Source organism: Gardnerella sp. DNF00753 (assembly GCF_049244275.1).
GTDB lineage: Bacteria > Actinomycetota > Actinomycetes > Actinomycetales > Bifidobacteriaceae > Bifidobacterium > Bifidobacterium greenwoodii.
The window spans coordinates 1,210,752-1,326,094 of the sequence record NZ_CP058393.1; the positions used below are offsets into that span (position 1 = coordinate 1,210,752).

Genomic DNA, 115,343 nt, shown 5'->3' on the forward strand with positions numbered 1-115,343 from the left:
GGAACTTGCTCTTTTGCCAGCACTTCCGGCTTCTTCTTACCCATTGCTCGACGCAAAACATCTGCCTTACCAAGACTGTATCCTGCCAAAATACGCGCAGCAGACTGCACCTGCTCCTGGTAAACAATCAAACCGTAAGTTTCGTCCAAAACTTCCTTAAGAGGCTTTTCAACTTCCGGATGAATTGGAATAATATCTTGCAAACCGTTCTTGCGCTTAGCGTAATTCGTATGCGAATCCATATCCATAGGACCAGGCCTGTAAAGCGCAATCAAAGCCGAAATATCGTTGAAATTATCTGGTTTTAAAGTACGCAGAAGCGCGCGCATGCCGTCGGAATCAAGCTGGAAGACGCCTAAAGTATCTCCCCTAGAAAGAAGCTGGTACGTTGACTTATCGTCCAATGGAATTTTCGTATAGTCAATCGGCTCTTTTCCATTATTTTTAATATTTCGCAACGTGTCGCGAATAACAGTCAAGTTGGAAAGGCCCAAAAAGTCCATTTTTACAAGACCGAGCGTTTCACAAGTGTGATACTCGAAAGTTGTTGTAATCGTACCGTCAGTGCGCTCAAGAAGCGGAGAAGTGTTTGTGATTGGCTCCGAGCCCATGATTGTTGCGCAAGCATGAACACCGGTTTGACGAATCAAACCTTCAATACCTTTTGCTTCTTCCGTAATACGATGCGTATCTGGATCCGTATCGTACATTTCACGAAACTCGCGCGCTTCAGCGTAACGCTTGTTTTTTTCGTCGAAAATATCGTGCAAGCTCATATCTTTGCCGTTTTTAGCAGGCGGAAGAACCTTCGTAATTTTTTCGCCTACTGAAAACTCATATCCCATAATACGCGCGGAATCTTTAAGAGCCTGCTTCGTTTTAATAGTTCCGTAAATAACGCACTGAGCGACCTTATCTCTTCCGTATTTTTCGCCCACGTATTCAAGAACTTTGGCCCTGCCATCTGGGTCAAAATCAACGTCAATATCTGGCAAAGATACGCGCTCCGGGTTTAAGAAGCGTTCAAAAATAAGGCCGTGCTTCATAGGATCAAGCTCAGTAATGCCCATTGCGTACGCAACCATAGCGCCTGCAGCAGAACCACGACCAGGGCCAACCATCACTCCATGCGCCTTAGCCCAGTTAATATAGTCTGCAACAACCAAAAAGTAGCCGCAGAACTGCATTTGGCAAATCACACCGCACTCGTAATCAGCCTGCTTTAACACTTCCATTGGAATGTTGTTGTTGTAGCGACGCTCCAAGCCTTCCTCAACTTTTTTAAGGAATAGCGAAGTCTCATCCCAACCTTCCGGGCAGTCAAATTGAGGCATAAAAGCGCCATCTTCGCCGTCGTCGAACATAACATTGCAGCGTCGAGCAATCTCAAGCGTATTGTCACAGGCTTCAGGAAACTCTTTAAAAAGATCGCGCATTTGCTCAGCGGACTTCAAATAGTATCCGGAACCGTCAAACTTAAAACGGTCAGGATCATCAAGCCTAGAGCCTGAATTAATGCAAAGCATAGCATCTTGAGCTTCGCGATCTTCTTCGTGAACGTAATGCAAATCGTTCGTAGCAAGAAGAGGAGCATTAAGCTTTTTAGCAATCTCAAGCAAGTCTTTTGTTACGCGAGTTTCGATTGAAAGCCCATGATTCATAAGCTCAATAAAGAAATTGTCACGCCCAAAAATATCTTGAAACTCTCCAGCAGCACGCAAAGCTTCTTTAAACTGACCTAGTCGAAGACGCGTTTGAATAATTCCAGAAGGGCATCCAGAAGAGGCGATTACGCCTTTTGAGTAGGTTGAAAGCACGTCTTTATCCATACGCGGGTAGCGCATAACACGGCCTTCAAGATTCGCCACAGACGAAGCTTTAAGAAGATTTGTTAAGCCTTCATCGTTTTGCGCCCACAAAGTCATGTGAGTAATTAAGCCGCCGCCGGAAACATCGTCTGCACGCTGATCTTCCGTACCCCAATGCACGCGGCTTTTATCTTGCCTTGCTGTTTCAGGAGTAACATACGCTTCAATACCAATAATCGGCTTAATTCCAGCTTTTACGGCCGTGCTCCACATTTCGTACGCACCGTGCATGTTTCCGTGATCAGTAATAGCAACAGCCGGCATGCCCAACTCTTTAGCACGATTAACTAAATCAGGGATTTTCGACGCACCGTCAAGAAGCGAATAGTGCGTGTGATTGTGCAAATGTACGAAGTTGGTTTCCGGCTGAGTCATAAATGATATTCTATAAGCGAAAGCTGACCGAAAAATGCAAAAACGCTACTTTGATAATTCTCGCATAGCTTCTAAAGCGTGTTGCAAATCAGAAGGATAATTCGACTTTACTTTAATCAATTTTCCCGTTCTAGGATGCGTAAAAATAAGCTCAATAGAATGAAGCCACTGCCTTGTTAAACCAAGCTTTTTAGCCAAAACCGGGTTTGCACCGTACATAGAATCTCCGACTAGCGGATGGCCAATAGAAGTAAAATGCACGCGTATTTGATGAGTGCGGCCCGTTTCCAAATTAACACTTGCTAAAGTTGCTTGACCGAAGCGTTCAAGAACATCCCAATGCGTAACAGCAGGTTTTCCACTTGGCGTGATTGTGAAACGAAAATCCGAAACTTTTGCGCGACCAATAGGAGCTTCGATTGTTGCTTTATTTTGCGTTAAGTCGCCTTGAACAAGCGCATGATACGTTTTTTTAACAGTGTGATTTGCAAACTGCTTTTTCATTTCTTCATACGCTAAATCTGTTCTGCAAACAAGCATTAGGCCGCTTGTGCCAGCATCAAGACGACTTACAATACCAAGGCGATTTTCGTCTCCAGCAGTAGCAGAAATACTGATTCCGCGCTTTTCTAAAGTCTCTCCCACTGTTGGGCCACACCAGCCTTGAGCTTGGTGAGCGGCCATTCCAACCGGCTTATCTACAACTACAATATCTTCGTCTTTATAAGCGATTGTCATGCTTTCTTCGATTGCTTGATTTTGGAGCTGTAGTTCTATTTGATTATTTTGCTGACTTTCGTCTTGAAGCACATCATTTTCGCAACTATTTTCAGCAAAATCTTCGCCAACTAAATCATCGAATATTATTTCGTCACTACTAAGCAAAAGCGCAGATTTATTTGCTTTACGATTAGCAATACGCACGGTTCCGTTAGAAACAAGATCGCTTGCTTTTGAACGCGAAATATTGCGCAATTTTGAAACTGCAACGTCAAAACGGCAACCAACTAAATCTTCAGGAACCGGCATACTGCTTTGCATAATTAATTGTTGCTTTCGTCAGTATTTTTGGCAGTGACTTCGGAAGTATTTTCGGCAACGTTTTCGGCAGCGCTTTCGGAAGTATTTTCGGAAGCACTTTCATCAGCGTCTTCATCAGCGCTTTCGTCAGCACTTTCGTCATCACTTTCGCCAGGCTTAAACGGAGTTTCAAACAAAATCAAGCCAACAAACCAAATGCCTGCAACAGCAAGAATAATATCCGCAACGTTACCAACTGACCAACCGTAGTTAATAAAGTCAACAACTTTGCCGTCCAAAAAATGCTCGGCATAAATTGCGCGATCAATCAAATTGCCAAAAGCGCCGGAAAATGCTAAAGACAGCACAATCGTCCACTGCAAAGATTTTGTGCGACGAACTGCAGCAAGCATAGCTACACAAGCCAAAATCGCCACTATGCTAATAAAACTAGTTAAGCCAGAACCTAGTCCAAACGAAGCACCGCCATTTCGCACAAGCGAAAGCATTAAGGAATTAGGAATACAAACAATCTGCTTTCCATACTGTAAAGCGCTAAGAGCCCACAGTTTGCTAAGGCGATCTACAACAAGCCCAACAATAACAATAAGTGCAAAAACGGCTACGCGAGTACGTAGCCGTTTCACACGCACATCTCTATGCGTCAATTTTTATCCGATCTGTAAATAAAAATAGCATCAGCTTAAAGCGCGCAAACATTTAAAAGTTACGCGCTTTAAGAAGAAAACTACTCTTGCTTATCCTCATTGGAAGCTTGCTTCTGACCAAGAGCAGCATACGCGTTTTCGTCAGAAACCTGGGCAACCAACTGGCCAAGGAAGTCAGTCAAGCGAGTGCGATACTCAGTCTCAAACTGCTTGAGGCTCTGAATATTGCCTTCAATAACCTGAGTCTGCTTCTCAAGATTCTCGCGCACCTGACGAGCATAAGCGTCGGCAGCGGTGCGTGTTGTAGAATCATAGTCTGCAGCGCGGTGCTGTACTTCGGACTCGTACTGATCAGCCTGATCGTGAGTCTGCTTAGCATAATCGTCTGCAGCCTGGCGAACCTTACCAGAGTAAGCATCAGCCTCATTGTGAGCGCGTGCAGAATAATCATCAGCATCGCCACGAGTCTGCTTATTGTATTCATCTGCCTCAGAACGAGTGCGCTCAGAATACTCATCAGCCTTAGCAACTGTTTCGTTATAACGAGCCTGGCTCTCTTCAACAATCTGCTGAGCCTTAGCCTTGCCCTTATCAACGTACTGATCGTGCAATTGCATTGCAAGAGTCAACATAGCAGTTGCGCGCTCTGGCTCAGAACCCTGGGCATCAGCACCAGCGCCAGCAATCTTCTGCAAGCTACCAGTTTCAGTATTTGGCTCCATCTTAGAAACTTGTTGACGAAGCTGCTCTTCACGCTGACGAGATTCTTCAAGCTGCTTAGAAAGCTCCTGAACCTTAGCGTTTTCCTGCTGGGTAACAACAAGCTGCTGACGAACAGTTTCAAGCTCACGACCCAAGTTTTCGCTATTTGCACGGAAGTCATCGCGCTCGCGAGTAACAGCTTCAAGTTCCTTCTGAACCTGATCCGCGTTATCCGCCTTAGCGGTTTGAGCAGTAAGCTGATCAACCTGAGCACCCAAGCCATCCAACTGCTCCTTAAGCTGTTGGTTTTGAGCGGTAAGAGCACGGTTGCTTTCTTCAGCTTCACGCAACTTAGTTTCAGTCGCCTCAAGCTTTTCAGCAGATTCATTAGATTCGCCCTGCTGCTTAGCAGCGTTACGCAACGTTTCATTTTCTTGAGTTAAGGACTCAACTTTAGAAGTCAACTCAGCAATCTTGGTATTCAAGCCCGCAACATCGCGGCCGAGGGATTGTGTGGAAGCACCAAGTCCCTGCACTGCCTGCTGACCAAGCGCTTCTATTGTTTCTGTAACTTGATCGAGAAATTCGTCAACCTCGTCAACGTCATATCCTCCCTTGAAACGTACAATCTGGAAGGTATGCTCTCGAATGTCCTTAGGCGTCAACAGAGTCATATGCTTTACACCTCGCTTTTGGGACGCATCTCATTGATATATATCTATTCGATGCTATCACGTACGCAGAAAATTAGGGCAAATAATGCGAAAATTTATGCGCAAAACGCCGATTTTATAAAAAATGCGCATAAACCGCACGCAAATTTATAGTTCAGTTTGGCGAGATATAATTGCAGAGATTATACAAAGATACAAAATACTAGGAAAGGTTAATAATGACTGTTCTTGTTACAGGCGGATGCGGTTACATTGGAGCACACGTAGTTCACGCCTTACATAAAATAAATCAGAATGTTGTTGTAGTAGACGATTTAAGCTACGGAAAGCCTACTAGAATCGAAGGCGCTCGACTTTATGGCATGGATATTGCATCTCCTGATGCCGGAGCACGTCTTGCGCAAATCATGAAGGACGAGAATGTTGATTCCGTAATTCATTTTGCTGCCAGAAAGCAGGTTGGCGAGTCCGTTGAAAAGCCGCTTTGGTATTATCAGCAGAATATTAACGGTATGCTGAATGTTCTTGAGGGCATGAAAGATAGCGGAGTGAAGAAGCTAGTATTCTCGTCTTCCGCAGCAACTTACGGCGTTCCACCTGTTGATGTTGTGCCAGAAGACGTTGTTCCTATGATTCCAATCAACCCTTACGGACAAACTAAGCTTTTTGGCGAGTGGATGGCGCGCGCTTGCGAGCACACTTACGGCATTCGCTTCTGCGCACTGCGTTACTTCAATGTTGCAGGCTGCGGTCCGGTGGAATTAGAAGATCCTGCAATTTTGAACCTGATTCCTATGCTTTTTGAACGCTTGCAGCGCGGTAAAGCTCCTGCTATTTTTGGCGACGACTACCCTACTGCAGATGGCACTTGCATTCGTGACTACATTCACGTTTCGGATTTGGCAGACGCTCACCTTGAAGCGCTTAAGTATTTGGATCGTGACGAACGCAAGTACGACGCTTTTAATGTTGGAACTGGTAAAGGCACTTCCGTTCGAGAAATTGTTGAAGAAGTACGAAAAGTTACAGGCCTTCCATTTAAGGAAACTGTGATGGATCGCCGAGCAGGAGACCCTCCTCAGCTTATTGGCAGCCCGAAGCGCATTAATGAGGAAATGGGCTGGTATGCTCGCTACGATGTAAAAGATATTGTGGAATCTGCTTGGGCAGCTTGGCAAGCAAATCCTGAACATCATATTGACGTTGAATCGTGGAAGCAGATTGACTAGTAGACTGACTAGATAAAGCAAAACGCGCGACAAAACTGCCGCGCGTTTTTTGTTTGTGGCTCCGAGCGGGATCGATCCGCTGACCTAGCGATTTTCAGTCGCTCGCTCTACCAACTGAGCTACAGAGCCATGATGAATAAAAAACCCGGCGAACCGGGCCTTTACTAATCGCGACCCCGGCCGGACTTGAACCGGTGACCTCCGCCGTGACAGGGCGGCGCTCTAACCAACTGAGCTACGGGGCCGTGGCTTATTCTCTCGAACAGCCGAGTCACTATCTTACAGAATCCTCGCCAAAAAGCAAGTGCTCAGCTCTTTCGGCGTGTTGCCCACAAATAAAACGCTACTCAAGCTCAATCGCGCCAGTGCAAAGCTGATAATATTCACCGCGCTTAGCTAACAACTCCTCGTGAGAACCACGCTCAATAATTTGGCCGTGATTCAAAACCATAATCACATCCGCATTGCGGACCGTAGAAAGCCTGTGCGCAATTACAAACACAGTGCGCCCTTCCATAAGCGAATCCATGCCGTGCTGCACTAAGGCCTCAGTATGAGTATCGATTGAAGAAGTTGCCTCATCCAAAATAAGCACCGGCGGATTTGCAACAGCCGCGCGAGCAATCGCAATAAGCTGCTTTTGACCTTGCGAAAGATCTTCTCCGCCGCCTGTGAGCTTTGTATTATAACCATTTTTAAGTTTAGAAATAAAAGCATCAGCATGAGCTAATTTTGCAGCATTAACACAATCTTCATCACTAGCATCTAGGTTTCCGTAGCGAATATTATCCATTATTGTGCCTGTAAATAAGTTCACATCCTGAAGAACTGTGCCAACAGCGTAACGCAAATCCGTTTTTAGAATATCTCGCACGTCAATTCCGTCGTACAAAATCTGACCGTCGTCAATATCGTAAAAACGCGTAAGTAAATTCGCAATAGTAGTTTTTCCAGCACCCGTAGCGCCAACTAAAGCAACTTTTTGCCCCGGCTTTGCAAACCAAGTAATATCGTGCAAAACAGGCTTTTTGGAATCGTAGCCAAACACAACGTCTGTAAAACGCACGTCTCCTCGAAGCAAAGTATAGCGGCCATCCTTAGAAGTGCGAGCATCTCGCTTTGCATGGCACACAATCTCTTGAGCCATTTCACTTAAGTTTTGAGCGCGCTTTTTAGCTTTAGTGCCATTATCTTGCTTTGACCTTTTCCAAGCCCAATAAATATTGCTTCCTTCAGATTGTTCGTCTACTTCTTCAAGCACATCAAATGCTGATTTTTCTCCAAGATCTTCAGCAGACTGAAGTACACGCACTTTAACTAATTGCACACTGCCAGAATCAAGTTCTGGCTTTTCATCAAGTAACTCAAAAATACGAGAAGCTCCTGCAAGAGCCATCATAAGTGCGTTAGCTTGCATTGTAATTTCGCCAATAGGGTTAATAAATGCGCGCGAAAGTGCCAGCAAAGATATAAGCGTACCCAATGTAAGAGTACTAGATCCAGATAATCCCAGCGTTGGCAAACCAGCTGAAGCAGCCCACGCACCAAGTAAAGCAATTAATACATAAAGCAAATAGCTTGCATTACTAATAACAGGCATTACGTTATTTGCATAAGAATTCGCACTTGCAGAAATTTTTTGCACTTTTTCTATGCAATTATCTAATTTTTCAATAGAATCTGTCTCATGATTAAAAATTTTAATCACTTTGCTGCCTGTTGCAGATTCTTCAACAAACTCATTTAACTCGCCTAATGCATGCTGGAATTGCTCAAATAAACTGCCAGATTTCTTTAGCATAAAACGCACTAAATAAAGCAACATTGCAGTAAATATAGCTACAAAAACTGCAACCGGAAGCGATAAGCACATAATAGATATAAACGCTGCCAAAATCGACATTAATGCAGAAAAAGAGTCCGGAAAAGCCCACGAAATTGCCTCACGAAGAACCTCAGTATCGTTTGTGTAACGGCTCATAATATCGCCGTAACCTTGAGAATCTAAGTAACGCAATGAAAGCTTCTGCTGATGCTTAAACATAGAATCTCGCAAATCACGCATAACACTTTCAGATATATTCGCAACAAGCCTGCTCCAAAGCCAAGAACAAAACACACCAACAGCGTAAACACTTGCCATCAGAATAATCATGCGAACAAGAGGCGTCCAATCCTGATTATGCTTACCGACAAGCGGAAGAATATACGAGTCAACAAGAGATTGCAAAAACACTGCACTTACAGCTTGCACGATTGCGCTAACTATTATTGATGCAATAATTACGCAAATTTTAACTCGATACACAAGCACATAAGAGGCAAGTCTGCTAAGAGTTTTCCAACTAATAGCTGAATCATTTTTAGAAGAGTGAGCCGTTTTATTATTAGCCATTGTTATTTAGCTCCTTCTTCTTTAGTTGCGCTAGTTATTCGACTTTTTTCTTGAGAAACCGCCATATTTCTGTAAATTTCACAAGATTTAAATAATTCATCATGCGAACCGTTAGCAACAACACGACCATCTTTAAGAACAACAATAATATCCGCATGTTCGATTGAAGATATGCGCTGAGCAACGATAATTTGCGTAGAATCAGGCATAAACTTTTTCAAGCCATCGCGAATTTTACTATCCGTTTTCATATCAACCGCACTCATCGAGTCGTCGAGGATTAAAATTTTCGGCTTCCTCAAAAGTGCGCGCGCAATACACAAACGCTGTCGCTGACCACCGGAAACATTCTTACCACCCTGGTCAATATGCGTATTGTAGCCGTCTGGTAAATCTTTAATAAACTCATCAGCACAAGCAATTTCGCAAGCTTGACGCAAATCATTATCGCTTGCTTCCGCCCTACCCCAGCGAAGATTTTCTGCAATTGTGCCACTAAACAAAATATTTTTTTGTAGAACAACACCAACTTCTTCACGCAAACTAGAAGAATCATAATCGCGAATATCTTTTCCGCCTACAAAAAGAGCGCCAGAAGTTACGTCATAAAGTCTTGCAATTAATTGCACTAAACTTGATTTTCCAGATCCCGTTGCACCAACAATACCAACAGTTGCTCCAGAAGGAATAGATATATTTATATCATGTAAAATTTCCTGTTCTGCTGGAGTGGATTCATCTGTATTATCTGATTGAGGATAGCGTAACGAAACATTTTCAAAACGCACAGAAGCGTCAGAAAGCTTTGTAAGTGGATGCTTGGAAACAACTTCAGTATTTCGAGATTGCAAAACATGTGAAATACGATGCATCGAAGCTCGAGCTGTTAACGACATTACAAAAACTGCAACTAAATTCGCTAAAGCAAACAAAATTTGCAAAGCATACACTACTAATGCAGCAAGATTTCCCGTTGTTAAACCAAAAGCAGGATTATTTCCTGAAGCCACAATTTCGTGCGAAGCCAACCATGCAATAAGCAGCATGCCAGAATAAAAACATAAGTTAAATAAAGGAATACTACAATTTAACACATACTCAGCTTTAATAAAATAATCATAGATTTTATGTGAAATACGCGTAAAACGACTTATTTCATAATCAGAACGCACATAAGACTTTACGACGCGAATATTATGCAAATTCTCACCAACTCTATTATTCATCTCGTCAATCATTCGATAAATTCGAGAAAATGCTGGAGCAACTATACTAGCTCCAACAGCGCCAATTGCACCAATAATAGGCACAAATGAAAGAAAAACCCACGAGATGGCAGGGCTAATTGAAAAAGTAAACCACCAAGCAGTGATGATAATCATAACGCTGCGAATACCAGAGCGAATAATCATTTGGTAAGCAAATTGCACATTTGACACATCGCTAGTTATACGCGTAACAACAGTACCGCTAGAAAACTTATCTAAATCAGAAAAACTTAAACTTTGCAAGCGTGAAAACATGTTGTGGCGCAAATTTTTACCAAAACCAGCACTAGAATGAGCGCAACAAATACCAGAAATAACGCCTGCAATCATTGCGATTGCAGCAAAAATAAGCAATTGCAAACCATAATATTGCACAGATTCTTGAGAACGTGACATAATACCAAAATCAATAAGATTTGACATTACTGTAGGGATCTCAATTTGCATAGCAGCTTCAACGAGAATAGTAACAGCTGTTAAAACGCCAAGAAAACGATACCTTTTTAAAGAACCTAGTATCGTTCGAAGTGCTCGAGGGGCATAATCTTTTTTATGAGAATCTTTTTTTGATTCATCAAACTTACTTGGCTTCTCAGACTTCTCTGCCATTCTTCCCCTACTCTAAATTAAATACTTATTCTTTAATGATATCACTTTTGAATATAAGGCAGGCAGGGGTTAAGTGAACCAAGCAGCAAGAAAAGCCTGGTAAATTCCCCGCGTTTGGAGCGTTCAACACACAACAACACTCCAAACACGAGAAACTTTGCTCACATTTGTGGTTAAATTTAGGGATTTATGAAGCATCGCCTTCGCCTTGTACGCGATCTTTTCCGTAAATCGACGGAATAAAACGCTCCTGATCGTGAAGCTTTTCCCAAATTACAGGAGGATCGTGCGGATTTTCCAAAGACTTCGGCACGTCGATAATACGCTGATTGCTAGAGCCGCGGAATTGCAGCAGCGAATCGTGCAAATCTTTAATATAACGTCCGTCAACAAGAATATCAATATATTGCAGAAGCTCAAGCTTATCAGGCGTCTCCCCTGGGCGCATAAGCTCTTCCCACGTGTATCCAGTCCAACTCCAAATATCTTTAGTATTGCCAAATTCTTCGCGAATACGCTTACACAAAGGCAGCAAAATACCAGTATTAAGCAGCGGCTCACCACCCAACAAAGTCAAACCTTGCACATAAGGTTGCGCCAAATCCTCAATAATCTGATCTTCAAGCTTTTGAGTATAAGGGTGGCCTGCGCGAAAATCCCAAATCGACTCGTTATAACACTCAACGCAGTGAAAAGGACATCCCGAAACGTAAAGCGAGCAGCGAATACCCTCGCCGTCTGTCATCAAAAAACGCTTGTAATCGGCAATCATGCCCTGGCTCATGCGCTCGCTAGACCATTGGCCAGCGCGAGGATTATTAGAAAGTGAGGTAGGAATCCACGGACCACGATTCACATCTGCAGGCGCAAAATCATGCAAAGTAATGCGAGCCATATCCAACCCCCTTCAAAACCAAACAAACAACCAAAATTTGCGAAAATAAAATAAATCCAGCCGCTAGAAATTGTAATCACAAAATGCAATCATTTCTAACGGCTAGATTATCACCAAACAACAAACACAAGAAAAGCTATTTATCTATCTTAATTATCTATTCAACTTATTTTACTAAGTTTCAACATAGTTAATTAGCTAAGATTATTTTGCTTCCTCGTACCATTCACGAGATTCGCCATTATCCAGCGTAACGTGACCAGTTTCGCCAGACATGTGCTTTACGCGGTGCGCAATCTCCTCGTGGCGGCCGTGAACCATTGGGCGTTGAACAGGATTGCCCAAGTAGCCGCAAGTGCGCTTAGTAACATTGCACTTATCTGGGTCGCTGTTGCCGCACTCTGGGCAACGGAAGCCTTCCTTCGTTGGCTCAAAATCGCCCTGGAATCCACAAACGAAGCAGTGATCAATAGGCGTATTCGTACCCAAGTAGCCAATGCCAATCTTATAAGCGTAATCCCAAACAGCTTCCAAAGCCTTAGGATTTGCTTGCAAGCATGGGAACTCGCAGTAGTTAATAAAGCCGCCGGAAGCAAGATACGGGAAATCAACCTCGTAGCTAAGCTTCTCCATAGGAGTTGGCTGCAACCAAACCGGATAATGGAAGGAATTAGTGTAGAAGTCGTGATCGGTAACGCCTTCAATGCGGCCGAACTTCTGACGATCCATGCGGTTAAAGCGGTCAGTCAAAGACTCTGCAGGAGTTGAGTAAACGGAATAGTGGTAGCCTTCCGCCTTCGACCACTGCTGGCAAAGCTTATTCATGCGGCGAACCAAAGAAAGCGCAAACTGCTTGCCATCCTCATTCCAGCTGTGATCCTTCATCCAATCCTTGCCAAAGAACACTGCAGTAGTCTCATACAAACCAATGTAACCAAGCGAAACAGTTGCGCGCTCATTACGGAACAGCTGATCAACACTCTCGTTAGCTTCCAAACGGCCAAAAGCACCGTAGCGGAACAGCGTTGGAGCATTCACAGGAGTTGCCTGCTTGCAACGCATAATGCGGAATCGCAAAGCCTGGTGAGCAACTTCCATACGCTCGTCAAAAAGCTTCCAGAAGCGAGTCACATCGCCGTGAGATTCAAGAGCAATACGCGGCATGTTAACTGTTACAACGCCAAGATTCATGCGGCCGTCTTCAACATCCTTACCAGTCTTTGGATCAATCCAACCCTGAAGGAAGGAGCGGCAGCCCATAGGAGCTTTGAACGAGCCGGTAATCTTAACAATGTTCTCGTAGAACACAACATCCGGATACATGCGCTTAGTAGAGCACTCAAGAGCCAGCTGCTTCAAATCGTAGTTCGGGTCGCCTGGGTCGGCGTTTACACCGTGCTTAATAGTAAACACAAGCTTAGGGAAGATAGCAGTGTGACGATCCTTGCCGAGGCCGCGAATACGGTTAAGCAAAATAGCGCGCTGAATTTCGCGAGCAAACCAAGAAGTACCCAAGCCAAAGCCAACGGTTACAAACGGAGTCTGGCCATTAGAAACGCGGTTGGAATTAATCTGATACTCCATCGTTTGCATAGCATCGTAAATAGCTTTACGCGTCATAATCTTTGCATAAACTTCACGAAGCTGATCAAGCTCACTCAAGTTCTCATCAAAAGGAGTGTCAGCAGGAAGCGGATCCCTGTCTGAGCAGTGAAGATTCTTAGGCTCCTGAGCCTTCAAACCGTCAATCATATCCTTCGCAACTTCAATCGGCGTAGAATCCGGAATCATAGCGTGGGCCATTGCCAAGTTCTTCTCATAATCGCACTTAGCGTAAGGCTCAAGCATTTCGTCAGCGCGATTAACAGTCTGACCACCGTATTGCGCGCCAGCAATATCCTTAATAATCTGCGTAACCTGAGTTGCAGCAGTGCCAATAGACTTTGGACTATCCATCATTGCGTTACCAAGAGCAAATCCCTTAGCAAGCATGTCTCCAAAATCAGGAAGCGAGCAGTTGCTCATGCAAGTAAATGGCGAATAATCAGCGTCGTGGAAGTGAATATCACCCTTCATATGCGCGTTAGAAACCGCGTGAGGAAGCATAGAGAACGCGGAAGCCTTAGAAACAGCGCCCGCAAGAAGATCGCGCTGAGTGGCGTAAACGTTGGAATCCTTATTTGCGTTTTCGCGCACAAGCGTTTCGTCGCGATTCACAAGGCGATTAACAGCTTCGTTAATATCGGTAGCCTTTGCGCGATCAATATCTCGGTTCAAACGGTAGCTCGTGTAGCAGCGCGCAACCTCGTAAAGATGATTTTCAATAAGTCCGTGCTCAACCAAGGTCTGAATATCCTCAATTTTTGCTGGACCATTGTAACGATCTTGAATTTCAGCCTCAATACGATCCGAAATACCGCGAATCATCTGCTCTTCCTGAGGACCGACTTCCTTACCTAAGTCCTTAAAAGCAGCCTTAATAGCCATAATGATATTCATCGAATCGAAATCAACTACGCGACCATCGCGCTTTTCGACCTGCACGCGGGAAACTGGAGCTGCAGCTAAGTCATCATCCATGCGAATTGCTGCGCTCTTGGCGTCAGTTTCTTCCAAAACCTGCATCGGTACAGACCTTTCTCATAACACTGTTCTTCTAACTGTTCTCTCGCTGCAAAAGCATTATTTTCGCAACGACTTGCTCTACTATAACTCAACTCATGCCCAATATCTAGGGAAAAACGCAAAGATAACAAACTATATATAGTGATTTATTTCACATTCGCGATTTTTGAGGCGTGTCGAGGATGAGGTAGGCTTGATTGCTGGCGTGTTAAGTTTCTTTGGCAAAATGTGAGCAATGGGAATTACTTATCTCGCAGCGCTACGCTCGTGTTTGCTGTTGCGCGAGTTTTGGGGGATTTCTTTCCTCGCACGTCCCGTCCTTCGGGCGCTCTGGCTGTTAAAGGCGTTTAGTGTGTTCGCCTTTCTTAAAGAATGTAGCTTCTCAGTCCTCTTTTAGTGCTCGTAAAGAAATCCCCCAAACTCTGCATGCTAATTCGTTAATAACCGTGCTAATCGCAGAGATTTTTCGATTTTTCTTCTTCGCTCGACGAATCAGCAGCCTTCGGCTCTGACGTTCGCCTCGCTCAGTGCGAAAAATCTCAAATCTCACCACACGAATATTCCTACACTAAAGTATCGCAATTAAGCTGCGGTGGTGTGCGTAGGTATGAGTGCCTGGTGTAGTGTGTGCGGCAGCATGAATGCTAGTGTTCTCTGATTAACAAAAATAAGCACAAATATAATACACGCCGTTATGGGCGCTCACTTCGTGACGCTTTGATATATTGAGTCACGTGGAACAGATAGCTTTTCAGCATGCACAGGAATTCGGATTCCAACCAGGAGACATTGTGCAACAATGGCTCTGGGACGACGATGTTGACGAAACAATTTGCGAAAGTATCGAACAGCTTACCGGCGAAGAATTGGTAGACGAAGATTACGATGCTGCTGTTGATGGCGTAATTATTTGGTGGCGTGACGGCGACGATGAAGACGAGCTTGCGGACACCATTATGGATGCCACAAATATGCTTGACGACGACGCTCCTATGTGGGTTCTAACACCTAAGCCTGGCCGTGAAGGTTCCCCAAGTTCTAGCACCGTACAATCTGCGGCAAAGACGGCCGGAATGAACGCCGCAACGCCTTTAACCGTAAGCGCAGATTGGAACGGAATTCAGTTGCGCGCCTTCGGTAAAGGTCAGTCTAAGTAAAACTGAGCAGTTTTGGTCGGAATCTTATACAAAAACGACCTAAACTACTCACTCTTGCGCTGTTTTTGTCGGAATCTTACGAAAAAACGGCATAAACTACACACGATTGTGCAGTTTTGGTCACTTCACGCTCTTCGACATGTTGTTGTGACCACGCCCGCGGCTACTTACGCGTTCGCGGATAGATTTACGCTCGGTTTTACGCTCAGATTTACGATCTACTCTGCTCTCAGCTTTACGCTCGGATTTGCGCGCACCACTGTGACCATGCCCACCGTGTCCGCGCCCGCGCCCTCGACCGCGACCTTTGCGCTTCTGCTGCTCAGGCTCCGGCATGCTCCAGCCTTCCTGAAGCTCAGCCGCATCTCCCACAATCTCATCTAAAACAGGCGATGCAGGATTTACGTCTTCCGCTTTAGCGTTAATTCCGGCTCGACGAAGCATAGTGTGCGCCGCGCGCTTCTGATTAGGCAGCACAAGAGTAACAACATCGCCTTCCTCGCCTGCACGAGCGGTACGGCCCGAACGATGCAAGAACGACTTCGGGTCTTCCGGCGGCTCAGTTTGCACAACCAACGCAACGTCACTAATATCAATGCCTCGCGCCGCAACATCCGTTGCAACCAGCACGCGCACTAAGCCTTCTGAAAACACAGCCAAATGACGATCTCGCTGATTTTGCGACAAATTACCTTGCAAATCAACCGCAGGAATGCCCTGTTGCACAAACTTTTTCGCCATATTCTTCGCCTGATACTTCGTGCGCGTAAAGAATATGGAACGCTTGCATCCGGAAGCCAGCTTGCGCAAAACCTCGTACTTATCTCCCGAAGACACAGCAAAAATGTGGTGAGTCATAGTGTCAACTTGCGAATCAGCATCGTCAACCGCATGAATCACAGCGTTAGGAAGGAATCTATTCACAAGAGTGGAAACTTGCTTGTCGAGCGTGGCAGAAAACAGCATGCGCTGACCGTTAGGATCTACCTGTTCAAGAAGTCGCGTAACAGCCGGCAAAAAGCCCATATCAGCCATTTCATCGGCCTCGTCCAAAACGCTAACCATCACTTTTTCAAGAGTCAACGCGCCCTGCCGAATCAAATCTTCCAAACGACCCGGGCAAGCGAGCACGATTTGCGCACCCTTCTTAAGCTGCGATACCTGACGCTGGTATCTAACTCCGCCATACACCGTCACCGTGCGCATTCCGTAAGCCGCTGCAAGAGGAGCAATCACATCGTCAATTTGATGCACAAGCTCGCGCGTTGGAGCCAATATCATTGCGCGAGGAGCTGGAATATCGTCACTTTCGTTTTTACGACTATTTTTTCCATTGTTGATTAAATCAACGAAATTTTCTGCTAAGCGCGCAACCAGCGGAATAGAAAACGCTAAGGTTTTGCCGCTTCCTGTGCGACCACGGCCTAGAATATTCGCACCTTGCAAAGAATCCGGAAGCGTGGCCTGCTGGATTGGGAAGGCCGTGGTTTTGCCGTCCTCACGCAATACTTCTACAAGAGGATCCGGCACGCCAAGCTGCGTAAAAGTTACGTCGTCGCTGTAATTTTCGCGCGATTCGATTGCAGAATCTGGAATAATTACTGAATTTTTAGAAGATTTATTGTTTTTAGTGAAATCTTTCTTACTATTTTCTTTTTTAGCGAAATCCTTTTTAGCATTTTCTCGATTAGCAAAATCTTTCTTAGCGAAATCCTGCTCAGCCTCGCGAATTGCAGTCTCCTCGTAGCGTAAAGCTTTCTGACGCGCCTTTTCACGCGCCTTTTCCGCCTTACGATTGCGCTCTCTACGCGCATTAAATTCGTGATGATTATTCTTCGCGCCTCGCTTTTGATGAGACGCAGCATTATGAGTATGCGGCACAATAGCCTTTCGTAAAATATGTGTATTCAAAACTTAAATTTCAAACCGTGAACTAACTGAGCCTAGCACACGCGCCGCACAATCACGGCAAATGTTTCAAAAAAGGGTAAGCAGCAAAAAGCCCCACCGTGAAGAATCACAAGCGGGGCTCTATCTTTACTTATGCGATTAAGTAAGCCTGCTAAATGCACGACAGCTTACGAAATTCGCGCGATTTTCGTAAGCTTTCTAAAGCTTTGCAGGCTTTACAGCCTCTCGCCTAGTTGTTGCTACGACGAGAAGTACCACGACGCTTCCTCACGAAGAACGCAGCACCAGCAGCAGCAACCGTAGCAAGCAAGCCAATCACAGACACGTTGCTACCAGTCTTACTAAGCTGAGACACGCCACTCTTCAACACCTGAGCGCGCACAGAAGCACGAACCTCAGCCGCATGAGCCTTAGCATCAGCCAAAGCCTTACGAGCAGCAGAAAGCTTCTGAGCTGCAGCATCCACCTGAGCCTGAGTTGCATTAGAATCAGCAGCAACCTTCTTAGCCTCAGCCAAAGCAGAGTCCAAAGCCGCCTGAGCTTGAGCCACTTGAGCATCCGCCTGCTTCACAGCCGGCGAATTTTCAACCGCAGCATTCACAGCAGCAGAATTTGCAGCATTAGCAGCGTTGTTGTTGGCGTTAGCAGCGTTGGCGTTTGCGTTGGAAGCATTACCAGAGTTTGCACCAGCACCAGCGTTTGTGTTACCAGCATTGCCAGCTCCAGCATTACCAGGCTGAGAATCAGCTTCAGCACTATCAATCTGAACGTTCAACTCGCCCTTATCTACCGTAGTAGGCGCATTATCATTCACACCAAAGCCAGAGCCACCAGGGACTGGGCTTGGAAGCGGGCTTGGAGTTGGAAGCGGGTTCACATCATTATCAACAGAACCATAACCACTCAAAGCTCGAGCCGCAGCACGCAAAGCCGCAGCAGCAGCATTAACATCATCCTGCGTGGCAGACGGGTCAGCATACACTGCACGAGCCTTAGAAAGAGCCCTATCATAAGCGAGCTGCTTATCCGAAGGCGAAACAATGTAAGACATACGACGGCCAATAGTACTATCCAAAGCAATCTCAGCAGCCAAATCCGTCTTATCAACAGCAGCAGGAGTTGGAGTTGGAATTGGTTCCGGCTCTACAGCCTTGCCATCAAGAGCATCATAGGCGTCCTGAATCTTTTTCAGTGCAGCGTCGAGAGCCTTTTGCTTAGCTTCCTTTGTACTAAGATCTGGCTGCTGACCGCCAGGTTGCTGACCGCCTTGACCAGGCTGAGCCTGAGCATTGCCATTTAGCTTATCAAGGAGCTCTTGACCTTCCTTGATTGCCTTATCATAGGCATCACGCTTATCCTGGTTCGTCGCATTCGTGTATTTGACGTTCTTTTTCGTATCATCTGCCTTCGCAACAGCATCTTGAAGCGGCTTGGTGTCTACGCCGTCAAGTTCCTCGCGCGCTTTTTGAAGATTTTGAAGTGCAGTATCTACCGCTTGTTGAGCTTGCGCTTCCTGCTCGGGAGTGCGCGGAGTAGTATTTGGCTTCGCTTGATTTGCGTTATCCTCTTTAGCTGTCTTCAAAGCGGCTTCAGCAGCAGTCAAGGCCTGATCAAACGCATCCTTCTTAGCCTGAGAAGATGTGTTGTAGATAGGATTGCCTGGTGTAGCTTGCTTAGCGGGATCGGTTGGATCGGCCTGCGTTGGCTTAAGTTTAGAATCCTTATCTACTTCAGCCTGAAGTGCATCAGTACTTACGCCCGCACCCTTAGCTTTGTCATCAATGGCCTGCATTGCCTTAAGAAGATCCTTGTACAGCTCATTAACCTGATCTGCCGTCTTGGCATCGCCAGTTTCCTTAGCAAGCACGGCACCAGCGGCTGTGGAGGCGGTATTAAACGCTTTCTTTTTGTCATCGCCGTCTTGCAGACCCTTATACTTGTCGCCCTTAGCGAAATCATCAGCTGTCTTTTTCAGCTTCTCAAGGCGAGCCATTGCGGTATCGGTTGCAGTAGCATTGGCAAGCGCGTCGTCGATGTCGTCAGAAGTTGTACCGTCATCATTGGTGTGATTACCAGCATCAGTGCCATTGATGATCGCCTTGAAAGCATCCTTTTGAGCCTTGTTTAAATGCTTAAATTCATCAATCTTCTTTAGAGCATCTTCAATCTTCTTGGCTTTCAAATAACGATTAGCGATAGCAGTCGGGTCGCCAAGCTTTGTTGCGGCATTGATGTCCTTCTCTGCCTGCTTCTTTTCTTCGTCAGAAAGATTGCTATTTTTAATGAGCTCAATCTGCTCTTTCTTTTCCTTCTCAAGAGCGGTCTTATTGTCGTTCTCTTGCTGTTTTTTGTTAGTATTCTGCGCGTTAGTCACCTGAGTGTTGATGTCTTTAAGCGCCGCACTAATATCAACACCATCAAGAGCAGACTTTATATCGGATGGCTTCTTAGCACCCTTGACTGTTCCTTGAGCTGTGGTGATTGCAGCCTTGGCCGCCTCAACCTTATCTTTAACAGCAGCCTTCTGTTCTGCATTCAAACCATTTTCAGCATCGGTAAGCTTCTGCAAAAGCGCATCAAGCTTGGCATTAGCTGCAGCCTTGGCGTTAGCCTCATTGATTTCGTTCTGGCGCTTGGCTGCGTCAAGAGCCTTGTTGATACTATCAGCTGTAGCATTGTCTGACTTCAACGCGTTATCCAAAGCAGTGAGGGTTGCATCCTTACCAGGAGTTCCGCCAAGCAATTCGTTAAGAGCAGCATCATCAGCATGAGTATCAGCGGTGTTGTTCTTATCGCCCGTGCCATGATCGAGGAACGGAAGAGCACCCTTCTTGATGTCATTCTGCAATGCACCCTTTGCAGCATTAATCGCCTTGGCCTTCTCGAGGATTTTCTTTACGGCTTCAGGAGTTTTAGCACCTTCTGGATGTGCTGGTGTACTATCACCGTTAAGCTCAGCCTTTAGATTAGCCTTATCATCATCTGAAAGGTTTGGCATGTTATTGATGGTATTCTCAGCGTTGGTCTTGTCAGTTTGAAGCTGTTGTTTTTGCTTCTTGTCGCGCTCTTCCTTATCCTTTTTCTTTTTATCCTCATCAGCTTGCTGCTGAGCAGTAGTGCCTTTTTTGTTGTTGTTGATAGTTTGCTGAGTTGAAGGATCGTTTTGATTCTCTTTGCCCTTATCAGCAGCATTCTTGAGAATTGTCTTAATCGCATCGGGAGTTTGAGCTTGATAAATCTGATCCTCGAACTGCTTCTTCTGTTCAGGCGTAAGGTTTGGATTGCGCTCAATCGCTTCTTTCGCCTTTTTCTTCATTTCAGGAAGCTTGTCTTTATCTCCAGACGGCTTTGATTCAGTCTTCTTCTTAAAGAGCTGCTCTTTAGATACGGTGAACAGTGTCGTTTCGCCATTCTTGAATACAAGGCTCTTGCCGTCATCACCCATGGCCAGAGAAGAAATGCCATACGGTGCCGACGTAGACTTAAGCTCCATGTCGGAAGTGCCAGTCTTTGGCGTCCATCCCTTACTATCAAGCGTCAAGCTATTGTTGCTAATTTCGATATTATCAATCTTATTATTGCTGTTTGTGTCGTCGTAATTAGCTTTCAGGAAGTTCTTAACGGCATCTTTGAACTGATTATCGTTCGGACCAAAACCTGAATCGTTAGGGTCATTTTCAATTTCGAGCGGATTTGTATTGTACTTATACACAGCCTTTGCGGCATCGGTAAGCTGGCGGATGAGCTTGCGAAGCTCCTTTTCGTCATTCATGCTGTCAATCTTGCTATCATTAAGCTGATCAGCATTTGCAATACCAGCACGCTCGAGATCATTGTTGCTCAGCTTGTCAGTATCACGCTTCTGTTGAAGCAAAGCTTTTGCCTGTGCTTTAAGATCCGCAATCGTGGTATCAGCACCACCTGCTTGACCTTGATTCTTTTCGTAAGGATCACTAATAGTAATTACAGCATTGCCTGATTTGTCATAAACTTTTATGTCGGTATCGCTTGCCTGAACATAACTAAGCCCCGAATTACCATTTAAAGTAAGACCTGATGTTGAACCAGTTTTAGGCGTAAGTCCTTGGTTAAGAACGTACTTTCCATTACTGCAGTCATTTACCTGGCCATCATAGTTATCACGTACAAACTGTTTAACAGCAGCATTTTTCTCTGCTGGAGTTGGTGTTGTACCCTGAATCTTAAATTTTGTATAATTCCACTTATAGCCTTTTTTGTTTGTGTTGCTAGTGGTAGTAGTACCCGTTTGAGGCAGCACCTTATTATTGGAATTCTGTTTGAAGAAGGCACTCATAGGATACTTTGCAGATTTATAACCCTCTGCCTTAAAGGTGATGTAGCCTATACCGTTTTCAACGCTATATTCAACATCTGTTATGGTAACGTCTGAATTGTCTTTAGAATCTTTGCCTTTTAGTTTTTTAAGTGTTGATTTAAGTCCTTCAAGCTGAGTATTAACATTACCCGCCGTAGTTATTTCTTCACTCGTTGTCTTAAATGGATCAAAAGTAACCACTATTGGCTTATCAGAACTTTCAACAATGAAGGTCTTTTCAGCCTGTTGAGTTGGTGTTGAAGGCTCGGAGGTTTTAGGCTTTTCCTTAAGGAACTGCCATGCGTCAATAACTGTTGTGGAGCCATCTTTCCAGGTGATAGTTACGTCGCCAGTCTCAGAAACCGTTACAGGTGCTTGGTTGCTGTTCTTTTCCTTTGACTCATCATAAGGAGTAATGCCCTTGTTGGCTTCATCAAAAGCCTTGATAATATTGTTTATTTCGTCTTGCTTAAGCTTCTTAAGGTCATCAACCTCAATGGTGTCCGGCACAACATATGGCGCCCAATCGGCGATAGTTGCTCCCTGATACACGAGTTCAGAGGCAGGAATAGTAGCCTTAGAGCCATCTTTGTAAGTCACAACAAGGTTTTCGCCCTTATCATCAAACTTAATTCCATCGGAATCAGCAAGATGACTGTTAAAATCTGTATTATTTTCGTTAGCCTTCTTAAACGCCTTAAGAACTGCTTCTTTATCCTCTTTTGTCAGATGAGACGGCTTCACCACAGGCGTGCGCTCAGGCATAATTGGCTTATACTTATCGCTATCGGATTCGTCTTTTGCAACAAGAATGTTTGCAGGAATCGTGCGAGTCGTCTTGTCCTTAAAGGTAATAGTTGCAGAACCGTTATCATTTACAACAATGCAATCTGGACCGTCTTTAACTAATTTATCAAACAGAGTTTGAGCACCAGGTTTGCCACGATTGACTTTCTCGATTGCCTCTTTGACTTTACCTTTTTCATCTTTTGTAAGATTTGTAAGATCCTTAACAAGTGTCACATCAGGATACTTAAGCGTCAAATGATCCGCAATCTTTGGCGTATTGTGCTTTTGACCAGCCGCATAATGCCAATTACCAGCAAAACGATACACGCCAGCAGCAAAACGAAGCGGATGCTCATCGCGCTTTTCCCAAGCATCTTGAGTCATTTCTGCAACGTAGGTCATGTCATAATAGCGCGTACCTGCAGACTCCCAGTCAACGAAAATGCCTTGCAAGCCGGCGGTGTCATTCTTATAATCGTCCCACTGACTTTCAGTATTACCAACTTTGTCGTAACTTCCACCATTAAGACCAAGCAGCTGCTTCCAACCCTTGCTGGCGAGCACTTTACTATCCTTAAAGTAGAAGTTGGAAATATTATTCCAGTCTTCCGGCTTATTGTAGGTCTTCTGCGACACTATGCCATAGCCTTCGGCATTTGTAAACTTAAACTGCGAAGAGCCTGCAGGCTTAAATGGCTGATTTCCGCGCTGATTAGTCAACTTTTCAACGCGCGTATAAGTAATATCCTGAACGTCCTGCAAACCTTTTGGAACGCCAAACCACCACATTGGGCGGAATCGCCAGTCGTCAGCTGTGCCGTCTTTTTTGGCACAATTAGAAAGATAATGAACGCGAACAAACTTGCCAAGCGGGTTTTTACCCTCGTCTTTACCCGCCTTAGCGTTATCAAGCGTATCGTAATAATCCACCTCAATGTGGAAACGAGCTTCGCTATAGCTTGCGTCTGTTTTATAACCGTAATAAATGTTGTTTCCAGTGCCGTCTACATAACCGTCAGCGTATGCAGGAGTAGAAACGAATACCCCCCCCCCGAGCACCATAGCACCTGCAAGCATAGCTGCGCACACGCTCTTAGAAATCGGTGCATACTTAGCATTTTGAGCAGACTTTACTAAAGCAGCAAAATTATTCGCTTCATTAATCTTCTTCATTTTTTTCTTCACTCCGTTTATTCGACTACCGCTGCTTAATGCGTATTTCGGCAGCAGTAGAAAAATTAGCGTTTATAACAATAGTCTTCAACCGCAGTATAAATGCTTTGGTTATGCCTTGTTTATAACAGTTATAACATTGGTTATAACTTTGAATATAAGCCAAATGACTTAATACTGCGGTTGAAATAGTACAGTGTGTATAATACTCAAAATTTTATACATTTCAAGTATTACAATTTTGTGACTTTCGTCACTTTATGCGCAAATCAGCAAATCAGCAAATCAGATAGTAAGCAACCCGACGAGTACATAACACGCCGCGTAAGCAAAATCAGCAAATCAGCAAATCAGCGCGTAAGCTTCCTGTGCAAACGATGCGGACGAGCAGCTTCCTCGCCCAAGCGAGCAATCTTGTTTTCTTCGTAAGCCTGGAAGTTACCTTCGAACCAGTACCATTTTGCAGGATTCTCGTCGTCGCCTTCCCACGCAAGAATATGCGTAGCAACTCGGTCAAGGAACCAGCGATCGTGCGAAACCACAACAGCGCAGCCTGGGAACTCAATCAGAGCATTTTCCAAGCTTTCCAAAGTCTCAACATCCAAATCGTTCGTAGGCTCATCGAGAAGAAGTAAGTTTCCACCCTGCTTAAGCGTCAAAGCCAAGTTCAAACGGTTACGTTCACCGCCGGAAAGTACGCCAGTAAGCTTCTGCTGATCCGAACCCTTAAAACCAAAGCTTGCAACGTATGCGCGCGTAGGAATTTCAACGCCTGCAACTTCAATAAAATCAAGTCCGCCGGAAACAGCTTCCCACAAGTTCTTGCTTGGATCCAATCCTGCACGATTCTGGTCAACGTAAGAAATCTTCACCGTATCGCCAACAATAAGCTCGCCGCCGGAAAGCGGCTCCAAGCCAACAATCGTCTTAAACAGCGTAGACTTACCAACACCGTTCGGGCCAATCACGCCAACAATACCGTTACGCGGCAAAGTAAACGACAAGTCGTCGATTAGCACACGGTCGCCAAAAGCCTTGTGAATATGCTTCGCTTCCAAAACTTGCGAACCCAAGCGTGGACCTGCTGGAATCTGGATTTCGGAAAAATCAAGCTTCTTAGAATTGCGTGCTTCCTGCTCCATTTGATCGTAGCGTTCCAAACGAGCCTTGTTCTTTGCTTGGCGAGCCTTCGGCGAACTACGCACCCAATCAAGCTCATTCTTCAAACGCTTAGCAAGCTTGGCATCCTTAGCGCCCTGAATTTCCATACGCTTGGCCTTGGTTTCCAAGTACGTGGAATAGTTGCCCTTGTACGGGTAAAGCTGGCCGCGGTCAACTTCGCAAATCCACTCTGCAACATTGTCCATAAAGTAGCGGTCGTGAGTAACAGCAATAACAGCACCCTCATACTTGTGCAAGAACTGTTCCAGCCACAAAATAGATTCCGCATCCAAGTGGTTCGTAGGCTCGTCCAAAAGCAGCAAGTCTGGAGCTTCAAGCAAAAGCTTGCACAATGCCACTCGCCTGCGCTCACCACCAGAGCACACTGAAACAGGAGAATCCGGATCCGGGCATTGCAAAGCATCCATTGCCTGCTCAAGCTGCGAATCCAAATCCCAGCCGTTTGCAGCATCAATTTCAGTCTGCAACTTGCCCATTTCTTCCATTAACGCATCAAAATCAGCGTCTGGATTGGCCATTTCTTCGCCGATTTGGTTAAAGCGCGCTACTTTTTGCGCAATCTCACCAAACGCCATCTTAATATTTTCGCCAACTGTCTTAGTATCGTCCAGCGGCGGCTCCTGCTGCAAAATACCTACCGTATAGCCCGGAGTCAAAGAAGCTTCGCCGTTTGTAACATTTTCCAAGCCGGCCATAATTTTCAGCAGCGTAGACTTACCCATGCCGTTCGGGCCAACAACACCAATTTTTGCGCCCGGAAGGAAGCTTAAAGTAACGTCGTCGAGAATTACGCGATCTCCATAAGACTTACGCGCTTTAATCATCTGATAGATAAATTCAGCCAAAGTAATATACCATCCTTATAAACGTTGAAATTCCAGCGTTTACTGCTTTATGCAAAGCAATAAGTTATTGAGCGAAACTAAATAGCATTACGTAAAACTAAATAGCATTACGTAAAACTAGCATGTTGCCGGAGTGCGGTCAGACTTTTTTGTAGACTCTGCACCATCTTCCGGCGGCAACTGACAAAGAAATTCGCCCAAAATGCCAACAAGCATATCTACAAAGCAAACGAATCCTGCAATAGAACACTCGCGCACAACAACAGAATTGTAAAATACCATTTCACTGTGCGGCAAACTCATTAGCAACTGGCCTATATACCAGCCAGCCAAAATAGATCCAGCCATTCCCAATGACTTCGACAACATCAAAGCGGCAACAGCAAACTGCGGGCTTGTATGCTTATTGTTTTTCTTAGCTTTTTCACTAACACTTAAGTGAGTTTGCAAAGCCATAACAAATGTTGCAACACCGGCAACTACCATAATTGATATAACAACCCACGGAGCTCCGGCAAGAGACATAGCACTAGACTCTGTTGACGACACAAGAAATGCGCCTAGTACAAAGCCAAACAGCAGACCTAATACCAGATACCACCAAGGTGTGCGATACGCTTTCATTAATAATCATCCCCTAAAAGCCATTGATCTGAGTATATACCAACAGTTTGAGTATCTAAAGCAAGAGCTAAAGAATACGAAAGCGGGTTGTGATCCAAAGCAGCGTCCGACTCAATTTGCATCCATGGCATAAGTTCAGGTGATTTAGGATCCACTGTTACCATTTGCGCAATTTCTTGCGGCAGCCCTTCCGGATTTATTGATTCAGTTTCCGTAGCAGGTGCTCCGTATGAACGAGAGCCTAGAACGCGAAGAGTTATTTTGTCTTTATCTGAACAAGAAACAATACGAACTAAGCGCAACATTTCATACTCGTCTCTAGTTGAGGAAAGAAGGAAAACGCAGGTGTAGTAGTCAGCATCAAGCGCATTCGCAACATATAATGCGGATATGCCGTCTACGCGAGTTTCTCCATCTTGCTCAAGAAGTGCAACTATTTTCAGCATAGCAGAACGCGTAGCATGATTGGCGACACCCCTCATTGAGATTACCAAAGTTGTGCGCATTTGAAGCGGGTCTACGTCGAAAAATCGGTGTCTTTCTTCACTCGCAGCCATTTCGTTTCCTGGATTATTTAATTGGTTCTCGCAAAGATTTTCGCCAGTATTGTCACAAGTATTTTCACAAGAGTTGTCAGCGTTTACAGCCTCGCCTTCAGCGTTGCAAGACTTATTAGCAGCGTCATCTTCTGCAGAATTATCCATATAATCTTCAGCTGCAGCATTCGCAATATCTATAGCTGCTTGAGCCGCTGCCGCAGCTTCTGCATCTTCCCTACGCTTATTTTCTTCTTCGTTCTGTTCTATAAGCGTACGGAAGTAGTCTGCATTCGGACTATCTTCTAAATCATCAATATCAACTTTTCCGCTTCTAACAGCAACATGCGCAATACTTTCGGGAATTGCTCTGTTAGACATGTCGTACTCTCTTTTAGCAACACGATGCACAGTAACAGAAACGTCGTCAACTTCGCTTTGCAAACCGTAGTAGTTGCTGCGAACAGAAGCGCGAACAGTAACATCTGCTTCAACAACCTGCCATGTGCGCATAACAGAATCCGCAACCTTATTAGTCATAAGCTCCAAGGCGATTGACGGATGATCTTCAATTTCATCATCGTGCTCGCACTGCCTTAACGAAAAAGCAAGACGATCTGTCAATTGCGGAATATCAATTGCATGAGTATCGTTACCAGCCAACGCCCTGCTCAAATCAACTTTTAGAACAGCATCAATGCGAATGTTCGTATACAAGCCAATAACAATGTCGTTAACATTAGGCCTCACGCCGTTAAGCCGTATAAGGCTATAACTATTTTCTTCCACTGCTTTTCTCCCCGCCTATACGAGAAAGCGCACAATAGCAATATTTACGCTTGCTGTTGTGCTGCTTTCTCAGTTTTAATATTCGATTTTTACTTTTTGGTTTTACTTTTGATTTGCGCTTTTGTTTTCAACTTTGTTTTCAACTTTGTTTGCGCAAACCAGCGTTTTGTTACATTCTACTAGATGCAAAAAGAAAATACCTAATTTTACTCAGATTTTCCTTCTACATTTCGTCTTAAACTTTCCGGAATTTCCACAGGCGGAATATCTGAATCCGGACGCTGGTCGTTAGAAAGCCAAAGAGTACGCTCCGGAGCCTTGCGAATCTTACTAAAGATTTCCTTAAGCTCCTTCTCGTTAAGCGTTTCTTTTTCAAGAAGCTGACGAACCAGCTCGTCTAAAACGTCGCGATTATTGTTAATAATCTCCCACGCTTCAGTATGAGCAGTTTCAATAAGCTTATGAACTTCCTCATCAATAACTTCAGCCGTGCGGTTCGAGAACTTGCGTGGCTGCAAAGAGTCAAGAGATCCGGAAGCGTCATCGTCCGCGTCCATCCACTTAACTGCTCCAAGCTTTGCAGAGAAACCAAACTCCACAACCATCTTGCGAGCAATAGCCGTAGCTTTTTCAATATCGTTAGAAGCTCCGGTTGTTGGATCGTGGAACACAACTTCCTCAGCCGTACGACCGCCCATAGCGTAAGCCATTTGATCAAGAAGCTCGTTTCGCGACTGGGAATAACGATCCGTAGTTGGCATAACAGCCGTGTAGCCAAGTGCGTGGCCTCGTGGCAAAATAGTCACCTTTGTAACAGGATCCGTATTATGCAAAGCCGCAGCAACCAAAGCGTGACCACCCTCGTGGTAAGCGGTATTACGCAACTCGTCCAAAGCCATGCCCTTAGACTTCCTGCGAGGGCCAGCCTGAACGCGATCAATTGCCTCATCAATAGCGCGATTATCAATGTATTGCGCGCCAGAGCGAGCACAAAGCAAAGCAGCTTCGTTAAGAACGTTAGCCAAATCTGCACCTGTAAAACCAGGAGTGCGCACAGCAACCATATGAAGATCAACGTCTGGAACGAAAGGCTTACCCTTTGCGTGAACCTTCAAAATTGCTTCGCGGCCTTCCAAATCAGGAGCTTCAACAGCAACCTGACGGTCAAAGCGGCCAGGGCGAAGAAGTGCAGAATCGAGCACATCCGGACGGTTAGTTGCGGCAATAATAATCAAATTAGTGTCGTTGTCGAAGCCATCCATTTCCACAAGCAGCTGATTAAGTGTCTGCTCACGCTCATCGTGGCCGCCAGTCATGCCGCTTCCGCGACGACGACCAACAGCATCAATCTCATCAATAAAGATGATTGCAGGAGCGTTCTTCTTAGCTTCGTCAAAAAGTTCACGAACACGAGACGCACCCAAGCCTACGAACATTTCCACGAAGTCAGAACCTGCCATTGCGTAGAACGGCACTCCAGCTTCGCCTGCAATAGCGCGCGCAAGCAATGTTTTACCAGTTCCTGGAGGGCCGTAAAGAAGAACGCCTCGAGGAATACGCGCACCCAAAGCCTTGTAGCGCGAAGGATCCTTTAAGAAGTCCTTAATCTCCTCAACCTCTTCAACAGCAGCCTGCTCGCCAGCAACATCTGCAAACTTAGTCTTAGGAGTTTGACCTTCAACAAGCTTTCCGCGACCGCGACCGCCGCCCATTCCAAGCATTCCGCCGCCGGCGCCACCAATGCGACTAAACATGAACCAAATCATGCCAAGGAAGAAAAGAATAGGCACAAGCGAAGTTACAAGATAGGAGAAAATTCCGGAAGATTGCAAGTTTGCAGTCCAACCATTAGACGGCTTAGCTTTTTCAACTTCCTGAATAATCGACTTACCTTGAGCAATAGTGTAGTAGAATTGCACATCCTTGCCGTAATCATGCTTCTGCTTATCTCGCTTATTATACTTACTAAACTTTTTGTCGAGAGTAAGCTTCACAAGCTGCTTGTTATCAATAATTTCGGCATAGTTTGCTTTATGCGAGCGCAATAATTCAATACCGTCTTGGGTATCAATAGTTTGCGAACCTGTTTTTGCAAACATTTGGAAGCCGACTACAGCAAGAAGTACTAGCAGAACAATCCACGTCCATGGAGACTGCCAGATTGGGCGACGAGACTTATTGTTGCCGTCATTGCCGTCATTATTGCCTTTATTGTTGTTACGCTGGCCGTTATTTCGAGAATTCCTAGGATTTAGCGGGGTTAAGAACGGATTATTTCCGTTATTTCCGCGCCCAGGACCACCCATTGGGCCTTGCGGTGTCATAGGAGAAGCGCCCATGTAATAAGGCTCCTTTCAAACTCCCTAATTTCTATAAAAATTCAGGTAAGAATTTTGAATAAAGAATAAAGTAAGCTCTATACACAAAGCTTAATTGCCATAAACAGATGGCTTTAATACTGCAATACTATTGAGATTGCGGTAACGTTCGTCATAGTCCATGCCAAAGCCGACGACGAAAGCATCCGGAATTTCAAATCCCGTGTAGTCGATTTTAACGTCAACTTCGCGGCGAGCTGGTTTGCTTAGCAGCGCAAAAACTTTAACGCTGTTAGCTCCGCGACCCTTCAACTCGTTTACCAACCAATCAAGAGTTCGACCGGAATCAACAATATCTTCAACAATAAGAATATCTTTGCCGCGAACATCCGTACTTAAATCTTCACGAACCTTAATCTGCCCGCTAGTTTGAGTACCACTGCCGTAGCTTAACAAACTCATAAAGTCCATTGGCGCATTAACGCTCAGCTCTTGAGAAAAAACAGCAAGCGTATTAACAGCGCCTTTAAGCACTGCTACGAGCAAAATATTACGATTTTTGTAATCTTCGCTCACTTGCTTTGCAACCTCACGAATACGCTTCATAAGGTCTTCGTGGCTGATTAATTCATAGTCAATGTCATCTCGTATATCTGCAACTTGCATGTTCACTATCTTGGCATAAACGAATGACGATATTACGAGCGTGCCGCAACGCTTCATAATGATTCGGTAACGAAATAGGCTTTTGTCCGTGCCAATTTACACTAAGTTCGTCGATTGCTTTTATGTGACTTGAAGAAAAACGCAGTAAAAGCGCTGTTAAAGCTCTTGCTATAACACGACGGCGAATTGAAGGATGATATTGTGCTAATTTTTTTGCGTCCAAAACTATTTCTTGAGATTTTTCGTTAGCTTGCAAAATAGTTTCATAAGCTTCGTCGACTTTAGAATTTATGTAGTCAAGATCATCTTGAGCAAAATCAGCGCCTCGGGAAAGTATAGTCACCATATCTGCTTGTAAAAAGCGAGAAATATAAGGCATAAGAGTGTGTCTAATCCTAGAGCGCAAAGGGTAATTTTCGCAAAGTTCAAGATTTTGTGCAGACGTGTCTCCATTAGTAGGATCATCCCACCAAGAAATTCCCAAATCTTCGCAAATTCCAGTAGTTTGATTGCGAGTAAGCTCAATAAGCGGACGCGCAAAACGCACGTTTTGGCGCAAAGTTACAGCTTTCATACCAGCGACTGCTTCTAATCCTGCAGAATCTTTTAATCCAATAAGCACTGTTTCTGCTTGATCGTTAGCAGTGTGAGCTAGTAGAACTACGGCAGCTTTCTGAATTTTTGCGACTTCAATAATAGCTTCGTAGCGAGCAAACCTTGCTGCAGATTCTTCACCTTCGCCAGAATCTTTTACTTGAACAGACTTAATAAAAACGTATTTTTCGTTTATTCCAGCCTGAATACAGCGTTTAGCAGCTTCGCCGGCAACTTGTGTTGAATTAGGCTGAATATGGTGGTCAACAATTACTACGCCACAACGAAGCCCTCGAGACGCGCAAACAATAGAACTAAGCGCTGTAAGAGCAAGCGAATCTCTGCCTCCGGAGCAAGCGACAAGAACTAAAGGAGCATCGAGTGCAGTCTCATGCGTGCCGTGCTCATTAAAACACGAATCTTGGCTTTGAAGCGAAAGCTTGTCGAAGCAACGATTTATTGCGCCGATTCCTGCGCGCATACAAGACGAGTAAACCATATCGTCTAGTGTAGCGCGATTAGTAGCAGAAAATAACCAAGCAAAATATTAAATATTAGAGGTTTGGAAGCTGAGCCATGAACTTGTTAATCGCAACAAAAGCTCCCCAAAAATCGTAGGGTTGATTTGCAACAACAGCGAAAGTTAAAACGCCACCGCTTTTTCGAGATACGTTTCCAGACATGGAACTTACTTCGCTTAAGGAACCGGTTTTTACGCGCAAAAGTCCTGCAGCGGACTCATCCGCCAAACGCTTTCGAGAAGTGCCAACTAAGCCCGGCAAGGACAATCCTTCAGAAGAAGCAGCTCCCCCAGAATCTGCATTAATATTTAGCACCTGAACTTTTGCCAAAGTTGTAACAAGAACATGAGATTTTGGAGATAATCCCGAACAATCAGACATATTCAATCCGCGCGTGCTGATTTTAAGCTTACGCAAGCCTTCTTCTACCGCTTGAACCGCACCTTTCGGAGAATTGCTTTTATGAGCCGCAATAGCAGTTAAACGGCCAAATTCTTCCGCCAACGTGTTATCTGAAAGCCGAAGCATATAAGACATAACTTCATTAAGAGGCGCTGAAGAAACTTGCGCAAGAAGACGCGAATTTTCGGATATTAGCGGGCGTGTTTCACTTACTTCAATTTCAGGATTTTGAGAATCTTCCGACTTATTTTCATCTTCGGAATTTTTGCTACTATCCAAGGAGTTTTCAGTAGAATTTTCCGCTTTTTTATCTGTTTTATCGGAATAATTTCGTACTTCAATTCCTTGCTTAATAAGCAACCTTGTAAAAACTTGGCCTACGCTTAAAGCAGGATGAGGATCCGAAAGCGGAAAATCTGTTATTGCATCGGCATCAATACCAAGAATTTGAAGATCGCGCTGACGCGCATCGTCAATAGCCATAGACGAAGTTTCGGCATAAAAACGGCGCTCAGTATCCGTTTCGTAAACGAGAGCAGGAGCGCGCTTCGCACCAAAAAGCGAATCATCAAGCGAAAGGGAAACTTCGTGAATATTATCGAGCTTTAAGGCGGCTGCAGTTCTTTTAGCTAAAGTTGTTAAACCAGCCCTACCGTTTACATGAGACCAGTCGTTTTCACCAACCCCAAGAAGCATATCACCATTGCCGCGAAGCACAATTTTACGTAAGTTTGAGCCTGACTTTGAGACTGACTTTGAGCCGGAAGATTGCTCAGAATCTTTAACTGATTTAGGCAGCAAAAATACTTGAGTATCAAGAGTTGAACCCATATCCAAAGTTCTTGAAGCAACGGCTGCAGTTAGGGTTTTAAGAGTTGACGCAGGTTCTCGAGGAGTATTCGCTTCGTGAGAAGCAATCACGCTTCCATTAGCATCCATGATTACTACAGAAGTATTATCACTTATTGAAGGATCAGCAATTAAAGCGTCAATAAGCTTCTGAGATTGCTCGCGATTAATAGGCTTTCCGTAAGTTGCACCTTTTGCTAAAGAAGGAACACTAAGCAAAGCGCGCGGAGAAGACACAACAGTTGATTTGTGTTGCAAGCGCAAAGTTAACGGACCTGGCAAAATATCGCATACGTCAAGCGAAACATAAGTAACCATAATCACAAGGCTAAGTATTGCAGACAAACTTGCAATAAGAAAACGCCAACGAGATGGATACTGGCTTCTTAAAACCATAGCAGCATATTTGCTTGGTTTTTTAGAATCGATTTGTTCTAAAGAATCGCTCGATTTTGGTGCACTCGCATTAAGAGTATTTAAGGCATCGTTTGAGCCTTTACTACTTTCCATGCGAGCACACCTTTAAATCGATTGCAAATACCGCGCTTAACTATACATTGCGCTTGCAACAAAGCGTGCGTAAATTACGCAGTAATCGAAGCGAATCTGCGCAAGTTTTCTACAATGCGAATTATGCGCTTATCCATTACTTTGCCACCAAGAATCACGCCAACAACTAGAACAACCAAGCCGTTTACTACAAACAAAATGCTTGCAATCCACAGCAGTTGCGGCGCAAGAATCATAAACGCAATCGCAGCCGCAACCGAAGGAATCATGCATACTGCAGCAAGAAGCGTAAAACCTATTGGAGCAACGGATCTAGCGCCTGCAGAACCTTGCGGCCTAGAAAATGGCTTTTCGATTGACGCTACAGGGTACATTGCAATGCACGAAGAAACTGAGCCAATACCTATGGAAGCAAAAGCTACTCCGATTGGCGAAAGAGTCTGGAAGATAACCGCATTTACACTTTGTTGAATATTTGCTACAAGGAAAAGGAAAACGTAAAATCCTAATCCAAGAAGAGCAAAATACACAACGCAAATCACGGACCAAACTATTGTATGCGCTAATCGATCGTGCACGCCTTTTACGCCAATAATAGCGTGCATAGTAAAAGCTGTGCCGTCGTAAGCAATATTGTTTCCAACAACCATGCCAATCATCAAAGCAGCATACGTAAGCCAGCCAGATACGCCTAAACCATCTGCCAAACTCTCAAAGCCTATGCCACCAGCAACACTCGCAGTTGGAATTACCAGCATAAAAAGAGGCATAAGAAGCAAAAATAGCTGGCGCATATCTCTTCTCATAACGCTAATAATTCGCGCAATAATCGCACCGACTGTGTTATCTGGAACTGCTGCAAATAAGCCAATTCCCTTAGTTTTAACAACTGTTTTTTGCTCACCACGAAGCAACTTCGGCTCTAATTTTGCACAAAATACAGAGATTGCAAAGCAAACAGCAATGGTTACAACGCAAATAAGGAAGCGAGTAGCAAGGGCAAGCCAATTTCCATTAATAGCATCGAGCGGCAAAGCCATAGCTGCACTTAATGGCGTAAAAGCAGATACAGAGCACAAACTTGAGCTGATCAAAATTTTATTTTGTGAACTACCATGCCCGTTCATTGATGCAACAAAAATCATGTACGCTATAAAAATAGCAAAGTAAAAAATGTTTCTTGAATGCTTGTTTATTAAAATAGTGTCTAAAAGTTCAATAAGCATTTTGCTTAAAGACACGATTGTTGCAACGTAAAGCGGAGCCGCGATTACGCTTACTAAAACTGGCACAATTCCAAAGCTTCTGTACGCTAAAGACCACAAAACAAGCGCGATTGTGCTGCTTATAGAAAGCGCTCCAAAAAGAGAGCCAAGAAGCATACCTGCTTGCTGCTTTACGTAAGGAATACCGTAAAGCGCAAAACTACGCGACTTTAGTGTTGTGTCACTTCCAAACATAAACAGGTTTATAAAAAGCGTAAAAATTGACACAATAGACGCAACCATTATTGGAAGAGCTTGGAATTCCTGCCAATTTTTAGTATCTGGAAGCATGCCTGGATCAAGATACTTTCCTGCTTCCCAGCCTGCAAAGCCAAGAGCGCATATAAGCGCAAGTCCAAAAACAATTGCTATACCAAAGCCGATTTTTTGCCAAATCGACTTTCGCATAACAGAAAAAGTAAGCGCCCAGCGAAGGCGAACCATTGTAAAAATCATAGACATGATTACTTACCGCCTTTCGCTCACGCGTTGTAATTACTTGCGATTGGTGTTGCGCTATTGCCGCCGTTAAGCCAGTCAATGCGCGCAGCAGCGTGACGTCCGCCAACAAGCTCCATAAAGCGATCTTCAAGATTCTTGCCTTGAGCCACCTCTTCAAGAGTTCCAGCAGCTGCAACATGACCTTCGTTAATAATCGCCACGTGCGAGCACATTTTTTCAACCAATTCCATAACGTGCGAAGAAATAATCACCGTTCCGCCAGTAGAAACATATTCGGCGAGAATATCCTTCAAATTCGCGCTAGAAACAGGATCCACTGCCTCAAAAGGCTCATCGAGCACAAGCACACGAGGGCTATGAATCATAGCTGTTGCAAGGCAAATCTTCTTAGTCATACCAGTTGAATAGTCAGAAACCATAGTGTTTGCAGCTTCTGTTAAGTCGAAAGCAGAAAGCAAGTCGTTTGCACGCTTTACGGATTCTGCGCGACTCATATCGCGAAGCATGCCAGCGTAAGTTAAAAGCTGAAGGCCGGTAATCGTCTTAAAAATCTCGTCTGCTTGAGGCATTAAACCGATTGCGCGCTTAGCGCTATTTACATCACTCCAAACATCGTTGCCAAAAATCGAAGCCGAGCCAGCATCTGGCATAAGCAAGCCTGTAAGCATTTTAATCGTAGTGGTTTTGCCAGCACCATTAGGGCCTACTAATCCGTAGAAGGATCCTGCTGGAATGCTCAACGAAAGATTATCTACAGCAACTTTTTTGCCAAAAGTCTTAACAAATCCGCGAATAGAAACTGCTTGAACTTCTTCGCTGTCAGCGGCGTAAGTGTTTGCGCCAAAAACTGGAATGCTACCAGCAGAAGCACTTTCTGAAGCACTGCCAGCAGGATTTGCATAAGGAACAGAATCTACCATAGAAACCTCGCAAGATACAGATAAACGCACGCATTGCGCCACATTAATTGCGCAATCGCACGTTTACACCAGGACTTCTATTATCTCACACTCGCAATTTTTGCGCAATCGCGCCACAGCAAGCAAGAAACTCGCGCCACACTAGAGAATTTGATTCTTTCGCTCAGTGACCGGTGTGCTGAATCGGCTTCCACTCACTCTTGGAGAAAATAGCTTGGAACGCAATAGGCACGTACGAAAGCATAAAAATCGGGAAGCTAAGAGCGTACGCAAATAGCTCCTTATTCGTGGCCCCAAGCTTATCGTGCTCAACTAAAATCGTGAGCGACACGAACACCATCATTCCAAAAACGCTTGTAACAGTAGTGGTTATGAGGTTTAACGAAGACTCTATTTGACTCGTCCACGTTACGAATCCGAATGCGGCGAACACGAATCCCAAAATTAATCGCACAATCGCCAACACCATAAACGGGCAAAGCATAAGAGTAAAGTCCACGGACGAAAAATCACGCTCACGAATACCGTGGCGAATAAGAGCTGCTCCATAGTAGCGGAAGACTTGCAAAAAGCCTTTACTCCAGCGAAGGCGCTGTCTCCAACTTTGCCTAAACGACACTGGCTGCTCGTCGTAAAGCACAGCAGAACCGCAGTAGCCAACCTTGTCTCCGTGAAGAATTGAATCCATTGTAAACTCAAGATCTTCGGTAAGAAGATGGAATTTCCATCCGCGATTTCTGTGCATAATTTCACGCGAGAACATGAAGCCTGTGCCACCTGCGTGACAGCTTGACCCAAAAAGCATGCGCGAATTGTTAGTAAAGCGCGACTCTCGAATAAACCAAAGCGCAGATCCGGAAGAAACCCAATTGTCGGAAAGATTTACGGAATTTCGGTAGCTGGTTAAAATCTGGTAGCCAGCGTGGAATCCCTTATTCATCTCCTCAAAATAGTGAGGATCTAGCTTATTGTCCGCGTCAAAAACAAAATACGCGTCATAAACCTTATCCGCACCAATTTTCATAATGTGGTCAAGCAAATAGCTGAGCGCAAAACCCTTGCCAATATGCTCTTTATCGAAGCGCTCGATTACATTGCAGCCGGCATCTCGCCCAACTTTAGCGGTTTCGTCTGTGCAATTGTCGGCCACAAGCCAAATATCAATTAGATTATGCGGGTAGGTTTGCGTTTGAATACAGTGAATAAGATTTCCTATTACAGCTTCCTCATTTCGGGCAGAAATAAGAACTGCGTAATGCTTATCCATTGGAGCGTCTGGAAAAACAATAGGCTTAGCAAATAGCGACGCCACAGCGCACACACCCTGGTAAACAACGCTGCTTATGCCGATAATTATTACTAATACGTCAAATATTGATAGAAAAATCATTGCTTCCAACCGCTCCGTGGATTATTTTTTACGTTATTTTTTACGTTTTTAGTATTTTTTTCGCTACTAGCACGCTGCTGACCACTAGCTCGCTGCTGGCTACCAGCTCGTTTCTTGTGATTCACGCGCTTCCTACTATTCAAAGCAACATCTTTATTTACTTGATCTAATATTTCGCGCGAAATCGGCATCGTTTCTAACGCATCAAGCTGATCCGAATCAGAAGAAGTTGCGTTATCGTCATTCGCATCTTCCGAATCAGCAACATACGCTTGCTTGTACCAGTACAAAATATCTTCATTCATAGAAACGCGCGAACTTGTGCCCTTCATAACACGCTGAACACTATCGCTTACAGGCTTCATGAAGTTGCGTCTAATAGATTCAAAGCACTTTACCATAATCGACTTATGCTCAGGCTTTGGATCGTCCATAAGAGGCGAAGAAACCAAATGATACTGCTTCGTGCAAACCTTAAAAATCGCCTGCAAACTTGCAGTAACCGGCAAAGCCAAGAACGCTCCAAGAGCACCAAAAACAGCGCCCAATATAAGAACAGAAAGAAACGCAACAGCAGGATTCAAATCCATAGTCTTTTCGGAAATCTTAGGAGAAATCACCATATTTTCAATCTGCTGATAAATCGTAATAAAAATTAACGTTGCAAGAGCTGCACCAAAACCTTTAGAACCCCAAGCAAAAAGAATCGGCAAAGCACCACCAAGATAAGTACCAACAGTTGGTACAAATTGCGAAACAATTCCGCAGAACAAAGACAAAGGCAGCCAGTAAGGAACGCCCATTATTACGAGGAAAATTGCGGTTCCAGCTGCGTTGATTGCGGCTAAAATAATTCGCGAAAACAGGAAGCTGGAAATCTGCTCCTGCACAACCGACCAAATAAATAGGAATCTGCGCTGAGACTGAGGATTCATCCAGCGGCACATGCTTCTGCGCATTTTAGGGCCGGCTGCAGAAATGTAATAAGTCACCATAAGAATTGTGAGCAAATCAAGCAAGAAGGTAAGCACACCCCAAGTGGTATTCAAAGCTTGACCAGCAAAATCAACAACCCAAGAAGTCTGCACATGCTTCAAAATTTCCATACCAAGCTGCTCAATATTCGGCATTCTAAAACCAGTGGAATGAAGCACAAATCCAGCAAACTGATTGTATAAATCTGGCAAACCCAAAGCCATAGAAACAGCCTGCTGAGCAAACAAATTACCAAACAAGCCCAAAAGTAAGCCAATAATAGCAAGAAGACCTGTTAGCGTAAAACCGGAAGCAACACCACGACGCCAACCATGCCTAACTAATTTGATTACAAGAGGCTCCATTGCGAGCGCTATAAAAATCGAAATAATAACGTCGAAAACAATGAAGGAAATGCTTCCCCATGCAAACCATAAGAAAATAGACACAAAAGCAACAATTGCAACGTAAATAAGCGCGCGGCCAAGCCAGTCCGGCGGACGCCTATCGTCACCTTTTGCAGGGAAAAGCGAAGCTAAATCTAACTTATTCCCGCCATGCTCACTTGGATTATGCATTGCATGCTCACGCGGCGACTGCGACTGCGATTGCGACTGCGATTGCGGCTCTTGATACGTCATACGCACTATTGTACTTGTGCGAACTGATGAACAGTATTTACGGCATGTAACGGCGCGTACATAAAAACAACAGCATGTAACACAAACGTAACGAGATAGTCGAGTCGCTGAAATCCAAAAATAAATCTAAAGTTCTAAACTCGTTAATGAGTTTTAAGAAAGGAATGTGTTTCCATGACCACTTTGCAAACGAAAGAAGATGCAGCAGCCCTTATTGAAAAGGAAGGCATCGAGTATGTTTCTGTGCGATTTACTGATTTGATTGGCGTGCAGCAGCATTTTACAGTTCCAGCCGACGAGTTCTTGCACAGCGCATTTACTGACGGAATGGCTTTCGACGGCTCCTCAATGCAGGGCTTCCAAGCTATTAACGAATCCGATATGAAGCTTATTCCGGATGTTGATACTGCCTACATTGATCCATTCCGCAAGCATAAGACTTTGAACGTTGCTTTTTCGATTGTCGATCCTGTAACAGACGAGCCTTATTCTAGGGATCCTCGTCAGGTTGCTATTAAAGCTGAAGCTTATTTGAAGGCTACCGGAATTGCAGATACCGCAAGCTTTGCACCGGAAGCAGAGTTCTTTATTTTCGACAAGGTTCGTTTTGCAAACGACATGCAGCGTTCCTTCTACGAGGTGGATTCTAACGAAGCTCCTTGGAATTCGGGAATTGATACCGAAGACGATGGCAGCAACAACATTGGTTTTAAGAATCGCGTAAAGCACGGCTACTTCCCCGTGCCACCAGTAGATCACAATCAGGATTTGCGCGATGACATGGTTTATAACTTGCAAAAGGTCGGTTTGATTCTTGAGCGCTCTCACCACGAAGTTGGCGGTGCAGGTCAGCAGGAAATCAACTACCGTTACAATACGCTTGTTCACGCTGGCGACGATTTGATGAAGTACAAGTACGTTGTTCACGAAACTGCTGCTTTGGCTGGTAAGGCTGCAACCTTTATGCCTAAGCCAATTGCTGGAGATAACGGCACTGGTATGCACTGCCATCAGTCGCTTTGGAAGGATGGCAAGCCATTGTTCTATGCAGAAACCGGCTACGCTCAGCTTTCTGATATTGCACGCTGGTACATTGGCGGCTTGATTAAGCACGCTTCTTCTGTGCTTGCTTTTACGAATCCTTCGCTTAACTCTTATCATCGTCTTGTTCCAGGCTACGAAGCTCCAGTCAACTTGGTTTACTCTGCTCGTAACCGTTCTGCAGCTATTCGTATTCCTCTTGCTGGAGATGCTCCTGCTGCTAAGCGAATTGAGTTCCGTGCTCCGGATCCTTCTTGCAACCCATTCTTGGCATTCTCCGCTCAGCTGATGGCAGGCTTGGATGGCATTATGAACCACATTGAGCCTCCTGCCCCTGTTGATAAGGATTTGTACGAGCTTCCTCCAGAAGAGCACGACGGAATTAAGCAGGTTCCTTCTTCGCTTGGTGAAGCTTTGCAGGCTTTGGAAGAAGATCACGACTTCCTTATGCAAGGCGATGTGTTTACTAGCGATTTGATTGATACTTGGCTTGATTTGAAGCATGGTGAAATGGATATGGCTCGCTTGGCTCCAACGCCTTTGGAGTATGAGCTTTACTTCCACATCTGATTTGCAGTTAAGTTAAGATAAGCTAAGTTAATCTAAGCTAACGAAAAGCCGACCCTACGATTTCGCGGGGTCGGCTTTTTTGCGCGACGCCTGCTTTGGCGATCAAGCAGATTGCTGCGTCAGCTTCTTATTTTCTAGCACGTATTTCACATCAGCTTCAGACGCAACTTTCGAATCGTGCGTAACAACAATCACACATTTGCCATGCTTACTAGCAAGATTCTTTAATATTGAAATAACTTCTTTAGTTGTTGCAGGGTCAAGGCTGCCCGTAGGCTCATCCGCCAAAATTACCGGCGCAGAAGATACCAAAGCTCGCCCAATTGCAACGCGCTGCTGCTGACCGCCGGAAAGTTGCGTAATATTGCGATTTATTTCTTCCTCAGTCAACCCAAGATCTACTAGTACTTGAGCATCCGCACGCGAATTTACTAATCGCAAATTTTCTAATGGTGTCAAATAATCAATAAGATTAAAATTTTGAAAAACAAGCGAGATATGCTTTTTGCGATGCTCACAATACCCTGTCTTTGCAATATTTTCACCGTTAAAAAGCACTTCTCCACTATACGGAGTATCTAATCCAGCTAAAAGCGAAAGAATAGTAGACTTTCCAGCTCCAGAAGCTCCCATAATGCTGTACATTTTGCCAGTTTCGAACTCCGCATTAACGTCATTTAATACAGCAATATTTGCAGGTCCGTAAGTGTACTTCACATTTTTTAATTGCAATAAATCCGACATAATAAGCTCCTTATTCTTACATTATTTAAATATGATTTATACGATTTGTTTCATTTATGCGATTGCGCTTTTAGTAGAAAATTCGCATACGCAACTACATTTCTGCTAACTCATAGCACTTAGTATTTGCCGAGGCTTCTTTATAAACATAGGTATTACAGAAATAATTAACGCCACTATTGAAATAAACAAACCAATAACAAAAGCAGTAAATGTTTGAGTCAATGGCAATACTGGAACACCATCCGCAATAAATGACGAATTTACACTATGCAAAATCGCAGAACCAATAACGCCAGAAAAAGCAGCACCCAATCCCAGAGAAATAACAAATGACACAATATTGAGTATCACTATTTCAACAAGCAATTGGCTAACTATTACTGCTTTCGACAATCCAATAGACATAAGTACGCCAATCTCGTGCATACGCGCTCTAACCCAGAACACTAGTACAAGCCCAAGTACTAAAATTCCAACAAAACTTAGCGCAACAAAAATCATTCGCACAAGTTGTTGCACAGAATTAACTGAAGTTATTACACCAGATAATTGCGAAGCATTCTGCTCTACATCCGCCCACTCGCCAGAAATACTTTTAGCATCGCGTATTGCGCTAGCTAACGAATCAGAACGCTCAACAGCACAGCGCAAAACACTTCGCTTAGCAGAGCCAGCCAAAGACAACGCCGAACTTAAGTCAGTAAATATGCGATTTTCTGAAGTATCCGAAGGAAGAGCTCCCTTAGTTTGTAACTTACCGGCAAAAATGCCAACAACACGAACTTTTACATTAAACCCCTGCTTAAGAGTTATAGTAGAGCCAATCTTAAGATTATTCTTCTTAGCAAAATCGCGATGCACTATTGCACTACCCGCAGAACGATTAGTAATATGCTCACCCTTCACTAAACGGTACAATCCTTCTTGAAAACCTTGAGATAATCGAGAATCTGTTGTACCAGTAATTCCGGCAGCATGAGCCAAAACATCATCGTCTAATCTTGGACCTTGCAAAGGAAGCACAATTTGCTTCCCAACAGGCGTAGCTAAAACATCGCGCTCTTCCACTACAGTTTTTACGCCCGGAATCGCAGCAAATTTACGAATTTGGCTAGAGGCAATTCCTTCATTTGCACCCAAATCTTGCGGAATTGGAGAATTAGACGTAGCAGCAGAATTAGAATTTGCATTACTTTTCTCTGGAAGAGTTTCACCTCGAGTTTTTGCTCGTACAGTAAAGCCTAAAGCAATACTGGATTGAAGACGATTTCTGGCATCATCAACAGAAGCACTAATACCAGCTTGTGAAACTAGCGCGCTTAAAACAAGAGTCATAATCAGCACAATTATTGCGTTGCGCCGAGGCTTGCGAGATATTGCAAGCCATGCTCTAGAGCATAGAGAAATTACATCAACACTCATAATCACTCCAAATAAACTTTTATAAACTTTGCTAAAACTTGCCAAAACTTGCCAAAACTTGCTACGAAATACGCAATAGTTTTACTTCTGCAATCCAAGCAGTTCTCGAGGAGATTTGCACATCATTGGCAAATAAGACAGCACTACCGAAACAACAACTACCGCGCATACTATTGCCGAAACTCCAACAAAGCATTGCAAGTCTACTTGCACAATAAGTTTGTCCAAAGTTCTGGTTGCCAACGTTGATTCAAGATTCCCACCAGCTTGACCCATAGTGCTCAAATCATTAGCAGCTGCAGATTTTACGGATCCGAGCGCAGCAGTACCCATCCATGGAGCTATGATTTTTGCAAAAAGGTATCCAACAACTAGCGCAGGTATTGCAATAAGCAAAATCTCAGTAACATACTGACCAGCTATAGACAACTTGCTTTTGCCAATCGCCGTAAATACACCAATCTCACGACGCCGCTCATTCATCCACAACAAAAGCACCAATCCAAGCACAATAATAGCGAAAGATATTACAGCAATCGTCGTAATAGTCATCATTAAATGAACGCCTTTGGCGACTCTCAATAAGCCAGCAACGAACTGATCGTCACGAGTTAGCTGATAATTTTGCAAATCAATAGGCAATTTAGCAGCCTGCGCAATAATATTATCTGCATCCTCACCGCGCTTTACCTTAAAACTTGCATCCTGATATATTTCTTTTCCTGGCTTATATTTATACAATTCGCGCGTAGTCTGCAAATCTGTATATACAGTATTGGCAGTAAGTTCCGCCCTAGTTGCAACTTGACGCTTATTAGCTCCAGAATAAATTCCAACAATACGAGTTTTTACAGTTGCGGTCGATTGGTTAATATTGTCGGCATCGTAAGGGTTAGCGCGAAGCGTAAGAGTATCTCCTACATTCAATCCATTAGCTTTAGCGAGATCTTCATGAATAAGAGATGCATGAATATTACTAGTGATTAAATGCTTACCTTTAGACACAGTTATTGCTTTTGTTTTAAACGCATTAAGAGCATTAGAATTATTAGTGCCCTCAATGTTAACTGCATTTCCAAACTGCTGCTCTCGCTTTTGATCATAATCCTGAACGCCTGGGATTCTTGCAGCTTTAGCATTAACTAAATCCGCTGTTACATTTTGGCGAACTACGTACGAGGAAACTCCCTGCAACTTTGCGATTGCTTGCACATCTTTAGGTTTTACAGTTCCAGCTCCTCTAGGAGTTCCAGGATTTACTTGCGGATTATTTGCAAGTACGAAACTAGATTCCGCTTGAGCTTCAACTTTTTGCCCCTCTTTATTAGCAGCACTCGAAACGGCAGAAATTGCAAATAATAATGTTGAAATAAGAAATAGAATAATGAAAACTATTAATGTTTTTATTCGTTTCCTCAGAATGTAGCGTATTGCACGAGAGATAAACGTCATCGACTACCTTTCCTCATTGAAAAAATAATTGTATATAGTATGAAAACATACAGTATGCCAGTATAACATATGCACACTTATAACTTCTATATGCAAAAAGCCGGCCCTACGATTTTGTGGGGTCGGCTTTTTACTTAAGCTAAAGCGTTAAGACATCATACTTCCTACTATTCCTGCAGTCATTACGTACAAAATAACGAAAATAACAACCACAGTAAATACGAAGATAATCCACATCCATCCGCGGTCCATCTTGCGCGTGTATCTCGAATGGCTTACAAACGAGAACGGCAGCAGAAGCAACAAAATTGAAGCAAAGCTCTGCACAAAAATAGAAGGAACTGCTAATGTAACAACGCTTAGAAGCACTGCGCAAATCTGAATTGCAACTATAGGAATCATCTTGTGTGCAAACTGCATATGCAAAATAGGAATAGGAATTTCGTCTCCAAACATTTTTGCACCCATAATCGCCACAGCGAAAGTTATGTATGTGAAAAGAATTGAGGACACAAGCTGCGCAAAGAAGACGGAAATAGGAGGCATTCCGCTTGCAAAACTTGTTGACTGCGCAAACGAAGTTCCAAAATTGCCACCTGAGTTAATCAAAGAACTTAATGCAGTCACACCATAGTGCGCTGTTAAATAGGACTGAATTCCAGATAACAATGCGCTTACAGCAAAAACACAACCGGCATATACTATAGACACATTGTATTGGCGAGAAGGATTCTTTAAAACATTCATAACCCAAACGAAGAAGTTAATTTCTTGTCCTTGATGCGGCTGATTTGCAGGGAAACCAAATTGGCCCGGCATTGGATGCCCTGGCATAGGTTGTGGCATAGGTTGACCAGGCATTGGGCGACCCGGCATTGGTTGACCTGGACGGCCCTGCATTTGACCTGGGCGTCCTTGCATAGGCTGACCAGGACGGCCCTGCATAGGTTGACCTGGACGACCCGGCATAGTATTTGCTGGCATAGGATGGCCTTGCATAGGCTGGCCAGGCATTGGCTGTCCAGGCATTGGCTGTCCAGGCATTGGCTGTCCAGGCATTGGTTGGCCAGGCATTGGACGACCCTGCATAGGATTTGCTGGACGAGCTTGTATTGGCTGACCCGGTCTTCCCATAGGCTGGCCAGGCATCTGGGCTGGTCGGCCCTGCATAGGATTTGCTGGCATAGGATTGCCATGCATAGGATTTTCAGGTGCAGGCTTACCATTCATCGGCTGACCCGGCATAGGCTGATGAATTTGCTGTTCGTTCGTTGGTTTAACATCCGCCTTAGCAGACTCATTTGGCTTAGCAGAATCTTCCGGCTTAGCAGAAACTTCTGGTTTTACATCTTCAACCGGCTTAGTTTCTACTGGCTTAACTTCTTCAACCGGCTTAACCTCTTCAACCGGCTTAACTTCCTCAACCGGCTTAACCTCCTCAACCGGCTTAACCTCTTCAACCGGCTTAACTTCCTCAAAAGTCTTAGTTTCTTCAACCGGCTCATTAAGCTTATTTTCAGATTCTGCAACCAAATTTTGCAAGTTAGAAGCAGACTCACTATTAGGTTGATTAAACTTCTGAGTCTGATCAACACTCATTGGATTAGGCTGAGTCGGAGCATGCATCGGACGTTGCACTGGGAACTGCGTAGTATACTGCTCTTGAGCTTGCATAGGAGCGTTAATAGGAGCATGAGCTGGCTGCTGCATTGGAGCCTGATTAGGAGCCTGATTAGGATGCTGATTAGGAGCCTGCATTGGCACATTCATATTAGCTTGCATCGGCATATTATTTGGCATATTCATAGGTGCGCGCATTGGCTGATTAGTTGGACGCATACCTTGAGGCATCTGTGCACCTTGTGGCATCTGCATGCCTGCACCTTGCTGAGCTGGCACACCTTGCGATGCCTCTAATTTATTACCGCATCCTTTGCAGAATTTTGCAGCATCAATATTTTGAGTACCGCATTTATTACATACTTTCACTCTTCAATCCTTCTTTAATAACGTAACAATCACGCGCGCATACCTTAAAAAGTAAAAACGCATACAAATATTCTATTACACTATTGCAATGAACAAACTTAATATCGCAAATAATTTTCTAAAATATAAAAAACGATATTCTAGCTACGACTATTACAAAAGAATAAAAGAATAAAAAATATTCAGATTGCAAAACCGAGCGTACGAGCGGCAGCTACTGGAACTGCTTCATCTGCCCAATAATCTTCAAGGTTCTCGTCGGTAGAAAGCGAACGCATTTCCGCACGATCAATATAAAGTTCGCCGCGAAGATGATCCGTTTCATGCTGGAAAATACGCGCAGGCCAACCGTGCAAACGCTCGGAATGTTGTTTGCCGTCCTCATCCTGCCAAGTTGCCTGAACGTCAAGCCAACGCTGACGAACAGCCTGATAACCGGAAACACTTAAGCAGCCTTCGTAAAAACTGCGAGTTTGAGTACCAATAGGCTCATAATGCGGGTTAATAATAGCTCTAAACGGAAGCTCTGCAATGTCTCGAGGATCGTCTTCATCGTCACGAACATGATCTTCAATAACGGCAATCGCAAGACCTAAACCAATCTGCGGAGCAGCCAAACCAACGCCCGGAGCTTCCAACATTGTGCTATGCATAAGAGAGATAAGCTTAGTAAGAGTTGCACGTGTAAGCTGGCCGTCATACGCAACAGTACGCTGACGAAGAACCGGCTCACCAGCTTGCACAATCGGCAAAATACCATCTTCTGTAGCGGAATCAAGCAAGCGCTCAACAGCGCGACTGAGCTTAGTATCGACACTTGCGTGATGCGTAAACATAGGACTCCTTTTCACCGTTTTAAGTAACGCGCACAGTAACGCGAAAATCTACAAAATTTACATGCCGCGAGCAGAATTTGAAAGCAGCACTAAAGATATAAGTGTATCAAAATTATTTGCGCACTGCTAGAGCCGAGTGGAATGTGAGCAAATAGCAGGCGCAAAAATAAGCAAACTTATAACTTCAGATTATCAACCACAACTTGAGCAAGACGAGCACAAACCTCATCTGCTTGAGTCTGAGTTGCAGCCTCGCACATAACGCGCACAAGCGGCTCGGTGCCACTAGGACGAAGAAGAACGCGACCTGTATCTCCAAGAAGTTTCGACTCTTTCTCCACCGCTGCAAGAACAGCAGCGTTAGTTTTGGAAGCCATTTTGTCTACATTTGGAACGTTTACAAGAGCTTGCGGAAGCTGCGGGAAGTCTGCAGCCATTTGCGAAAGTTTCTTGCCCGAACGCACAACTTCACGGCACAAAGTTAAAGCCGTAAGAGTGCCATCGCCGGTGGTTGCAAATTCACGATTAATAACGTGACCAGACTGCTCGCCACCGAGCGAATAATCGTGCTTAAGCATTTCTTCCAAAACGTAGCGATCGCCGACGTTTGTTTGAACGGTTGCAATACCCATATCTTTAAGAGCAAGTTTTAAGCCGAGATTGCTCATTACTGTTACAACAAGCGTATCGTGATTCAGCTTACCTTCAGCCTGCTTTGCGCGCGCAAGAATACCCATAATCTGATCACCATTAACCATATTGCCGTTCTCGTCAACAGCTAAGCAACGGTCGGCGTCACCGTCAAACGCAACACCTAAATCAGCCTTAGAAGCTTTAACCATGGCTTGCAACTGCTCGGGATGAGTCGAACCTGCGTGATCGTTAATATTGTATCCGTCAGGAGAAGCGTTAATTACGATTACTTCCGCGCCTGCTCTGCGAAGAGCTTCAGGAGCCACAACGGAAGTAGCGCCATTGGCACAATCTGCCACAACACGCAAACCTGCAAGAGGCTTTGGACGCGTAGTAGAACCATTACTTAAAGGCGCAACAGCAGAAACCAAGTGATCAATATAAAGGTTTGTTGCGGTAGTAGTATCGTGGCTGACTCGACCAACACCAGCGCCTGTTGGACGCTCCCAATCTTGACCAAGAACAGCCTCAATCTCATCTTCCTTGCTATCTGGAAGCTTAAAACCGCCGCGCGCAAAGAATTTAATGCCGTTATCTGGCATCGGATTATGCGAGGCGGAAATAACCGCACCCATTTCAACGTTTAGCACGGAAGTTAAGAATGCAACGCCAGGAGTTGGAATAATTCCGGCATCAATAACATCAAAACCGCCAGCGCTCATGCCAGCAGCAAGAGCAGAAGCTAGAAAATCTCCGGAAACGCGCGTATCTCTGCCAATAAGAGCGCGGCGACGAGCGTGAGATGAAGTATCGCTTTCAGTAGCACTAGACGAAACCGGCGCATGCTTATCTCCTAAAACTCGAACTGCAGCGTCGCCTAAATCTAACGCAAGTTGCGCTGTTAAATCGCGATTTGCTAATCCACGCACGCCATCCGTACCAAACATCCTTGGCATAATAAAGCCTCTTTCGCAAAAATCACTTCATCCTGCGCGCAAGCAAACAACATTGCATACTAGCGCGTCACACACTGCTTGCAATCTTACTCGTAGCATTACATGACGCGCTAGCGCAAGGAAGCGTTGTAGCGCTGCACTTTAAGCGTGCGGCGAGAAGAATCGAGACCACCGAGCACCATACGTCGCAAAGCCTGATCCGCATCCTTATGCTCCTCAAGCCACTTTTCACCGCGCTCAACCAGTTCCTCAACCGGTGCATACACAGGATACAAGCCCTCAATCAGAGCCTCAGCCATATGGAATGTGCGGTTCTTCCAAATCCACTCAACTTCCGCAAAGTAGCGCTCAACATAAGGCTTAACCAAATCGCCTTTAGCTGTGCTTGCAAATCCAGCAACCACAGCGCCCATTTGCATATTAGTCAAATCGAGATTGCGCAAAGCCTGTTCAAAAGCCCAATCCTTAGCTTCTGCAGTTGAGCGAGCTGCACGAGCCTGATATGCATACTCACGATTCTCAGTCGTGTCTCGCTTTTGAAGTTCAGCGTCAATTCCAGCTTCGTCCAAAGCGTTTACGCCTGCGAGCGCAATAAGAATACTCCAACGCAAGTCGTTGTCGATTTCCAAGCCCTCCAAACTCACGGAACCGTCGAGCAATCCTTTAGCTACGCGCACAAACTCAGCATCTCCAACTTCGCCGTATCCAAGATAAGCCTTGAGCAACTGGAACTGTTCATCCGAGCCTGCGTTAGCCGCTAAAGCCAACTGCCACAATTCGTGAGCAACATGCTTTGCGACTTCTGCTTGACGCTCTGGAACTACGTAGTGGCTTGCAGTTACTTTTACTTGGCCAAGAGCATAGCGGAAAGTAGTTGATTCGCGCTCAGTTGCCAAAGCTTTAAGGCTTAATTCCACAAAGCGTTCTGCTGGGAATTCTGCGTCTCGAGTCATATCCCACAATGCGAGCCAAATAAGCGAGCGAGTCAAAGAATCCTTGAAACGATACAAGTTTTCGGCAGCAAATTCAAGCGACTTTGCGTCAAAACGTAGCTTCGTGTAAGTTAAATCGTCGTCGTTTACGAGAATAAGCGCTGGCATTTTTTCGCCGCGAGCCTCAACAACTTCCGTCACTTCGCCGTCAACGTCAAGTTCGATTCGCTTTGTGCGCTTAATTTCGCCACTTACTTCGTCCACATTGTAGAATCCAACAGCTAAGCGATGCGCGCGAAGAACAGGATGCTCAGCTGGCGCGCTCTGACGCAAACGCAAAGAAGCAATAGTGCCGTCAGCTTCTTCGACTTCAGTAGAAATCGTGTTAATTCCAGCCTTTTCAAGCCACTGAGCACTCCAAGATTTAAGATCGCGTCCGCTTGTAAGCTCTAACTCGTGCAACAAATCAGCCAAAGTTGCGTTGCTATAAGCGTGCTTGCTCAAGTAGTTGTGAATTCCTTCAAAGAACTTTTCGCGACCAACATACGCCACAAGTTGCTTCAAAACGGAAGCACCCTTTGCGTAAGTGATGCCGTCGAAGTTGACGGAAGTGTCGTTCAAATCGTTGATTGGAGCCACGATTGGGTGCGTTGTTGGAAGCTGATCTTGATTAAGCGCCCAGCTTTTTTCGCCGGAATTGAAAGTGCTCCAAGCGTCATGCCATTCCGTTGCTTCAGCAGTCGCAAGAGTAGAAGTGAATTCTGCGAAGGATTCGTTAAGCCAAAGATCGTTCCACCACTTCATAGTTACGTAGTCGCCAAACCACATGTGCGCAAGCTCGTGCAAAACGGTTACAACGCGGCGCTCAGCATAAGCGTCCGTAACTTTGGATTCAAACACGTACTGGTCTCGAATAGTAACCATACCAATGTTTTCCATAGCTCCAGCGTTGTATTCTGGCACGTAAATCTGATCGTACTTTGCGTACGGATACGGCACTCCCCAAGTCTTAGCGTAGAAAGCAAAGCCTTTCTTCGTAATATCGAACAAGTAGTCAACGTCTTTTGCAAAAGCGTCTTTAAGTGCCTGACGGCAGTACATTGCCATTGGCACTACGCGACCGTCCTCGTTGTTGTAAGACGTGTGCCACTCGGCGTAAGGTCCTGCGCAGATAGCAGTTAAGTAGGAGCTCATCTTTGGAGTTGACTCAAATACCCAGCGCTTCATGCCTTCTACAGCGCCATTTTCCAAAGTGCCTGCTTCAGTTTCGCGTCCTTCAATCGCAGTTTCGCTTTTAACTGGCATGTTGGAAGTCACAATCCAGCTCTCTGGAGCGTCCACACTAAAATCAAAAACAGCCTTTAAATCTGGCTGGTCAAACACTGCGTAAACGCGGCGAGCATCTGGCACTTCGAACTGAGTATACAAATAAACGTTTCCGTCGGAAGGATCCACGCTTCTGTGCAAACCTTCGCCCGTGTTGGAATACTGGCAGTTTGCCACCACTTCTACGGTATTATGCTCAAGCAAATTTGCAAGCTCAATTCGACTGTCTGCAAAAACTTTAGAAACGTCAAGAGCAGTACCGTTTAACACTACGGATTCTACGCTGTTTGAAATCAAATCAAGGAAGCTTGAGCTACCAGCTTTAGCGTCGAAGTCAATCTTCGTGCGCGAAGTAAAATCGCTGCCGCCCTTTCCTAAATCAAGCGCAACATCGTAATGAATTGGCATTTTGATAGCGTCGAAACGCTCTTTAGCTTCTACACGAGTCAGATTTGCTCCTGGCATATATACCTTCCTTATATTTTTCTTATTTTTGATTATATTTACGATTATTTTCAGCTATTTACGAATAATTGCGAATATTTTCTTTATTTTTGATATTTTTGATTATATTTGATTATTTTCTGCAATATCCGCAACTACCGGCACAAGCATTGGCTTCCTGCGCAAAGCGCGAGCAACCCAACTACCCAAAGTGCGTCGCATAATCTGCTGCAACTTATAAGTATCGTGCTCACCGCGCATCATCGCATCCTGCAACTGCTCAACAATCTGGTGACGAACCTTCTCAAAATCAGCCTCGTCTTCAGCAACAGCGTTCAAGAAGATCTTCGGACCAGAAACCACATTCGCATTGGCGGTATCAACCACAACAAAGCTTGACACAAAGCCTTCTGTGCCCAAAATCCTACGCTTTTCAAGCTCTTCATCTGTAAGCTCGCCCACAGAATCGCCATCAACATAAACGTATCCGCAAGGCACGGATCCAACGACTGCAGCGTTTCCGTGGTACAAATCAACCACGTCACCATCTTCTGCCAAAACAACATTCTTTGGATCAACGCCAGTTTTTACAGCAATCAATCCGTTTGCAACCAAGTGACGATGCTCGCCGTGAATTGGCATAGCGCACTTTGGTTTCACAATGTTGTACAAGTACAGCAACTCACCTTCGTTGCAGTGACCAGACACGTGAATTGCAGCGTTATCTTTGTTGATTACGCGAGCACCCAACTGCACAAGCTTGTTAATAACCTTATAAACTTCGTGCTCGTTTCCTGGAATAAGCGAGCTTGCAAGAATAACAGTGTCAAACTCATTAACAGTAATATCTCGGTGATTTCCGTCCGCAATACGCCCAAGAGCTGCCATTGGCTCTCCTTGAGAACCGGTGCACATGTACACGAGCTTGTCGTCTTGAACATCCTTGGCCTGCTTTAAATCCACAACCGTGTTTTCAGGAATATGCAAGTAACCAAGGTCTGCGGCAATAGACATATTGCGAACCATAGAGCGGCCAACAAACACAACTTTTCTGCCAAACTTGTGAGCTGCGTCAACCACTTGCTGCACGCGATGCACGTGGCTTGAGAAGCTGGCAACAATAATTTTGCGCGTAGCTTCAGCAAAAGCGCGATCCAAAGCCGGGCCAATCGAAGTTTCAGGCTTCACAAATCCCGGAACTTCAGCGTTTGTGGAATCAGCCATAAGTAAATCTATGCCCTGCTCACCTAAACGCCCGAACTCAACTAAATCAGTAATACGATGGTCAAGAGGAAGCTGATCAAGCTTAATGTCGCCAGTATCAATCAAAGTTCCAGCAGGAGTTTTAACACAAACAGCAAGAGCATCCGGAATCGAATGCGTCACCGTAATAAACTCAAGATTAAACGGACCTACTTTCATCTTATCGCGGCCTTCAACGCGAGTAAGTTTCGGCTCAATATGATGCTCCTGGCACTTTGCTTCAACAAAAGCCAAAGTAAGCTTAGAGCCAATCAGCGGAATATCCGGTCGCATCTTAAGAAGATACGGCACGCCACCAATATGATCTTCGTGACCGTGCGTCAAAACTAAAGCTTCAACCTTATCAAGACGATCTTGAATATAGTGGAAATCAGGCAAAATCAAATCAACGCCAGGCTGCTCTTCTTCCGGGAACAGCACACCGCAATCAATAAGAAGTATGTGGCCGTTATATTCAATTACGTTCATATTTCGGCCGATTTCGCCCAAACCGCCAAGAGGAACGATTCGCATTGAACCTTTGCGATATTTTGGTGGAGCAATAAGCGCTCCTTCACGCTGATCGTTCACTACAGGAGGCAGCGCATTTGCATTGCGACGCGAGGAATTACCCTTTTCTTTGCGGGTTTCTGTATTCTTTTTTAATTCAGTTGTCATATTCATCTCACTACATCTTGCGCTATTGCGCACTTCTTCCTAGTGTACCGTTAGGACTCAACTCAGCTTTTGCTTCTAAACCGACATAAACTACTCACACTTGCGCTGTTTAGGTCGTTTAAGCACAACCACAATAAACCAACCAAACGCGGCTATAGGAATTGCAACCAGCGTAGACATCCACGGAACCATCATTCCGCCGTGCGAATCCCATGCGTCAATTGCAGTACCTGCCGCCATCGACCCAAGAGATGCTCCTACCGCAGAAGCTGTCGGCAGCCACGAAAGCCCTTCCGTAAGCGATTCTTCAGGTACAGTTGCCTTCACAATAAGATTTCCAGTTGCGAAAATTGGCGATACGCAAAGTCCAGAAAGCACCTCAAAAACGCTCATAAGCATAAGCCTGTCAATATTCAAGCTCATAAGCACGTAACCAATAGTCAGCACCGTCAAAAATACAATAAGATGCGACCAGTTAGATCCGCGGAATTTGTGCGAGCCGAAAATTATTGCGCCCACAAGAGATCCGCACGCAAAAAGTGCCAACTGCATACCAATAAAATGATCAAGACCTTGCGATTTCATTGCAGCCGTAACAGACACGTCAAACGCACTAAAGCTCATGTTGAACACAACAAACATGAGCACAAGAGGAATAATTCCACGGTATAAAAGCACGTTTTTACCGCGCTTTTTAGCATGATGATTGTGCAATTGTTTAAGACTGAATTTGTCAATAAACTTGCGCTTAGAATTTTGTTTTTGCGATTCTGATTCGTCTGCAGAGATTTCGCTTTCTTTTTGAGATGCGATCATAACGTCTACATCTTCGGCTGCAGCCGTTGGCACTTCCACGATTTTAAGCACTGCAGGCTGAGTATTTTTTAACGAAAAGAACCAGGCTCCACCCAGTCCGCTCGCTAAAACTGGCACAAATAATTGCGAAACTGGGTGCACAGAAGTAGCCAGCCATGCGGCCAAAATAGGGCCTAGAATAAACACAATTTCATCAATTCCAGACTCAAGTGCATACGCAACATTTAATAGAGAATCGTCATCTTCCGCGCGCAGAGTGTAAGCCCAACGAGTACGCACCAACGCTCCAAAAGCAAATTGCGTCACACCCATCGCAATCGCAAGAACAAAAAGAAGCGCTAGCGGAACTCTAAACAATGCCGCAAACGCAAACGAAATCATTGCAATAACCTGTGCACTAAGCGCAATAACACCAACTTTTCGCTGACCAAATCTGTCAAAAAGTTTTGCATAAACTGGCGTTACTGCAGCCTGCGCAAGAACGTAGGATGCGGCCATTGCTCCAGCTACAGTCCAATTGTTATACAAATGGTTTAATGCCAAAACAATTCCCAAACCAATCATTGACATTGGCAAGCGCGCAATTGCCCCCGAAATGCAAAACGCTTTAGCGCCGCTCAATGAAAAAAGTCTAGAATATTTAGAAATTATTGAGGATTTCCCCATGTCTTCTTTAGACTTTGCTTCTTCTTTAGACTTTGCTGCCGCTTTAAACGACATAAATTTTATTACTCCTTTTTAATTACCCAACTGTTACTTTTACATTCACAAATAAATTCGCAAATAAACTTACAAATAAACTTACGAATAAACTTACGAATAAGCTTCTCGAAGTTACGTTTACGCTCTAGTTTGAGATCTAGCGGTTGCCATTTTTGCACGCTTTGAACGAATCATTGGCTCACCAGAGTAAATGTACAAGTCATCTACCAAAGATTTCATATTCTTCGCCTCTAGCATATGATCCTCGCGCTTCCAAGAAGCATCTTTTCTAAGCCCGTGATAATCGTAAAAACTCACGTCACAAGCTGAATCTGTGTGCAAATAGTAGCGATTTACACCATTATTTCTAAGCAAATGCATTGTATGCTTCCACAATCCGCCGCCAACACCGTGCCCTCGAGCATCTGGAGATACAAGGAAAAGCTCCAATTCTGCTTGAGTTAAATTATTAATATGCGATTTTGCTTCAAGTTTTGTTTCCAAAGCGCGCATGCCATGAGCTTCTTCTAAAGCGCGAGCATAATTTTTATCTGCGTTCGCTTTCATAAAAGAATCCTGCTCTAAAAGCATTTGGCTTACTTCTGGGAACAAAACTGGAGCGTCAAAAACGCGCGCCAAAAGCAATCCCATAAACTTTCCGTCGAGTTGTGCAATAGTACCGTGAGTTGAAGGCTTCAAATAGTGCAATACGCAGCGGCGAGAAAGGCTTAATGAAGCCTCTTTCCCAACTTGTTGCGAAATACCCCAAGTACGTTCGTATTCTTTTACGATTGCGTCAATATCGCTAAGTTTTACAGGACGGAACTCTACGTTCATAATTCTGATTCTTCCTTACTTCATACTCAAATCGATGTTGTGCGTATGCCCGCCCACACACACTGCACGAGGAATCTGCACGTTTTCGAAGTGATGCACGATGCGTTTCAATCGCGGCGCAAAATCTGGCACAGCAAACAAAAATTGCAGCAAATAAGTTGCGGCAAAATGATTGCAATAGCAACATTTATGCGTCATCATCATCGAGGGAAATTAACGTGCCAGAGTGTAACTCGGCAAGGATTTCATCTTTTGTTTTTGCTTCGGCATGAATTTCACGTTGTTTTTCATCCGATACGTTCACATAATAAAGGGTGGCATCGATAGCCTCGAGTGGAGCGTTCGTCATAAGCGAAAGAAGCAGACGATACCAGTCAAGCTGACCGAGTTTTAACGCAATATCTTGCGGATCAGTTGGCTTACGACCAGTTTTCCAATCAACTACTGTATACAATTTACTTGAATCTTCTGGATCTAAACCACCTGCAAAGATTGCGTCAATTTTGCCATTAATAATTTGATCGCCTAATTCTGGCACGTGCGCAACAATCGGCTGCTCTGCTGCTATAGGTCGACGATAAGCCCATTTTGAAGTAGCTAAACGTTTTTCCCAAATTAATAATTTGTATTCGTCTGATTTTTCGGATTGCGCAGTTTTTTCGATTTTTGCAAGTTTTTCAGAAATATTTTCAACAACATCATCTTGAGTGGAATTTTTATTCAAGCAACCCGCATTTACAAACTGCTCCGCCCAAGCATGGAATCTCGTACCCAAATCAGATGCAGGAGAAGCAGTCCGCGGAATAGGACGAATAATTGCCATCCACTCACTTCGCAAACGATTAGCTTCTTTCGCTTCGAAAGAGTTGTTATTTTCGTCAGCATTTTGATTAAATACTGCCCTGCGCTGCACAGCCGTAACATTTACATTTTCAACTTTTGAAAGCTGATCCGCCCTCTTTTTAAGCGCAACCGTATTGTGATACCAATCAATTTTCGGCATCAAATCTGCATCCTGCAACAAAGCTTCTGCCCTAGAAAGTAGCGAATTTTCGTCAAGCTTGTCACTTTCGCAAGACTTGTCAACTGCACCAGCCTTGTCAATTGCACCAATCTCAGCAATTTCAGAATATTCAGCAGACTTATTAAGCGCATCTCGCACATATTCACTCGACGCACTCGGCCAAGCTAATGGCTGATTGTTGTTTTCGCTAGGAATTTCGCTAGGCTCACTAAATAATTCAACAAACTGAGAAGCAGACTCGCCAACAGCATAACCAACTTCATCTAAATCAACTTTTACTTCGGCAACAGATCCGCAAGATTCTTGCATTTCTTTAAATACTTCATTCCAAAAAACAGAAGGCTTTTTTGAGCGCGAAGATGAAGTATTGGAAGCAGAACCAGCAGCAGCAGCGTTTGCTGCACCATCTTCACTATCTTCCCCATTAACATCCGCCGTCATAGCACTAGACTGACTGCACGTAAGCAAAGCCGCAAATTTCGCTCGCGTCAACGCCACATACATAAGATGCCTCTCATCAACGTGCAAAGCTCGTCCACGCTCCTCTACTTGCGAAAGAGGAAGAGTTCCGGTTTTCATTGCAGCATCGTAAATTTGACGCGCTTCTACAGGAATTGCTCCTTCTGGAACATCTTCACGCTCATAGAATTTTTCGGCTAAATCAAGCATTGCTTGCGCGCGAGAACCGTAGATTTCCGCATCGATTTTTTCAACGGTTTCCATATTTTTCAAGGATTCTTGCGGATTCATACTAACACTCAAATCTGCATTGTGAGGAAATCGCGGCAAAATATCCGCATCGACTCTAATTGGCACAGGCACTTTTGATGCGATTTCAAGAGTTGCGTACGCGCTTTCAAAATACACGCCATCCTGCTTGGTTTGCTTTACGCGCAAACCATCTCCCTGACTACTTGGGAAAGCACCTTCGTTAAGCCCCACTATTGCAACAGCAGGCCATTCCAAACCCTTCGACTGGTGAATCGTCATCAAAACCACGTCTGCAGGCTCGTCAACTGAAGCAGGCTGATCGTCAATTTTGTCAATATTTTGAATCCAAGCAATAAATCCGCGCAAAGTAGGCTGCGTAAAATCACTCATTTCTTGCAAATACGCGTCAGCAAGCGAAGAAATTGCGTCAAGCGTGCTGTGCATATCGTTAAGAAGCGTCGAATTACTTGAATTTTCATTCATAAGCGCACGCGAAACAGCCACATCAATATCAATATTTAACGCTTCAACAGCAGTACGAACAACATCATGCAAGCTTCCAGATTGAGCACGCTCCACAGCGTCAAGAACTTTGCCTGCGCGAAGAATTGCTGCATTTGCTTTACTACTCAGCTTATTTTTAAGATGATTAAGCGTGTCTTTCGTAGAATTTTTTGCAAATACAGTAGAATTAAAGGCTTCAAGAAGAACATCCGCAATAAACACTCCACCGTGAACACTATTAGTTTGAGCGCCTTTAGACTGCTGTTCGCGCACAAGCTTTGCCCAAGATGCGCGCGGAGCTTTAGAATCCACTAAACCTGCTTGAGCCAAAGCGTTGAAAACATACTCAACGTTTTCATCGGTTGCAGCATTAGCTAAAGCCTCTAAATCGTCAGTACTAAGCGCAAATCGAGGCGTGGCAAGAAGTCGCATTAGCGCGGAAGTATTCGTGTGATCTGCAACAGCAGAAAGAAGAGCAAGAACGTCTTTTACTTCCGGTTTTTCGAGAAGAGCGGAATATCCAACAGTTAAAGTGCGCAAACCTGCTTTTTGCAAAGCTTCTTCATACATTGCAATATTGGTTTTGCTGCGAAATAGCACAGCAACTCTCGCTTGTAAGTCAGAAGCTAGAATATTGTCGTTTTGCGCTAAAGCATTTTGTTTTACATATTTTACGAATCGCACAACTGCTTCAATTTCTTGATATTGCGTAGGCATATTTAGCACGCTAACGCTGCCTTGCGGAGCATTTTCAAGATATTGAAGATTTTTGACTTCTACTTCCGAAGCCAACGAACTACTTTTGCGAAGAGACGGCACACGCAATGGTTTTGTAATAGCGTTTGCCGCCTGCAAAATAAGCTTAGAATTGCGGCGCGTTTGAGTAAGAGAAAACTCGCTTGATTGGTCAATATTAAGCGCTTGCTGAAGTTTTCTAAAAGCACCCGAGCTTGCTCCTCTAAATGAGTAAATTGCTTGGAAAGGATCTCCAACTGCAGCAATATGTGTTTGCTGATTAACGAAAGAATCACCAACTGAAGTATTCTCGCTACTATCGCTAGTATCACAACTATCATTACTCTCACTACTCTTACCGATTGCTACGCTTGAATTATGGAACAGCGTTGCAATCAGCATTGCCTGCGTTGTGGAAGTATCCTGATACTCGTCCAACAAAACTTGACTGTACTGTCTTCGATATTGCGCCGCAATAGAAGGAAAATGCGTTACCAAACGGTATGCAGCAATCGTAAAATCGCTAAATTGAGCCATATTTGCGCTACGTTTTGCAGAATCAAAAGATAGAACTAAGTCGAGCAAAGCAGCACGCTTTTTAGCGGCTTCAAATAATTTATTACAAGAATCGTAACACGTATTTTTTAGCGTAATATTTAAGTATTCAACGTATTCTTTTCCGTAATTTTCGCATTTTTTGAAATATTTTTCGTCTGATTCTGTTTTTGCGCGACGCAATTTAACAGCGCTTGGCTTTTTGGCAACAATCTTAGTTGTTTCGGCTGAGCTCAGCGCTTTTTGCAAATGTTCAATCCACGCATTATTCCAATTTTTAATTTCTAAAACAGCTGAAGAAGTGCTGTCTAAAGACTCACCCCTACTATTTAGACCAATCATCGAGCAGGAAATATCTGCAGCGAGCGCAAGAACGTCATCAACAAGAGCGTCAAATTTGTACAATTTCACAATTTCCGGATGCTTATCAACATACTCGTTTACTAGAGGCTTAATTAGTTCGCGCGCACCAGCATCGCTAAGAGGCTGCGTATTGTGATCAAAACCAACTAGCAAACCATATTGGCGCACAATTGACTGAAAGAATGCGTCATAAGTCATTACTTCTGGCTTCAAAAATGCGTTTGAATATGACGCATTCACGCTGCTTTGTTTACCTACGTTCGCATGTTGACTTACAGCTTGCGCAACTCTTGCCAACAATTCCGACGCAGCTTTATTCGTAAACGTAAGTCCTAAAATGCTTTCTGGGGCAACACCGCGGTCAATAAGATCAATAACACGACGTGTCATAGTATAGGTTTTTCCGCTGCCAGCTCCAGCAACAATAATCATATTCTTGTTTGCGGGCGCTGTAATTGCTGCAGACTGTTCTGCACTATCCGTGTTTTTGCGAGGAGATTTTGCTAGAACGGCATCTTCACGAAGAGCTTTTTCGTGCAAATATTTGTTATTCATTTCATCATCAATCATGATTGACGCACCTCGTATACGGTATCTATGCGGCCTGCGCAAGCTGGGCAGACTTGTTTTGCACGGCAATATTTCAAATGCTGCGAAGTTGGATGCGCAATAATTTGCTTAGATCGAACTGCAGCAGCCGCGTAGAAAACGCGCGAAATCATAGTAAGAGACCATTTTGCAGTTTCACTTAAACACCGGAATGACTGCCAGGCTTGCTCAGTTACACCTTTCGGGCATGTTTTCATAATTTCTTCCAACTGCGGGCAATCCAGCAATCTTGCCATATTTTTGAATCCGGCGCGACTTTCAAGCGGCTTATTGTTCAAAGCGTCAGCAATGCAAAGAGGCGGTTGATACAAGTTTTCTGCAACGCTGTGGTCTTGAGCCGGGTAATCGTTGTCAACTACATGAAATAGCACACTTCTTGCAATTGTTGGCGCATTAGAGTCGGAAATAAGTGGATTTTCGTCTGCAAAAAGCAAAGCAAGCTGGTAGCAGACTAACTGCAAATCATTAAAAACTCCTGTTGAAGGAGGAACTTTTCCGGTTTTATAGTCAAGTAAGCGAATATTTTCTGAACCGTCCGCATTTTTTCGCTTTTCAAGTCGATCAATTCTGCCGTGAATATGCAATTGCAAATCTTCGCACGCACCATCCGGCCAACCGCCTACCAATGCTCCCATCAACTCGTAACAGTCGCGAACAGAAACGGTTTGCAAATTTGCAGCTTTAAAAGTATTGTTCAACACGCGCGCAATGTCATCAAAACCAAAATGAGCGCTTGTTGGCATCTCACAGCAGGCTTCTAAAAGACTTCCAATGCTACTTTCTAAAGATTTTTCGCTCGGCGCAATAGATTCAACAACGCCATCATCTGACTTTTTTGCGTCAAAATTGTAAGTTTCCTGACTAAAAGATGTAACGAAATATTGTGCAATCGTATGAAGAGCACGACTTATATTAGATTGCCTAGAAAGCGCGGAATACCGCTCTTTTGCATCTCGAATATCAGCAAGTTCAGGAGCAATACTTTCGTAATACTCTTCCATGCGATTTGCAATTTCGTTTATGCGACTCACTTGCGCGCAATACTGAGAATACTGGGAATACTGGGAATCATCTACAGAAACTTCTTTAGATTCAACTTCCTTAACAGGCGATTCTTTAAGCACAGTGTCCATAAAATCGTAGTGCTTATTTTCACTAGCCCACCTTGCAGTTTCGTGAATTAACGTACCAAAATACGTTGCAGCACTTCCTGGCTGAGGACCTGCAAGTTGACGATTCAGTAATCCACACACTGGGCAAGCCCATAAACTGTCTACAGCAGAAGGAGACAAGCTCACCACAGTACTGTTAGATTTAGTAGAAATATTTTCCGCAGAAGAATTTTCTACAGAAGAATTTTCTGTAATTTCGCTCATAAAATCCCATTGACTACAATCAGCGCAATCAACTCCAGAATCTCGCAATAATCGCAATGCTTTAGCAGCGTCTAAAACTCCGCCATTTTCATTCGCATTATCGCAATTATTCTTACCGGCAGCATCTCGCACAAGTTTTGCACGAGCGGCACAAACCAATCCGCGAACATCCATATCTAAGCCTGCGAAAGGAATTTTAAAATCGGTAAAAGGCGTGCGTGAATTTTCGTTATTGTAGTAGCGTTCAGGCAAATAATAGTAAAGAAAATCGCTTGGAACAGCACTATCACTGTACTGCGCGCTAATATACAAACTTTCAGTAGCACGAGTAATAGATAGCAAAAAGCTACGCTGCTCACCAGCAAAAACAGCGGATTTATCGTTTGCGGCAAGAAGATTTGCAGATATAAATAGAGGCGAATTAGATAATTTATTAGTAGCATTCGCATTAAACTGCTGACTCATAGCTCGCTGCTTGGAATCCAACATAATACTTGCCAAACTTTCCGCGCCGAACATTGTGCTGCGCGAAGCAAGATTTGGCCACACACGCTGCTGCAAAGTTGGCATCCAAACAAGCGGCCAATGCTTTCCTGCAGCACCTGCAGGAGTTGTAAGCGTTACAGCATCTGGCACAGGAGCGACTCGAGCTAAAGAATCTGCCTCAATTTCCATGCCACGAACCTGCGCTATAAAATCGCTAATATCAGCTGGAAGTGCAGAATTTTCGTCGTCAAAATCTAATGAAACGCTGCTATTTTGCAAATCTGCTTCAAAACCGTAACTTGTCTCATCGCTGTACGAAGAAACGTAGTCAAAAAGACGCATTGCAGCATCTAGGCGATCGTTTGCCCTATAGCCTTCACGATTGTGCTGCAAAGCTGTGCGCTGCCAACGTTCAGCAACATTGCAAACATTCCACGCTTCACCAAGAGCATATTTAGCGTTGCGTAAATCTGGGCGAGAGGCAAATTTCAAAGCCAAAGTTTGCACATTTTTCCAGATTTTTACAAAGGCTGCAACATTAGGATTTCGAGGAGCCATATTTTGCAAAATACTTAGCACTGTTGAATCAGACTGCTGGGAATCAGTATTGCAATGTGCTACATCTGCAAAACAAAGAAGATAGCATGCCTCTAGCGAAAGAGCACTCATATCTTCGTTAATATCGTCATCTAAATTGATAACTAAATTAACATTAGAATCACCATTAGAGCTGTTATTAGAGGCGTTATTCAGATTACTCCTAAATTCATCCCACGAATCCTTAAGCTTTCTTAAAGGAATATTTTGATTGCTAAGCGAATTATTTTCGTCTTTTTGCTCATCTAAAACCGCAGACAGAGAAGCCAAAGATCGCATAAGCGACTCAACATTTTTAAGCTGCGAAGGAGTTTCAAACTCGCAATCACCATAAGAATGATTGTTATAGTCGCGAGTGACATAGTCGCGAGAGCTACGAACTATTGACGCAAGAGGACTTTCCATAATGCACTTAACGCGAGATTGCAGCCAAAATGCTATATTTTTTAAACTTTTGCCGCGCTGAATTTTATACGAAATACAATATACAAGATTCCCAGAAATGCAACGTTGAGCAAACTGAGCAAGCTCAATAAGCGCAAACAATCCTTGAACGAACGGCTCGTCCTTTAACGGTCGAGTTACTAGTGAATAACGCACTGGAACACCGTCCGCACGAAGCTGCTCACCAAAAAGACGAACGGTGGAATTATCGTGCGCAATAAGCGCCATATCGCTCCACTTGCGACGATTTTTTACATGAGCGTGTTTCATTTGCCAAATAACAGAATCTAATTCTTCACGCTGTGAACGATAAAGTGCAGTATTTACTGTTCCATCTTCATCTAACCGTAAATATTTTTGCACATCTTGAGAATTCTGAAGATTTTGAGGTTGATTTTGAGTATTCTCTTGATTCTGTGCTTGATGCTGATCTGTAAGCTGATCAGTAAGCTGATTCAACGGCTGCAATGGAAAAGCACCAACAAAAGCCGGCATTTTCCAAGGTCGATTTGGAAGCGCAACCGCAGTACTTAACTGCGAAGTCAAGGAAAGAGAGACGCGAGCAGCAAGCAAATCACGCATTGAAGGCGCTGAAATCTGATTTGAAGAAGAATCGGAAGTTAGCGCGGAAGAAACAGAAGAATCGGAAGAAATCGCATATTCCAGAGTTTGCTCAGCTGCATTAAACACACGCAAAGCAGCCGAAATTGCATAATCCGGGTACGCTCCCCTAAATGTTTGAACGGACTCGTCCGGGTTGGCAATCAAAACCAAACGCGTCCCAAGATTCAGCAAAGTTTCCACAAAACTCAAGCCGGCAAGAGTAATATCTTGATAATCATCAACAACAAGAAGAGCTGGGATTTCTGAAGAATTTACGTTAGACGCTTCACCAAGCAAGCGAGCAGCTTTTGAACCTTCAACCAAAAGCTCAGAAGCATCCAAACGGAACGACCCTTTATAAGTGTCTGCAAGCATTTTGCGATACTCAGATCTAAGCGCAAAAACAAGACGCCACTGCGTGCTGCGACGGTCAGTCAGAAGAGAAGTTGGCAAAATATTTTCAGATTCTGCGGTAGATTTTGCAAAATCAAGAGAATCTAAAACAGACTGTTCGTCGGAAGAATCGTTAATTCCAAGCTCATCCAAACGCGCAAGCATATCTCTTAGCTGGTGCATAAATGCGTTGCTAGTTTCAACATTACTATCTTCGTCGTTGCCGGTTTCAACGTTGCTGGTTTCAATGTTTCTGGTTTCGACGTTGCCGCCTGAGTCTTTAGAATTTAGCGAAGAATCAGAATCATTTCCAACGCCAGTTAAAGGCGAAACCCAAAGCGGAGTCCCAAAATAATCTTCAAAAAGCTGGCAAACATCGCAATCACCATTATCTCCCCTAAAAACATGCTCAATATGCTCGCGAACAACTTTGCGAAGAAGAGCATCCTGCTCAGCGCCATTAAGAAGCTTAGGATTAGGCTTATGCTGCAACTTACAATTGGCTGAAATAATACGAAAAGCAAGCGATTCCAACGTTCCAACCGGACGCGACTGCTCACTTACTCCAATAGAACGAATAATAATATTGTCAATGCTTGCAGCCAAATTTCTGTTTTGCACTGCCATTGCTGTTATGCTATGAGGCCAGCGCTGGTATCCCGCAATTGTTGCACGCACAGCAAACTGCGTTTTTCCAGTATTTGGAGCGCCATAAACTAGCAGCGTACTGGTCAAATTCCCAGCACAATTGCGTAACGTGCCATCAAATAGCGCTTGTAATGCAGAATCCTCACACATACGCTCAATTCTACCAATTGGGCAATAGTGGTGCGCAAGTTTTAACTAATTTTGCAAAACAGCTCGAGCGCGCGCATCTTTCAACGCAAGAAATACGCGGCCAACACCAATAAAAATAAGCGTAAACACAACAAGCAAATAAGCAACTCCAACGCCTAAAGTAGTGGCGTTAAAAGTCTGAGGAGCAAAACCAAACCAGCCTGCAGGAGCACCATAATTAAGGAAATTGTAAGGCGCACGCATTGCGTGAACACCCCAACGAACACCCGCAAACTCGCTAAGCATTGCAGCATAAGCAACATAAGCTAAAGGCGGAATAGTAGCAAAATAAATGTGTGCGCTGGTTGAACGGAAGCGATAGTCAAAAAGTATAAAATCTACGATTGCAAGAAGCGGTGCGATTGCGTGAACGCAAAGACTGCTACAACCGTTGCTCATATACGCACCAACAAAACCTAGCTTATTCGTAGGAGCTAAGAAGCAAAGATAAAGCGTAAATGTTACTGCAATGGCGATTGTCATCATGAATTTAAAAATGTACCAAGCGTTGGATTTTGAGTCGAACCATGCGAAAGATTCTGCAGAATCTGGCTGCGCAGCTGAATCTACAGAATTGCGAGCGCGCATAAAAGAGGTAGTGTCTAGTACAAGAGAACCAGCCAAAGCTACACAAATCATAAGATTAGAAAGATTTGTAAAGTAAGTAAAAGTCATAAGACCTTGCCACGAAGCTGCCATTCCGTAAACGGACGCGATTATTGCGATTGCTCGAATTACAGTGCGCGTGGCGTATTCACGCACATCGAGAGGATTGGCAGCAGCTGTGGTTTGTTGCTCTAGAATGGAGTTGTTTGCCATGTTGACTCGCTTTCGTAACGTATGTCGATTAGGTAATTTATAGCCTACTTACTTACCATATTTATGTTTACACTACCGGAAAGCGAAAATCTGTAGAAAAAGTTGCAAAAATACGGCGAGATTTTTGTAGATACGTGCAAAGCGCGCGGCGACGCTCCAAACGCGAGAAAAGTTCCCCACATTTGGAGCAAAACGCCACGCCAAACCCTCCAAACGCGAGAAAAGTTCCCCACATTTGGAGCAATATGTCAGGCCAAACCCTCCAAACGCGAGAAAAGTTCCCCACATTTGGAGCAAAACGCCACGCCAAACTCTCCAAACACGCGAAAAGTCGCGCACGTTTGGAGCACGAGCTTAGAACCTAGCACGCACGTAACCAGCAAAAGCAAGTAAGTCACGAACAAAAGATATAGTCGAAGGATGGTTCGGAGTGCGCAATCGCCGCAAAATCGCGGGCGGCGCTGAGATTACATCCGTAGGACCTGATCTAGATAGTGCTAGCGAAGGGAAACATTATGACAATAGATAACGCTGCAGAAGCAAACAACAGCTCGCAAAAAACTTACGCATCTACTACTGAGTCAGTCGCAACAGCAACAAAAGTAGACACACTATTTTCCGTGCGTGCGCGACGTCGAATGTTCCTTAACGACGTTCGCCAATGCATCGAACGCGTACGCGCACAGCAGCCTCTTACACACTGCATAACGAACGTAATCGTACAAGACATAACCGCAAACGCACTGCTTGCAGCAGGCGCCTCGCCAATTATGGTCACAGATCCGGAAGAAGCGCACGCACTCGCACAAATTGCCTCCGGCGTGCTAATAAACGTAGGCACATTCCATCAGCCTGAAACTTCCGAGTACATGCGCGCAGCTGTTGAAGGTTGCGAAAAAGCAGATACCCCATGGGTTCTTGACCCGGTTGGAATCGGCGTTCCAGCGCTTGCTCCACGCACTCGCTTTATACACGAAATTATTAAGCACCACCCTACTGTAATTCGCGCAAACGCTTCCGAAATCATGGCGCTTGCAGGAAAAGAAAGCAACGGAAAAGGCGTAGATTCTCACGATAGCGTAAACGATGCTCTTCAAGCCGCGCGCGAACTAGCAAAAAAGTATGGCTCAGTAGTGGCTATTTCCGGCGAAAAAGATGCGATTTACGGACACGGATGTTTAGCTCGCGTAACAGGCGGTCACAAAGCTATGACCAAAGTAGTTGGAACCGGTTGCGCTCTAGGCGCGATAGTTGCAGCATACGTTGGCGCAAACCCAGAACGTCCGCTCGCAGCAACTGTTGCAGCGCACGTGCATGCAGCCGCCGCTGGAACTTGGGCAGCTCGCCAAACCACAGCTCCCGGAACTTTCCGCACGCTGTGGATGGACGCGCTTTCCACTCTTAGCGTAAACGACATGTTTAGTTTGACAAATATTGAGTTCACTGTTGAGCCTGTGGATTGGACACTGTATTTGGTAACGGATCCACGCATGGGAAATCGTCCAGAAGAAGAAGTGGCTGTGGAGTCGGTTGAAGGCGGAGTTACAGTTGTGCAATTGCGCGATAAGTATTCCGACGACGCGGAAATTTCAGCAAAGGCGAAAAAGTTGCGTCATGCGCTTATTGATTCCGGCCACGGCGACGTGCCTGTGTTCATAGACGATCATGTTGATTGCGCGGCTCAGCTTGGTTTCAACTTGCACGTTGGGCAAAAAGATACTCCGTTTGTTGAGGCGCGAAAGGCGATGCCGGCTGAGTGGATGGTTGGTCTTTCTTGCGCGCGGCCTGATTTGATGGAGAAAGCTTACCTAGAGTGCAAAGAAAACGACGTTCCACTGCCGGATGTGATTGGCATAGGTGCCGCTTTCGAAACACATACCAAGGCTCACGACGTACCTCCGCTTGGAGTTGAAGGCGTGAACGAAGTTGCGAAAGTTGCGCACTCTATGGGCGTAAAAACATTGGCAATTGGTGGAATCCACGAGAATACGGTATTCCCTATTCGCGATCTTGAGCTTGACGGAGTTTGCACCGTGTCGGCGCTTATGTGCGCTGAGGATGCTGGAAAAGTAGCGCGCGAGCTTAAAAGCGTGATTACCAAATAATTACTGAGTGATTACTCAGTGATTACTGAGTAATCACTAATTCTTAAAGCTGTGCACTGGGGCCGGAATACGCCCGCCTCGCGTTACGAAAGCTTCGCAACTGGTCTGGTTCACCGGAATAATAGGCGCATACCCCATTAAACCGCCGAAGTTAGCCATCTGCCCAACGCCCTTGCCAATCACAGGAATAATGCGCACTGCGGTAGTTTTCTGATTGATCATTCCGATTGCGGATTCGTCAGCAATCATTCCAGAAATAGTAGCTGCGGACGTTTCTCCCGGAATAGCAATCATATCGAGGCCCACAGAGCATACGCACGTCATTGCCTCAAGCTTTTCAATCGTCAAGCAACCCGACTTCGCTGCGGCAATCATATTCGCATCTTCCGAAACAGGTATAAACGCTCCGGAAAGACCGCCAACATAGCTGCTCGCCATAATGCCGCCCTTCTTCACCTGATCGTTCAGCATTGCGAGCGCCGCAGTCGTGCCAGGAGCACCAACCTGATCTAAACCAATCTTTTCAAGCACTTCACCAACTGAATCTCCAACTGCAGGCGTTGGTGCAAGAGACAAATCAATAATTCCAAACGGCACTCCAAGCCTACGAGAAGCCTCTTGTGCAACCAACTGCCCCACTCGCGTAATCTTAAAGGCAGTGCGCTTAATAGTTTCGCACAGAAAAGCAAAGTCTTTGCCACGAGCCGCGTCAAGCGCGCTCGACACTACGCCCGGCCCGGAAACACCCACGTTAATCACAGCATCACCTTCAGTAACACCGTGGAAGCCTCCTGCCATAAACGGATTATCGTCAGGAGCGTTGCAAAAAGCCACAAATTTAACACAGCCGTAAGAATCTTTGTTAGCAGTCGCCTCGGCAATCTTTTTAATCGTGCGCCCAAGCAACTCTACGCAATCCATGTCGATTCCAGTGCGAGTTGAGCCAACGTTCACGGACGAGCATACAATTTCCGTCTCGCTTAAGACTTGCGGAAGCGACTCAATAAGCATGCGGTCAGCTGCTGTCATTGACTTAGCAGGAAGAGCGGAATATCCGCCGATTAAATCAACTCCAACAGTGTGCGCTGCCCTGTCTAAAGCGTGAGCAATTTGCACAAAATCTTCAGGCTTTTTACAAGACGACGCGCCAACAAGCGAAATCGGAGTCACGGTAATGCGCTTATTTACGATTGGAATGCCGTAATCGTGCGAAATATCGTTGCCAGTTTTGACGAGATCTTTTGCAAGACGCGTAATTTTTTCCTCAACATTGTGGCACACATCTTGCAGGTTTTCCGAAGCGCAATCAAGCAGGTTAATTCCCATTGTGATTGTACGAACGTCGAGCTGTTCTTGCTCAATCATCGAATTAGTTTCGCTTACTTCCATCAGGTTGAGCATGGCGTACTTCCTTACATTTACTTAGATTGCTACGATATTGCTACGAATTTTAGATTCTGTGCATTGCGGTGAAAATATTGCTACGCTGGCAGCGAATACGCACGCCGATTTCATTACCGAGCTCTTCTAATCCGTCCGCAAACTCACCAAATTCACAGTCCATAGTCGCCACATCAACAATCATCATCATATTGAAGAATCCGTCAACAATAGTCTGAGAAATATTCAAAATATTGACGTTATGATTAGCTGCATGCGAAGTTACTTTTGCAATAATACCAACTGTATCGCAGCCAACAACTGTAATAATCGCCTTAGAAGCGTCGCCTTTAGAAAGCGATTCCTGATTTTGTGCAATTGTAGTATTGGCGACCATATTTGCCTCCTGCTGTATTGCTGTGTGTATTTATTGCTGTGTTAATTTATTACTGTGTTAATTTTGCATTAGCTTTTCACTAATTATTTTTATGCATAAATATTATGCTGCTTCATATCTTCCGGCAGCGCATTTCGAAGCGACACAAGCGATCCGGAACGGAACACAGAACGAATACCGGCGGCAAGAAGAGGAGCAATCGAAAGAACAGTCATATTCTTAAGACGCTTTTCTTCCGGCACAGGAACAGTATCCGTCACAATAATTTCGCGAACACCAGCATCTTTCAAACGCTCAACAGCAGGACCGGAAAGCAAAGCATGAGTTGCAACCAACGTCACAGACTTAGCGCCCGCCTCGCGCAAAGTGCGCACAGCTTCACAAATCGTGCCAGCAGTATCAATCATGTCGTCAACAACAATGCAGTCACGCCCCTGAATATCACCGATAATTCCATGAGCTTCAGCATGATTTGGACGAGTAATATCGCGCGTTTTATGAATAAAAGCAAGAGGCAAATTGCCAAGTTTTGCAGCCCACTGTTCAGAAACTTTAATTCGCCCAGCATCAGGAGAAACAATAGTTGCGTTGTCGAGCTTCATAGAATTACGCACATAATCAATAAGCACAGGCATAGCAGTTAAATGATCAACCGGACCGTCAAAGAAACCCTGCTCCTGAGTTGCATGCATGTCAACCGTCAAAATTCTAGTAGCACCGGCAGCACGGAATAAATCAAACATAAGACGCGCTGTAATAGGCTCACGACCCTGATGCTTTTTATCCTGACGCGAATATCCAAAGAACGGCGCAACCACGTTAATACTGCGAGCAGAAGCGCGACGCAAGGAATCAACCATAAGCAGCTGTTCCATAATCCAATTGTTAATAGGATTCGTATGCGCTTGAAGCACAAACACATCCGATCCACGAACTGGCTGAGTAAAACGCACATACATTTCGCCATTCGCAAAATCGTAGGCAGTAGTCTCAAGCACATCAATACCAAGATATTTTGCAGTTTCCGCAGCAAGTTCCGGATACGCACGACCGGTAACAAGCATCATCTGCTTTTTTGGATTGCCTTCAAGAATTGTTGACATGATTGCCTTCCCGTTTGCAAACTTGCATGTACAGTGACAGAGTCGCTTTTTATTTTAGCAGGTAACGCGCCGGATTAGACACAGCCGGTGATTTACGCATAAATTACGCAAATAATTATTTAATAATTACTTAAATTACTTAGCAAAATACGCGCGAATTTCGTCTGCAGTTCCGTAAGAAGCCTGAGCGCCAAAGCGAGTTGCAGCATACGCAGAAACATAGGATGCTAAAGCTGCCGCGTCTGGCAATGACATTGAAGCAGCCAAACCAGCCAAAATTGTACCCATAAACGCATCTCCGCAACCGGTAGTGTCTTGAGCATTAACACGCTGTGCAGCAATACGGCAAACAGGATCTTCCTCAGCATACTGCAAAACAACAGAACCATCGCCACCTAAAGTCACAACAGCCTCATCAAAACCAAAGTTGTGCATAACTTCAGCAGCATGATTCCAATCAAAACCATCCCAATTGCCATCTTCTGGCTCATCAATCTTAAGCAACTGCGCCATCTCATGCTCATTCACAAGCAAAATGTCAGCAGCATCAATCAAATCCTTCGGCAAAGTAGGCACAAAAGGAGAATTATTAAGCAAAACTTTTACACCAGCATCATGCGCAATTTTCGCCGCCGCTGTAACAGTTTCCATCGGGCTTTCCAAGCAAAGACCAAGCACGCGAGCGCTAGTCAAAGCACTTTTAACAGACTCAATATACGCAACCGTAACGTGCGCATTAGAACCAGGCGCGTAAACAATCGTATTTTCGCCGCCCTGAGCATCAACTGTAATAACCGTTGCACCGCTAGGAGTGTTATCGACGCGCAAAATATTAGTGGTGTCAACACCAGCATTGTTCAAAGAATTAAGCAAAAAGTCGGCATTTTGATCGCTGCCAACAGCACCAAACATGCGCACATGCGCGCCAATTTTTGCCGCCGAAACAGCCTGATTTCCAGACTTTCCTCCAGGAAGAACCTTCAATTCGCCACCATTAACTGTTTCGCCTGGTTTTGGAAGACGGTCGGCAACAATCGTGTAGTCGGCGTTCATTGAGCCAACCACTGCAATCGCAGACTTGACGCAGTCATCAGCCTTCACTTTTTCTAATACATCCAGCGAGTCTAAAGTATCGTGGTAGCGCATCAAAATTCCTTTCTTTGTTTGATTTTTATTTTACAGTTTATGCTTGGCATTGTGCGCGTTTCCTCAATGTGGCGCGAGTTTTGGTGGATTTCTTTCCTCGCGATTTTGTTTTCGATATTCTTTAGTATCGTCTATGAGCTTTGTAACTGATTTAGTTTTTCGGTTTTGACGAGGCTAGAAAATTTGTGTTTGCGCAAATCCCGTCCTTCGTCGCTTTAACTGTTAAAGTATTTTGCTGTGTTCGCCTATTTTTAACAATGTTGCTTCCTCAGTCCTCTTTTATTGCTGAACACAATTTTTCCAGCCTCTCAACACACTAAACGACAACACAAAACTCATAGACTCGTGCAGAAAGTTACGTAAAGTGCGTGGTTTACTAAGTGCAACTAAAGTCACATAAATTTTGCTGCGGATGGGTGCGTGGTTGGGAGATTATTCTTGACGTGACGTGTGCAGTAGCACGAATGTTAACAGCGAACGACCGGCTACACGTGTTTTTTTATATATATAAGTCAGTCAGTACGCTTGCAAAGCAGAATCATCATTATGAAGATAAGCCCGAAGCCCACGAAATCCGCCCACGAAAAAACAGCGCCCGTAAACATAACGGCCGTAATCGCAGCAGTAACCGGCTCGCTCGCGCCAAGAAGCGTTCCTTTCACAGAACCTACGCGCATAATACCCTCAAGAAACAGCCAGTAGGCTCCAAAAGTGCCTGCAACAACTGTAAAAGTAAACAGCAAAAGCGCGCGCCAATCAAGCGGAGGCATAGTTTCCCACGGGCGCACAAACGGAAGCATAATCAGCCCCGAAATAATAAAAGTAATGCCGTTTACAGTAAGATTTCCCCATTTTGCAATCAACTTCACCGGCATAATCGCGAGCGCCGCAGTACTTGCAGCATCTGCCAATCCCCAAAGCAAACCCATAATCGGCAGGGAAAGCGAAGAAAGATTGCCACCCGTTGCCATTAAAGCAGTTCCTGCAAAAGCTAGAACAACGCCAATTGTTTCGCGAATAGTTGGCACGCGGCGAGTATGCAAGCACGCATAAACCAGCACGAATAGAAGATTAAGGCTTTGAAGCACAGTTGCGGTTCCGGAATTAGTCCAGTCGATTGTGCACAAGTACGAAACTTGCGTAAGAAGCACGCAAACTACGCCAGTAACAGCCATCGAGATCCACGTGCGGCCAGATTTTACTGCTCCTGCAAGTTTTTTAGGAGTGCAAGCTGCTGCAGTAATACTAAACAATATGCCGGCTGCAATTTGACGAACGCACGCAATTTGCAGCGGAGATACGTGATACGTTGACATGAGGATTTTTGAAACTGTTGCGTTTGCGCCCCAGAATGCGCCGCCTAAAAGAGTTAACAAAATGCCGATGAGTATGGCGTTCGTTGAATGGTTGAATGCAGGATTAGGGCGATCCGGCGTACTCGCTATTGCTTTTGCAGCGGATTTTGAAGTGTCGAAAGTTTTAGAGCCAGTTTGTAACTTAAGCTTAGACATATCAGATTCACCTCGCATCCCCAAAACAAGCAATTATGCAGCAATTATTGCACGCGCGCCCAACTAATATTGCACGCACGCAAACGGGGTAAGCAGCATAACTTGGAAAACAAAAAGCTCCCGACGCTAAATCAGCGTCAGAAGCTTAAGCGCGGAGAATACGAGATTCGAACTCGTGAGGCTGTTACACCAACACGCTTTCCAAGCGTGCGCCATAGACCACTAGGCGAATTCTCCAAACTGCTAACTTAGCAAGCAAATCACCCGCTAAGCAAACAACTTAAACAGAATACCACGAATTTGAGATATTGCAAACTCGCGCGCGCCGCGACAACGAAAGTTGAGATTACTTAATCAAAGGCGCTACTTGCGTTTCGTAAGCACGCAAAGCCATGTCGATTACGTTGTGCATATCGTAGTAGCTGTAAGTACCAAGCCTACCGCCGAAAACAGTGTTCGGCTCAGCTGCTGCAAGCTCCGCATAGCGCGCATACAAGGCTTTATCTTCCTCAGTATTCACAGGATAGTAAGGCTCATCGTCGCGAGTTGCAGCGCGAGAATACTCCTGCCACACAACAGTCTCCCCAGCTTTTACGCTTTTACCCGGCACGAAATCAGCTTCACCACTAGTCTCACCAGCAACGCCCTCAACTTCCTCACGCTCTGGATTAAAGTTCTTAAACTCAATCGCGCGCGTAAACGGAACGTCCGCATCCGAATAATTCATAACTGGGCAACCAAAGTGGTCACTCTCCTCGTAACGCACTTCCTTAAAGTCCACGGTACGCCACTTTAACTCGCCAAGCTTATAGTCAAAATACCTATCAACCGGACCGGTATAAACCACTGGAACTCCAGCCTCAGCCAACGCACGCTTATTAAACGGCTGCGATTCGTCGAAAAAGTCTACGCCAAGCGAAACGTGAATTCTAGGATCGTCAATCATGCGCTGCATCCAAGCTGTGTAGCCGTCAGTAGGCAAGCCTTCCCAAGTGTCTTTAAAGTAGCGATTATTGTAGTTAAATCGCACAGGCAAGCGCTTAATAATTCCAGCAGGAAGCTCGGAAGGATCCGTTTGCCACTGCTTTGCCGTGTAGTTTTTAATAAACGCCTCGTAAAGCGGTCGCCCAATTAAACTAATGCCTTTATCGTTCAAATTTTGCGGATCTTTACCAGCCAACTCCCCCGCTTGGCTTGCAATCAAAGCCTTCGCTTCTTCTGGCGTGTAGTGCGCGTGGAAGAATTGGTTAATTGTACCCAAGTTGATTGGCAGCGGATAAACTTCGCCGTCATGCGTTGCATAAACGCGATGCACGTAGTTAGTAAAAGACGTAAAACGATTCACATAATCCCATACACGCTTGTTGCTTGTGTGGAAAAGATGCGCGCCATACTTGTGAATTTCAATTCCCGTGCTCTCGTCAAAATACGAATAAGCGTTTCCACCAATGTGATTACGAACGTCAATAATTTCAACGCGAGCGCCAGTATGCTCTACTGCTTGTTGAGCTACAGTTAAACCAAACAAGCCCGCTCCAACAACTACTAAATCTGGGTAAGTTGTATTTTGGGAGGTTGCTGCCTGCGTCATATTATTTACCTTTCGTACTTTCGGTTGTTTTACGCACAATACACTTTAAGAATAGGCTTAAGCGTATATATACGTATATATAATGTCTAATATGACTAAGGCAACGAGTGCAGAAACCAAAGATAAACAAGCAATGCAAAAAAAGCAAGATACTAGCAGCGCAAATAGCAGCAACGAGGGCTGGGAAGTTGTAAATCGCGTTGTTTACCCTGTAAAAGACGCGGAAATTACTATGCCACTTTACGTAATTCCTTGGCATCGCTCCTACTTGCAGCGCACTGTGCTCGATCCTCGTATGAATACGCGCGCAATCGATATAAATAATCTAAATCTCACTGATTTCAAAAAGCTTCTTGCAGATACTAGCAGCCACCTACCAAATGTTGAAACTCAAGGCATTTGCACTGTTCTTTCGCGCAACTCACTTTGCGTTGCCGCCGGAAAGCACGTGTCACTTTGCACTTTCTTTAACGCTTTTCCTGCAAGCTATTGGCAGCATTGGACGCGCGTAAAAACTGTTAAGTTTACTGCTCGCGTTGAGGGAGCAGGCGCGTTGCAACTTATGCGTTCGACCGGTCGCGGACTTACGTATCCGGTGCAAAAGTTTGAGTTTGATTCTAGCAATCAAACAAATCAGCCAGCTCAAGTTATTAGCTACGAAATTCCTATGACTGGTCTTGCAGACGGCGGATATTTTTGGTTTGATGCGAAAGCGAGCGATTCTAGCTGCTTTACTGTTAGCGATGCTGAGTGGAGCGTACCGCGCACAAATAAAGTGCAATCAGGAAAACAACCGCAATCAAATAGCACTTTTTCTATTGCTATTACTACCTTTAACCGCCCTTCATACTGCCATAATCAGCTGAAGGCAATAGCAGAAAACAAAGCACTTCGCGCGCGACTTGACACAATTTATTGCACAGATCAGGGCACGGATTTAGTAAAGAATCAACCTGGATTTAACGAAACAAGCGCAAATCTTGGCAGCCAACTTACCTACATTCAGCAGGCTAATTTAGGCGGTTCCGGCGGATTCTCGCGAGGCATGTTTGAAACGCTTAAAGCAGGAAAAAGCAGCTACACTATGCTTCTCGACGACGACGCAATTAGCGAAACAGAGTGCATTCTTCGCGCGCTTCAGTTTGCCGACTACACAATTAAGCCTGCTATTATTGGCGGAGGGATGCTTCATCTTGACAATCGCACGGTTCTTTACACTCAAGGCGAACGATTCACTCGCAACAACGTGTGGATGAAGCCTTCACAGAATCTTGATTACAATCATGATTTTGCAGCTATTACTTTGCAAGATTGCCCTGAGCGCCATCAGCGAATAGACACTGATTACAACGGGTGGTGGATGAGTCTTATTCCAACTGCGATTATGAAAGAAATTGGTCTTTCGCTTCCTGTGTTTATTAAGTTTGATGATACTGAGTATTCGATTAGAGCGCTTGAGCACGGGTATCACACGATTTGCCTGCCTGGAGTGGCGGTTTGGCACCAGGCTTGGCACGATAAAGACCCTTCGCGCACTTGGGAAGAGTATTTCTTCCAGCGCAATCGTTGGATTTGCGGACTGCTTCATTGCACTCGTCCAAGCTTACGTTTTGCGATTGAGATGCTTCGAAGCGACTTGGCTTCCGGCTTAAAACTTGCGTATTCTGCTATGCATTTGCATCATATGGGATTGCAGGATATTTTGCGCGGACCACAATATATTGTTGATTCAATGCCTCAAAAGCTTGGCGAGGTTCGTAAAGCACGTCAATCCTTTAGCGATACGCAGCCTGTAAGTGACGAAGCGCTTATTAGCGAGGTTTTGCGAGAGCACGTAAGTCCGTTTACTGCGCACGACGCTAGAGCTTTGCGTAAGACGCAGAAGCGCGCTACGATTAAGGCTTTGTTTGCTCACGAAAAGCATGCGAAGAATCCTCGTCCAGAAGTTGCGATTCCAGCGCAAGACGTTTCTTGGCCATCGTTTGTGGGAGTTAATACTGCAATCGTTACGGCTCCAGATGGCACTACTCTTAATCTTTTCCAGCGAGATAGCAAGTTATTCCGTAAAATGTTGCGCGCGGACGCACTTTTGGCGTTAAAAATGTTGCGTAAGTGGAAGAAGCTTTCTCGGGAGTATCGCAGCTACGATATGGCGAGCGTTGAAAGTTGGGAGCAAATCTTCCGAGCTAGCAACAAGTAACAGTGACATAGGAAACATTTGCCGGTAATTTTCCGGCAAATGTTTCACGAAACCTGCTTAATCATCATCGCGCGATCGCTTAGCAAAGCATAGTCGCGATTTCGACTATCTCTAATCACAAACGTGCAAGCGTTCGCATCCACCGCCACAGCAAGCAAATCCGTGTAGTCGTCCTCAGTTGGGCTAGGCGTGCGCAAGGAAGTAAACAGCGTAAACTCGCCATTGTTAAACAAATTTAACGGCATTTCAAAATACACTGTTTGATGCCCGCGCTTCTGCATTTTCAGCACTTTAGAACCAGTATCGTAAGTAATTCCTCCGCGCCGAATGTCATGCAAAGCAATCGCCAAGTAAAAGTCACCCGGCTCGTCGTACTGATATTCCACAGCAAAACGGAAAGTATCGCTGCTCTTGTAAATCTTGTCTTCCAAAGCATAGGTTCTAAGCAGCGGACACTTTGCGTTCAAACCTTGAGCATACTGCCCCTTGCCCAGCTTTTCACCAAGCTTATTTTGCTTTTCGCGCTCTGCCTCAATATTTGCCAAAGTATATTGATCTGCCACGGACTCAGTGTTTCCAATTGCTGCAACTTCACCGTCACTAATCATCATCGCACGCGTGCAATAGCGTTTCACAGCATTCATATCGTGCGTAACAAGAATAACGGTTTTAGTTGGATCTTTACGAATATCTGTAAAGAACGCGTCACACTTGCGCTGAAAAGCTTCGTCACCAACGGCCAAAACTTCGTCAAGAACTAAAATATCTCCCTGCGCTTTAATTGCCACAGAAAACGCTAAGCGAACTTGCATGCCCGAAGAGTAATTCTTTAACTTTTGATCCATAAAGTCTTCAAGCTCAGCAAATTCCACAATATCGTCGTACATTGCGTCGATTTCTGCGCGAGTAAATCCAAGTAAAGCTCCGTTAAGATACACGTTTTCGCGGCCGGTAAGTTCCGGGTTAAAACCAACACCAAGCTCAATAAACGGCACAAGCTTGCCTTTTACTTTTACACTTCCAGTATTTGGATAGTAGATTTGCGAAATAATTTTTAAGAGGGTTGATTTGCCTCCGCCATTTCGCCCGACTATGCCAAAGAATTCGCCGCGATGCACGTCGAAGCTTATGTCTTTAAGAACGTTCTGAATTTTGTAGCCTTTAATACCCTTAGTAAGATTTATAAACGCTTGCTTTAAGCCGGTTGCTTGCTCGGTTGGTAACTTAAAATATTTTCCTACGTGATTGACTGATAAAACAATATCGTCATCACGCACTTGCGCTGCTTGCGCTTCTTGCACTTCCGCCGCTTCTTCCTGCAACTTACTCATAAATTTCACTTCCCCATCGTAACTGTCATAAATATCGTAAAATTTTTCGTAAATTTAGCACGCTACATAATTTCTACAAAAGTGCGACTATTTTTTCGGAATATATACACTCCAAGCCACACTATTAGCACGGTAAGCAAAAGCGGCACGCAAGACATCCACGAGAATCCAAATTCACTCCACACGGTTGGTTGCGTTTCAGGAGCCAGCATATTGTGTCGCATATCCTGAATACATTGCGCTATAGGATTAAGCAGCTCAAGCTTTGCCAGCACCGCAAAAATACCGCCCTTATTAATCACGTAACTAAGCGGATAAATAATCGGCATTCCGTAGAACAGCAGCTGCTGAGCCACTTCCCAAATATGCAAAATATCGCGGAAGAACACGTACATAGTGGACATTATTAGCGCCATTCCGATTGCAATTGCATAAAGCTGAATCAGACTTATTGGAAGCAGAATCACTCTCCACGTAAAATGCACTCCGCCAATAATCGCAAAAATAAGCACGACTACTAAATTAATCAAAAAGCTTATTAAAGATCCAACCGTTGCCGAAACCACAACAATGTAGTTTGGAAAATGGATTTTGCGCAACAAATCGCCACGATCTACAAGCGAGCGCAAACCAATCGAAGTTGATTCTTGCACAAACTGCCACGCGCTAATTCCCATCAAAAGAACCACAGGGTATGTTGGCGTGCCGTCTGTCATTCGCAAAAACTTGCCAAAAATAAGATACATAACGCAAAACATCATCAACGGCTTCAACGCCGACCACGCCACACCCAAGAAAGAGCCTTGGTAACGCAGCTTAAAATCGGTTTTTACTAAACCGCGAAGCACGATATTTGCATACGCGTACTTTTTACGACAACGAGCCATGAGATTTTTCACGCTCTTAATAATATCAGTTATGTTGTAATTGAATGTTTTAATTGAAATGATACTTTAGCCTAAATGAGCTTATTGCTAAAACGAGCTTATAGTTGAAAATAGGCTTTAGTAATAATAATTGAGCGCTGCATTTGAATACTCTAAATCAACATTCATAAACCACTTATGCTAACATCGTACGTATGCCGAAAGTATCGATTATTGTTCCAATTTATAACGTTGAAGCCTTTTTACCAGAATGTTTAGAGTCTATTCAAAATCAAACTTTTAAAGATTGGGAATGTTTGATGTTTTCGGATGGAAGCAAAGATGGTTCCATCGATATTATGAAGTCTTTTGCAAAAAAAGATAGTCGCTTTGTGGTAATTGAAAAAGAAAACGAGGGCTACGGAGCTACTTGCAATCGCGGTTTGGAACGCGCTAAAGGCGAGTGGATTAGCATTATTGAGCCTGATGATTTTATTGATCCGCATATGTATGAGCGTTTGCTAAGCAATGTTGAGATTGCTGGAAAAAATTCTGACAAAGTCGGCGAAACTGGCGCAACCCTAGATGTTATCAAAGGCGGATACTGGCTTTTTTACGACGGCAAAGATGGTTATAAGTCGGCTGTAGAAACGCCAAACTTGTGCTATTTCATGCCTGAGCATCGCACTATTTTTAATCTTAGCGAATTTGCTGAGCCTTTCTACCATCATCCTTCTATTTGGTCGGCTATTTACCGCAAAGATTTTCTTAACGGAGATAACCGCAATCACGAAATCATACGTTTTAAGCCAATTCCTGGAGCAGGTTGGACCGATAATCCTTTCTTTGCACAAACTATGGTTTTAGCAAATAAAATCTGCTGGAATCCTGGAAAGTACTACTATTATCGTCAAACTAATCCGGGCGCATCTAGTTTATTGAAGGATTTCCATCTTCCTTTCGACCGTTTGCGAGATATGCGCGAGTTTCTTAGTAAGCAGAATATTTCTCGCGAAATTTTGCACGCTTTTTATTCTCGCGAATTTGATTACGTAAACTCCTTGATTACAGAGTTTGGTTTTGACGATAAGAATCCGGAAATCCGCAAACTTATTTATGAAGTTTTTAGTTCCATGGATTCAAAAGAAGTTTTCCTTATGGCATCACGCCTTAAGCCAGAATTTATGGATTATTACATGGATTTCCTCGGCTCGTCATACGAAGTTAAGCCACAAAAAGCAGAGGCAAATCCTAAGCTTTCGCTCGTAATATTTACGCATAATGCTCATTCTTGGATTGTTGATTCGCTTAAAGCTTGCAGCTCAATAAGCAGTATTCCTTGCGAATTTATTATTGTTGACTCGCATTCAAACGACAGTACGCTTGCAATTGCCAAAAAGTTTACTAGTAAAGATAAGCGTTTTACAATTCAGTCGCATGAAGATACCGCAAGTATTAAAGATATGCTTTCTAAAGCAATTTCTTACGCTCACGGCACATACACAATGTTTATGCCTTCAAGCTACATAATTAACGAAAAAGTGCTATCTGAAGCGCTAAATCAGGTGCAGTATTATAACGAAATTTGTGAAAAAGATAGTGAAAACGCGGCTAAAGACGCTAGTAAAACAGCCAGCGTCGACCTCGCTTTCTTCAACAATAAAAGCAAACACAGCGATTATTTGATTGATTGTGCATTAAAAAACAGCGCAAAAACTAAAGAATCTAATATTTTGCAGCAGCAGTTTATTATGCCAACGAATTCGGAAGATGCTAATAAAGACGTAAGTTACGGTCTTTATAAAGCTAGCGATATTCCGGAACTTTTGTTAGACAGCTGCTACAGTTATGGCTGGCAAAAAATTTGGCGAACCGACTTTTTGAAAGCTTCTAAAGCTGAAGCTGGAAAACACGACCTGCCTTCAACTTTAATGACTTTTACAACTCGCGCAGCATTAAAAGCACAGAAAATACTGTATTGCGATTTGTCTAAAACTTACGAAGATGCTTATGGAAGATTCAGCGTTGGAGCTGACGAAGGATTCGAAAACCTTCACCACACTAATATTCCAGAAAACTTCTGGCTTTCTATTGAGCATCACGCTATTAAAGATGAAGCGCCTCTTGAAGTTGATTCCGTAATCGAAACCGGAGAATGGCTTAAAAGCGAAGGCTTGCTTGACCAATACAATCGCGGATACGTAAATTCGCTTGTGAACAGTTTTGTTCACGACTGCCATACACGAGTAACGTCTGAATCTTTGGCAGATATTGTTAATAATAAGCTTCAAGAAGTGATGCAAATTATGGATCATGATCAAATTTCTAAGAATTTGCCAAGCTACTTCTACGATGAGCTTTCGTATAACGAATTCCAAAAGTTGCAGCTAAATACCGCTTCACGCACTTTGTGGCTTAAAGAGCGCATGCTTAAATTTGAGAGCAAAACTCTAAACTACGAGCAGGAAATTAGCAGTATTCGCACTTCTGCACGCTACGTTATTGGCGAGAAAATCGTAAAAACAGCGAAGAAAATAGCATTCCCGTCTATTATTGCAAAATTGCAGAAAAAGTTCCGTCTTATGAGGCGAAATAGCAAATAATTTACTTACTTACATATGCGAGAGTTTACTTAGTTGCGTAAGGATTTGTTGCTATATCTTCCTCAATCGCATTTATAATGCACTGATTCTCAAGGCAATCGCGACTAACATGCTGGAAGTGCGAGAACATGTCTGCTGGAAGCTGATAAATATTCCCGTAATAACTGTACAGAATTTTTTGCGCATCATTTGGCACGCATACTGAAAAATCTTCAAATTGATCTTGATTTAGTGGGAACATGTTTTTGCAGCTAACCATATATATGGATTCTGCATCAACATTATCAATACCGTAAATAACGCCATAAGTTTCATTAGTTGAAGATTTAGAAATAATATTTTCGTTTTGCGCAATTTCGCGATACTTTGTAAAAATACTTTCGATTTCTCTAGTAAACTTAGCACCATCTTCACGATACCCGCCTTTAAGCCACTCATCATAGAATGGCTGCGAGCGCAAATCATCTTGCAAAGTTTTACGAATCTCAATAAATCTTCGTCTAATCTGCTCATTGTACTCAGGCAAATAATCGTAGAAGAAAATATCTATAAAGCTAGGATTTTCAGGATTTTTGTAGCGCAAACGCAACTGCCTGCAGCATACGTAAGGATCAAAAACAAGAACTGCACGGTAGCGTTTCGACAACTCCTCATCATTTTGAAGAAGATTGAGTAAGGTATCAATATCTTCTCTAATCATTCCAAGATCAACATCATCATCCCATGGAATAAATCCGCGATGACGAACAACACCAAGCAAAGTTCCAAAATCAGCCCAATATTGAAGATTATGCTCGCGCGCAATTTCAGCAAACTCGTTTAAAAGACTAGCGCAACCTCGTTGAATAAGTCGCACGGAACCTGTTGCTTTAGGAAGCGAATAGTAAAAACGCTTACGCGCGTCCAAATCGCTTTCATTGTCACGCCTGTAATTAGACCAACCTAAAAGTGACGAATGCTCACGATTCGTAAGCATATCGACGTGCAGCATACGCTGATTTTCTAGTATATGTACCAGCTGACCGTCGAGAATTTCCTGCATGCGAGTTAAGCGAGTCTGCAAATCGCCAACTTGTGCGCGAAGATCTCTTATTGAACGCTTAGAGGAAGGACAACGGTCAATAAGCCCACGGAATAATCTACGAAATACTGACGCCATAATTCACACCTTTTGTATGTTTCTCCACTTTTACTCTCGATAAGTCATATGGTTATTCATTATATACGCTTTGTTGCTTGCGAGCGACCTATTCTTTACACAGCTGAGTCGTTTTGGTCGGATTTATACTCTCACTGTTCAAAATAAAGATTCAATAGCTATTTTTGAACGCTTGTTATATAATGAACAAAACACCAATCCAAGTGAGGTGCGCATGGCTATTAATCACAACGAATTTAGGCTACTTACTGCCCTACTAAATAACACAAACAACTCCCAGCAAATAAGTCAGCGAGATATTGCCACGCGCGCAGGAATTTCGCTCGGAACCGTCAATTCTTCAATCAAAAGCGCAGAAAATAAGCATCTTATTAAAGCGGCAGAAACATTGCAAATTACACCTAAAGGTCTTGCTGAACTTGAGCCGCACAAAGTTAAAAACGCTATTATTATGGCCGCAGGATTTTCGTCAAGATTCTCACCAGTTTCGTACGAAACTCCAAAAGGCTTGCTTACAGTAAAAGGCGAAGTTCTTATTGAGCGCCAAATCAAGCAACTTCACGAAGCTGGGATTAACGATATAACTGTTGTTGTTGGCTACAAGCAGGAGCAGTTTTTCTACTTAGAAGACGCTTTTAACGTAAAAATCGTGCCAAATAGCGAATACAACACTCGCAATAATAACAGTTCGCTTATGGCTGTAGCGAACCAGTTATCTAACACTTATATTTGCTCATCCGACAATTATTTTGACGAAAATCCCTTTGAAAAATACGTTTGGAAAGCTTATTATTCCGCACAATTCCAGCAAGGATACACTAAAGAATGGTGCATGACTTGCGGAGCACATAATCGCATTACAAAAGTTACGATTGGCGGAAGTGACGCTTGGTACATGATTGGTCACGTGTATTTCGACACCGAATTTTCTAAGCGATTTGTGCAAATTCTTCGCAAAGAATACGATTTGCCGCAAACTGCAGGAAAACTTTGGGAAGATATTTTTATTGAACATATTGACGAGCTAGATATGCAAATGCGCAAATACGATCCGCCAATTATTCACGAATTTGATTCTATTGACGAGTTGCGCGAATTTGATCCGCTTTTCCTAGAAAATATTGATAGCGCAATTTTTGATCATATTACTAAAACGCTTAATTGCAAGAAATCCGATATTTATAACGTGTATCCACTAAAAAATGGTCTTACTAATTTATCTTGCCATTTTTCAGTTGGAAAAAGCGAGTACGTTTATAGACATCCTGGCGTTGGCACAGACGTACTTATTAATAGAAAGGCGGAAGTTGAAGCATTAAATCTTGCTAAGCAGATTGGTTTAGACGGCACTTTTATTGCAGCAGACGAAACTGTTGGCTGGAAGATTTCGCACTTTTTGCCCGATTGCAAAACAGCTAATATGCACAATTTGAAAGAGCTTAAAGAGGGATTGGCTTTAGTGCGCTTATTACACGAAAGCAACAGAAAGATGCTTAGAACTTTCGATTTTTACTTAGAATCTCAACGTTACATAAGCGAATTAAATAATAGAAAAGTTACGATTCCGCAAAAAATTATTGATCTGGGATTGAGCGCAAAAAAGCTTCACGAATTAGTAGTATCTAAGGATCCACAAAACTACTGTCCTTGCCATAACGATATTTTGGGAGCAAATATTTTAATCGACAAACAAAATCGATACCATCTTATTGATTGGGAATATGCCGGAATGTCTGATTATGCGCAAGATTTTGGCACGTTATGCGTTTCGGACGAATTTAACGATACTGAAATAAACGAAGCTATGCCTATTTATTTAGCACACACTCCGTCAACTCAAGAAAAGCGTCATTTGCTGGCTTTTGTGGGATTCGCAGGATGGTGTTGGCATTTGTGGTCGCTTGTTAAAGAAGCGGAAGGCGAGAACATAGGAACTTGCATGTATACCTACTACCGGTACGCAAAACGCTATATTAATGAAGCTCTTAAAATGTACGAAAATTAAAACACGAAATTAGGTACTTATGAAATACGCGTTTTTAAGCGGATTCCTTTGGGGAATTGACACTGCCTTACTTGCAATTTTAACCACATTTCTTAGCTATAACAGCAGCACTAATTCAGTAATATTCGTTGGTATTCTTGGAGCTCTACTCCACGACGCTGTATGCGCAATTTTTATGTGGATTTACATAAGTACTCGAAAAAAATGGCATAAAACGCTTGAAATACTAAATAAACCACGGATTCTGGCACTTATTATCGTAGGATCTTTACTTGGCGGACCGCTCGGCATGAGCGGATACGTTTTAGCAGCAAGCAATATAGGAGCTGGATACGCTGCTGCAATTTCCGCCTTCTACCCTGCAGTTGGAACCGTACTTTCTGCGCTAATACTTCGCGAACGCTTAAGTGCGGCAAAATATTCAGCTTTTGCGTTAGCTCTTATTGCGGTTTCTGCTTTAGGATACTTTTCTTGCGCTCAAGATGCTCAATCTTACGTAAATTCAAACACAATACTTGGTTTAGCCGGAGCAATTTTAAGCGTAGTCGGTTGGGGAAGCGAAGCAGTTGTGTGCGCTTGGGCTACGCGCCAAAAAAGCATAGACGACGAAATAATACTTCATATTCGCCAAACTACATCCGCATTTGCTTACGTTATTATTGCGATTATTGCGATTGTTTCTAGTATATTTGTCTCTTCTACAGTCACTTCTACAGGCACTTCTGCAGTCACTTCTACAGGATTAGAATCCTATATTTCACTAAACACAAGCTCGCTTCAATCTTTCAAAATAGCAGGAATGGCGATTATTGTCGGCCTTCTTGGAGTGAGCTCGTACCTTTGCTATTACCGCGGTATTGCGAAAGTTGGAGCATCGCGCGCAATGGCTGCAAACGTTACTTACGCAGCTTGGAGCATGATAGTAACAGCAATAATCTCATGCACAATGCCGTCAGTTTTGGCTTGGATTTGCTGCATTACTATTATGTGCAGCACGGTTTTCGTAGCACGTCAGTAACATATCAAAGCCGCGAGCTGCAAACGGAATCATAAGCAAATACGCAGGAAGAATATACTGCGACTGCGCTTCCCAAACAATGTACAAAACTGCCATTCCTAGCACTATAACAAGCGGAGTTAAAAGCGGAGTCAAGTATTCGTAAGAAAATTCGCAAGAAATCTTAGACAAAGAAGAAGGCGACTTTCTTTTACGCAACAATACGCACAAAAATACTGTTGTAAACGCAACAAGCATAAATTGAAGAGCATCTAGGAAAGTAAAAACAACCATATTTAACTTTCCAGAATAAAGCGAGCGCAAAGCAGGATTCATTTTGCGATCAATTAAAACCTGCCTGTACGGACCGTTCCACTTCCAACTGCTTGCAAGCAAAGATTCGTAAGTTGGTTCAAGCCACTCTCCCGCAAACTTTTTAGTAAAGAAAGTCGCTATTTGCTTAGGATTTTTTAAGAAGAAATTAATATTTTTGCGTAAAAATTCAGTAGATTCCTTCTTTATAGTCTCTTTATTATAGGTTGCAACGTCAAAGCTAGTTGGGTATCCGTTATACCAGCCAGGATTATTTGGACCGCCTTTTCTAGCAGGATCCGTTGCCATCGCAAGCCAAACTGTAGAAGGCAAACCATCTTTTGCACTGTGACCAAAAGAATTAGCTGCATCTGCAACCGTAACATTACTTAAAGCAAAGAACGCGATTGCGAGCAACACACAAACAGCATGCTCCCACTTTTTAGAACGCAAAGCAGACACAATCCACACAACAATCATGCCAAGTAAGCAATAAACCATAGTAGACTTAAGTAATATTGCAAAGAATATGCAAATCAACGATTGCATTGCATCACGCCAACTGCCGCCACGAATATTTTTTGCGTGAAAAATAAGCGCTCCAAACACAAACGGCAAGCAAAGCGTATTGCCGTAAGCAAAAGTCGCGTAAAAAATCATAGGCAAAAATGCTGCATAAAAAAGCAAAGAAAGAATCGTCACATTTTTATTGCGGAATAATAAATTCACGTAGTACGCAATAAGAACGCCAGTAATAGCAGCACATAGTACATTCAAAACTTCAAACGCCGTGTATGCGTTAGGCCCAAAAACGATTACCAAAAATCGCATAAGAGAAAGAAGTGGGAATTGGAATGGGAAGCGAGTCAAGTAGCCGCCCGGGCACACAATCCAAGATAATTCCGAAGTGTCAACTCCACAAACCACAGGAGTTCTATTAGGATCTGCATAATATTGCGCTGCGCTAAACAGGTATACTGGATCCCACTCCGGCCACGCGTGAGTAACATGTACCCAAATTAAACCTGCCACAAAAACATAAGCAAAAACAGCGGCCGCAACGTAGCGTATACGCAACTTATTAATAAGCTCACGTTTTCGTAAAAACGCAATAATAAAGAATATTGCTGCGCTTATAGCAATTACGAATGGAGCCTGGAACCATAAAAATTCAAGAGTGTAGTCGCCTGGTAAAAGATGAGCTGAAATAACTAGATTAAGCAAGGATAGCGCGCTGAAAAATACTGCAGCGCACCAAAGTGCGGCAGTACTAAAAAAGCGCCCAAGCATTACGCTTATATTCTGCAAACACTTAACCATACTTTCAAACCCCTTTAAAAGATTACTTTTACAAAGTGCCTTTACAAAGATTATTTATAAAAATCGTATTTACAAAAATCGTATTTACAAAATTATATTTATATTATATTTACAAAGATTGCTCAATATAGTAGCGCGGACGATGCTTCGATTCCAAATAAATCTTGCCAATATAACTTCCAAGAATACCCATAGAAATCATAAGAAATCCGCCAATAAACCATATTGAGCACATAAGCGAAGACCAACCAACAGCAGTGTGATTAGTAAACAGCGACGCAATTACGTAAATAAACATTGCAAAACCAATAACAATAGAAAGCAAGCCCATATACGTAACTAATTTCAGCGGCTTAACAGAAAACGATGTAATTCCCTCTAAAGCAAAGGAAATCATCTTTTTCAAAGGATACTTAGAAACGCCAGCCGTTCTTACTCCACGCTCGTAATAAACTTTTGCGGTTTTAAAACCGAGCATTGGCACAATTCCGCGCAAGAATAAGTTGACTTCGCTGTACTCAGAAAGGGCATCCAACGCAATCGAACTCATTAAACGATAATCTGCATGGTTTGGCACAACTTCTGCACCCATTGAGGCAAAAATCTTATAAAAAGCCAAAGCCGTATTTCGCTTAAACCAAGTGTCTTTTTTGCGCGAAGAGCGAACGCCGTAAACAATTTCGCAACCATCTTGCGCAAACTTTTTAAGCATTTCATCAACAGCGTTTACATCATCTTGCAAATCGGAATCCATAGAAATTGCTGCATCACAACCTTGCTCGCGCGCATACATAAGACCCGCATACAGCGCATTTTGGTGGCCGCGATTATGCGCAAGCTTTACACCGCCAAAAAGTGAAGGATTTTTGCGATTAAATGAGGCGATTAAATTCCAAGTAGAATCTTTTGAACCATCGTCAACAAAAATTACGCGACTGTACGAATGAATAAGTTTCTGATTCATAAGATTAGTCATCTTATTTTGAAGAACCGCAGCCGTTTTAGAAAGACCTTCTTCCTCGTTAAAGCAAGGTACAACAATGTACAAAATTGGCACACTTTCATGCGCGCTGTTTAACGAAGTATTCATAATCTAACAATCTCCAGAAACTGTATTTACAAGTAGACAGTATAGTCTAGTACAAGAATCTAAAGTCACATAGAAAAATGAAAAACGACATTTCTGTTGATTTTGCGCCAATTTTATGGTGCTGTTGCTATGGTAGTAGCAGATAAACACGTAAAAAACATGTCTGGAGGACTCGTGGGACAGATTATCGTGCGTGTATTAGCTGGATTAGCTTCAATTGCTACCGCATTTACTATGAACGTTGTAGCACCTAAGCAGACCTCATTGCCTACTGGCGCTTTGAAAAATAATGTTGCAAATACTATAGTGCAACCTCATGCTTCCGGCGTTGTGCGTCAAACATCGCTTTCTGAAAATGAATATGGCGCTCATTGGGAAGATTCCGATGGTTCACCTGCTTTTATTGACGGAAACGGTGATGAATTCGTTAAAAACGCCAAAGGTGTTATTGACGTTTCTGAGCATCAGCATTTAATTGATTGGGATGCTGTAAAAGATTCCGGCATAGACGGCGCGATTATTCGCATTAGCTACGGTTGGGGTAATGGCTACGACAAGCAGGCTTTGCGCAATATTAGCGAGTGCAAGCGTCTTGGTATTCCATTTGGCATTTACATGTATTCTTACGCAGAAAAGCCGGAAGATGGTGCAGCTGAAGGTGCAGATATTGTCAGTCTTTTGAAGGGCGCTGGAGTTGATCCTGAAGATTTGACTTACCCTGTTTACTACGACTTGGAAAGGTGGAGCTGGAGCGGTCATAAACCACCAACATCCCCATACGTTTACCAGGATATTGTTGCTTCATGGTGGAATCAGCTGGTTTCTGCAGGCTACCATAAGCTCGGCGTTTACTCTTATACGAATTATTTGAGAGGACCATTAAATTCTCAGTATATTCACGAGCGCACAAGCTGGGTTGCTAGCTACGGTTCTCGCGTAGGCTTCCCTATTTCTACAGCTTTGCGCGGATGGCAGTATACGTCAAGCGGCAGCGTGAACGGCATTGAGGGTCGCGTTGATTTGAACGCATTTGGAATGGCTGATGGCGGCGAAATCAATGGCGTTTCTGAGTTTGGTAACACGATTACAAACACCAGCGCGAATTCTTCGCAAGATGTTGGAGACGGCTGGAAAGTAAGCAAGAAAGCGAATCGCCGCGATCTTTGGACCAACGGAGATAAAAGCTTTATTCTGCAGTACGAATTGCGCGACTCCTACTACGGTCACGGCGGATACGCTCGCCTTGGCGCTCCTATTGCAGACGAAGAAAACTTGGGCGGCGGCTGGTGGCGTCAACGCTGCAAGAACGGCGACGTTATTACACAGGGCCGAGATAAGAAGTACGTAATTCAGTACGAATTGCGCGACTCCTACTACAAGCACGGAGGATTCACTCGTCTTGGCGCTCCTATTGCAGACGAAGAAAACTTGGGCGGCGGCTGGTGGCGTCAGCACTGCAAGAACGGCGACGTGTTTACGCAAGGCCGAGATAAGAAGTACGTAATCCAGTACGAATTGCGCGACTCCTACTACAAGCACGGAAGCTATTCGCGACTTGGATCGCCTATTTCCGATGAGGAGAACATGGGCGGCGGCTGGTGGCGTCAGCGCTGCAAGAACGGCGATGTTTGGACGCAAGGTAAAGACACTAAGTATGTGATTCAGTTTGAGTTACGCGACTCTTATAACGGACATCGCGGTGCTGCTTGGCTTGGCTCTCCTGTTGCAGAAGAGGAAAATATGGGCGGCGGCTGGTGGCGTCAGCGCTGCAAGAACGGCGACGTTTGGACGCAAGGTAAATATAAGAAGTTTGTTCTTATGTTCAATCTTCGTAAAGATTACTACGCTCGCGGCGGCTTTGAAAAGCTCGGTGCTCCTGTTGAAGACGAGCATTACGACGGCAATGGTATTTGGCGTCAAACTTGCCAAAAGGCTATATTGCAAGCTAAGTAATTAAGTTTACTAATCTAATAAAGTGGCCGGTGTGCTAAACAGCATGCCGGCCATTTTTATATAGTTTGTTTTGCATATTAATTGCTTCGTCATTCATTCATGTAGATACTTGTGCGCTCCAAATGCGGGGTAAGTTCCTCACGTTTGGAGCGATTCACGAAGCTAAACTCTCCAAATGCGGGGTAAGTTCCTCGCGTTTGGAGCGATTCACGAAGCTAAACCCTCCAAATGCGGGGTAAGTTCCTCGCGTTTGGAGCGACGCGCAATACGTAAATCAGCGACCAATCGTAAATAAATCACTCCACTTAAGGAATAAATCAGGGTTTACGTTTTGTATATCAGCAGACGGCTCAGTATGATTACTGAATACTAATAAACCAACTATTACAATAGTTGCCGCTGCACAAAGCACAGCTGGAATATACAAATGCAAAGACGATTGCTCAGCAATTGCGCAATCTTCTTCACAAGTAACATCAAGATCTTTGCTATAAGGCTTAACTCTGTGAAGCATACTCATTATTGCAATCAAAATAAATATAATAATCGAATCGCAATAGTAACGGTACAAATTGCCGCCTAAACAGTAGTTAAGATACAGCAGCAAGAAGGATGCTACTAATCCAACAACTGTCATAATATACTCAATTTTTTGCATAAACTTACGTCTTAACGTGAACAGCCACCAGAAAAGCGGAATCATCATAAGACCGAAAATCATATGCGTGTAGAAAGAATTACCGTAGCCTTGATTATTTGCCCAAGGTATAGAGATATATGGGAAATTCTCCGAAATATTAAAAGGTTTCAAGAAATAATTAAGGAAAATATCGCGAATTTTAGTAGGATCAAAAGATTTGCTATTAAATCGCAAATCAAAATTCGTAAGTTGCTCTTCATTTCCAAAATTAAAGAAAGACTTAAAACGCAAGTAATTATAAGTTAATATTCCAGTTACGCCTACAATCGCAGGAACAAGGAAGCTTGAAGCTGCAGCAACGCGATTTAAAATACTTCGCTTTGCATCAAATAGTATCGCAATAAACAACGGCGCTATAAAAGCAACAACCGGAATACACGCGTTTGGCCTAGATCCGCATTGTAAAGCAAGACTTATGCCAGCGAGCGCAAAAAGCGCGTACCCCACGCGCGAATGAGTTGTGTAAAGTCGCACAGCTTTAAGAGAAGCGTATACGAATAAGATTCCAAACAGTATTGCGCTAAGAAGCGGCATATAGTAAAGGGATGCTGAAGATTGCAAGTAGAAGATTAAGCATCCGAATGGGAAAGCTGCTGCAGCAAGCAAAAACAGGCAGTAATTGGCGCGTATTGCAAAGAATTCAACAACTTCTCTAAGAAGCGCGAACATAGATGGAATAATCGCAACCGCAAATACTGTAACAACTAATATTGCTGAAGGAACTGCGTGCGGGAAGAGAAGATTAAAAGGCAAGTAAGTGAGCAGGAACGGCACGATGCCAAAGTAGCAGTAGTAGTGATTATTGTGTAGCACAACATCCCAAGGTATGGATGCTCCTTTAGAGCCCAAGTCCATGCGCTCGCCCCAGCTAAACGGGTTTGCGGATTCTACTAATTCTTTAGGCGGCTGCTGCAACAAAGCCAAGGAGTTTGATTTCCAAGCTTTAAGCTGTTCGGTGTACGGATTGCCGTTGACGCGATCGTATAAATCGGAAGGGAATGGCACGCGAATTCCGTGACCGCGGTACACAATAAAGCACAAATAAAGCGAGAATCCCATAAGAATTGCGCATACTGCCCAAAAAACTATATTTTGCGCAAGATTGTGGCGGTCGTAATTAAGCAAGTACCACTTTTTCTTATATACCAAGAACATAAGCGAGCTTACAACGAAAAGTATTGCCCACATTCCAAAGTTTACGTGCAGCGCAAAAGGCGGATTTACTGTTACAGCTTTGAGCGTAAAAGGAGCTCCGGTTTGATTAAAATGAAGCTTAGCTTTGTACGCAGTTCCATGACTTTCAAAACGAAGAACTCTAGTATTGTGCTTTCCGGTAGACATTTGGAAAGAATCCGCTAAAGTGTAGGCGTTTGGCGCAATGCCAAAGTCTTCTATTTCTAACGTGCCGGTGACGAAAGTTGAAGGCTTTTCTTGCTGCAACTCGATTTTCAAAGCTTTAGTATTTTCGTTAATTCCGCTTAATATTACGTCTGCTCCCGAATTTGGGATAGAAATGGAATCGCCGATAATTTGCGCTTGTTCTCTGTTATTTTTTTCACCGGTTTGCTCGTTGTAACTGCTGGAATCCGGTATGATTGCTTTACTTAAGACAAGAGGTTTTTGCGCGTAATTACGTGAGTTGTACGCAAGATACAGGTTACTGAAGAATGCGATTGCAATAAGACCAGTTATTACAAATATTGTTACGAACGGTAATATTTTTCGTATTGCGTTATTTTTTTCTAAAAATTTTTCTAAAAATTTTTGCAATTCCGTATTCCTAATCAACTATAAATTCTTTATGCCCTTTGATATGCAAGTATATTGCAAACTCATGATGGATGAAGGGAAATATTAGAAACGCAATAAAAAATACAGAACGAAACAATATATAGGAAAAGATATAGAGCAAAAACGAATTTCAAAAAGTGGAGCGGACGACGGGAATCGAACCCGCGTAATCAGTTTGGAAGACTGAGACTCTACCATTGAGCTACGTCCGCAAAATAGCAACTTGTTTAAGTATACAGAAGCTTACGACATAGAGCAAGTTTGCATTCGCGCGGCGATATGATTAAGTAAAAAGGGATACGTATCCAGAAAGGGTACATATCAGTTTGTGAGCGCAGATTAGTAAGGAGAGCGCATGATTGCAGGATTAGGTCACGATGTGGTGAATGTTGCGCAATTTGCTGAGCAGATGCGCGAAGGCAATGGTTGGCGCGCGCTGTTTTCTGTGCGCGAACTTCGGCAGTGCAGTTTGCGTTCCGATACGAAGCACGACGACGAAGCTTTGCATATTGCGGCGCGCTGGGCTGGAAAGGAAGCCGTTATTAAAGCGTGGTGCGAGGCGCTAATGAACTGCAATACCGGCTACCCCACCGAATACCCCTATACTCTCGATAACATGCCATGGGCTGGCGTTGAGATTCTTGACGATTCGTATGGCTGCCCGCGCGTGGAGCTTGCGCAAGAAGTGCAGAATAAGCTTTACGAATCAGTTTCGAAAAAACTTTCTACAGAACTTTCGGATTCGACTAATCTTACGAATCTTATAAAAACGTCGAAGATCACGGAAAAGCCGCAGCTTACGAATCTTCCAAATTCACATAGAGATATTCGTAACACAATTCGTTGGCATATCTCGCTAACTCATGACGGATCAGTGCAGAACAATACAGCAGTCGCCTCCGCTGTTGCTATGCTCGAAATCCTGTAGGCACAAATGCCGAGGAAATAACACGGCAAATGTGGTCAAATAACGCCAGAGCGAAAACAAACGCCAGTGAAAATACACGGCAAATGTGGTCAAAAACAGCCAGAGCGAAAACAAACGCCGGGAATATTCATGTCGTTTGTTGTCGCATTAAAAAATCACGCAAGTAGTTGTAGTATAGAAAGCAGATTTCTCTGTAAATGAGATTGCTGCGCATATGAGAGAAGGTTGCGATGTTTTGCATAAATTGCGGAAATAAGATTGACGCTGACGATAAGTTCTGCAATTTTTGTGGAGCACCTGTTGAAAATGAAATGCAACCGCAGCAACCGCAACCGCAGCAACCACAACAGCAACCACAACCACAACTGCAAGTCCAACCAACTCAGCCAACTCAACTAACTCAATCGAAACAACCAAGCCCAAATAAAGCGAATCTTCTTAACAATCGCAAACGTCTTGCAATTATGATTACTAGCATCGTGCTAACACTAGTGCTTGCGATTACCGGAACAGTTTGGTATTTCACAAGAAATACTCATGTAGCTTTTACAGTCTTTAACTCAAAATCGGAAGTAATTCCTAAACCAAAAGCTGGAGACGATACGGATGGAGTCGTAAAATCCTTGGAAAATAAGGGTTTCCGTACGAAAGTTATAGACGAATTTGGCGGCGAAAAGAAGGGCAACTTCCTTCGATACGAAAACGTTAAGCCGGGTTCTAAAGTGTCAACTAAAACAGTTGTGAAAATTTTAAGATCTAAAGGCCCGGGCGTTCCTGCGAAAGGCGTTGTTGGCGCAAGTTTAGACAATGCCAAGAAAATTGTGAAGTCAATGGGCGTTCCAGTAAAACTGCATCACGTTCCTTCTACCGATGCTGCCGACGGTAAGATTGTTGCGTCTAGCCCTATGCCTGGAAACGCTGTTGGCAAAGACGGCGTAATAAATATTGCCGTTGGTGAAAAGTGCGATGGCGTTCCGGTTGACGTGTTTGGCTTAGATAAAGACAAAGCCAAAGACATGTTGTCTTCTAAGCCTTTCGCCGTGGATCTTCGCCCGAAGTTCTCGTCTGCAAAGTATTTCGGCAAAATCGTTGGCGCTTATCCAGCTTTGGGCACTAAAGGCAGTCCTAAAGCCGTAACGCTTTACTATGGTGTTGACGCATCCAAAACAAAAGATATGGTGACTAAGCCAATGGATTACGGCGATCAAACGGCTCATCTTGTGCAACGTGCTGGTTCTTTCGTTGGCAAATGGTGCACGAAGAGTGGCGATTGCATCAATCTTATTCCGTGTCTTTATGAGAGTGAGAAAAAGTGGGAAAAAGACGAAAAAAGTATTACAGAACTTATACCGGCAGATATTGCAGATAAAAACGGCAAAATACCTGATAAAAATAGCGAAGGCTATATAAATTATAAGGGCGTTCTCTATTTGAGTTCATTAGGCCAAGATCCTACGGATTACGCTGTATTTGATAAGAATCTTCCAAATAGTTCAATGATGAGAAATCATCTTATTTCTGGTGATACTGGTGCTGTTGAACTGTATGCTGGAGGTTTTATCGCGCAATGCGGCAATCAAGATGCTCCTATTTATGGCGGTGGATTTACATGTCTGAATGGAAAATACGTCCAATTTCCAGATAATGATCCAGAAGAATATGAAAGAATTCATGACGATCCAGGCTACGGCATTGGTTACTACTACACAATGCAGGATTTTATGGTTGTTGTGCCTGTTGGTGCGAAGTTCGACAAGCTTGTAAATAGTGGATATTTCGTTGGAAAAGTTGAAAATAAGCCGGATTTGACACGACCATTTATTTTGCGCAGGAATCCTAAGCTTTACAAAGAAACACGCAAGGATTTGCCTGCCGGCGGAGGCGATTGGATTAATCCCTTTGTACCTACAAAGCGTAGTCGCGCAGTGCCGTTCGCGCCTGCCCCGGATGATTCGAACGCATACTATCTTGTGGAAGAACCTTTCGACTGGTCTTCGATTCCTGGCGAATCACTGTAAAACGCGCTAAATACGTAGCGCGACGACCTGCCTGAGCGTAATCAGCGCGAGTGCCAACTGCACTAGTGTCCCAAAACCGCAACAAACGCCGGGGATATTCCCGGCAAATGTGGTCAAATAAAACCAGAGCGAAAACAAACGCCGTGGAATAACACAGCAAATGTTTCCGCATAACGCCAAAACGACAACAAACGCCGAGGAAAATTCCCCGGCGTTTACAGTCAAAACCAGCTAAACCAGCAGCTCAGCAGTAGTAGCCGTCGGCGCTAAGGCGCGCGTCAGGATTGAGCAGCATCGCCTTTTCTGCCTCGTGACCGTCGTAGCGAGTGCCGTCCGGAAGGCGCGTGCCATCCTTAAGCAAGTGGCGATTTTCCACTGGCTCAAACAGCGGCGCGTGGCCCATCATGCCTTCCTCAAGCCTCCTCTGTCCTGCAGCTAAGCGAGCGTTTGCTTTAACGCGCCACTCCTCCAGCGCCTCAGTGCCATCGGCAGCAGCCACAGCAGCTTCGAAAGCACCAGGGTGAACCAACGCCACAAATCCGCTAACATGACCGAAGCCGAGCGAAGTTGCGAGCGCTGCCTTGACTGTTCCTGCACCAACGCGCATCGGCTCGCGCAACCAAACCATATGGTCGTCGCGCGAAAGCTTAGGATCCACGCAATCAAGCGACGCATTTGCCGGAATTACGCCAGTTCTAAACAGTTGCGTCAAACCGTTGATTTGGAAGATGCACGCACCGCCCTTTGCGTGGCCGGTTAGCGTCTTTTGGCTGATTACGAACAGCGGATTTCCGTCCGTGCGTCCGATTGCGTGCGCAAGAGTATTGTGCAGTTCGGATTCGTTCGGATCGTTGGCATTCGTGGAAGTATCGTGCTTAGAAACCACAGCAATATCGTCCGGAGTAACGCCGAGAGCCGCCAAATCGCGTACGAGCTTAGACTTAGCTCCACCCATGCCTGCAGCCAAAGCACCCAAGCCCGGAGCAGGAATAGAAGTGTGAATGCCGTCAGCGTAGGAGTGAATGAAACCAACCACGCCAGCAACAGGCAAACCAAGCTTCAAAGCAATATCGCCGCGCGTAACCAAAATCGTACCGCCGCCTTGAGCTTCAAGGAAGCCGCCGCGCCTGCGATCGTTCGCACGAGAGAAGAATCGTGGGCTTATGCCCTTTGCATACATTTCTTCACTATTTGCAGTTGCGTTCATATTGCCGAAGCCGACCACAGATTCCACGCCAATATCGTCGATCGCGCCAGTTACTACGAAGTCAGCTTTGCCGAGAGCAATCTTATCGACGCCTTCTTCGAGCGACACCGCTGCAGTTGCGCAAGCCGACACCGGCTGAACCATGTTTCCGTATCCGCCGATATAAGTTTGCATTACGTGCGCTGCCACAACGTTTGGTAGCGCTTCTTGCAGCACGTCGGTTGGAATTTCGTGGTTCAGGAAGCGATCCAAGTACAGTTTTCGCATTGAACTCATGCCGCCAAAACCGGTGCCTTGCGTAGAAGCAACCAGCGACGGATGCACAGATTGCAAAATCTCCGAAGGCGTGAAACCAGCGGAAATATAAGCGTCCACGGTTGTGACGATATTCCACAACGCAATCGTGTCAACACTTCCAACCATCGAAGCTGGAATACCCCACTTGAGCGGGTCGAAGCCCTTAGGGAATTGTCCGCCGACGGTTCTGGTCATCGCAGCCCTGCGTGGCACGCGAATCATAGAACCTGCCTTGCGCGTAACAGTCCACTCTCCCGACTCTGCATCGCGAGCAATTGCAGTATGCGCTTCATCGAGCGCCACGTATTCGCGCGCAATCGTTTCTGTTGATACGCTGAAAGTTACGTCATGATCGAGGAAGATTTCCGCTTCTTCTTCGTTCGCACCTTCCTTGTAGTCGCCGCCCATGCCGGTTTCGAATGGTCGAATTCCGGAGCGTGCTACTACTTCGTCAGCATACTTTTCTGCGATATCTTCTTCTGGAACAAGCGTGCCGTCAGCATCATACCAGCCCGGCTTTGGCGAGTCTTGCCAAGTGAGCAAGCCCATATTCCAAGCCAATTCCAGCACTGCCCCTGCAGAAAGTTTTACGGAACCGTCTTCCTTAATTCCAAGCTCTGCTTCGAAACGAGTACGTCCAGAACCCCATGGTCCAAGCTCACCGACGGAGACGATTACGATTTCGTCTTCCGGACGAGCTGTTACGTTCTTCCAATCAGACAAGTTGACTTGCGGCTGAGTTGGTACGTAAGGAGTTGGAAGCGCTTTGTTGGTTGATTTAGCAGTTGATTTTGCAGAAGATTTAGCAGAAGATTCTGCAGCTTCCGCCGCATTTTCAACAGCTTCTTCCGCAGCTTCAGCACGCTTTTGATCTTCCAACGCTTCTGCTCGAAGCGCGTTCAAATCAAGAGGCTCCTTGCCTAATCCGCCCGTAAAGTCTACGTCCAAAGGCGCAATTGCAGCCTGTTCGCGCGCCTCGCGAGTGCACAAATCAAGCAAACGATCTGCCATTTCTTGCGTAGAGTAGGTAGTTAATCCGTGACGCTCAACTACAGCAACCAACGGATCATTTCCGCCCATTAAGCCGGTTCCGCGCACCCAACCGATCTTTGGATGAGCGAAAGTCACGCGATCCGACCACACGCTTTCCGCATGCGCACGATTTACAATCGCGTCGAAAGCACTCTTGACTTCGCCGTAAGCGCCGTCGCCGCCAAACATACCGCGGTTTGGAGAGCCAGGTAACACAACGTGCATACGATGTTGCACATCAGTATCTGCTCCAATTTGCGCAAATCCAGCGATTGCACGCTCCACACCCCACAGCATTAAGCGCGATTGCGATTCAAAAAGCGAACCAGAATCAGCCAAAGTGCCGTGAACTGGAGGTGCTGCGAACGGGAAGAACATGCTCGGCTCGTAAGCAGGCTTCAAAATAGTAGTAGTTGCGCCGCTTACTTTCTTTGAAACCGTGCCAACCCACTTCACAAGCGCGTCAACATCGCGGTAGCTAGACAAGTTTGCTGGCACAAGCCAAAGTTTTGCGCCCATCGAAGCGTTTTCGCGATACGCTTTCTTTGCCCAAGACTTAACGCTCGGCTTGAAGCTGTGCGAAGTTGCAATAACGGTTGCACCGCCCTTAAGCAAGCCTGTTACTACGCGAGCAGCGATTGAGTTTGGAGCAACTCCAGTAACAACCGCAACTTCTCCTGCAAAACGAGTTGCTTGAGCAGTATCAGCGTTGCTTTGCGCAAGTTTAGTGCGAGAATCGCGAGCAATACCGCTAAATATTGTTGCAAGATTGTTGAGTTCGCGCGATTTTGCGAGACAAGCGAACCATTCGGCTTCCGAAGCTACAGCTTCCCCTGCACCAAGGAAACTACCAAAATCATTTAAGATTTCGGAAACTTCATTTACATGAATATCAACATTCTTTACAGCATGCTCGTAGTACAAGCGAGCAACGTCCTCGCGAGCAGAAGCCCAACGATCGTCGAAAAGAATCGCCTTTCGCTCATCGAATCGAGGCTCCACTTGCTTTGGCCAATCCGCACCTAATTCTGCTTCAACGGTAGCAACAACAGCAGCATTTTCGTCAGCTTCAGTTTCTGCTTTAGGCGCTTCAATTCCAAGCTTTGAAAGCACAAACTTAGCTGTTGCGGCAAGCACGCCGTCGGCTCCAACAACCTGCTGAGCGAAAGCGTCAAGAGCTGCAGAATCAACCACAGCACCGCCTGCACCACCAGCAGCACCAGGCTGAGAAACGCTAACGCCGTGAGCTTGAGCAACTTGTTGAATTGCTGCGTCGATTAAAGCGTCGGCTGCAGCAGTATTCTTTGCAGGATCCGTAGAAAGTTGCGCAAGATTTTCACCGCGCACGCTAGCACCTTCGCGAGTTTGCAAAACCAAAGCTGCAAGCACGTGCGCACGCCAGCCTTCGCCAAGCTGCCAGACTTCCGAAATACGCTTGTCGATTTGTGCAGGTTTCACGCCTGCAGCGCCGAAAAGCGCACGCAAACGTTCGCGCACAATGTCGGAAAGTACGGCACCAAAAGCCTTGTAGCGCGGAGCAACCGAGTCTACAAGCTTTCGCAATGCGCTCATTGGAGCCTCTGCAGCACCGTCCACGCTTGCCACGCCAAGCTCGGAACTAATATCCATAAGAAGCTGGTTTCTGCGGGAAGATACGCCGTTTGTAAGCGTGTCAGTTGTGTCTGCATCGCCAATTTGGTCGAGGCGAATTTTTGCACTATAGGCGATGAGCATTGAAATTGCGTCGGATGCTTTGAACGGCAAGTCTGCCACAGGGCCGCTTGCTGCTGCGTTAGCTGCAGGAGCAGCAGCAGCCGCAGGAGCAGCAGAGACAACATTTGCTGCAGGAGATGCAGGAGCGGCAGCTGTATCAGCAGCGCTACTTGCTTCTTGACTATCTTCCTCAGTAAACACTTCCGGCACAAGCGAATCCGTGTCCGTCATATAAACGCGACCTTCATCTCGACCAACGTTATAAACAGTCACTTTTTCGCCACTAAATTCCGGCAAAGCAAGAGTTTTAGCACCAAGATTTGCCAAAGTTGGCGCGTTTCCTAAACCAACTTCCACGTACTCTTCAACGCCAAGACCGCCGCGAGCGCGATCGGCAAACATAAGAGCCTGCGTTTCAATCCAGCGAACTGGAGATGCGAACTGCCACGAAAGCAGCTCCGTAAGAAGCAATCTACCAAGCTTCTGCTCATCGTCTGCGTAAGACTTCCAGGTTGCTTCGTCTTCCAAAGCTGCTTCAATACGCTCGGATGGCACAACGTCCAAAATCTTTTGCGCAAATTCGCGAGTAAGCTCAAACGGGCATGCCACGAGGTTTGGAATGTAGCGATCTACAAGCACAGAGTAGTCAATATGCTTTGGCAGAAGCGAATCGAGCTTATCGCGGAATTCCGGCACACCTTTACGAAGAATTCGAGAATGGAACGGCACGTCAATTCCAGGCACGAGCATGAACGGCGGCTTTCCACCGTACTCTTTCGCGCGCTTAGAAGCGTCTGCTTGCAAAGCCTTCAAGCCCTTAATCGTTCCAGCAATTGCGTACTGCTGGCCGGCCAAATTGTAGTTTACAATCTGCAAGAATTCGCCGGTAGCTTTAGAAATTCCTTCAACATAAGCGTTCACACCTTCGTCGCCAACTCCGAACTGGTTTGGTCGAAGTGCGCCCATGCGGTAGTTCGAGCGGCCTTTTTCGTCGCGCTCAATCAAATGATGCATTGTAGACCCGCGGTGGAACACCAATTCCAGCACAGTTTCGAGAGGAATAATCTGCGCGAAGGAGCTTAAAGCGTTGTATTCGCCAAGCGAGTGGCCGGCAAAGTAAGCTGGCCAAATATCGCATCCGGATTCACGCAAACGCGCGGTTTGTGCAAATGCTACTGTTGCGAGCGCAACTTGCGTAAATTGCGTCAAATTCAGCAGTCCTTCAGGGTGACGATATGTTACTCCGTGAGCTGTAAGTTCCTTCGGATTATCGCGCACAACTGCAAGAATTGAGAACCCAAGCTTTTCGCGAGTAAGCTTATCTGCCCTCTCCCAAGTATCGCGCACAGCAGGCGATTTTGCGCGCTCATCAAGCGACATTCCTTGCTTTTGAATGCCCTGACCTGGGTATACGAATGCTGCGCGTGGAGCGCGAGTAAGTGCGCTTGCTTTAGACACGATTTGCCCATCAACTCGGCACGTAACTTCCAAAGCAAGTCCGCCGCGACGAACTTTACCAACGCGCTCAACTGTGATTTCTACTTCGTCATCCAGCTGAACCATGCCGTACATGTTGTAAGACCAGCCGATTAGCTCGTAGCGAGCGCCCTTTTCGTCCAAAGCTTGAGCCACATGCTGAGCTGTTGCAGAAAGCCACATTCCGTGCACAAGTGGTGCGGAAAGTCCGGAAATTGCAGCACCTCGCTTAGAAGTGTGAATTGGGTTGAAATCTCCAGAAGTGCGCGCGAAAGCGGTCATATCGTGAGGCGCGCGAACTACTACTCTGCGCAAAGCTCTGCGAGGAGTGTCTTCAATTTCGTAGCCATGCAAGCCTTCTGCGTCGCCATATTCAGCAGCAGGCTCCGGAAGAGCGTTGCTAAAGCTGCGGCCACGAATAGCAAAACGCTCAGTTTCGTGCGCAAGTCGAGTTCCGTCAGCTGCAGTGTGCACAACGTGAATTGTTACAACGCGTCCGGAAGCAGACTCTGCGTAAGGTTCTGCCCAGCCGAGCAAATTAATTCGCTTATCAACATACTTGCGGAAATCTTCAGCATCAACATCAAGCTCAACTAAGTGATCCAAGTGAACCGCATTAAGCAAGCCTTCAATAATCGGGTAGCCGTCAACCATCACAGAGCCTAAAGCCGAGTAAATTGTTGGCCAAGCAGGGCCTACTAACGCGTCTGGCACAATGCGAGAAGCGAGAAGTCCGTCTGGCAATCGGCCAGCAGTAGCCGACTCGTGATCAATTCCAAGATTACGAGAGAAAGTATAAGAAGAGTGAACCAAGCCGAATGGGAAATCTCTATACCCTTCTTCCAGCAAATCTTCCGGCAATTTCGCCAAACTGCCATCTTCTTTTACTCTTTCAACCTTTGGCATTGCGTCAAGCACATCGCCTGTAATCGCAGTATTTCCAATACCAGCGGTTGCTGCAAGCATTTCGTACACGTGCTTTGGAAGACGCTCGCGGTCAACTACCGGAATACTTCCAGCTTTACTTGCGTCAACTGTAAGCGGAATTACAATATCTCTAACTGCGTGCTTGCGTTTTGGCGAGTTTGCAGCGTTTTTAGCAGCATTTTTAGCAGCATTCTGTGCTTCCTGATTTTCTTGATTATCCCAGAAAGTATCTAACTTAATATCTAAATCGAGAGAAATTACGTCGTTATTTGTAGAAGTTACAGTAATTACGTAATTTTCGTCACCCATAGCGCTTGCATAAGCCGGATTTGTAGTTACGTGACCAACCCAAGAAATATTCGGGCATGCGCGCACGTAAGCTTCCACGTTTGCAGCTGCTGCAATTTGTCTGAATGCAGACTGATTTGCATTATTTTTCGCGCTATTATCCGCACTTCCAGCACTTCCAGCAATTTCCGCGCTTTCCGCACGATTTAGCATAGCCTTCTCAAAGCGACCAAGAATATCCGCAATAGGCTCATCCATAGTCGTAATTCCAGCAACGGAAATAGGACCTGGAATTACGCGCACAGCGTCAGCTGAGTAGCGCGAATCTTCCGACTGCCAAAGCTGATCTTGACCCCACCAGCGAAGCAAATCGTTGTCAATAACTGGCACGAAAGGCATTGGCTTCGGGTATTCGCGCACCAAAGTTGGGAACCATGCGGCATCCATTGGCACAACGTTCATCTCTAGAGCTTGAGGCAACGCTTGCAAAAGTGCGTCTAAAGCAGCTTGCGGCTTTTCGCTAACTTGCGCACGAGTTGGTAAAATCGACGTAAATTCGCCGGAATCTTGGCTCACTAATCGCGCTTCAATACGCTGCAACAAGTGAAGATAACGATCTGCATAAGTAGGATCCACCCACGGGTATGCCAAATCGAGGAAACGCTGCGCAAATTGAGCGTAAGTCATGCTTTCCACGTCACCAAAATATGGTTTTGCAGTAGAGTTAAGCGCTTCTATTACTTCATCGCGTCGAGTTTCAAGCTCTTCAGGATGCTTCATCATATGAACGAGCAACCTACCACAGCGAGCAGAAGCGTTTTCTAACTCGTAAATATCTGCGTGCAAATGGCTTAAACCACTCGTCACACCGCCAATCACTTTGCCAGAAGGAACCCAACGCTCACCCATTGGTGCGAACGGATCCTCATCAAAACCTTCAACGCTTGAAGCTTTTGGCATCACAATACCCGGAGTTTCAACGAGCATACGCTTTACTTCAGGGCTTGTGTGCGCCTCTTTTGCTGTCATTGCAGCTGTACCAATCATCACAGCATCAACAGGCATATTTGGCAAACCGTATTCATTTGCCCACTCGCCAGAAATGTAGTCTGCAGCACGCTCAGGAGTGCCAATACCACCGCCTGCAACAAGCACCAAATTTTCGCATTCGCGCACTTGTGCGTAAGTTGTCATAAGCAAATCGTCAAGAGATTCCCACGAATGGTGGCCGCCTGCAGCACCGCCTTCAACCTGCACAATAATCGTGGCTGGAGCAACAGCTTTAGCAATTCGCACAACTTGACGAATTTGGTCAACTGTTCCCGGCTTAAACGTTACGTAAGGGAATCCGTCTTTTTGCAAAGACGCTACTAATTCCTTAGCTTCGTCAAGTTCTGGAATGCCAGCAGAAATAACTACACCGTCAATTGGAGCACCAGATTGCCTCTTTTTTGCTACGATTCGTTTCGAACCAAACTGCAAATTCCACAGGTAGCGATCCATAAACATGGCGTTAAATTCAACAGTTGCGCCTTCACGAAGCTGATTTTCAAGCGACTTCATATGGCGATCGAAAACTTCCGCAGTTACCTGACCGCCACCAGCAAGCTCAGCCCAGTATCCTGCATTCGCTGCAGCCGCAACGATTTCCGGCTCTACTGTCGTTGGTGTCATTCCTGCAAGAAGCACAGGAGCTTTGCCGGTAAGCTTGCTAAATTTAGTAAGAACTTTGCGTCCGGAAGGAGTGTTGATTACTCGAGGCGCAAAATCAGCCCAGCAACCGGTACGCTGTGGCTCAGAATCCGAGTCTGCAGTTGAAAGCTCGGCGCGAGAACGCATTGTAGCAGCTTCCACAACTCCAGCGCCCGTACCTTGCACAAGCACTCCCGTAAGCTTTCCAAGCACTTCGCTAGGACCCATATCTAAAATCCAAAGCGAACGCGCATCGTTCTGCTCCAAAACTTCGCCAATTTGCGCAGCCCAATCAACAGGAGTTACAAGCACAGCATCAGCCAATTCGCGCGCAACTGTAGTGTTCAAACCGGCCTCATTAGCCCACTCTACTACCTGCTCAACAGCGGATTGAAGCATTGGCGAATGGAATGGCACAGTAACATCCAAATATTCGGCAACCGGCGCAAACACGGCTCCGCCGCGAACTTTCATTTCGCGCAATTTTTGCGAACGCTTTGTTTCTTTTTGCGCTTCGTTTGCAACAGCTTCCATATCTTCCGGATAGCCTGCAATAACCACGTGATTGTAAGCATTTTTAACAGCAATTGACACTTCTCCGCGCGTGCGCTCTACGCGGGAAATCAAGGCTTCTGCCTGCTTTTTAGTAACTCCTTTAAGAGACAGCATTGGAGTGCGCTCACCGTCACCAGTAATTTCAAGCATGCGAGATTCGCGATCCCCTGCAGCTCCGATTAAGTATGCGATTGCAAGAAGTTCTTCGATTTGAGCGCGAGCCTTCTGCCAAGATTTTGCTTTCAGTCGCGCTTTTACAATTTCTGCTGCGATTACGCCTTGAGAATGACCCAAAACTGCGCACGGCTTGTTTACTTCAAAGTTGTATCCAAGATTTGTTAAGTCGCGCACTGCACCGAACTGTGCAAGCGTAATTCCAGGCACACTAAGAAGCGCGTTTGCAGCATTAATATGCTTATTTTCTAGCGCGTCAAACACGTTTATGTCGCCGCCGGCGTTGGCCAAAAGCTCGGCGTAAATTGGCGCGAGCAAAGCTTTTGCGCCTGCTTCATACTCGTGGAGTTCTGCGTTTAATTCTTCGTCTGAACTAAGCTCACGCAAAGCTTCAACCCACGGAGTTGACTGTCCTGCAAACACGAGTGCGTGTGGATCATTAGCGAGTTGGTCGAAAAAGTAGGTTGTCATAATATTTCCTTCTCGTTGATTCGTATAAGTTTTGTAAATTTTTATAAGTTTTATAAGTTTTGCGATTTCTGTAGATTTCTGTAATTTCTGTAGATTTCTGCAGATTTCTACAGATTTCTACATTGGCTGATTTCCGTGATGCTTGCCAGTTCTAGAAACGCGCTTTTTACTTCGCAAAAGCTTCAATGAGCCCGCAATCATATCGCGAGTCTGCTCCGGATCAATCATCGCATCAATCTGACCAGTTTCCAGCGAAAGATTTGCATTCACAGTAGTCGCTTCATATTCGTCAACCAGCTGCTTTCTAAGAGCCGCAACGTCTTGTCCACGCTCTTTAGCTTTTTGCAAATCTTTACGATGAATAATATTCACAGCACCTTGCGCACCCAAAACTGCAATCTGACTGGTTGGCCACGCGTAATTTACGTCCGCACCCATCGACTTGGAACCCATAACGATGTAAGCTCCGCCGAAAGCTTTGCGCAAAATCACAGTAACAAGCGGAACTTGCGCATTCGCGTACGCATAAATCACTTTTGCACCTCGGCGAATAATTCCTGCGTGCTCTTGATCTGAACCAGGTTTGTAACCTGGAGTATCAACCAAAGTCACAACAGGCAAATTAAACGCATCGCACAATCGCACGAACCGCGCGACTTTTTCGGAAGAATTTACATCCAAAATACCAGCGTTCACTTTCGGCTGATTTGCTACGATTCCAACAGGATGCCCCTCAATGCAAGCGAAACCAACCACTGCAGACGCAGCGTACAATTCCTGAACTTGCACAAACTCGCCGTAATCAACTATTCTGCGAATCACGTCGAGCACATCGTAAGGCTGACGATCGTTATCCGGAACAATACTTGCCAACTCTCGAGCAGTTTCGCGATCCGCGCGCGTTGCAGCATAAGCAAAAGTTGGAGGCTCTACTTCGCAGCTAGATGGCAAGTAAGCGAGAATTGTGCGAGCGTAGTCGATTGCGTCCGCTTCATCTTCGCCCAAATAGTGAGCGACACCGGAGGTTGCGTTATGCACGAGACCGCCGCCCAAATCGTCCATGCTAATAGCCTCGCCGGTTGCAGCTTTAACAACATCCGGACCGGTAACGAACATGTTTGAGTGCTCGCGCGTCATAATAATAAAATCAGTCAACGCAGGGCAATACACAGCGCCGCCAGCGCAAGGTCCTAGAATAATTGAGATTTGCGGAATCAAGCCGCTTGCTTCGCAAGTTTTTTTGAAGATGCGACCGTATTGCATAAGCGCGCTAACGCCTTCCTGAATGCGAGCGCCGCCAGAATCAATTACTGCCACAACTGGCACGCGAAGCTCAACAGCCATGTCCAAAAGATGGCAGATTTTCTCGCCTTCAGCTTTGCCTAAAGTTCCGCCGCGCACAGAAAAGTCTTGAGCGTAAACTGCAACTTTTCTGCCATAAACTTCGCCAAAGCCGGTGATTACAGCGCATCCGGCAACGTCGTTATTTATGTCACCGCCGTTAAAACGTCCGATTTCCACGAATGAGCCGGTGTCAAAAAGCAAGTCGAGACGCTCGCGAGCAGTGCTTTTACCTTTTGCGTGCTGACGCTCTAAAGCTTTTTGTTCTGCATCACGAGCAAGTTGTGCTGCGTGCTGAACAGCTGCTTTCCCGCGACGAGGCTGCAAGTTTGTTGCGTCAGCAGAGCTATTAACAGAAGAGCTATTAACTGTTTTCTCTGAAGTTCCAGAGATTTCAGACTTTTCTTTTGCTAAAGTGCTCATTTCTGCTCTCCTTCCGGCTTTTCAGAAGACTTTTCAGAAGATCCGGAAGATTTTTCTGCGCTCTTATCCGCGCTTTTATCCCCAGCAAGATCAATAGTCACAAGCTTTGCGCCCGATTCCACGCCGTCACCAGGCCCCACAAAAATTCCGGTAACAGTACCAGCTGCAGGAGCGTAAACGTAATTTTCCATTTTCATAGACTCAAGTACCACAAGCAAATCACCCTTGGCAACCTGCTGGCCTTCAGCCACATTCACGCGCGTAATAACAGCTTGCATAGGCGCTGCGATTACGCCTGGAATCTGCTTTTGTTCCTCAGATTTGTGAGTACTTCCGCGAAGAGAACGTCCGCGAAGAGGCTGCGAAGCTCTAGAAACGCTACGAACACGAGCAGAGCCAGTCAAATTGTCAACAATATCTTGCGGAATTGTAAGCTTTACGCGCTTATTATCAACCTCAATAATGAAGGATTCCATTGCAGGCTGCTTATTTTCGGATTCATCCGCAGACTTTCCAGAAACAAGCGAAGCCGGCTGACCACCCAAGGAAGCTGCAGGAACGCGGTTCAAATATTTGCGTTCCATCCACTTAGTAGACACGTCAAAACTGTGATTTTCCGCAGTAAACTCAGGGTCGTTAAAAATCTGCTCAAAAAGTTTTGCTGGAGTTGGCACGCCCTCAATACAAAGTTCCTTCAAAGCGCGACGCACGCGAGCAACAGCGGTTTCGCGACTTTGCGCAGTAATAATAAGCTTGCCCATCATGGAATCGAATTTTGGAGAAATATTGTCTCCAACTTCAACACCAAAATCGACGCGAATACCAGGACCGGAAGGCCACTTTATTTTCGTCAAAGTTCCGGAACTTGGAGTCAAATTCGTAGCAGGATCTTCCGAAGTAATGCGAAGCTCAAAGCTGTGTCCGCGAGGTTCTGGATCCTTAGTCAACTCGCCGCCGTCAGCAATATTGAGCTGCTCTCGCACCAAATCAAGCCCGCTAACTTCCTCACTAACCGTGTGCTCAACTTGCAATCGCGGATTAACTTCAAGGAAATAGACTTTATGCTGAGAAGTCACCATATATTCGCACGTGCCAAGACCAACGTAGTCAACAGCTTCAAATAGGTTACGAGAATATCGGTAAAGCTGATCTTTTTCATCGTCAGTCAAGAACGGTGCCGGAGCTTCCTCAACCAGCTTTTGGTTTCGGCGCTGCACCGAGCAATCGCGCGTGGAATATACGGTGAAATTTCCGTGAGCATCGCGGCCGCACTGCGTTTCTACGTGGCGAGCCTTGTCAATAAAACGCTCAATAAAATATTCGTCTAAGTCGCCGCCCTGAAGAGCGTCGTGATTCATATAAAAGCCGCGCAACTCGTCGTCGTTACGAACGACTGTAATGCCGCGTCCGCCGCCGCCATCCGTGCGCTTCATCATCACCGGATAGCCGTGCGTTTGCGCAAAAGTTAAAAGTTCTCGAATATCTTTTACCGGCTCCGAAATGCCTGGAACTGGCGGCACTTTCGCGCGCACAGCCACTCGACGAGCTGTAATTTTATCTCCCAAATCAATAAGCGCTTCCGGGCGCGGGCCAATCCAAATAACTCCAGCATCGTTGACTTTCTTCGCAAAAGACGCAACTTCTGAAAGGAAACCATACCCCGGGTGCACAGCATCCGTGCCACTTCTTTTAATAATGTCAAGAATTGCGTCCTCGTTTAAATAAGTGTCGCGATACGTGTCTCCAGAAAGTGCGTACGCTTCGTCTGCCATTTCTACAAACTGCGCGTTACGATCAGTCGGCGCGTAAATTGCAACAGTAGAAATGCCCATTTCGTGAGCCGTGCGAATAACTCGCAAAGCGATTTCACCGCGGTTTGCGATGAGAATTTTTTTGATATTCGTAACCATACGTTACAAGATATTAGAAAAGTTGCGTTTACGTATGAGCCGACATACACAAAAGCTAGAGCAAAATTTTGTACACTTCTCCAATGCACATGATTTTTGTGGCACGTATTGTGATTAGCGAAACGGAAAACAGCCGGCAAAAACTTAAGTTAGCACAACTTTAAGTTACGGATAATCTATCAGCAAGCCGGCAATAACCAAAAGAAGGTTTTCATGACTAACATGAATCAGAATAATGCAACAACTGCAACCGCAACATCTAATGCAACCGTTAGTAAAGTAAAAGCAGCCGCAACTTGGCTTGCTAAGCCGGTTCTTCTAACCGCACTTTTGGCACTTTCTACAATGGCTGGAGCTATTTATCTTCCTATTACTCCTGTGCCAATTACGTTGCAGACTCTTGTTTTGTGCATTATTGGTTTGACTTTGAGCTGGCAAAAGGGCGTTGCGTCAGTTGTAATGTATTTGGCTTTGGGCGCTGCAGGTTTGCCTGTGTTCGCTGGATTTAAGGGCGGCTGGGCCGTATTCGCAGGTCCTACTGCCGGCTTCCTCGTTGGCTTTATTTTTGGCGTTGCTGCAACTGCCGCTTTGAAGCGCGTATTTGACGTTGCTCTTGACGCAATGATGCCAGAACGCTCATTTAAGAAGACTTTCGCACGCTTCTGCACCTACTCAGTTGCTTCCATAATCGGCACGATTGTGATTTACGCATTCGGCATTTTTGGTCAGAGCTTACTTACCGGCATGCCGCTTTCTACTGCTGCAGCAACCTTGATTATCTTCATGATTGGCGATTTAATTAAGGCTTTTGTTGCGAGCGCGGCTTGCTCCGGCTTGTACAACGCACTTAACAAAAAGCGCGCGTAACAACTAAACATAAACGCTCCAAAAGACGGAAATTCTCCTCGCATTTGGAGCATTTAACTCACCACAACGCTCCAAACGTGGGGAATCTATCTCATGTTTGGAGCGTTTACTGTTGCGTAGCACTCCAAACGTGCGCAACTTGTCTCGCGTTTGGAGCGTTCGTGGCTGCAAAACCCTCCAAATGCGGGGAATCTATCTCATGTTTGGAGCGTTTGGTGTGGCGTATCGCTCCAAACGTGGGGAATCCATCTCGCGTTTGGAGCGTTTTTTACTTAAACTCACTCTTCGTACGCAACTGCCTGCACATCGCCGCTTTTTACCACAATCTCCTCGCCGGAATCTTTGCGAATCGTAAGAGACGCATCCTCCCCAATTTTCACAGCCGTTCCTGTCACAATGCTTCCATCAACCGGATGCACATTCACTTTGCGACCAAGAGTCCAGCACACATCGCTTAGCTCCTTAAGTAAACCGGCGCAATTACTTGGATAATCACGAATAAAATCGCATAATCTCACTCGCAATCCAGTAACGATTTTTGCAGCAATCGCATCACGCAATTCTATAGCTTTCGGCAGCCCGCTCATGTGCATTTGCAGCGAAGTTGCCATCTTAATCGGCAATACTTCTTGCGGCACATGCAAATTCAATCCGATTCCAAAAACTACTCCAACAACATCATCCTTGCTTGGATCAGCCACAATTTCTGTTAAGATTCCGCCCTCTTTGCAGTCGTGCAAAAATACGTCGTTTGGCCATTTAAGTTTAAGCGCGCATGCATCCGCATGAATCGGCGAACTCTTATATTCTCGGAACGTTTCCAGCAGAGCATCTCGCGCCGAAAGCCCTGCAATTATTGGCAACCAGCCGTTTCTACTTTCGTCCATAACTATAGTTTTTGGCAGCAAAGTTACGAAAGATACCAAAAAACTTTCCCCAGGTCTACTCACCCACGCGCGTCCAAGCCTGCCGCGACCAGCTGTTTGCTCGTCTGCAACAATCGCAAATATTGTTGGTTTTCCGTCATCTCGCGAAATTATTTCGCCTTTTTGTATGATTTCGCGCGCAATATTTTGCGTAGAATCCGTAATTGCGAAATATTTTACTAAATCTGCTACATTTGACGTGCGCGGCATCAATGCCACACTTTGCGAAGAAAAAGTAGTCATAGGTATAATTTACATCAGATTACGTGCTTTAGCGTGTTTATTTTCACGAATTTAAGCAGAATAAGTAGCAGCAGTTAGTATGCGTAAAAAATTAGCAGGTGTAACAGATGAAGCAAATACGTTGCAAAATGCAATCTGAGCAGATGCGCGCAAGAATAGAGCTCGCATCTCGCATATTTTGTTACGTACTTTCCACAATACTTTGCTTTATTCTTGCACTTTGTACAAGCCTCGGCCCAATCTTTCGCAACCAAGACATTAAGGTTCATTTAGGTTCGATTACTGATTTTTCTTGGATTAATGCGCTGATTTTTATTGCCGCTTTCGCAGTATACGCGACTATTTTGTGGACGATTATTTATTACGGCAAGCATGCTTCTTTCCCTAAGCAATATAGCCGTTTTGGGGCGTGGATTAAGTCGATTTTTAGAAAAAAGCACAAGATTAACACAGAGAAAACAGATAAAACTGTCGAAAAAGCTGACAAGAAAACAAACGAAATCAAAAGCGAAAACACAGCTACTCGCAAAATCAAAAAGCACCACGCACACGCAATCTGCCGCCTAATTCGCAACATTTCGAAGCGTTTTTATAACGCCGCGCTCTGGTTTATTAAGCATTCCACACGAAACCGCCGCAATCTTTTCCTCACTTTCTTCCTAGGCTGGATTTGGGCTCCGGTCACTTTGCTTGCCGCGTACGGCGCAGATATCTGCTCGCAAATTCGCGAGTACAGTTGGGCTTGGAATCAGGTTACAGGCTTAAAGCAGCCCTATATTGGTTTCTTTAGCTTCGTTCCAATGGACATTTACCCCACAGCTCACTACCTTTGGCCTTCGAAGCCAACCTATTTAACCGATCAGCACAACATTGTTCTAACCGTTATTTACGGCGCTACAACCGCAGTTTCTCGATATTTTACCGATTCCAACGATGCTGGAATTATACTTTTAGCTTTTATACAGTTTATATTTGCCGTTTGGTGCGTTGCCGCGAGCGCAAATCGTTTCTTAAATCGACCTTGGTTAAAAATTGCACAATTGCCGCAAACCCAGCAAACGCAGCAAACCCAGCAAACCCCAATGTTCGCAAGATTCGCCGTCTTGCTAATGTTCTTGCTAAGCCCGCTTGTTGTGTGCTCCACAATTGCGCTCACAAAATCGCCACTTTTTGCCTTCGCGTTCCTATGGTGGTTCGGCATAAATTATGAACTCAGCAACGCATATTCAAACACAAGCAACACATATTCAACCTCCAGCAAAACTAAGCAAAACTGCACAAAAACCAACTGGCACACCGTTTTAGAGCTTCTTATTTCTGTATGCGTCATGCTTATTGCCGCAAAATATGCATGGTATATTCTACTTATACAATGCGTGCTTCTGTTTATATTCATGCGCAAACGCTGGCGTCTGTGGCTCTGCACTATTTTGCTTCCAACGATTATTATTCACGGCGCTCTGCTGCTTCTTATTTCCAGTGGCGCAATTATTAATGGCGATCCTATTGAAAGCCGCGGCGTGCAATTGCAACAAATCGCGCGCATTGCAAAACTCGACCCACACAGCATTCCTAAAAGCGCAAAACGTATTATTGCACCTATTTTTAACCTCGATCAAACCGCAGAAGCTTATAAACCTTACGATGCTGATCCTGTGAAATCTTCTGGATTGCAGTCAAAGAAAGTAAGTTACCGCTGGCGCTACGTTAGTCGCGAAAATATTAGCAAATTAAATATTGCATGGTGGCAAATGGTAACACATAGTCCGCTTGTGGCAACGGATGCTTTTCTTGCGAAATCTTACGGCTATTTCGATATTTTTGACCGCCCATACGTTGGTCCAGAATACTATATTGACACGGATAATATTCGCAATTCAGATTGGATTCGCTACTGGAATCCTCAGTTCCGCACAGATTTTGCAGATTTCATAAGCACTTGGAGCGATATTCCAGTTATCGGCTGGCCTATTCACGGAAATACTTTTGTGATTGCAACGCTGCTGATTGGGGTTGCGGAAATTATTCTTCGCCGTTGGCGCACGGTTTTGTGGCATATGCCTTTGGCTTTGCTTATTGGAGTAATGATTTTGGCACCTGCGAATAATTTTGAGCGTCATATGCTGCCTATTGCTTTTGCTTTCTGCTTTGTGGTTCTTACTTTTTGGAGAGATACTTCTACTCGCACGCGCTATAATAATAAAGAATGTTTAGAGTTAAAGGCACAAGATGGACGAGAAGCATACACAGCAGTTTGCGCAAAATAGCAGCGAGCGCGCTTCACTTGTACCTTCTGAAGATTTTGATTTTCTCTCGCTTTTAGCTGGCGTGCAATCTTACGAAACTAATCAGGCTGAAGCTAACCAAGCTGAAACTAGCCAAGCTGAAGCTAATAATGCTGAATTTAGCCAGGCTGAAACCAATCATACTGAAAATAATCAGGCCGAAGCCAATCAGCCCGAAAATGCTACTGCGGAAGCCAAATCTAATGAAGAAAAGCACCGTCACCATTTGTGGCATAGGCTTTCTGCAAATCAAAAAGATAATAAAAGCAAAGACGCTAAAAACAAAGATAATAAAGGCAAAGATACCAGCAAAGATACTCAATCTTCCGCAAACTCCGCCCCGCATTTTACTCCCCTACCGAGCGCTCCTAAACCCACTGATTTTGGAATTTTTGACACTCGCGACGGCCAGATTTTCGACTCAGCTATGCGCCTTCGCCTGCACACTTTAATTGCAACTTGCTTAATGAACGGCATTTGCGATTCTAGAATTAACGCTTTTATACATTTGCTTCAGTGGCCCGACTCTCCAAAAATAGTTATTATTGCAGGAACTTTTGGCAAGGAAATCACTCCGGATGACGGCCCAAATCGAAAACCAGCTCCTGTAGCTCCTGCCGACAATACAGATGCTTTACGTCGCAATATTTGGCCGCAACTCGGAAGCTGCAACGCCTACGACGCTATTGTTGAGCGCGTGCAAAGTAGCGCATTGCAACGTATTTCTAAATCATGGCAGGCAACTAAGTCTTTTGCTAAAAATATTAACGATTCCGCTGCCTTTGCTACGCCTTCGCATATTATTCTGCTTGCCGTGCGTGAAGAACCTAGCGAACAAGCTTTAGAGAAGATTTGCAGCGTGTTCGCTCCTTCTAAAAAGCCTATTTGCGTAAGTAGTTTAGTTGAAGGAGTTAGTGAGATTTCTTCCGAACTTACCGCAACTCTTGCGTCGATTGCTGTTGCGCCGGCGATTAAACATTTGCCACAGGTTATTCATACTGATGACGTGCTTCCAGAACGCGCGCTTATTGGCGATTCTACTGCTTTTAATACTTTGTATAACAAGGTGTATCAAAGTTTGGCACCATACAGTAGTGATGATCCAACTCTTGAAACGATTGATATGTTCTTGCGTTTTGGCGGCGCTC

General features: G+C 44.7%; 63 protein-coding genes, 4 tRNA genes, 1 pseudogene and 1 riboswitch (2 of these 69 cut by a window edge). Of the genes and pseudogenes, 14 read left to right on the forward strand and 54 right to left on the reverse strand.

Features of this window, described 5'->3' with window-relative positions:
• The 4 genes and pseudogenes from dnaE to HXT33_RS05015 form a co-directional block, all read right to left on the reverse strand.
• Positions 1-2,243: the 5' portion of a DNA polymerase III subunit alpha gene (gene dnaE / locus HXT33_RS05000; protein WP_421786815.1), read on the reverse strand. The gene continues 1,324 nt to the left of window position 1, outside the view; the window shows 2,243 of its 3,567 coding nt (coding positions 1-2,243); it begins with the start codon at positions 2,241-2,243; its stop codon lies beyond the left edge, outside the window.
• Between the two features lie 45 nt (positions 2,244-2,288).
• A complete protein-coding gene (locus HXT33_RS05005; RefSeq protein WP_421786817.1) occupies positions 2,289-3,284 on the reverse strand; it encodes an RluA family pseudouridine synthase in 996 nt (331 codons plus the stop codon).
• A gap of 92 nt (positions 3,285-3,376) precedes the next feature.
• Positions 3,377-3,910, reverse strand: a pseudogene (locus HXT33_RS05010) (signal peptidase II); the annotation flags it as partial.
• Between the two features lie 101 nt (positions 3,911-4,011).
• Entirely contained in the window at positions 4,012-5,307 is a 1,296-nt protein-coding gene (locus tag HXT33_RS05015) for a DivIVA domain-containing protein (RefSeq protein WP_004136804.1), read from the reverse strand.
• Between the two features lie 218 nt (positions 5,308-5,525).
• Here HXT33_RS05015 and galE point away from each other — a divergent pair, with 218 nt between their 5' ends.
• Entirely contained in the window at positions 5,526-6,536 is a 1,011-nt protein-coding gene (gene galE / locus HXT33_RS05020; RefSeq protein WP_308583344.1) for a UDP-glucose 4-epimerase GalE, read from the forward strand.
• A gap of 56 nt (positions 6,537-6,592) precedes the next feature.
• Here galE and HXT33_RS05025 read toward each other — a convergent pair.
• The 6 genes from HXT33_RS05025 to nrdD form a co-directional block, all read right to left on the reverse strand.
• Positions 6,593-6,665, reverse strand: a tRNA-Phe gene (locus tag HXT33_RS05025).
• Between the two features lie 42 nt (positions 6,666-6,707).
• A tRNA-Asp gene (locus tag HXT33_RS05030) sits at positions 6,708-6,781 on the reverse strand.
• 98 nt (positions 6,782-6,879) lie between these two features.
• Positions 6,880-8,931 (reverse strand): ABC transporter ATP-binding protein, encoded by a 2,052-nt coding sequence (locus HXT33_RS05035; protein ID WP_421786820.1) that lies wholly within the window; start codon positions 8,929-8,931, stop codon positions 6,880-6,882.
• A gap of 2 nt (positions 8,932-8,933) precedes the next feature.
• A complete protein-coding gene (locus tag HXT33_RS05040; protein WP_375169318.1) occupies positions 8,934-10,808 on the reverse strand; it encodes an ABC transporter ATP-binding protein in 1,875 nt (624 codons plus the stop codon).
• A gap of 187 nt (positions 10,809-10,995) precedes the next feature.
• Positions 10,996-11,703 (reverse strand): anaerobic ribonucleoside-triphosphate reductase activating protein, encoded by a 708-nt coding sequence (gene nrdG / locus HXT33_RS05045; RefSeq protein ID WP_421786823.1) that lies wholly within the window; start codon positions 11,701-11,703, stop codon positions 10,996-10,998.
• 204 nt (positions 11,704-11,907) lie between these two features.
• On the reverse strand, positions 11,908-14,283 hold the full coding sequence (gene nrdD / locus HXT33_RS05050) for an anaerobic ribonucleoside-triphosphate reductase (RefSeq protein WP_421787605.1): 2,376 nt from the start codon (positions 14,281-14,283) through the stop codon (positions 11,908-11,910).
• Between the two features lie 779 nt (positions 14,284-15,062).
• Here nrdD and HXT33_RS05055 point away from each other — a divergent pair.
• A complete protein-coding gene (locus tag HXT33_RS05055) occupies positions 15,063-15,485 on the forward strand; it encodes a DUF3052 domain-containing protein (RefSeq protein ID WP_004127651.1) in 423 nt (140 codons plus the stop codon).
• A 120-nt stretch (positions 15,486-15,605) separates the two neighbouring features.
• On the opposite strand, the gene HXT33_RS05060 is transcribed toward HXT33_RS05055, so the two are convergent.
• The 13 genes from HXT33_RS05060 to HXT33_RS05120 all read right to left on the reverse strand — a co-directional run bounded on the left by HXT33_RS05060 (position 15,606) and on the right by HXT33_RS05120 (position 39,120).
• Complete coding sequence (locus tag HXT33_RS05060; RefSeq protein WP_421787607.1) at positions 15,606-17,366, reverse strand: DEAD/DEAH box helicase; 1,761 nt, start codon at positions 17,364-17,366, stop codon at positions 15,606-15,608.
• Between the two features lie 259 nt (positions 17,367-17,625).
• Positions 17,626-23,694, reverse strand: coding sequence for a GA module (locus HXT33_RS05065; RefSeq protein ID WP_421786825.1), 6,069 nt, complete (start codon positions 23,692-23,694; stop codon positions 17,626-17,628).
• Between the two features lie 350 nt (positions 23,695-24,044).
• Positions 24,045-25,721, reverse strand: coding sequence for an energy-dependent translational throttle protein EttA (ettA, locus tag HXT33_RS05070; protein ID WP_308583165.1), 1,677 nt, complete (start codon positions 25,719-25,721; stop codon positions 24,045-24,047).
• A 117-nt stretch (positions 25,722-25,838) separates the two neighbouring features.
• The gene (locus HXT33_RS05075; RefSeq protein ID WP_004136785.1) at positions 25,839-26,345 is read right to left on the reverse strand and encodes a DUF3180 domain-containing protein; all 507 of its coding nucleotides are present in this window, start codon (positions 26,343-26,345) and stop codon (positions 25,839-25,841) included.
• Positions 26,345-27,670 (reverse strand): dihydroneopterin aldolase, encoded by a 1,326-nt coding sequence (locus tag HXT33_RS05080; RefSeq protein WP_421786827.1) that lies wholly within the window; start codon positions 27,668-27,670, stop codon positions 26,345-26,347. Before HXT33_RS05080 ends, HXT33_RS05075 begins: the two co-directional genes overlap by 1 nt.
• A gap of 206 nt (positions 27,671-27,876) precedes the next feature.
• Complete coding sequence (gene ftsH, locus HXT33_RS05085; RefSeq protein ID WP_419388833.1) at positions 27,877-30,009, reverse strand: ATP-dependent zinc metalloprotease FtsH; 2,133 nt, start codon at positions 30,007-30,009, stop codon at positions 27,877-27,879.
• A gap of 90 nt (positions 30,010-30,099) precedes the next feature.
• A complete protein-coding gene (gene hpt / locus HXT33_RS05090; protein WP_421786830.1) occupies positions 30,100-30,654 on the reverse strand; it encodes a hypoxanthine phosphoribosyltransferase in 555 nt (184 codons plus the stop codon).
• The gene (tilS, locus tag HXT33_RS05095) at positions 30,629-31,747 is read right to left on the reverse strand and encodes a tRNA lysidine(34) synthetase TilS (protein WP_421786832.1); all 1,119 of its coding nucleotides are present in this window, start codon (positions 31,745-31,747) and stop codon (positions 30,629-30,631) included. The genes hpt and tilS overlap by 26 nt, the downstream gene beginning before the upstream one ends.
• Positions 31,748-31,802: 55 nt before the next feature.
• Entirely contained in the window at positions 31,803-33,530 is a 1,728-nt protein-coding gene (locus HXT33_RS05100; protein ID WP_421786834.1) for a D-alanyl-D-alanine carboxypeptidase/D-alanyl-D-alanine-endopeptidase, read from the reverse strand.
• Between the two features lie 74 nt (positions 33,531-33,604).
• A complete protein-coding gene (locus HXT33_RS05105; RefSeq protein WP_004136775.1) occupies positions 33,605-35,257 on the reverse strand; it encodes a hypothetical protein in 1,653 nt (550 codons plus the stop codon).
• A gap of 20 nt (positions 35,258-35,277) precedes the next feature.
• Positions 35,278-36,177, reverse strand: a complete 900-nt coding sequence (locus HXT33_RS05110; protein ID WP_119520942.1) for an ABC transporter ATP-binding protein — start codon at positions 36,175-36,177, stop codon at positions 35,278-35,280.
• 163 nt (positions 36,178-36,340) lie between these two features.
• Entirely contained in the window at positions 36,341-37,567 is a 1,227-nt protein-coding gene (locus HXT33_RS05115) for a glycosyltransferase family 2 protein (protein WP_116794233.1), read from the reverse strand.
• Complete coding sequence (locus HXT33_RS05120; protein ID WP_375169552.1) at positions 37,564-39,120, reverse strand: AI-2E family transporter; 1,557 nt, start codon at positions 39,118-39,120, stop codon at positions 37,564-37,566. Before HXT33_RS05120 ends, HXT33_RS05115 begins: the two co-directional genes overlap by 4 nt.
• Before the next feature lie 237 nt (positions 39,121-39,357).
• On the opposite strand from HXT33_RS05120, the gene glnA reads away from it, so the two are divergent.
• Complete coding sequence (gene glnA, locus HXT33_RS05125; RefSeq protein ID WP_004127691.1) at positions 39,358-40,794, forward strand: type I glutamate--ammonia ligase; 1,437 nt, start codon at positions 39,358-39,360, stop codon at positions 40,792-40,794.
• Positions 40,795-40,896: 102 nt separating this feature from the next.
• Here the strand turns inward: glnA and HXT33_RS05130 are convergent, their stop codons facing one another.
• From HXT33_RS05130 to HXT33_RS05190, 13 genes are all read right to left on the reverse strand, one after another.
• Positions 40,897-41,538 (reverse strand): ABC transporter ATP-binding protein, encoded by a 642-nt coding sequence (locus HXT33_RS05130; RefSeq protein ID WP_421786836.1) that lies wholly within the window; start codon positions 41,536-41,538, stop codon positions 40,897-40,899.
• A gap of 105 nt (positions 41,539-41,643) precedes the next feature.
• Positions 41,644-42,963, reverse strand: coding sequence for an ABC transporter permease (locus HXT33_RS05135; protein ID WP_421786838.1), 1,320 nt, complete (start codon positions 42,961-42,963; stop codon positions 41,644-41,646).
• Positions 42,964-43,044: 81 nt separating this feature from the next.
• Positions 43,045-44,415: an ABC transporter permease gene (locus tag HXT33_RS05140; protein WP_004136761.1), complete on the reverse strand. Its 1,371-nt coding sequence runs from the start codon at positions 44,413-44,415 to the stop codon at positions 43,045-43,047.
• A 147-nt stretch (positions 44,416-44,562) separates the two neighbouring features.
• The gene (locus HXT33_RS05145) at positions 44,563-46,404 is read right to left on the reverse strand and encodes a hypothetical protein (RefSeq protein ID WP_421786840.1); all 1,842 of its coding nucleotides are present in this window, start codon (positions 46,402-46,404) and stop codon (positions 44,563-44,565) included.
• A 182-nt stretch (positions 46,405-46,586) separates the two neighbouring features.
• Positions 46,587-47,240: a peptide deformylase gene (locus HXT33_RS05150; protein ID WP_004127356.1), complete on the reverse strand. Its 654-nt coding sequence runs from the start codon at positions 47,238-47,240 to the stop codon at positions 46,587-46,589.
• Between the two features lie 176 nt (positions 47,241-47,416).
• A complete protein-coding gene (gene glmM, locus HXT33_RS05155) occupies positions 47,417-48,829 on the reverse strand; it encodes a phosphoglucosamine mutase (RefSeq protein WP_004136757.1) in 1,413 nt (470 codons plus the stop codon).
• Positions 48,830-48,939: 110 nt separating this feature from the next.
• Entirely contained in the window at positions 48,940-51,552 is a 2,613-nt protein-coding gene (gene pepN, locus HXT33_RS05160; RefSeq protein ID WP_421786842.1) for an aminopeptidase N, read from the reverse strand.
• A gap of 102 nt (positions 51,553-51,654) precedes the next feature.
• Positions 51,655-53,451, reverse strand: a complete 1,797-nt coding sequence (locus HXT33_RS05165) for a ribonuclease J (RefSeq protein ID WP_004133687.1) — start codon at positions 53,449-53,451, stop codon at positions 51,655-51,657.
• A 90-nt stretch (positions 53,452-53,541) separates the two neighbouring features.
• Entirely contained in the window at positions 53,542-54,987 is a 1,446-nt protein-coding gene (locus HXT33_RS05170) for an MFS transporter (RefSeq protein WP_004136753.1), read from the reverse strand.
• Between the two features lie 120 nt (positions 54,988-55,107).
• Positions 55,108-55,806 (reverse strand): GNAT family N-acetyltransferase, encoded by a 699-nt coding sequence (locus HXT33_RS05175; protein WP_004133689.1) that lies wholly within the window; start codon positions 55,804-55,806, stop codon positions 55,108-55,110.
• A gap of 187 nt (positions 55,807-55,993) precedes the next feature.
• Positions 55,994-60,268 carry an ATP-dependent DNA helicase gene (locus tag HXT33_RS05180; protein ID WP_004136751.1) on the reverse strand — a complete coding sequence of 1,425 codons (4,275 nt, stop codon included), beginning with the start codon at positions 60,266-60,268 and terminating at the stop codon, positions 55,994-55,996.
• Entirely contained in the window at positions 60,265-65,004 is a 4,740-nt protein-coding gene (locus HXT33_RS05185; protein WP_421786845.1) for a PD-(D/E)XK nuclease family protein, read from the reverse strand. The genes HXT33_RS05180 and HXT33_RS05185 overlap by 4 nt, the downstream gene beginning before the upstream one ends.
• 45 nt (positions 65,005-65,049) lie before the next feature.
• The gene (locus HXT33_RS05190; RefSeq protein WP_004136747.1) at positions 65,050-65,862 is read right to left on the reverse strand and encodes a hypothetical protein; all 813 of its coding nucleotides are present in this window, start codon (positions 65,860-65,862) and stop codon (positions 65,050-65,052) included.
• A gap of 416 nt (positions 65,863-66,278) precedes the next feature.
• Positions 66,279-66,388: riboswitch (TPP riboswitch) on the forward strand.
• A gap of 112 nt (positions 66,389-66,500) precedes the next feature.
• Between HXT33_RS05190 and thiM the strand changes: the two genes are divergently transcribed.
• Positions 66,501-67,967 (forward strand): hydroxyethylthiazole kinase, encoded by a 1,467-nt coding sequence (thiM, locus tag HXT33_RS05195; RefSeq protein WP_240611184.1) that lies wholly within the window; start codon positions 66,501-66,503, stop codon positions 67,965-67,967.
• A gap of 36 nt (positions 67,968-68,003) precedes the next feature.
• Here thiM and HXT33_RS05200 read toward each other — a convergent pair whose 3' ends face one another.
• The 7 genes from HXT33_RS05200 to glf form a co-directional block, all read right to left on the reverse strand.
• Positions 68,004-69,368 (reverse strand): PFL family protein, encoded by a 1,365-nt coding sequence (locus HXT33_RS05200; RefSeq protein ID WP_421786848.1) that lies wholly within the window; start codon positions 69,366-69,368, stop codon positions 68,004-68,006.
• Positions 69,369-69,417: 49 nt separating this feature from the next.
• Positions 69,418-69,744: an ACT domain-containing protein gene (locus HXT33_RS05205; protein ID WP_119520852.1), complete on the reverse strand. Its 327-nt coding sequence runs from the start codon at positions 69,742-69,744 to the stop codon at positions 69,418-69,420.
• A gap of 89 nt (positions 69,745-69,833) precedes the next feature.
• Entirely contained in the window at positions 69,834-70,847 is a 1,014-nt protein-coding gene (locus HXT33_RS05210) for a ribose-phosphate diphosphokinase (RefSeq protein WP_004136739.1), read from the reverse strand.
• A 135-nt stretch (positions 70,848-70,982) separates the two neighbouring features.
• Complete coding sequence (locus tag HXT33_RS05215; protein WP_421786850.1) at positions 70,983-71,993, reverse strand: ribokinase; 1,011 nt, start codon at positions 71,991-71,993, stop codon at positions 70,983-70,985.
• A 512-nt stretch (positions 71,994-72,505) separates the two neighbouring features.
• On the reverse strand, positions 72,506-73,504 hold the full coding sequence (locus tag HXT33_RS05220; RefSeq protein ID WP_375169300.1) for a DMT family transporter: 999 nt from the start codon (positions 73,502-73,504) through the stop codon (positions 72,506-72,508).
• Between the two features lie 152 nt (positions 73,505-73,656).
• Positions 73,657-73,741: transfer RNA gene (locus HXT33_RS05225), tRNA-Ser, on the reverse strand.
• Positions 73,742-73,850: 109 nt separating this feature from the next.
• Positions 73,851-75,095 carry a UDP-galactopyranose mutase gene (gene glf / locus HXT33_RS05230; RefSeq protein ID WP_116794252.1) on the reverse strand — a complete coding sequence of 415 codons (1,245 nt, stop codon included), beginning with the start codon at positions 75,093-75,095 and terminating at the stop codon, positions 73,851-73,853.
• A gap of 91 nt (positions 75,096-75,186) precedes the next feature.
• On the opposite strand from glf, the gene HXT33_RS05235 reads away from it, so the two are divergent.
• On the forward strand, positions 75,187-77,295 hold the full coding sequence (locus HXT33_RS05235; protein ID WP_421787609.1) for a glycosyltransferase: 2,109 nt from the start codon (positions 75,187-75,189) through the stop codon (positions 77,293-77,295).
• Between the two features lie 44 nt (positions 77,296-77,339).
• Here the strand turns inward: HXT33_RS05235 and HXT33_RS05240 are convergent, their stop codons facing one another.
• Positions 77,340-78,626: an ABC transporter ATP-binding protein gene (locus HXT33_RS05240; RefSeq protein WP_375169298.1), complete on the reverse strand. Its 1,287-nt coding sequence runs from the start codon at positions 78,624-78,626 to the stop codon at positions 77,340-77,342.
• 62 nt (positions 78,627-78,688) lie between these two features.
• Positions 78,689-79,513, reverse strand: a complete 825-nt coding sequence (locus HXT33_RS05245) for an ABC transporter permease (protein WP_004133710.1) — start codon at positions 79,511-79,513, stop codon at positions 78,689-78,691.
• 194 nt (positions 79,514-79,707) lie between these two features.
• Between HXT33_RS05245 and HXT33_RS05250 the strand changes: the two genes are divergently transcribed.
• Positions 79,708-82,095 carry a glycosyltransferase family 2 protein gene (locus HXT33_RS05250; protein ID WP_421786853.1) on the forward strand — a complete coding sequence of 796 codons (2,388 nt, stop codon included), beginning with the start codon at positions 79,708-79,710 and terminating at the stop codon, positions 82,093-82,095.
• 25 nt (positions 82,096-82,120) lie between these two features.
• On the opposite strand, the gene HXT33_RS05255 is transcribed toward HXT33_RS05250, so the two are convergent.
• Complete coding sequence (locus tag HXT33_RS05255) at positions 82,121-83,254, reverse strand: LicD family protein (protein ID WP_116794254.1); 1,134 nt, start codon at positions 83,252-83,254, stop codon at positions 82,121-82,123.
• Positions 83,255-83,468: 214 nt separating this feature from the next.
• On the opposite strand from HXT33_RS05255, the gene HXT33_RS05260 reads away from it, so the two are divergent.
• Both HXT33_RS05260 and HXT33_RS05265 read left to right on the forward strand, forming a co-directional pair.
• Complete coding sequence (locus HXT33_RS05260; RefSeq protein ID WP_421786855.1) at positions 83,469-85,259, forward strand: NTP transferase domain-containing protein; 1,791 nt, start codon at positions 83,469-83,471, stop codon at positions 85,257-85,259.
• Between the two features lie 19 nt (positions 85,260-85,278).
• Positions 85,279-86,277 (forward strand): EamA family transporter, encoded by a 999-nt coding sequence (locus HXT33_RS05265; RefSeq protein WP_421786857.1) that lies wholly within the window; start codon positions 85,279-85,281, stop codon positions 86,275-86,277.
• Here HXT33_RS05265 and HXT33_RS05270 read toward each other — a convergent pair.
• A complete protein-coding gene (locus HXT33_RS05270) occupies positions 86,212-87,888 on the reverse strand; it encodes a glycosyltransferase family 39 protein (protein WP_421786859.1) in 1,677 nt (558 codons plus the stop codon). The genes HXT33_RS05265 and HXT33_RS05270 overlap by 66 nt on opposite strands.
• Positions 87,889-87,997: 109 nt before the next feature.
• Positions 87,998-88,978, reverse strand: coding sequence for a glycosyltransferase family 2 protein (locus HXT33_RS05275; RefSeq protein WP_004136718.1), 981 nt, complete (start codon positions 88,976-88,978; stop codon positions 87,998-88,000).
• A 129-nt stretch (positions 88,979-89,107) separates the two neighbouring features.
• Between HXT33_RS05275 and HXT33_RS05280 the strand changes: the two genes are divergently transcribed.
• Positions 89,108-90,931 carry a GH25 family lysozyme gene (locus HXT33_RS05280; protein WP_421786862.1) on the forward strand — a complete coding sequence of 608 codons (1,824 nt, stop codon included), beginning with the start codon at positions 89,108-89,110 and terminating at the stop codon, positions 90,929-90,931.
• A gap of 274 nt (positions 90,932-91,205) precedes the next feature.
• Here the strand turns inward: HXT33_RS05280 and HXT33_RS05285 are convergent, their stop codons facing one another.
• On the reverse strand, positions 91,206-93,401 hold the full coding sequence (locus HXT33_RS05285) for a hypothetical protein (RefSeq protein WP_421787610.1): 2,196 nt from the start codon (positions 93,399-93,401) through the stop codon (positions 91,206-91,208).
• A gap of 159 nt (positions 93,402-93,560) precedes the next feature.
• Positions 93,561-93,634: transfer RNA gene (locus HXT33_RS05290), tRNA-Gly, on the reverse strand.
• A 143-nt stretch (positions 93,635-93,777) separates the two neighbouring features.
• Between HXT33_RS05290 and HXT33_RS05295 the strand changes: the two genes are divergently transcribed.
• The gene (locus HXT33_RS05295) at positions 93,778-94,350 is read left to right on the forward strand and encodes a holo-ACP synthase (protein ID WP_421786864.1); all 573 of its coding nucleotides are present in this window, start codon (positions 93,778-93,780) and stop codon (positions 94,348-94,350) included.
• A gap of 230 nt (positions 94,351-94,580) precedes the next feature.
• The gene (locus tag HXT33_RS05300; RefSeq protein WP_421786866.1) at positions 94,581-96,368 is read left to right on the forward strand and encodes a PASTA domain-containing protein; all 1,788 of its coding nucleotides are present in this window, start codon (positions 94,581-94,583) and stop codon (positions 96,366-96,368) included.
• A gap of 244 nt (positions 96,369-96,612) precedes the next feature.
• Here HXT33_RS05300 and HXT33_RS05305 read toward each other — a convergent pair whose 3' ends face one another.
• From HXT33_RS05305 to HXT33_RS05315, 3 genes are all read right to left on the reverse strand, one after another.
• Positions 96,613-106,200 (reverse strand): fatty acid synthase subunit beta domain-containing protein, encoded by a 9,588-nt coding sequence (locus HXT33_RS05305; protein WP_421786868.1) that lies wholly within the window; start codon positions 106,198-106,200, stop codon positions 96,613-96,615.
• 117 nt (positions 106,201-106,317) lie between these two features.
• A complete protein-coding gene (locus HXT33_RS05310; RefSeq protein ID WP_419388812.1) occupies positions 106,318-107,964 on the reverse strand; it encodes an acyl-CoA carboxylase subunit beta in 1,647 nt (548 codons plus the stop codon).
• Positions 107,961-109,874: a biotin carboxylase N-terminal domain-containing protein gene (locus HXT33_RS05315; RefSeq protein ID WP_375169286.1), complete on the reverse strand. Its 1,914-nt coding sequence runs from the start codon at positions 109,872-109,874 to the stop codon at positions 107,961-107,963. The genes HXT33_RS05310 and HXT33_RS05315 overlap by 4 nt, the downstream gene beginning before the upstream one ends.
• A 213-nt stretch (positions 109,875-110,087) precedes the next feature.
• Between HXT33_RS05315 and HXT33_RS05320 the strand changes: the two genes are divergently transcribed.
• Positions 110,088-110,741 carry a biotin transporter BioY gene (locus tag HXT33_RS05320; protein WP_004137606.1) on the forward strand — a complete coding sequence of 218 codons (654 nt, stop codon included), beginning with the start codon at positions 110,088-110,090 and terminating at the stop codon, positions 110,739-110,741.
• A 278-nt stretch (positions 110,742-111,019) separates the two neighbouring features.
• Here HXT33_RS05320 and HXT33_RS05325 read toward each other — a convergent pair whose 3' ends face one another.
• Entirely contained in the window at positions 111,020-111,910 is an 891-nt protein-coding gene (locus HXT33_RS05325) for a biotin--[acetyl-CoA-carboxylase] ligase (protein WP_308583131.1), read from the reverse strand.
• A gap of 107 nt (positions 111,911-112,017) precedes the next feature.
• On the opposite strand from HXT33_RS05325, the gene HXT33_RS05330 reads away from it, so the two are divergent.
• On the forward strand, positions 112,018-114,177 hold the full coding sequence (locus tag HXT33_RS05330) for a DUF6020 family protein (protein WP_421786871.1): 2,160 nt from the start codon (positions 112,018-112,020) through the stop codon (positions 114,175-114,177).
• Positions 114,140-115,343 carry the 5' portion of a helix-turn-helix domain-containing protein gene (locus HXT33_RS05335; RefSeq protein ID WP_421786873.1) on the forward strand. Its footprint extends 158 nt past the window's final position, so the window shows 1,204 of its 1,362 coding nt (coding positions 1-1,204); it begins with the start codon at positions 114,140-114,142; the stop codon falls past the right edge of the window. Before HXT33_RS05330 ends, HXT33_RS05335 begins: the two co-directional genes overlap by 38 nt.

Coding starts and splice junctions, on each gene's coding strand:
- HXT33_RS05005 (WP_421786817.1), bottom strand. CDS start 3,284: ATGCAAAGCAGTATGCCGGTTCCTGAAGATTTAGTTGGTTGCCGTTTT.
- HXT33_RS05015 (WP_004136804.1), bottom strand. CDS start 5,307: ATGACTCTGTTGACGCCTAAGGACATTCGAGAGCATACCTTCCAGATT.
- galE (WP_308583344.1), top strand. CDS start 5,526: ATGACTGTTCTTGTTACAGGCGGATGCGGTTACATTGGAGCACACGTA.
- HXT33_RS05035 (WP_421786820.1), bottom strand. CDS start 8,931: ATGGCTAATAATAAAACGGCTCACTCTTCTAAAAATGATTCAGCTATT.
- HXT33_RS05040 (WP_375169318.1), bottom strand. CDS start 10,808: ATGGCAGAGAAGTCTGAGAAGCCAAGTAAGTTTGATGAATCAAAAAAA.
- nrdG (WP_421786823.1), bottom strand. CDS start 11,703: ATGGCTCGCATTACTTTGCATGATTTTGCGCCTGCAGATGTGAATCGT.
- nrdD (WP_421787605.1), bottom strand. CDS start 14,283: ATGGATGATGACTTAGCTGCAGCTCCAGTTTCCCGCGTGCAGGTCGAA.
- HXT33_RS05065 (WP_421786825.1), bottom strand. CDS start 23,694: ATGAAGAAGATTAATGAAGCGAATAATTTTGCTGCTTTAGTAAAGTCT.
- HXT33_RS05075 (WP_004136785.1), bottom strand. CDS start 26,345: ATGAAAGCGTATCGCACACCTTGGTGGTATCTGGTATTAGGTCTGCTG.
- ftsH (WP_419388833.1), bottom strand. CDS start 30,009: ATGGGCGCTTCTCCTATGACACCGCAAGGCCCAATGGGTGGTCCTGGG.
- hpt (WP_421786830.1), bottom strand. CDS start 30,654: ATGCAAGTTGCAGATATACGAGATGACATTGACTATGAATTAATCAGC.
- tilS (WP_421786832.1), bottom strand. CDS start 31,747: ATGGTTTACTCGTCTTGTATGCGCGCAGGAATCGGCGCAATAAATCGT.
- HXT33_RS05100 (WP_421786834.1), bottom strand. CDS start 33,530: ATGGAAAGTAGTAAAGGCTCAAACGATGCCTTAAATACTCTTAATGCG.
- HXT33_RS05105 (WP_004136775.1), bottom strand. CDS start 35,257: ATGTCTATGATTTTTACAATGGTTCGCCTTCGCTGGGCGCTTACTTTT.
- HXT33_RS05110 (WP_119520942.1), bottom strand. CDS start 36,177: ATGGTAGATTCTGTTCCTTATGCAAATCCTGCTGGCAGTGCTTCAGAA.
- HXT33_RS05115 (WP_116794233.1), bottom strand. CDS start 37,567: ATGATTTTTCTATCAATATTTGACGTATTAGTAATAATTATCGGCATA.
- HXT33_RS05120 (WP_375169552.1), bottom strand. CDS start 39,120: ATGCATAATCCAAGTGAGCATGGCGGGAATAAGTTAGATTTAGCTTCG.
- glnA (WP_004127691.1), top strand. CDS start 39,358: ATGACCACTTTGCAAACGAAAGAAGATGCAGCAGCCCTTATTGAAAAG.
- HXT33_RS05130 (WP_421786836.1), bottom strand. CDS start 41,538: ATGTCGGATTTATTGCAATTAAAAAATGTGAAGTACACTTACGGACCT.
- HXT33_RS05135 (WP_421786838.1), bottom strand. CDS start 42,963: ATGAGTGTTGATGTAATTTCTCTATGCTCTAGAGCATGGCTTGCAATA.
- HXT33_RS05140 (WP_004136761.1), bottom strand. CDS start 44,415: ATGACGTTTATCTCTCGTGCAATACGCTACATTCTGAGGAAACGAATA.
- HXT33_RS05150 (WP_004127356.1), bottom strand. CDS start 47,240: ATGTTTACGCATCACGCAAGTGTCGATACTAAGCTCAGTCGCGCTGTT.
- glmM (WP_004136757.1), bottom strand. CDS start 48,829: ATGCCAAGGATGTTTGGTACGGATGGCGTGCGTGGATTAGCAAATCGC.
- pepN (WP_421786842.1), bottom strand. CDS start 51,552: ATGCCAGGAGCAAATCTGACTCGTGTAGAAGCTAAAGAGCGTTTCGAC.
- HXT33_RS05165 (WP_004133687.1), bottom strand. CDS start 53,451: ATGACAACTGAATTAAAAAAGAATACAGAAACCCGCAAAGAAAAGGGT.
- HXT33_RS05170 (WP_004136753.1), bottom strand. CDS start 54,987: ATGTCGTTTAAAGCGGCAGCAAAGTCTAAAGAAGAAGCAAAGTCTAAA.
- HXT33_RS05175 (WP_004133689.1), bottom strand. CDS start 55,806: ATGAACGTAGAGTTCCGTCCTGTAAAACTTAGCGATATTGACGCAATC.
- HXT33_RS05180 (WP_004136751.1), bottom strand. CDS start 60,268: ATGATTGATGATGAAATGAATAACAAATATTTGCACGAAAAAGCTCTT.
- HXT33_RS05185 (WP_421786845.1), bottom strand. CDS start 65,004: ATGTGTGAGGATTCTGCATTACAAGCGCTATTTGATGGCACGTTACGC.
- HXT33_RS05190 (WP_004136747.1), bottom strand. CDS start 65,862: ATGGCAAACAACTCCATTCTAGAGCAACAAACCACAGCTGCTGCCAAT.
- thiM (WP_240611184.1), top strand. CDS start 66,501: ATGTTCCTTAACGACGTTCGCCAATGCATCGAACGCGTACGCGCACAG.
- HXT33_RS05200 (WP_421786848.1), bottom strand. CDS start 69,368: ATGCTCAACCTGATGGAAGTAAGCGAAACTAATTCGATGATTGAGCAA.
- HXT33_RS05205 (WP_119520852.1), bottom strand. CDS start 69,744: ATGGTCGCCAATACTACAATTGCACAAAATCAGGAATCGCTTTCTAAA.
- HXT33_RS05210 (WP_004136739.1), bottom strand. CDS start 70,847: ATGTCAACAATTCTTGAAGGCAATCCAAAAAAGCAGATGATGCTTGTT.
- HXT33_RS05215 (WP_421786850.1), bottom strand. CDS start 71,993: ATGCGCTACCACGATACTTTAGACTCGCTGGATGTATTAGAAAAAGTG.
- HXT33_RS05220 (WP_375169300.1), bottom strand. CDS start 73,504: ATGTCTAAGCTTAAGTTACAAACTGGCTCTAAAACTTTCGACACTTCA.
- glf (WP_116794252.1), bottom strand. CDS start 75,095: ATGACGCAGGCAGCAACCTCCCAAAATACAACTTACCCAGATTTAGTA.
- HXT33_RS05235 (WP_421787609.1), top strand. CDS start 75,187: ATGACTAAGGCAACGAGTGCAGAAACCAAAGATAAACAAGCAATGCAA.
- HXT33_RS05240 (WP_375169298.1), bottom strand. CDS start 78,626: ATGAGTAAGTTGCAGGAAGAAGCGGCGGAAGTGCAAGAAGCGCAAGCA.
- HXT33_RS05245 (WP_004133710.1), bottom strand. CDS start 79,513: ATGGCTCGTTGTCGTAAAAAGTACGCGTATGCAAATATCGTGCTTCGC.
- HXT33_RS05250 (WP_421786853.1), top strand. CDS start 79,708: ATGCCGAAAGTATCGATTATTGTTCCAATTTATAACGTTGAAGCCTTT.
- HXT33_RS05255 (WP_116794254.1), bottom strand. CDS start 83,254: ATGGCGTCAGTATTTCGTAGATTATTCCGTGGGCTTATTGACCGTTGT.
- HXT33_RS05260 (WP_421786855.1), top strand. CDS start 83,469: ATGGCTATTAATCACAACGAATTTAGGCTACTTACTGCCCTACTAAAT.
- HXT33_RS05265 (WP_421786857.1), top strand. CDS start 85,279: ATGAAATACGCGTTTTTAAGCGGATTCCTTTGGGGAATTGACACTGCC.
- HXT33_RS05270 (WP_421786859.1), bottom strand. CDS start 87,888: ATGGTTAAGTGTTTGCAGAATATAAGCGTAATGCTTGGGCGCTTTTTT.
- HXT33_RS05275 (WP_004136718.1), bottom strand. CDS start 88,978: ATGAATACTTCGTTAAACAGCGCGCATGAAAGTGTGCCAATTTTGTAC.
- HXT33_RS05280 (WP_421786862.1), top strand. CDS start 89,108: ATGGTAGTAGCAGATAAACACGTAAAAAACATGTCTGGAGGACTCGTG.
- HXT33_RS05295 (WP_421786864.1), top strand. CDS start 93,778: ATGATTGCAGGATTAGGTCACGATGTGGTGAATGTTGCGCAATTTGCT.
- HXT33_RS05300 (WP_421786866.1), top strand. CDS start 94,581: ATGTTTTGCATAAATTGCGGAAATAAGATTGACGCTGACGATAAGTTC.
- HXT33_RS05305 (WP_421786868.1), bottom strand. CDS start 106,200: ATGACAACCTACTTTTTCGACCAACTCGCTAATGATCCACACGCACTC.
- HXT33_RS05310 (WP_419388812.1), bottom strand. CDS start 107,964: ATGAGCACTTTAGCAAAAGAAAAGTCTGAAATCTCTGGAACTTCAGAG.
- HXT33_RS05315 (WP_375169286.1), bottom strand. CDS start 109,874: ATGGTTACGAATATCAAAAAAATTCTCATCGCAAACCGCGGTGAAATC.
- HXT33_RS05320 (WP_004137606.1), top strand. CDS start 110,088: ATGACTAACATGAATCAGAATAATGCAACAACTGCAACCGCAACATCT.
- HXT33_RS05325 (WP_308583131.1), bottom strand. CDS start 111,910: ATGACTACTTTTTCTTCGCAAAGTGTGGCATTGATGCCGCGCACGTCA.
- HXT33_RS05330 (WP_421786871.1), top strand. CDS start 112,018: ATGAAGCAAATACGTTGCAAAATGCAATCTGAGCAGATGCGCGCAAGA.